The sequence below is a fragment of the Streptomyces sp. PsTaAH-124 genome, assembly GCF_000373685.1.
Taxonomy (GTDB): Bacteria; Actinomycetota; Actinomycetes; order Streptomycetales; family Streptomycetaceae; genus Streptomyces; species Streptomyces andamanensis.
Genome location: NZ_KB892157.1, coordinates 56,807 through 172,149 on the forward strand (window position 1 = coordinate 56,807; position 115,343 = coordinate 172,149).

78 protein-coding genes and 4 pseudogenes (2 of these 82 running past the window's edge) are annotated in these 115,343 nt (G+C 71.7%); 33 read left to right on the forward strand and 49 right to left on the reverse strand.

Annotation, left to right across the window (positions count from 1 at the left end; genetic code table 11):
• The 4 genes from B086_RS0100265 to B086_RS0100280 all read left to right on the forward strand — a co-directional run.
• Positions 1-435, forward strand: the 3' end of a protein-coding gene (locus B086_RS0100265) for an FAD-dependent oxidoreductase (protein ID WP_018564408.1). 1,125 nt of this gene lie to the left of the window's left edge; 435 of the gene's 1,560 nt are visible here — the last part of the coding sequence; its start codon lies off the left edge, out of view; it ends in the stop codon at positions 433-435.
• A gap of 135 nt (positions 436-570) precedes the next feature.
• Positions 571-1,470, forward strand: coding sequence for a polysaccharide deacetylase family protein (locus B086_RS0100270; protein ID WP_026251964.1), 900 nt, complete (start codon positions 571-573; stop codon positions 1,468-1,470).
• A 19-nt stretch (positions 1,471-1,489) separates the two neighbouring features.
• Complete coding sequence (locus tag B086_RS0100275; RefSeq protein WP_018564411.1) at positions 1,490-1,729, forward strand: hypothetical protein; 240 nt, start codon at positions 1,490-1,492, stop codon at positions 1,727-1,729.
• A 69-nt stretch (positions 1,730-1,798) separates the two neighbouring features.
• Complete coding sequence (locus tag B086_RS0100280; RefSeq protein ID WP_018564412.1) at positions 1,799-2,512, forward strand: aminoacyl-tRNA hydrolase; 714 nt, start codon at positions 1,799-1,801, stop codon at positions 2,510-2,512.
• Between the two features lie 90 nt (positions 2,513-2,602).
• On the opposite strand, the gene B086_RS0100285 is transcribed toward B086_RS0100280, so the two are convergent.
• A complete protein-coding gene (locus B086_RS0100285) occupies positions 2,603-4,735 on the reverse strand; it encodes an FG-GAP-like repeat-containing protein (protein ID WP_018564413.1) in 2,133 nt (710 codons plus the stop codon).
• Between the two features lie 715 nt (positions 4,736-5,450).
• Between B086_RS0100285 and B086_RS0100290 the strand changes: the two genes are divergently transcribed.
• From B086_RS0100290 to B086_RS0100300, 3 genes are all read left to right on the forward strand, one after another.
• Positions 5,451-6,908: a DUF692 domain-containing protein gene (locus B086_RS0100290; RefSeq protein WP_018564414.1), complete on the forward strand. Its 1,458-nt coding sequence runs from the start codon at positions 5,451-5,453 to the stop codon at positions 6,906-6,908.
• A gap of 43 nt (positions 6,909-6,951) precedes the next feature.
• Positions 6,952-7,740, forward strand: coding sequence for a TIGR04222 domain-containing membrane protein (locus B086_RS0100295; protein ID WP_018564415.1), 789 nt, complete (start codon positions 6,952-6,954; stop codon positions 7,738-7,740).
• 259 nt (positions 7,741-7,999) lie between these two features.
• Positions 8,000-9,691 (forward strand): alpha/beta hydrolase, encoded by a 1,692-nt coding sequence (locus B086_RS0100300; protein ID WP_018564416.1) that lies wholly within the window; start codon positions 8,000-8,002, stop codon positions 9,689-9,691.
• A gap of 10 nt (positions 9,692-9,701) precedes the next feature.
• On the opposite strand, the gene hemQ is transcribed toward B086_RS0100300, so the two are convergent.
• Complete coding sequence (gene hemQ / locus B086_RS0100305; protein WP_018564417.1) at positions 9,702-10,433, reverse strand: hydrogen peroxide-dependent heme synthase; 732 nt, start codon at positions 10,431-10,433, stop codon at positions 9,702-9,704.
• 4 nt (positions 10,434-10,437) lie between these two features.
• On the reverse strand, positions 10,438-11,892 hold the full coding sequence (gene hemG, locus B086_RS0100310) for a protoporphyrinogen oxidase (protein WP_018564418.1): 1,455 nt from the start codon (positions 11,890-11,892) through the stop codon (positions 10,438-10,440).
• Positions 11,893-12,213: 321 nt separating this feature from the next.
• Between hemG and B086_RS38790 the strand changes: the two genes are divergently transcribed.
• The 4 genes from B086_RS38790 (at position 12,214) to B086_RS0100330 (ending at position 18,103) form a co-directional block, all read left to right on the forward strand.
• Positions 12,214-13,215 (forward strand): DUF4349 domain-containing protein, encoded by a 1,002-nt coding sequence (locus tag B086_RS38790; protein WP_018564419.1) that lies wholly within the window; start codon positions 12,214-12,216, stop codon positions 13,213-13,215.
• Between the two features lie 24 nt (positions 13,216-13,239).
• Entirely contained in the window at positions 13,240-14,652 is a 1,413-nt protein-coding gene (locus tag B086_RS0100320; RefSeq protein ID WP_018564420.1) for an FAD-dependent oxidoreductase, read from the forward strand.
• 45 nt (positions 14,653-14,697) lie between these two features.
• Positions 14,698-15,516: a rhomboid family intramembrane serine protease gene (locus tag B086_RS0100325; RefSeq protein ID WP_018564421.1), complete on the forward strand. Its 819-nt coding sequence runs from the start codon at positions 14,698-14,700 to the stop codon at positions 15,514-15,516.
• Positions 15,517-15,730: 214 nt separating this feature from the next.
• On the forward strand, positions 15,731-18,103 hold the full coding sequence (locus tag B086_RS0100330; protein ID WP_018564422.1) for a glycosyl hydrolase family 18 protein: 2,373 nt from the start codon (positions 15,731-15,733) through the stop codon (positions 18,101-18,103).
• Positions 18,104-18,224: 121 nt separating this feature from the next.
• Here the strand turns inward: B086_RS0100330 and hemE are convergent, their stop codons facing one another.
• Complete coding sequence (gene hemE / locus B086_RS0100335) at positions 18,225-19,295, reverse strand: uroporphyrinogen decarboxylase (protein ID WP_018564423.1); 1,071 nt, start codon at positions 19,293-19,295, stop codon at positions 18,225-18,227.
• 125 nt (positions 19,296-19,420) lie between these two features.
• Between hemE and B086_RS0100340 the strand changes: the two genes are divergently transcribed.
• The 5 genes from B086_RS0100340 to B086_RS0100360 all read left to right on the forward strand — a co-directional run bounded on the left by B086_RS0100340 (position 19,421) and on the right by B086_RS0100360 (position 26,321).
• Complete coding sequence (locus tag B086_RS0100340; RefSeq protein ID WP_037872557.1) at positions 19,421-20,116, forward strand: DUF3000 domain-containing protein; 696 nt, start codon at positions 19,421-19,423, stop codon at positions 20,114-20,116.
• Between the two features lie 413 nt (positions 20,117-20,529).
• Positions 20,530-21,186, forward strand: coding sequence for a response regulator transcription factor (locus B086_RS0100345; protein ID WP_018564425.1), 657 nt, complete (start codon positions 20,530-20,532; stop codon positions 21,184-21,186).
• Positions 21,187-21,442: 256 nt separating this feature from the next.
• On the forward strand, positions 21,443-22,741 hold the full coding sequence (locus tag B086_RS0100350; RefSeq protein WP_026251966.1) for a ribonuclease D: 1,299 nt from the start codon (positions 21,443-21,445) through the stop codon (positions 22,739-22,741).
• A gap of 224 nt (positions 22,742-22,965) precedes the next feature.
• Positions 22,966-24,195: a thiolase family protein gene (locus B086_RS0100355; protein WP_018564427.1), complete on the forward strand. Its 1,230-nt coding sequence runs from the start codon at positions 22,966-22,968 to the stop codon at positions 24,193-24,195.
• Entirely contained in the window at positions 24,192-26,321 is a 2,130-nt protein-coding gene (locus tag B086_RS0100360) for a 3-hydroxyacyl-CoA dehydrogenase NAD-binding domain-containing protein (protein WP_018564428.1), read from the forward strand. The genes B086_RS0100355 and B086_RS0100360 overlap by 4 nt, the downstream gene beginning before the upstream one ends.
• Positions 26,322-26,482: 161 nt before the next feature.
• Here B086_RS0100360 and B086_RS0100370 read toward each other — a convergent pair whose 3' ends face one another.
• Positions 26,483-27,604 carry a hypothetical protein gene (locus tag B086_RS0100370; RefSeq protein WP_018564430.1) on the reverse strand — a complete coding sequence of 374 codons (1,122 nt, stop codon included), beginning with the start codon at positions 27,602-27,604 and terminating at the stop codon, positions 26,483-26,485.
• A 285-nt stretch (positions 27,605-27,889) separates the two neighbouring features.
• On the opposite strand from B086_RS0100370, the gene B086_RS0100375 reads away from it, so the two are divergent.
• A complete protein-coding gene (locus tag B086_RS0100375; RefSeq protein ID WP_018564431.1) occupies positions 27,890-28,285 on the forward strand; it encodes a hypothetical protein in 396 nt (131 codons plus the stop codon).
• A gap of 21 nt (positions 28,286-28,306) precedes the next feature.
• On the opposite strand, the gene B086_RS0100380 is transcribed toward B086_RS0100375, so the two are convergent.
• From B086_RS0100380 to ngcE, 9 genes are all read right to left on the reverse strand, one after another.
• Positions 28,307-29,833, reverse strand: coding sequence for an amino acid permease (locus B086_RS0100380; protein ID WP_018564432.1), 1,527 nt, complete (start codon positions 29,831-29,833; stop codon positions 28,307-28,309).
• A gap of 170 nt (positions 29,834-30,003) precedes the next feature.
• A complete protein-coding gene (gene dxs / locus B086_RS0100385) occupies positions 30,004-31,935 on the reverse strand; it encodes a 1-deoxy-D-xylulose-5-phosphate synthase (protein ID WP_018564433.1) in 1,932 nt (643 codons plus the stop codon).
• Positions 31,936-32,141: 206 nt separating this feature from the next.
• Positions 32,142-33,437: a sugar ABC transporter permease gene (locus B086_RS0100390; protein ID WP_018564434.1), complete on the reverse strand. Its 1,296-nt coding sequence runs from the start codon at positions 33,435-33,437 to the stop codon at positions 32,142-32,144.
• Positions 33,434-34,225 carry an ATP-binding cassette domain-containing protein gene (locus tag B086_RS0100395; RefSeq protein WP_037872558.1) on the reverse strand — a complete coding sequence of 264 codons (792 nt, stop codon included), beginning with the start codon at positions 34,223-34,225 and terminating at the stop codon, positions 33,434-33,436. Before B086_RS0100395 ends, B086_RS0100390 begins: the two co-directional genes overlap by 4 nt.
• Positions 34,226-34,455: 230 nt before the next feature.
• Entirely contained in the window at positions 34,456-35,562 is a 1,107-nt protein-coding gene (locus B086_RS0100400; RefSeq protein ID WP_078509729.1) for a sugar ABC transporter substrate-binding protein, read from the reverse strand.
• A 134-nt stretch (positions 35,563-35,696) separates the two neighbouring features.
• Positions 35,697-36,896: an ROK family transcriptional regulator gene (locus tag B086_RS0100405; RefSeq protein ID WP_026251969.1), complete on the reverse strand. Its 1,200-nt coding sequence runs from the start codon at positions 36,894-36,896 to the stop codon at positions 35,697-35,699.
• A 250-nt stretch (positions 36,897-37,146) separates the two neighbouring features.
• A complete protein-coding gene (locus B086_RS0100410) occupies positions 37,147-38,073 on the reverse strand; it encodes a carbohydrate ABC transporter permease (protein WP_018564438.1) in 927 nt (308 codons plus the stop codon).
• A gap of 2 nt (positions 38,074-38,075) precedes the next feature.
• Complete coding sequence (locus tag B086_RS0100415) at positions 38,076-39,002, reverse strand: carbohydrate ABC transporter permease (RefSeq protein WP_018564439.1); 927 nt, start codon at positions 39,000-39,002, stop codon at positions 38,076-38,078.
• A 91-nt stretch (positions 39,003-39,093) separates the two neighbouring features.
• Positions 39,094-40,539: an N-acetylglucosamine/diacetylchitobiose ABC transporter substrate-binding protein gene (gene ngcE / locus B086_RS0100420; protein WP_018564440.1), complete on the reverse strand. Its 1,446-nt coding sequence runs from the start codon at positions 40,537-40,539 to the stop codon at positions 39,094-39,096.
• Positions 40,540-41,003: 464 nt separating this feature from the next.
• Here ngcE and B086_RS0100425 point away from each other — a divergent pair, with 464 nt between their 5' ends.
• Positions 41,004-44,807, forward strand: a complete 3,804-nt coding sequence (locus B086_RS0100425) for a GH92 family glycosyl hydrolase (protein WP_199790703.1) — start codon at positions 41,004-41,006, stop codon at positions 44,805-44,807.
• Positions 44,808-44,890: 83 nt separating this feature from the next.
• On the opposite strand, the gene B086_RS0100430 is transcribed toward B086_RS0100425, so the two are convergent.
• Both B086_RS0100430 and acnA read right to left on the reverse strand, forming a co-directional pair.
• The gene (locus B086_RS0100430) at positions 44,891-48,175 is read right to left on the reverse strand and encodes a GH92 family glycosyl hydrolase (RefSeq protein ID WP_026251970.1); all 3,285 of its coding nucleotides are present in this window, start codon (positions 48,173-48,175) and stop codon (positions 44,891-44,893) included.
• A 386-nt stretch (positions 48,176-48,561) separates the two neighbouring features.
• Entirely contained in the window at positions 48,562-51,279 is a 2,718-nt protein-coding gene (acnA, locus tag B086_RS0100435; protein ID WP_018564443.1) for an aconitate hydratase AcnA, read from the reverse strand.
• Positions 51,280-51,729: 450 nt separating this feature from the next.
• Here acnA and B086_RS0100440 point away from each other — a divergent pair, with 450 nt between their 5' ends.
• The gene (locus B086_RS0100440) at positions 51,730-53,259 is read left to right on the forward strand and encodes a helix-turn-helix domain-containing protein (protein ID WP_018564444.1); all 1,530 of its coding nucleotides are present in this window, start codon (positions 51,730-51,732) and stop codon (positions 53,257-53,259) included.
• A gap of 409 nt (positions 53,260-53,668) precedes the next feature.
• Positions 53,669-53,800: pseudogene (locus B086_RS45225) on the forward strand (transposase); the annotation flags it as partial.
• A 256-nt stretch (positions 53,801-54,056) separates the two neighbouring features.
• Here B086_RS45225 and B086_RS38795 read toward each other — a convergent pair.
• From B086_RS38795 to B086_RS38800, 3 genes and pseudogenes are all read right to left on the reverse strand, one after another.
• A pseudogene (locus tag B086_RS38795) lies at positions 54,057-54,824 on the reverse strand (IS256 family transposase); the annotation flags it as partial.
• A 140-nt stretch (positions 54,825-54,964) separates the two neighbouring features.
• Positions 54,965-55,768 carry a hypothetical protein gene (locus B086_RS0100450; protein ID WP_018564446.1) on the reverse strand — a complete coding sequence of 268 codons (804 nt, stop codon included), beginning with the start codon at positions 55,766-55,768 and terminating at the stop codon, positions 54,965-54,967.
• Positions 55,768-62,958, reverse strand: coding sequence for a polymorphic toxin-type HINT domain-containing protein (locus B086_RS38800; RefSeq protein WP_158690338.1), 7,191 nt, complete (start codon positions 62,956-62,958; stop codon positions 55,768-55,770). Before B086_RS38800 ends, B086_RS0100450 begins: the two co-directional genes overlap by 1 nt.
• A gap of 334 nt (positions 62,959-63,292) precedes the next feature.
• Between B086_RS38800 and B086_RS45230 the strand changes: the two genes are divergently transcribed.
• Positions 63,293-69,445, forward strand: a complete 6,153-nt coding sequence (locus B086_RS45230; RefSeq protein WP_234029228.1) for a LamG-like jellyroll fold domain-containing protein — start codon at positions 63,293-63,295, stop codon at positions 69,443-69,445.
• A 189-nt stretch (positions 69,446-69,634) separates the two neighbouring features.
• Here B086_RS45230 and B086_RS0100475 read toward each other — a convergent pair whose 3' ends face one another.
• Complete coding sequence (locus B086_RS0100475) at positions 69,635-70,768, reverse strand: IS630 family transposase (protein WP_018564451.1); 1,134 nt, start codon at positions 70,766-70,768, stop codon at positions 69,635-69,637.
• A 103-nt stretch (positions 70,769-70,871) separates the two neighbouring features.
• On the opposite strand from B086_RS0100475, the pseudogene B086_RS38810 reads away from it, so the two are divergent.
• Together B086_RS38810 and B086_RS0100485 are read left to right on the forward strand one after the other, a co-directional pair.
• A pseudogene (locus tag B086_RS38810) lies at positions 70,872-71,820 on the forward strand (IS481 family transposase).
• 794 nt (positions 71,821-72,614) lie between these two features.
• Positions 72,615-72,947, forward strand: coding sequence for a glyoxalase superfamily protein (locus tag B086_RS0100485; RefSeq protein ID WP_018564453.1), 333 nt, complete (start codon positions 72,615-72,617; stop codon positions 72,945-72,947).
• 115 nt (positions 72,948-73,062) lie between these two features.
• Here B086_RS0100485 and B086_RS0100490 read toward each other — a convergent pair whose 3' ends face one another.
• Positions 73,063-73,947 (reverse strand): LysR family transcriptional regulator, encoded by an 885-nt coding sequence (locus B086_RS0100490; protein WP_018564454.1) that lies wholly within the window; start codon positions 73,945-73,947, stop codon positions 73,063-73,065.
• A gap of 125 nt (positions 73,948-74,072) precedes the next feature.
• Here B086_RS0100490 and B086_RS0100495 point away from each other — a divergent pair, with 125 nt between their 5' ends.
• A complete protein-coding gene (locus tag B086_RS0100495) occupies positions 74,073-75,329 on the forward strand; it encodes an MFS transporter (RefSeq protein WP_018564455.1) in 1,257 nt (418 codons plus the stop codon).
• A 156-nt stretch (positions 75,330-75,485) separates the two neighbouring features.
• Positions 75,486-76,013: pseudogene (locus B086_RS0100500) on the forward strand (nucleotide triphosphate diphosphatase NUDT15); the annotation flags it as partial.
• 161 nt (positions 76,014-76,174) lie between these two features.
• Here the strand turns inward: B086_RS0100500 and B086_RS0100505 are convergent.
• Positions 76,175-77,377 (reverse strand): MFS transporter, encoded by a 1,203-nt coding sequence (locus tag B086_RS0100505; protein WP_051115731.1) that lies wholly within the window; start codon positions 77,375-77,377, stop codon positions 76,175-76,177.
• Between the two features lie 103 nt (positions 77,378-77,480).
• Between B086_RS0100505 and B086_RS0100515 the strand changes: the two genes are divergently transcribed.
• Positions 77,481-78,314, forward strand: coding sequence for a helix-turn-helix transcriptional regulator (locus B086_RS0100515; RefSeq protein WP_106435995.1), 834 nt, complete (start codon positions 77,481-77,483; stop codon positions 78,312-78,314).
• Here B086_RS0100515 and B086_RS0100520 read toward each other — a convergent pair.
• The 5 genes from B086_RS0100520 to B086_RS0100540 all read right to left on the reverse strand — a co-directional run bounded on the left by B086_RS0100520 (position 78,311) and on the right by B086_RS0100540 (position 82,534).
• Positions 78,311-79,189, reverse strand: coding sequence for an ATP-grasp domain-containing protein (locus B086_RS0100520; protein ID WP_018564460.1), 879 nt, complete (start codon positions 79,187-79,189; stop codon positions 78,311-78,313). The genes B086_RS0100515 and B086_RS0100520 overlap by 4 nt on opposite strands.
• A complete protein-coding gene (locus B086_RS0100525; protein ID WP_018564461.1) occupies positions 79,186-80,163 on the reverse strand; it encodes an ATP-grasp domain-containing protein in 978 nt (325 codons plus the stop codon). The genes B086_RS0100520 and B086_RS0100525 overlap by 4 nt, the downstream gene beginning before the upstream one ends.
• Positions 80,164-80,326: 163 nt before the next feature.
• Positions 80,327-80,797: a DUF6299 family protein gene (locus tag B086_RS0100530; RefSeq protein ID WP_018564462.1), complete on the reverse strand. Its 471-nt coding sequence runs from the start codon at positions 80,795-80,797 to the stop codon at positions 80,327-80,329.
• 112 nt (positions 80,798-80,909) lie between these two features.
• On the reverse strand, positions 80,910-81,308 hold the full coding sequence (locus tag B086_RS0100535; protein ID WP_018564463.1) for a RidA family protein: 399 nt from the start codon (positions 81,306-81,308) through the stop codon (positions 80,910-80,912).
• Positions 81,305-82,534, reverse strand: coding sequence for an acyl-CoA dehydrogenase family protein (locus B086_RS0100540; protein ID WP_018564464.1), 1,230 nt, complete (start codon positions 82,532-82,534; stop codon positions 81,305-81,307). The genes B086_RS0100535 and B086_RS0100540 overlap by 4 nt, the downstream gene beginning before the upstream one ends.
• A gap of 124 nt (positions 82,535-82,658) precedes the next feature.
• Here B086_RS0100540 and B086_RS38815 point away from each other — a divergent pair, with 124 nt between their 5' ends.
• Together B086_RS38815 and B086_RS0100550 are read left to right on the forward strand one after the other, a co-directional pair.
• Complete coding sequence (locus B086_RS38815; protein ID WP_018564465.1) at positions 82,659-84,377, forward strand: AMP-binding protein; 1,719 nt, start codon at positions 82,659-82,661, stop codon at positions 84,375-84,377.
• 15 nt (positions 84,378-84,392) lie between these two features.
• The gene (locus tag B086_RS0100550; RefSeq protein WP_018564466.1) at positions 84,393-85,217 is read left to right on the forward strand and encodes a PaaX family transcriptional regulator C-terminal domain-containing protein; all 825 of its coding nucleotides are present in this window, start codon (positions 84,393-84,395) and stop codon (positions 85,215-85,217) included.
• A 12-nt stretch (positions 85,218-85,229) separates the two neighbouring features.
• On the opposite strand, the gene B086_RS0100555 is transcribed toward B086_RS0100550, so the two are convergent.
• On the reverse strand, positions 85,230-87,509 hold the full coding sequence (locus B086_RS0100555; RefSeq protein ID WP_018564467.1) for a bifunctional salicylyl-CoA 5-hydroxylase/oxidoreductase: 2,280 nt from the start codon (positions 87,507-87,509) through the stop codon (positions 85,230-85,232).
• Between the two features lie 7 nt (positions 87,510-87,516).
• Positions 87,517-88,344 carry an enoyl-CoA hydratase family protein gene (locus B086_RS0100560; protein WP_018564468.1) on the reverse strand — a complete coding sequence of 276 codons (828 nt, stop codon included), beginning with the start codon at positions 88,342-88,344 and terminating at the stop codon, positions 87,517-87,519.
• Between the two features lie 330 nt (positions 88,345-88,674).
• On the opposite strand from B086_RS0100560, the gene B086_RS0100565 reads away from it, so the two are divergent.
• A complete protein-coding gene (locus B086_RS0100565) occupies positions 88,675-89,148 on the forward strand; it encodes an ATP-binding protein (RefSeq protein ID WP_018564469.1) in 474 nt (157 codons plus the stop codon).
• A gap of 57 nt (positions 89,149-89,205) precedes the next feature.
• On the opposite strand, the gene argF is transcribed toward B086_RS0100565, so the two are convergent.
• The 9 genes from argF to helR all read right to left on the reverse strand — a co-directional run bounded on the left by argF (position 89,206) and on the right by helR (position 100,860).
• A complete protein-coding gene (gene argF / locus B086_RS0100570) occupies positions 89,206-90,219 on the reverse strand; it encodes an ornithine carbamoyltransferase (protein WP_018564470.1) in 1,014 nt (337 codons plus the stop codon).
• Positions 90,220-90,280: 61 nt separating this feature from the next.
• The gene (locus tag B086_RS0100575; protein WP_018564471.1) at positions 90,281-91,507 is read right to left on the reverse strand and encodes an arginine deiminase; all 1,227 of its coding nucleotides are present in this window, start codon (positions 91,505-91,507) and stop codon (positions 90,281-90,283) included.
• A 167-nt stretch (positions 91,508-91,674) separates the two neighbouring features.
• The gene (locus B086_RS0100580) at positions 91,675-94,251 is read right to left on the reverse strand and encodes a polynucleotide kinase-phosphatase (RefSeq protein WP_018564472.1); all 2,577 of its coding nucleotides are present in this window, start codon (positions 94,249-94,251) and stop codon (positions 91,675-91,677) included.
• Positions 94,248-95,867, reverse strand: coding sequence for a 3' terminal RNA ribose 2'-O-methyltransferase Hen1 (locus B086_RS0100585; RefSeq protein ID WP_018564473.1), 1,620 nt, complete (start codon positions 95,865-95,867; stop codon positions 94,248-94,250). The genes B086_RS0100580 and B086_RS0100585 overlap by 4 nt, the downstream gene beginning before the upstream one ends.
• A gap of 134 nt (positions 95,868-96,001) precedes the next feature.
• Positions 96,002-96,925, reverse strand: coding sequence for an LLM class F420-dependent oxidoreductase (locus B086_RS0100590; RefSeq protein ID WP_026251973.1), 924 nt, complete (start codon positions 96,923-96,925; stop codon positions 96,002-96,004).
• A gap of 109 nt (positions 96,926-97,034) precedes the next feature.
• Positions 97,035-97,508, reverse strand: coding sequence for a DUF6099 family protein (locus B086_RS0100595; protein ID WP_018564475.1), 474 nt, complete (start codon positions 97,506-97,508; stop codon positions 97,035-97,037).
• A 169-nt stretch (positions 97,509-97,677) separates the two neighbouring features.
• Positions 97,678-98,034: a nucleotide pyrophosphohydrolase gene (locus B086_RS38820; protein WP_051115736.1), complete on the reverse strand. Its 357-nt coding sequence runs from the start codon at positions 98,032-98,034 to the stop codon at positions 97,678-97,680.
• 159 nt (positions 98,035-98,193) lie between these two features.
• Complete coding sequence (locus tag B086_RS0100605; protein WP_018564477.1) at positions 98,194-98,583, reverse strand: cell division protein SepF; 390 nt, start codon at positions 98,581-98,583, stop codon at positions 98,194-98,196.
• A 48-nt stretch (positions 98,584-98,631) separates the two neighbouring features.
• The gene (helR, locus tag B086_RS0100610) at positions 98,632-100,860 is read right to left on the reverse strand and encodes an RNA polymerase recycling motor ATPase HelR (protein ID WP_018564478.1); all 2,229 of its coding nucleotides are present in this window, start codon (positions 100,858-100,860) and stop codon (positions 98,632-98,634) included.
• 267 nt (positions 100,861-101,127) lie between these two features.
• On the opposite strand from helR, the gene B086_RS38825 reads away from it, so the two are divergent.
• A complete protein-coding gene (locus B086_RS38825; RefSeq protein WP_018564479.1) occupies positions 101,128-102,525 on the forward strand; it encodes an MFS transporter in 1,398 nt (465 codons plus the stop codon).
• On the opposite strand, the gene B086_RS0100620 is transcribed toward B086_RS38825, so the two are convergent.
• Complete coding sequence (locus B086_RS0100620; protein WP_018564480.1) at positions 102,498-103,418, reverse strand: DUF3152 domain-containing protein; 921 nt, start codon at positions 103,416-103,418, stop codon at positions 102,498-102,500. The genes B086_RS38825 and B086_RS0100620 overlap by 28 nt on opposite strands.
• Positions 103,419-103,591: 173 nt before the next feature.
• On the opposite strand from B086_RS0100620, the gene B086_RS0100625 reads away from it, so the two are divergent.
• Genes B086_RS0100625 through B086_RS41780 form a run of 3 tightly spaced genes read left to right on the forward strand, consistent with a single transcriptional unit; the run spans position 103,592 to position 106,481 of the window.
• Positions 103,592-104,281, forward strand: a complete 690-nt coding sequence (locus tag B086_RS0100625; protein ID WP_018564481.1) for a response regulator transcription factor — start codon at positions 103,592-103,594, stop codon at positions 104,279-104,281.
• Entirely contained in the window at positions 104,278-105,852 is a 1,575-nt protein-coding gene (locus B086_RS0100630) for a sensor histidine kinase (protein WP_018564482.1), read from the forward strand. The genes B086_RS0100625 and B086_RS0100630 overlap by 4 nt, the downstream gene beginning before the upstream one ends.
• Positions 105,849-106,481, forward strand: a complete 633-nt coding sequence (locus B086_RS41780; protein WP_018564483.1) for a GerMN domain-containing protein — start codon at positions 105,849-105,851, stop codon at positions 106,479-106,481. Before B086_RS0100630 ends, B086_RS41780 begins: the two co-directional genes overlap by 4 nt.
• A gap of 93 nt (positions 106,482-106,574) precedes the next feature.
• Here B086_RS41780 and B086_RS0100640 read toward each other — a convergent pair whose 3' ends face one another.
• The 10 genes in view from B086_RS0100640 to B086_RS0100685 are tightly spaced (at most 49 nt apart) and all read right to left on the reverse strand, a layout consistent with a single transcriptional unit that may run on beyond the window.
• Positions 106,575-107,858 carry a lytic transglycosylase domain-containing protein gene (locus tag B086_RS0100640; RefSeq protein ID WP_018564484.1) on the reverse strand — a complete coding sequence of 428 codons (1,284 nt, stop codon included), beginning with the start codon at positions 107,856-107,858 and terminating at the stop codon, positions 106,575-106,577.
• A gap of 49 nt (positions 107,859-107,907) precedes the next feature.
• On the reverse strand, positions 107,908-108,726 hold the full coding sequence (locus tag B086_RS0100645) for a hypothetical protein (RefSeq protein WP_018564485.1): 819 nt from the start codon (positions 108,724-108,726) through the stop codon (positions 107,908-107,910).
• A gap of 49 nt (positions 108,727-108,775) precedes the next feature.
• Positions 108,776-109,321, reverse strand: coding sequence for a nuclear transport factor 2 family protein (locus tag B086_RS0100650; RefSeq protein ID WP_018564486.1), 546 nt, complete (start codon positions 109,319-109,321; stop codon positions 108,776-108,778).
• 32 nt (positions 109,322-109,353) lie between these two features.
• Positions 109,354-110,115 carry a hypothetical protein gene (locus B086_RS45235; protein WP_018564487.1) on the reverse strand — a complete coding sequence of 254 codons (762 nt, stop codon included), beginning with the start codon at positions 110,113-110,115 and terminating at the stop codon, positions 109,354-109,356.
• Positions 110,112-110,630, reverse strand: coding sequence for a hypothetical protein (locus B086_RS0100660; RefSeq protein ID WP_018564488.1), 519 nt, complete (start codon positions 110,628-110,630; stop codon positions 110,112-110,114). The genes B086_RS45235 and B086_RS0100660 overlap by 4 nt, the downstream gene beginning before the upstream one ends.
• The gene (locus B086_RS0100665) at positions 110,627-111,925 is read right to left on the reverse strand and encodes an MCE family protein (RefSeq protein WP_018564489.1); all 1,299 of its coding nucleotides are present in this window, start codon (positions 111,923-111,925) and stop codon (positions 110,627-110,629) included. The genes B086_RS0100660 and B086_RS0100665 overlap by 4 nt, the downstream gene beginning before the upstream one ends.
• The gene (locus B086_RS0100670; RefSeq protein WP_018564490.1) at positions 111,922-113,130 is read right to left on the reverse strand and encodes an MCE family protein; all 1,209 of its coding nucleotides are present in this window, start codon (positions 113,128-113,130) and stop codon (positions 111,922-111,924) included. Before B086_RS0100670 ends, B086_RS0100665 begins: the two co-directional genes overlap by 4 nt.
• Complete coding sequence (locus tag B086_RS0100675) at positions 113,127-114,161, reverse strand: MCE family protein (RefSeq protein WP_018564491.1); 1,035 nt, start codon at positions 114,159-114,161, stop codon at positions 113,127-113,129. The genes B086_RS0100670 and B086_RS0100675 overlap by 4 nt, the downstream gene beginning before the upstream one ends.
• On the reverse strand, positions 114,158-115,252 hold the full coding sequence (locus tag B086_RS0100680) for an MCE family protein (RefSeq protein ID WP_037872601.1): 1,095 nt from the start codon (positions 115,250-115,252) through the stop codon (positions 114,158-114,160). Before B086_RS0100680 ends, B086_RS0100675 begins: the two co-directional genes overlap by 4 nt.
• Positions 115,249-115,343: the 3' end of an MCE family protein gene (locus tag B086_RS0100685; RefSeq protein ID WP_018564493.1), read on the reverse strand. Its footprint extends 964 nt past the window's final position; 95 of the gene's 1,059 nt are visible here — the last part of the coding sequence; the start codon falls outside the window, past its right edge; its stop codon occupies positions 115,249-115,251. Before B086_RS0100685 ends, B086_RS0100680 begins: the two co-directional genes overlap by 4 nt.

Genomic DNA, 115,343 nt, shown 5'->3' on the forward strand with positions numbered 1-115,343 from the left:
GGACTGAGCGGCGGCATCATGGCGGGCGGACTGCTCACGGCACTGATCACCGGCCGGGACTGCCCGTGGCGCGAACTGTACGACCCGCGCAGGCTGCGGACCGCCGTCCGGGAGGCGCCCGCCCTCCTGAGGAACCAGGCCGAGGTCGCCCGGCACTTCGTCGGCGACCGGCTGCGCCCCTCCCCGCCCGTCGAGGCGATCGCACCGGGCGAGGGCGCCGTGGTCCGGTCCGGCCTCGACCACCTCGCGGTGTACCGCGACGACGAGGGAAGCACGCACACACTGTCCGCCCGCTGCACCCACCTGGGCTGCCTGGTCGCCTTCGACTCCGCCGAGCGCGCCTGGGAGTGCCCCTGCCACGGCTCGCGCTTCGACACCGAGGGCAGGGTGCTCCAGGGCCCGGCGACCGAGCCGCTGGAGCGGCGGGAGCGGTGAGCCACCGCGGCCGGAGCCGCCCCGGGCCGGGAGCCGCCCCGGCCGTGGCGGGCCGCTCGGCGGGTGACCACCGGCCGGGTGACCGCACGGCCCCGCCGCCGTTCATATGACCGGAGGGCGTCCTACTTTCGTCGGGTGATCCCACTTGTACGACGTATCGCCCGTTATGCCGCCGCCGGTGTCCTGAGCACCGCGCTCGCCTCCCTCGCCGCCTGCGGCTCCGCCCAGAGCACCCAGGCCACCCGTGCCGGGCACCCGGACTCCCCCGTCTCCCCCTCGTCCGCGGCCCCCGCGAAGCCCTCGCCCACCACGCCGTCCAAGCCGCCCCGGCTCACCCCCGGGCCCGGCGGACTGACGCCCGTGTTCACGCACGGCCCCCGGGACAAGGGCAAGACCGTCGCCTTCACCTTCGACGCCGACATGACCGCCGACGAGGGGCGGCGCGCGGCCTCCGGCGAGCACTTCGACAACCCGGAGCTGATCGCCGCGCTGCGCGCCCTCAAGGTGCCCGCCACCGTGTTCATGACCGGCAAGTGGGCGGAGACGTATCCCGACCAGGCCCGTTCCATCGGCACGGACCCCCTGTTCGAACTCGCCAACCACTCCTACAGTCACTACGCGTTCACGGGCGACTGCTACGGCCTGCCGACCGTCACCGCCGACCAGGTCCGCCCCGACGTGGAACGCGCGTACACGGCCTTCGCCAAGGCGGGCGTCCCGCACCCGATGCCCTACCTCCGCTTCCCCGGCGGCTGCTACGACTCCCAGGTGCTGCGCACGCTCGCGCCCCTCGGCGTCACCGCCGTGCAGTGGGACGTGGTGAGCGGCGACGCGTTCGCCACCGACGCGGACGCCGTGGTCCGGCAGGTGCTCGACGGGGTGAAGCCCGGCTCGGTCGTGGTCATGCACTGCACGCGCAGCGCCGCCCCCACCACCGAGCGCGTGGTCCGCGCGGTCGTACCGGAGCTGCGCAAGCAGGGCTACCGCTTCGTGAAGGTGTCCGAGATGATCGGGGCCTCGGCGGGCCGCACCTGAGGCGTCCTACGCTGGAACCATGAGCGTGGACCACGGGAACGACACCAGCGGCGCAAGCGGCGGCGGCACGGCCGGCGAGGACGGCGGCACCGGGTACTGCGTGACCGACGCGCCCCGGCCGCCCAGGGCCGACGGGCCGCCGTACGCGGAGTGCGTGCTGTGCCGGGAACCGACCGAGTACCCGGAGTCGTACAAGGGGATCACCCTCTGCCCCGTCTGCGAGTGGCAGGAGGCGCAGCGCACGGCCTGCTCGGGCTGACCCCCACCGCTGCGGCGGTCCCCTCCACCGGGTTCCCCGGGCGCCTGCCGCGGTTGGCACACTGGGGGCGTGACGTATGAGACCTCCGTTCCCGAGAGCCCGTTCCGTGCCGAGCCCAGCGCCCGGGACGAGGCGCCGCAGTTCGTGCTGCCGCTGGTCGTCCGGATCGAGCGGGCCGCTCCCCCGGCCCGTACCGACGCGCTGGAGACGGCGGCCCGCGCGGTGCTGGTGCTGCTGAGCGACGAGCGCGCCCTCGGTGACGGCGCCTGGGCCCAGGCGGTGCGGGACTGGCAGGACGCCCGGATCCGCAAGGTGGTGCGGCGGGCGCGCGGCGCGGAGTGGCGGCGGGCCGGGGCGCTGGACGGCGTCACGGTCACCGGAGCCGCCGCCGAGGTACGGGTCTTCCCGCCCGTGCCGCTGGACGGCTGGCCCAAGGACCTGGCGAAGCTCCAGGTCTCCGGCACCGACCTCGACGACCCGGAGCCGCCCGCCCGGCCCGCGCCCGGCACACCGGTCCTGTGGTTCAACCCGGGCCTGGAGATGTCCGCGGGCAAGGCGATGGCCCAGGCCGGGCACGGCGCCCAGCTCGCCTGGTGGGAGCTGGCCGACGAGCGGCGCGCGGCCTGGCGGGACGCCGGCTTCCCGCTCGCCGTGCGCACCGCCGAACCCGGCCAGTGGCGCGAACTGGTGGACAGCGGGCTGCCGTTGGTGCGGGACGCGGGCTTCACGGAGATCGCGCCCGGGTCCTGCACGGTGGTCGCCGACCATCCGGCGCTGCGGTAGGCGCGGCCGGGTCCGGACCCGGCGCGGCCCGCGGTCCGGCCGCCTCGTGCACGGAGGCGGCCGGACCGCGGGCCGGTGGGGCGTCAGGTCCTAGGAGGGGCTGTTGTAGCGCTCGATCAGGTGGGCGCGGGCGAAGGTCCAGTTGCCCTTGGCCGCCGACCAGCTGCCGGCCGGGGCGTTGAGGGTGCCGTCGGCCTTCGCGGTCCAGGTGATGGTCTTCACGCTGCCGTCGGAGTAGCCGTAGAAGGTGGCGAGGTCGTCGCGGCCGTCACCGTTGTAGTCACCGGTCACGAGCTGCATGTTCTCGCGGTAGTAGTTGCCGGCCGGGACGGTCCACAGCTCGGTGCGGTTGCCGAACACCCCGTTCGGGCCGCTGGGGGTGAACCCGATCAGCGTGTCGTGGCCGTCCGCGTAGTCGTACCAGGCGGCGACGTTGTCCCGGCCGTCGCCGTCGAAGTCGCCGGAGACGAGGGTCGCGCGGGCGAACTCCCAGCCGGTGGGCGAGTTCCAGCCGGCCACCGGCTCACCGAACCCGCCGTCGGGCCTGGCGGGGAAGGTGAAGAGCTTGACCTCGCCGGTGGCGTAGCCGTAGAGCACGGCGAGGTCGTCGCGGCCGTCGCCGTTGTAGTCACCGGTGGTGAACTTCATGTGGGTGACCTCCCAGCCGCCGCTGGCGCGGTCGAAGGAGGTGAAGGGGCCGGCGAAGCCGCCGTCGGGCCGGGCGAGGAAGGTGTGCAGCGTGTCGTGGCCGTCGGCGTAGTCGTACCAGACGGAGACGTCGTCGCGGCCGTCGCCGTTGAAGTCGCCCGCGTTCACGGTCATCCGCGAGAACGTCCAGCCGGTGGGGGCGCTCCAGGAGCGCTGCGGGCCAGAGAAGGTGCCGTCGCCCTTGCCGAGCCAGGTGATCAGGGCGACCTCGCCCGTGGAGTAGCCGTAGAAGGTGGCCACGTCCGCGATGCCGTCGCCGTTGAAGTCGCCGGTGAAGCGCTTCATGTTCGAGGCGGTGTAGTTGCCGGCCGGGGTCGACCAGGCCTCGGCCGGGGCGCCGAAGCCGCCGTCCGCCTTCGCCGGGAAGGTGTGCACCGTGTCGTGGCCGTCGGCGTAGTCGTACCAGGAGGCCAGGTCGCTGCGGCCGTCGCCGTTGTAGTCGTGGCGGACGGTCGTGCCCGCGGCCCACTGTGACTCGCCCTTGGCGTTGCGCAGGACGAGGTTGCCGCGGTCCTGGAGGACGACCGAGCCGCCGGCGGCGCTGGTTCCGGTCCGCCACAGCACGGTGGTCCCGTCGCTGTCGACCACGGCCAGGTCGCCGCCTTCGTCCAGCCGGGCGCGGGCGCCGGGGTGACCGGCCGTCTTCGTCGACCAGCGGGTCTGGCCCGAGCCGGAGACGACGACCAGGTCGCCGTCCTCCTGCATGGTCAGCCGGGCCGAGGCGGAGGTCAGGGTGTCCCCGGGCAGGAGCACGCCGCCGGCCGCGAGGACGTTGCCGCGGGCCACGTCGTCCAGCCGGGTGGAGACGGCGCCGTTGCGGGTCTCGGCCGGGTCGGCGCCGAAGCAACCGCCCTGCCAGGACTGGCTGCTGACGGCGACCAGTTCCCAGGCCCCGTTCTTCTGGCGCACCACGGGCCCGCCCGCGTCACCCGCGCAGACGGCGTCCGCCGCGGACTTGCCGTGCAGCGCGAGGGTGCCCGCGTCCACCGCGTCGACGGTGAAGGTCGCGGTGTGCAGCTTGAGCGGGGCCCACTCGTCCTTGGTCCGGCCGAATCCGGCCGCCGTCAGCTCGTCACCCGCGGCGGGCGGGGTGGTGGCGAGCGGGACGGGCGTGATGCCGGTGGCCGGCGAGGCCAGCCGTGCGAGAACCAGGTCGCGGTCGGCGCGCGGCACCAGCTCGACGACCTCGCGGACCTGACCCGCGGTGGTCGTCAGGTCGGTACGGCCGATGGTGGCCGTCGTCCTCAGCTTCGGCTTGCCCGCGGGCACCTGTGCGGCGCCGTCCTCGGCGAAGCAGTGCGCGGACGCGGCCAGCCACTGCGGGGCCACCAGCGCGGCCGAGCAGGCGCGCTGTCCGTCGCCGATGTCCAGGCGGGCGGTGAAGGCGAGCCCGTTGTCCGTGACGGCGGGGCCGGTGACGGCGTACGCCCCCGACACGGTCAAGCAGCCGGCCGCGAGGGCGGTGGCGGCCAGCAGGCCGGCCCCGCGCGCGGCGCGCGAGCGGTGGGCGGCCATCGGGCGGTACTCACTCCTGTCGAAAAGTGATCGGGATATGGAAAGTCTTCGATTCACAATCCACTCATCTCGGTCGTCCGTTTTCACGGCCAGCGTCCCCCATGCCGAACGCCGTCGGCCGAGCATATCCCTTCATGATCCCGAGAAAACGGCTCGACTTTACGTTTAATTTTCCCATGACCAGGATGGGAAGGAGCGACCCTTGCGGCACGTTCGGGAACGTTGGGCGATACGCGTCGATTATCCGGACACCCGCGTCCCGATGCTGGTCACGCGTGTGTGAAGTGTGTTGACCCTCGGCGAGGTTGTGACTATCTTGTGGCGGGACTATGACTGCACCACCGCCCGCCATCCATGCAGAAACGGTACGGCGGAATGCCCGCAATTCTGTGGCGTTCCCCATTCCAGAGCGGCCGGGCAATTCCGGAACAACGTGTTTCGCTTTCCTTTCACGGAAGGTGCGGGGGCACAGGAAATTCCTCGTGTGCGGAGCCCGTGGTCGCACCGCGGCACAATGCGGATCTCCGCTCGCCCCGCCCGGCGGCGAGGGCACCCGAACCTCAAATGTTGCTCTGAGGAAGCCTCCCGCGCGGTTCACCGCCGCCCGGCGGGGCCATACCCCTCGGGTGCGCCGCGCGCGGACGTCCGGTACGCGGGGCGAGGGGACGCGGGGACGCGGGGGCGAGGGACGAGGAACAAGGGGGACGAGGAACTCATGGAGCGACTGGGGACGGGTATCGGATGGCGCCCGGAGATCGCGGACGCCGTGGAGCGCATGCCGGGCCTCGACTGGGTCGAGGCCGTGGCCGAGAACGTGTGCCCGGACCATCTGCCCGCGTCGCTGCGGCGGCTGCGCGAGCGCGGGGTGACCGTGGTGCCGCACGGCGTCTCGCTCGGGCTCGGCGGCGGTGAACGCCCCGACGAGGGGCGGCTGAAGGCGCTCGCCGAGCGGGCCCAGGCCCTCGGCTCGCCGCTGGTGACCGAGCACATCGCCTTCGTCCGGGCGGGCGGCCCGCTGACCGCGTCGGACCGGATCGAGGCGGGCCATCTGCTGCCCGTGCCGCGCACCCGCGACGCCCTCGACGTGCTGTGCGAGAACATCCGTATCGCGCAGGACGCGCTGCCCGTGCCGCTCGCCGTGGAGAACATCGCCGCGCTGCTGGCCTGGCCCGGCGAGGAGCTGACCGAGGGGCAGTTCCTGTACGAGCTGGCGGACCGCACCGGCGTGGGGCTGCTGATCGACGTGGCCAATCTGCACACCAACCACGTCAACCAGGGCGAGGACCCGGCCGAGGCGCTGTCCGAACTGCCGCTGGAGGCGCTCGCGTACGTCCATGTGGCGGGCGGCTTCGAACGCGACGGTGTCTGGCACGACAGCCACGCCCACCCGGTCCCCCGGCCGGTGCTCGACATCCTGGCCGACCTCGCCTCGCGCGTCGCCCCGCCGGGGGTCCTGCTGGAACGCGACGAGAACTTCCCGGCACCGGAGGTCCTGAAGGGGGAACTGGACGCCATCGCGGAGGCGGTGGAACGCGGGCACACGGCGGGTGAGCGCGGGCACGCGGCGGGTACGGGACGGTCGCGCGGTACCGCCACCGCCACCCGGACTGCCACCACCGTCCGGACCGGCACCGCCACCGTCCCGGGGCCCCGCTCCGGCTGCTCCGCCCCGGACGCCGCTTCCGCTTCCGCCGCCGCTTCCGCTGCCGGTTCCGAGCCCGTCCGGCAGCGGCTGGCGCTCGCGCAGACCGCGCTGCTGTCGGCGCTGGTGGCGGGGACGCCCGCGCCGGAGGGGTTCGACCGGGCGCGGCTCAGGGTCCAGGCGCGGGCGCTCGCCTCGAAGCGGGCGGGTGTCGTGGCCAAGGTGGCACCGGAGCTTCCGGTCATCCTCGGGGACGGGTACCGGACCGCCTTCCTCGCCTACGCGCAGCGGCACCCGATGCGCGGCGGCTACCGGCTGGACGCGATGGCGTTCACGGAGTCCCTGCTGCTGGCCGGGCGGCCCGAGGACCCCGCGGCCCGCCGGAAGCTGCACCACTGGTGGCGGGAGCGCTCGGGGCCCGCGCCGAGGTCGCGCAGGCCGGCGGTCCGGGTGGCACGGGCGGCCCGCCGGATGCTGCTGCGCGGCGCCGGGAGGGCTTCACACACCGAGCACGCCTCGTCCGCGATGTGAAAAGGCGATGGATTTTCCCAGGTCACTGGCATAGAAACAGGTCATGCTCTGGGTTCTCCTTCTGCTCCCGGCCTGGGTCGTCGCCGGTGTGGCCTGTACGCGGCTGTGTCTGGCCGCCGTTCGCGCGGCGGCCGAGGAGACCCGGGACCCGGTGGTGGACCGGCACCACGATCTCACGCTGTACGAGGCCGCGTTCCTGTCCGGCGGTCCTGCCCGGGTCGCCGACGTCACGCTGGTCGCCATGGCGCGCGAGCGCAGGCTGCTGCTCGCGCACACCGGCTGGGCCACCGTCGTCGACCCGTGCGGACGGGACGAGATGGAACGGTCCGTCATAGGGGCCATCGGCCCCGAGGGGCAGTCCCGGATCGCTCCGGTACGGTCCGCCGCGGCCGCCGCCGATCCCGTGCGCGGGCTCGCCGAGCGGCTGGTGGGCGCCGGGCTCGCCGTACCGGAGGACGCGCCGGGCACGGCCGTGGCGGCCGGGACGCGCGGGGTGCGGACGGCCGCGCTCGCGGTGACCGCGCTGGGGGTGGCCGCACTGCTGCTGCCGGTCCCGACCGGGATGCCGCGCCCGCTGATCGCCCTGTGGTTCGCGCTCCCGCTGGCGCTCACCGTGGGCTGCCTCGCCATCGCCCGGTTCGAGATCCACCCGTCCGCGCGCTGGGCGTCCCCGGCGGGGCAGCATCTGCTCGGCGCCCTGGTCCGGCGCGCGCACCGCACCGGCGACGAACGCGCCTACCTGGCCTCCGTGGCCGTACGGGGCATCCGCGCGATCGGCGAACCGGAACTGCGCGCGGCCTTCGCCCACCGCGACCAGCCCTATCGGGAGTGACCGGCCGGCCCGACCAGGAGTGACCGCCCGGCCCGACCGGGAGCGACCGGCCCGGCGGGAGCGACACCTCCCGGTGTCCGCACGCGCGGGCGCGCACTCCGCGTGCTCCGCGTGCTACACGGGCCGCGCGCCGGGGCGTGCGGCACGCGGCAGGGGCGCATCGGGCGCACCCGCGGCGACACCGGCCACCGGTGCTTGCCTTCGCGCGCGAGTGGCCGAAGCATCCCTTGGTGCCGCCGTGCGCCGAAGGGATACGCCGATGAGAGCCGCCGCCGTCCACACGGTCGCCGCGTCCTTGGTCCTGACCGCCCTGGCCGCCGCCCCCTCGGGCGGCGCGCCCCGGGCGCCCGGGGACCCCGGTGTGCACGCGGTGCCCGAAGTGCCCGGCGGGGCGGCCGAGTTGCGGGGCACGGCCGTGGCCGCCGCGCGCGCCCGGGTGGCGGGCATCGGCTTCGGCGCCTGTCCGGGCGGGCGGGACATGCCCGCCGTCATGGAGTGCGGCACCGTCTCCGTGCCGCTCGACTACGCCCGCCCCGACGGCCCGCAGATCCGCCTCACCGTCAGCCGGGCGCGGGCCACCGGCCGGGACCCGGCCGCCGCCGGGCGGGTGCCGCGGCAGGGCGCCCTCGTCTTCAACCCCGGCGGGCCGGGCGGCGACGGCATGTCGTTCCCGCTGATCGGGCTGCTGCCCGAGTGGAAGCGGGTCGCGGCCGCCTACGACCTCGTCGGCTACGCCCCGCGCGGGGTGGGCCGCTCGGCTCCGCTGTCCTGCGAGGACCCGAAGAGCTTCTTCAAGGGGCCGGACCCGGCGCCGACGCACCCCTCGGCGGCGTACAAGCGCCGCCGCGTGGCCGAGGCCAGGGCCTACGCCCAGGGGTGCGCCCGGCGCACGGGCGCCGCCCTGCGCTTCTACACCTCCCTCGCCAACACCCGCGACCTGGAGGTGCTGCGGGCCGCGCTCGGCGAGGACCGGCTGACCTTCATGGGCGCCTCCTACGGCACCTATCTGGGCGCGCTGTACGCGACGCTGTTCCCGGCGCATGTGCGGCGGATGGTCCTCGACTCGGCGGTGGACCCTGACCCGTCCCGGATCTGGTACCGCGACAACCTCGACCAGTCGGCCGCGTTCGAGACCCGCTGGGCGGACTTCCGGCGCTGGGTGGCCCGGCACGACGACGTGTACGGCCTCGGCCGCAGCGCGCGGGCGGTGCGCACGGCCTACGAGCGGGCGCGCACCCGGCTGGCCGCGCGCCCGGCGGGCGGCACGGTGGGACCGGCGCAGTTGCAGGGCGCCCTGCTGAACGCGGGCTACTACGACGACTTCTGGCCGGGGGCCGCCGAGGCGCTCTCGGCCTATCTGAAGGGCGACGAGAAGCCGCTGGTCGCGCTGGCCGCGCCGTACCGGGCGGGGGCCGCCGAGGCGGAGAACAGCACCGCCGTGTACACGGCCGTGGAGTGCAACGACGCGCCCTGGCCGGGCGACTTCCGGGTCTGGGACCGGGACAACACGCGGCTCGCGCGGGTGGCGCCCTTCGAGACCTGGGGCAATGTGTGGGCGAATCTGCCGTGCGCCTACTGGCCGGTGCCCCGGCAGCGGCCGCTGGACGTGCGGACCGTGCCGGGCACGCTGCCGCCCACGCTGGTCCTGGCCGCCGAACGGGACGCGGCCACTCCGTACGCGGGCGCGCTGGAACTGCGGCGGCGGCTGGCCGGTTCCGTGCTGGTGACCGAGCGGGGCGCGGGCACGCACGGCATCGCGTACGGCCCGAACCGGTGCGTCGACGCGCGCGTGGACGCGTATCTCCTGGAAGGGCGGCTGCCGGACCGGGACGCGGAGTGCGCCGCGCGGCCCGAGCCGCTGCCGGGCCGGCCGACCTTCCAGGAGAACCGGGCGCGCGAGCTGCGGGACGCCCTGGGGCGGAAGGACGACCGGCGTCCGGCCGGGACCTGACCGGGAGCGGTCAGGCGAGCCCGGCGACCAGGTCCGCCACGTCCTTGCGGCGCCCGGTGAAGAACGGCACCTCCTCGCGCACGTGCCTGCGAGCCTCCGAGCCGCGCAGGTGGCGCATGAGGTCGACGATGCGGTGCAGTTCGTCGGCCTCGAAGGCGAGGATCCACTCGTAGTCGCCCAGGGAGAAGGACGCGACGGTGTTCGCCCGGACGTCCGGGTAGCCGCGGGCCATCTTGCCGTGGTCGGCGAGCATCCGGCGGCGGTCCTCGTCGGGCAGCAGGTACCAGTCGTAGGAGCGGACGAACGGGTAGACGCTGACGTAGTCGCGCGCCGTCTCGTCGGCGAGGAACGCCGGGATGTGCGAGCGGTTGAACTCGGCGGGCCGGTGCAGCGCCATGTTCGACCACACCGGCTCCAGCGCGCGCCCGAGCCGGGTGCGGCGGAAGCGGCTGTACGCCTCCTGGAGCAGGTCGCTGGTCTCGGCGTGCCACCAGATCAGGATGTCGGCGTCGGCGCGCATCCCGGACAGGTCGTAGGTGCCGCGGACCGTCACGTCCTTCGCGGCGAGCTGGTCGAACAGCTCCTGGACCTCGTCGGCGTAGCCGGTGCGGTCCTCGGGGAGGACGTCCTTCAGCTTGAAGACGGACCACAGGGTGTAGCGGATGACCTCGTTGAGGTCCTTGGCCAGCTTGCCCTTGTTCGGGATCCGGCCGGCGTCGGTGGTGGAGGCGTCGTCACTCATGGGGCTATTCTCCCGCTCCGCCGTGCGGACTCCGCACCGGGTGGGCGGTGAGTTCCCGCACGGCCGCGAGGCCGCCCGCGAGCCGGTCCACGGCGGCGTCCGCGCTCGCCACGCAGGCGGGGATGCCCACCCCGTCGTAGGCGGCGCCGCACACCGCGAGGCCCGGGAGCCGGGCGACGTGGTCGCGGACCCGGGCCACGCGCGCGTGGTGGCCGACCGGGTACTGGGGCAGTCCGCCGTCCCAGCGGGTGACGCGGGTGCGCAGCGGTACGGCGTCCAGGCCGGTGGCCGCGCGCAGGTCGCGGCGGGAGAGGTCCACCAGGCCGGCGTCGTCGCGGTCCAGGATCTCCGTCTCGCCGTACCGGCCGACCGAGGTGCGCAGCACCAGCACGTCCGGGTCCTCCTCGGCGATCCAGCCCCACTTGCGGGAGGCGAAGGTCGACGCCTTGATGGTGTGTCCGTCGACGGGCGGCACGAGGAAGCCGCTGCCCTCGGGCAGGGCGGCGTCGGCGCGGCGGTAGGCGAGGGTGATCAGGGCCATGGAGGCGTACTCGACGGCCCGCAGCTCGGCCGCCGCGCCCGGGGACTCGGTCTCCAGCAGGGCGGCGGCGGCGGGCGCGGGGGTGGCGACGACGACCGCGTCGGCGTGCAGGACGCGGTCCCCGGCGAGCAGCCGCCAGCCGCCCTCCGGGGTCCTGCGCAGTCCGCTCGCCGGGGTGCCGGTCAGGATCTCGCCGCCACGTGCCCGTACCGAGGCGGCGACCGCGAGCGGCAGCGTGCCGACGCCGCCCTCGATGCCCAGGAAGACCGGGCCGGTGGCCGGGGTCCGCGCCGCGCGGTCCTGGAGGGCGCGGACCGCCTCGGTCAGGGAGGTGTGGGTGCGGGCGGCCTCGAAGAGCTGGGGCACCGCCGAGCGCATCGAGATGCGGTGGGCGTCGCCCGCGTAGACGCCGCCGAGCAGCGGTTCGACCAGGCGGTCGACGACCTCGCGGCCCAGCCGCTCGGCGACGTACGCGCCGACCGCCACGTCGTCGCCGACCTCGGTGCGCGGCAGGTCGGCGTCGCGCTCGATACGGGCCAGGCCCTCGGCGGAGAGGATCCCGGCGAGGGCGGCGGCGGTGCCGGGCACGCCCATCACATGGCCCTTGGGCATCGGGCGCAGGGCGCCGCGGGTCCACAGGGAGGCGGTCGCGGTGGCGGGCGGCCGGAGCCGCTCGGCGAGGCCCACCTCGCGGGCGAGGCCCACGGCCTCGGGCCGCCGGGCCAGCATCGACTCGGCACCCAGGTCGACGCGGACGCCCGCGATCTCGCCGGGCAGCAGCTTGCCGCCGACGCGGTCGGCGGCCTCCAGCACGGTCACCCGCGCGCCGCGCTCCAGCAGCCGGTGCGCGGCGGCCAGCCCCGCGATCCCGCCTCCGACGACGACGACCTGCCGCGTGTCCGTGCCCGTTGCGCTCATGGCCTCCACTCTCTCAGACCCGCCCGGCGCGCCCGCGGGGCCCCGGTGTCCGGGACGAGTCCTGACCGTGACCGCATCGGGACCGCGTACCGGCAACGCATCGGGCGGCCGCCGAGTCGAAGGAGCGTCAGAGGTCACCACGCCCCGGGGGGTACGCGACACATGCGCGCACAGCACCGCGCTCGACGCTCCGTTCGAGCCATATCCGCTTCACCGTCCGTTTCTCCGTCTGCTTCACCGTCCGCTCCACCGGCACCGCGTCCGCCCTTGTCCCGGTCCGCGTCCCGGTCCGCTCCCAGGACGGCTGCCGCCCTGACCGGTGTGCTGCTCGCGGCGGCGCTCGCGGTCACCGGGTGCAGCGAGTCCGGCGGTTCCGACAGCTCCTCCCACAAGGCCGCCGGGAGCGCGGCCCAGCGGGGTGTCCCGGCCACCGGGAACGGCGCCGCCGGGTACGCCGACCGGACCGCCGCGCCCGGCACCGGGGCCACCGCCGCGCCGAAGGCCCCGGCCGCCCAGATCGTCCGCACGGCCTCGCTGACGGTGGAGGTGCGGGACGTGGCGAAGGCCCTCGCCACGGCGCGCGCGGCGGCCCAGGACGCCGGGGGCTATGTGGGGGACGAGAACACCGACCGGGACGCCGAGGGACACGAGCGGACCCGGGTCGTGCTGCGGGTGCCGGTGGACCGCTACGACGCGCTCCTCGCCCGCCTTGGGGGCACCGGGCGGCTCATCGAGCGGTCGGTCAAGGCCGAGGACGTCACCGGCCAGGTCGTGGACGTCGACAGCCGGATCCGGTCGCAGCGCGCCAGCGTGGCCCGGGTCCGCGCGCTCATGGACAAGGCCGGGAGCCTCGGCGACGTCGTCTCCCTGGAGAGCGAACTGAGCCGCCGCGAGGCCGATCTGGAGGCGCTGCTCGCCCAGCAGGCGTCCCTGAAGGACCGTACGAGCCTGGCCACCGTCACCCTGTCGCTGTCCTCGGCGTCCGCTCCGGCGCACGAGAGCGCGGACGACGATCCCGGGTTCCTGGACGCGCTGGCGGGCGGCTGGCACGTGTTCGTGACCGTGGTCCGCTGGCTCGCCCTCGCCCTGGGCGCGGTGCTGCCCTTCGCCGCCGCCGCGGCCCTTCTCACCGTGCTCTGGTTCCGGGTCGTACGCCCGCGCCTGCCCCGCCGTGCCCCCTCCGGAGCGCCGGTGACCGCCCCGGCGGGCCCCGGCCTGCCGGTCCACCCGGCGACCCCGGCGCCTGCCGCCGGTACGGACAACGCCGGTACGGACAACGCCGGTACGGACAACGCCGGTACGGACGGCGGCCGGGAGCGGTGAGCGCGGCCGTCGTAGCGTGTGCGCATGAGCATGAGCGACGGCACGGGCACGGACGGCGGCAGGCGGCGGGAACGGCTGGTCGTGATCGGGGGCGATGCCGCGGGGATGTCCGCGGCATCGCAGGCCCGGCGGCTGCGCGGACCGGACGAGCTGGAGATCGTGGCGTTCGAACGCGGCCACTTCAGCTCGTACTCGGCCTGCGGGATCCCCTACTGGGTGAGCGGTGACGTCGAGGAGCGGGACGAGCTGATCGCGCGCACGCCCGAGGAGCACCGCGCGCGCGGCATCGACCTGCGGATGCGCACCGAGGTCACGGAGATCGACGTGGCCGGGCGCCGGGTCCGCGCGCGGGACGCCGGGTCGGGGGCCGAGTCCTGGACGTCGTACGACAAACTCGTCGTCGCGACCGGGGCCCGGCCGGTGCGCCCGGAGCTGCCCGGCATCGACGCGCCCGGGGTGTACGGCGTGCAGACCCTGGACGACGGCGAGGAACTGCTCGGCGGTCTGGCCCGCACCCGGGGCCGCCGGGCGGTCGTGGTGGGCGCGGGCTACATCGGGGTGGAGATGGCCGAGGCGCTGATCAAGCGCGGCTACGAGGTGACGGTCGTCAACCGGGGTGCGGAGCCGATGGCGACGCTCGACCCGGACATGGGCCGCCTGGTGCGCGAGGCGATGACGGGCCTGGGCGTCACCATGGTGGGCGGCACCGAGGTGACCGGGGTGCTGACCGGGGCGGACGGGCGGGCGCGTGCGGTGGCCACCGGCGACGCCGAGTACCCGGCGGATGTGGTGGTGCTGGGCATCGGGGTGCGGCCCGAGACGTCGCTGGCGCGGGCGGCGGGGCTGCCGCTCGGCGACTACGGCGGGCTGCTCACGGACCGGGCGATGCGGGTGCGCGGGCACGAGGACATCTGGGCGGGCGGTGACTGCGTCGAGGTGCTCGACCTGGTCTCGGGACAGCAGCGGCACGTGCCGCTCGGCACCCACGCCAACAAGCAGGGCCAGGTCATCGGCACCAACGCGGGCGGCGGCTACGCCACCTTCCCGGGCGTGGTCGGGACCGCGGTGAGCAAGGTGTGCGACCTGGAGATCGCCCGGACCGGGCTGCGGGAGCGGGACGCCCGGCGCGTCGGGCTGCGCTTCGAGACGGTCACCGTCGAGTCGACCAGCCGGGCGGGCTACTACCCGGGGGCCTCCCCGATGACCGTGAAGATGCTCGCCGAGCGGCGCACGGGCCGGCTGCTGGGGGTCCAGATCGTGGGCCGGGAGGGCGCGGCCAAGCGGGTCGACGTCGCCGCCGTGGCGCTCACGGCGGGGCTGACCGTGGAGCAGATGACCGCGCTGGACCTCGGCTACGCGCCGCCGTTCTCCCCGGTGTGGGACCCGGTGCTGGTGGCGGCCCGCAAGGCGGCGGCCGCGGTCGGCCGGGCGCGCTGATCCGGCGGGCCGGTTCACCGGGCGCATCCCGGGAAGGACTTCTTCGTGGTCATCCCCGTCCATGACGTCAATCCGGTGCGGCGCACCCCCTGGGTGACGTACGCCCTGATCGTCGCGAACGTCGTCGTGTTCCTGGCCACTCCGGGTGTCACCGGCTCGGTGACCGGGGGCGGCTCGCTGGCGCAGCTGTGCCATCTGGAGGCGTTCACGCAGCACTACGCGCTGGTGCCGCGCGAGCTGATCCACGGCCGGCTGCCGTCGCTGGTGCCGACGGGCGCGACCGGGGTGGGTGTGCAGGGGCCGGGCTGTGTGCTGGGCCCGCCGACGTACCAGAAGTCGCCGGTGCTGTCGGTGCTGACCTCGATGTTCCTGCACGGGAGCTGGCTGCACCTGCTGGGGAACATGCTGTTCCTGTTCATCTTCGGCAACAACGTCGAGGACCGGATGGGCCGCGTCCGCTTCCTGCTGTTCTATGTGGTGTGCGGATACGTGGCCGGGTACGGCTTCGCCCTGCTGGACGCGGATTCCAGCCAGCCGCTGATCGGCGCCTCGGGGGCGATCGCCGGGGTCCTCGGCGCCTATCTGGTGCTCTATCCCCGGGCCCGGGTCTGGGTCCTCGTGCCGTTCCTGATCTTCCTGCCGCTGCGTCTTCCGGCCTGGATCGTGCTGGGATTCTGGTTCCTGCTCCAGGCGTTCTACTCCGCGGGCGAGGGCGTGTCCGACGCGGGCACCGTGGCGTACACCGCCCATGTGTTCGGCTTCGTCGCGGGCATGCTGCTCGCGCTGCCGCTGCGCCCCGGCACCCCGCCCCCGCCGGAGCCGCGCGGTCTGCTGTTCGGCCGCCGGGCCCGGACCGGCTGGTGAGCACCGGCCGGTGAGGGCCGCCGGGGGTACCCCTGACCCCCCGGAGTCCGGCCGGACCTGTTGACGCATTGGTCCAGACCTTCTACGTTGTGGGCGCCCCGATCGAAGGCGGGAGCGCGCCGTGTCCCGGCCCGCCGGCCTGCCTCCCCTCCCGGCACACGCACGCGCACGGTTCACCTCACCCCTGTACCACCCCACCTCAGCAGGGAGAGCCATGTTCCACAGGCGCAGACCACTTTCCGAGAGAGGACCGGACCGCGGGCGAGGACCGCTGTCCGGCATCAGGACGCCGCGCCGGCCCGGCTCAGGGGCCGGACGGCTGCGGCGGCGGATCGCCGCCCTGGGCGCGACCCTGATCCTGCCGCTGGCCGGACTCACCGCGCTCGCCGCGCCCGCCCACGCGGCTGGCACGCTCACCGCGACCTTCTCCTCCCAGGACAACGGCTCCGGCTGGCAGGGCAAGTACGTCGTCCGCAACAGCGGCTCCGCCGCCGCCAGCGGCTGGACCCTGGAGTTCGACCTCCCGGCCGGGGCGACCCTGACCAGCAACTACTACGCCGACGTCACGGTCTCCGGGCAGCATGTGACCGCGAAGAACGCCTACTACAACGGGAACGTCCCGGCCGGCGGCAGCACCGAGCCGTACAGCTACTGGTTCACCGCGACCGGCAAGGCCGCCGCGCCGACCGGCTGCACCATCAACGGCGACAAGTGCGACGGCAGCCCCGACATCCCGCCGACCGCCCCGGGCACCCCCAAGGCGACCGCGGTCACCGCGCACTCGGTGGCGCTGAGCTGGACCGCGGCCCAGCCGGGCGACCACACCGTGGCCTCCTACGACGTGCTGAGCGGCACGAACACCGTGGCCACCGTCACCGGCACCTCGGCGACCGTCACCGGGCTGACCCCGGCGACGAACTACACGTACACCGTGCGGGCCAAGGACACCCGCGGGAACATCGGACCGGCCAGCCAGCCGCTGACCGTCAAGACGGTGGACCCGTCGACCGACCCGACACCGCCGACCGCGCCGGGCAACCTGCGCTCCACCGGCAAGACCTCCTACAGCGTCGGCCTGGCCTGGGACAAGGCCACCGACAACGTGGGCGTGGCCGCCTACGACGTCTACCGCGGCAGCACGCTGGCGAAGTCGGTCGGCGCGGACACCACGACGGCCACCGTGGACGGACTCTCCCCGGCCACCGCCTACACCTTCACCGTCAAGGCCCGCGACACCGCGGACAACCCGTCGCCCGCCTCGAACGCGGTGAAGGTCACCACCGACGACGTGGCCGGGCAGGGCAAGCAGCTCAAGGTGGGCTACTTCGTCCAGTGGGGCATCTACGGCCGCCAGTACTTCGTGAAGAACCTGGACACCTCCGGCGCCGCGGCCAAGCTCGACGTCGTCAACTACGCCTTCGAGAACCTGGATTCGAAGGACCTCACCTGCAAGGCGGGCGTCACCAGGGGCACCACCGCCGACCCGGAGGACCCGGACCAGGGCACCGACGCGGGTGACGCGGACGCCGACTACGCGCGCCCGATGTCCGCCGACCAGTCGGTCGACGGCGTCGCCGACGACGGCTGGGGCAAACTGCGCGGCAACCTCAACCAGTTGAAGAAGCTCAAGGCCAAGTACCCCAAGCTGAAGATCGTCGCGTCGATCGGCGGCTGGACGTACTCGAAGTTCTTCTCCGACGCCGCCGCCACCCAGGCCAGCCGGGAGAAGTTCGTCAAGTCCTGCATCGACGTGTGGATCAAGGGCAACCTGCCCGTCTACAACGGCGCGGGCGGGCCCGGCACCGCGGCCGGCATCTTCGACGGCTTCGACATCGACTGGGAGTGGCCGGGCTCCGAGGGCCACCCGGGCAACCACTACGGCACCCAGGACAAGGACAACCTGACCGCGCTGCTCGCCGAGTTCCGCAAGCAGCTCGACGCGCTCGGCGGCGAGCACAAGCTGCTGACCGCGTTCACCCCGGCCGACCCGGCGAAGATCTCCGCCGGCTGGGACCTGAGCCGGATCTTCGACTCCCTCGACTACGCCGACGTCCAGGGCTACGACTTCCACGGCTCGGGCAGCGACAACTCCTGGGAGCCCAACCGCACCGGTGACGCGTCCAACCTGTACACGGACGCACAGGACCCCTACTCGTTCCACTTCAGCATCGAGAACGCCATCCAGGCGTACCTCGACGCCGGGGTCAACCCGCGCAAGCTGGCCGTGGGCTTCCCGTTCTACGGGCGCGGCTGGCAGGGCGTCACCGACGGCGGCGCGGCCGGTGAGTGGCAGGCCGCGAACGGCGCGGCGCCCGGCCAGTTCGACACCGAGGCCGGGGTGCGCGGCTACAACAACCTGATCGCCAGCTACCCGTCGATGACCGTCCACCACGACGAACAGTCGGTGTCGACGTTCGGCTACACCGGCGCGAACGGCCAGTGGTGGTCCTTCGACGACGCCTGGTCGATCGGGAAGAAGACGGCCTGGATCAAGTCCAAGGGGCTGCTGGGCGGCTTCGTGTGGGAGATGTCCGGTGACACCTCGAACGGTCAGCTGATGACCGCGCTCGACACCGGGCTGAAGTAGCCGAAGCAGCAGAGCGGGCCGGTCCGGGACTCCGGGCCGGCCGGTGACTCCCGGGCGGGCGGCCGGCGGACCGCCCGCCCGGGTCCGTCCGCCCGGTCCGCCCGTCCGACCGGTGGCCGCCTCAGCGGGCGGTGCGGGTGTGCACGTACTCCACGAGCCGGGTCAGCGCGTCCGGGTCGGTGGACGGCATGACCCCGTGGCCGAGGTTGAAGACATGGCCGTCCAGGCCCTGAGCCGCCGCCAGCACCTCGCGCGTCTTGTCCTCCACGGCCTCGCGGGTCGCGAACAGCACGGTCGGGTCGAGGTTGCCCTGGAGCGCCTTGCCGGGGCCGACCCGGCGGGCGGCCTCGTCCAGCGGGACCCGCCAGTCGACGCCGACGACATCCGCGCCCGCCTCGCCCATCAGGCCCAGCAGCTCGCCGGTGCCGACGCCGAAGTGGATGCGCGGGACGCCGTACCCGGCGACGGCCTCGAAGACCTTCGCGGAGGCGGGCAGCACCGAGCGGCGGTAGTCGGCGGGGGCCAGCGCCCCGGCCCAGGAGTCGAAGAGCTGCACGGCGCTCGCGCCCGCCTCGATCTGCACCTTGAGGAAGGCGGCCGTGATGGCGGCGAGCCGGTCCAGCAGATCGGCCCACAGCTCCGGGTCGCCGTACATCATCGCCTTGGCGTTCTCGTACGTGCGCGAGGGGCCGCCCTCCACGAGGTAGCTCGCGAGGGTGAACGGCGCCCCGGCGAAGCCGATCAGCGGGGTGGCGCCCAGCTCGCGGGTGAGCAGGCCGATCGCCTCGGTGACGTAGGAGACGTCCTCGGGGGTCAGGTCGCGCAGCCGGGCCAGGTCCGCGCGGGTGCGCACCGGGCGCTCGACGACCGGGCCCACGCCCGGCTTGATGTCGAGGTCGATGCCGATGGCCTTCAGCGGGACGACGATGTCGCTGAAGTAGATCGCCGCGTCCACGTCGTGCCGGCGGACCGGCTGGAGGGTGATCTCGGTGACCAGGTCGGGCCGCATGCAGGAGTCCAGCATGCCGATGCCCTCGCGCACCTTGCGGTACTCCGGCAGCGAGCGCCCGGCCTGCCGCATGAACCACACGGGCGTGTGCGGCACCGGTTCGCGCCGGCACGCCCTGAGGAAGGCGGAGTCGTAGGTGGCCGTCGGCGGCCGGTGGCTGGCAGGCGTCTCGTTGGCACTCACGCGAGCAAGTTTCGCACGGCGCCGGGGGCGCGCGGGCCGCGGTGTGCGGCCCGCGGGCGGCGCTCCTGCCTGCGGCGGGGTGTCTTGCCCTGCACAAAGGCCCGGTTCCCCTTAATCTTCCCGGCATGGCTGCGGCTCAGGGACGACTGTCGGACGGCGCTGGCGGGATGGACGACGCGAAGGGGGCGAAGAAGGAGGCGAAAGACGGCGACGGGAATGCGGGCAGGGCGGATCAGGTGCCGTTGCCGTTCAGGGCTGCCGTCGACGCGCTGAGAGCCGCGCGGCTGCGGCCGCAGGTGGAGATCGACCAGGTACCGCCGCCGCAGCGGCTGGCGCCGTACGCGTACGCGCTGGAGGCCACCGTCGTCGACGGCGAGCAGGACCTCGCCGACGGCCGGCTGGTGCTGCTGCACGACCCGGCCGGGCACGACGCGTGGCGGGGCACGTTCCGGCTGGTGACCCTGGTGCGCGCGGAGCTGGAGCCGGAGATGGCCGCGGATCCGCTGCTGCCGGAGGTGTGCTGGTCCTGGCTGACCGGGGCGCTCCAGGCGCGCGGGCTGACGTACGGGGAGCCGAGCGGTACGGTCACCCGGGCCGGTTCGCACTACTTCGGCGGACTGTCGGCGCGGCCGCCGGCCTCGCAGATCGAGATCCGGGCCTCCTGGACCCCGCGCGAGAGCCTGGGCGGGGTGCCGGACACGGGGGCGCACCTGGCCTCCTGGTGCGATCTGCTGGCCCAGGTGGCGGGTCTGCCGCCGGCCGGGCCGGGGGACGCGTCCGTGGTGACACTGCCGCAGCGGCGGGACCCGCAGTCGCGCTGAGCCACACCGGCCGACGTCTCCCCTCCCTTCGTCTCTCTTGATCTCTCTTGATCTCTCTCGTCTCTTCGAACGGCCCGGACGGCCCGGACGGAACACCGTCCGGGCCGTTCGCCGTGCCGGGCTCCGAGCGCCGTCCCCGCCGCCGTCCGGCGTCTTACCGGTCCCTTGCCGTGTCTTTGTCGATACGGCCACTTTCGGGCAGGTAGCGACCCCGAACGGCCCCGAGTGAACCGATTCGACCTTCGGATGATCGACAGTATGTCCGAATGGAACGCATTGTTACTCACCAGATCGTGATCATTCTCTAAAGGACAAGGGGTTTGATGCCGAAGACGACTGTGACCTAGCAAGCACGGTTCGTACCGGCTTCCTCCCCACAAGCCGGCCCCGTCCCCCACCCCCCAGGAGGCCTGGTGTCCGTTCTCCTCGAGCAGCCCGCAAGCCTGGTCGCCTACCGCCCGAACAAGCCGACCGCCATGGTCGTCGTGGCGGACCCGCGCGTCCGGTCCACCGTCACCCGTCATCTGTGGGCGCTCGGAGTCCGTGACGTCATCGAGGCGTCGTCCGTCGCGGAGGCCCGTCCGCGCATCGGCAACCCGCGCGACATCTGCGTCGCCGACGTGCACCTGCCCGACGGCTCCGGGCTCACCCTGCTCTCCGAGACCCGAGCCGCCGGCTGGCCCAACGGCCTGGCCCTGTCCGCCGCCGACGACATCGGCGCCGTCCGCAACGCCCTCGCGGGCGGAGTGAAGGGCTACGTCGTCACCGGCACCCGTACCAACCTCGGACTGCCCACACGGCCCGGCGCCGCCCCCATCGGCGCCGCCCGGCTGCACCGCCGCCCCCCGGGCGCCCCGAGCCACCCGGGCGGCTACCGCGAGCTGTCCGGCCGCGAGGTCGAGGTGCTGCGGCTGGTCGCCGAGGGCCAGTCGAACAAGGCGATCGGCGTCTCGATGGGCCTGTCCGCCCTCACCGTCAAGAGCCACCTGGCCCGTATCGCCCGCAAGCTCGGCACCGGCGACCGCGCCGGGATGGTCGCCGTGGCCCTGCGCACCGGCATCATCCACTGACCCCGCCCGGCGCCCGGCCGCCCACGCTCCCCCGATCGGCCGTCCGCCCGTCACTCCACCGCCCGATCCCGCGAATCCCCCGACCCCCCGCCGTCCGGTTCGACGCCCCGTCGCGTCCGGCCCCCGCGCACCGGCCTGTCCCGTGTACCGGCCGTGAACCGGACGTGTCCCCGACCTGACCGGTTCACGACCCCCGGCGCCCGCCGACGGAACGTTCCGTCGGCGGGCGCCGCCCATCCACCGATACCCTTGACAGGTGACCGACGCCCAAGAAACCGCAGCAGACAGCCCACTGCGCACCACCGGAGGCGCCCCTCCGGACGACGGCGGAACTTCTGACACCGGGACGCCGGTCCCCTTGCTCGAACCGCGCGAGGGCATTCCGCCCGTGATCGCCTCCCCCGAGGGGCTCGCCGAAGTCGTCGCCGCCTTCGCCGCCGGCTCGGGCCCCGTCGCCGTCGACGCCGAGCGCGCCTCCGGCTACCGCTACGGCCAGCGTGCCTATCTGGTCCAGCTGCGCCGCCAGGGCGCCGGGACCGCACTGATCGACCCCGTCGGCTGCCCCGACCTCTCCGCCCTCGGCAAGGCGCTGACCGGCGTCGAGTGGGTGCTGCACGCGGCGACCCAGGACCTGCCGTGCCTGCGCGAGATAGGCATGGTCCCCACCCGCCTGTTCGACACCGAACTGGCGGGCCGGCTGGCCGGATTCCCGCGCGTGGGCCTGGGCGCCATGGTCGAGAACGTCCTCGGCTTCGTCCTGGAGAAGGGCCACTCCGCCGTCGACTGGTCCACCCGTCCGCTGCCCGAGCCCTGGCTGCGCTACGCCGCCCTCGACGTGGAACTCCTCGTCGACCTGCGCGACGCGCTGGAGAAGGAGCTGGACCGCCAGGGCAAGCTGGACTGGGCGCTCCAGGAGTTCGACGCCATCGCCTCCGCGCCGCCCCCCGAGCCCCGCAAGGACCCCTGGCGGCGCACCTCCGGGATGCACAAGGTGCGGCGCAGGCGGCAGCTCGCCGTCGTACGGGAGCTGTGGGAGACCCGGGACCGGATCGCCCGGCGCCGGGACGTCTCCCCGGGCAAGGTGCTCCCGGACGCCGCCATCGTGCAGGCCGCGCTCGCCGTGCCCGTCAACGTGCACGCGCTGGCCGCGCTGAACGGCTTCGGGCACCGCACCGGGCGGCGCCAGCTGGAGCAGTGGCAGGCGGCGGTGGACCGAGCCAGGGCACTGCCCGAGGCGGCGCTGCCGCAGCAGGGCCAGCACGTGACCGGTCCCCCGCCGCCGCGGGCCTGGGCCGACAAGGACCCGGTGGCGGCGCAGCGGCTCAGCGCCGCCCGCGCCGCGGTCTCCGCGCTCGCCGAACGGCTGAACCTGCCCCAGGAGAACCTGGTCGCGCCGGACACGGTGCGCCGGCTGTGCTGGGAGCCGCCGAAGCCGGCCGACGAGACGTCCGTGGGTGCGGCCCTTGCCGGGTACGGCGCGCGGCCGTGGCAGGTGGAGCTGGCGACGCCCTCGCTGGTCGCCGCACTGGCGGGCGAGGGCGCCCAGACGCCGTAGGGGTGCGGGCCGGGCTGTGGGTGTGCTGTGGCTGCGGCTGTGGCTGCTCGCGCGGTTCCCCGCGTCCCTCGCGGGGCGCTTCGGCGTCCCGCGAGGTGTGATGTTCGCCGCTTGGGGCGGGGGGACTGGGCAGTCACATTACCCGCGAGTAGCATGAGCGCTGAGCGCGCGCTCAGCTCCGCGCGCCGCAGCAGTGCCATCCCGCACCCTGGAGGAGAGCCATCGTGCCTCGTACCGTCAGGGACGTCGTCTTCGTCGACGGCGTCCGCACCCCGTTCGGCAAGGCGGGCCCGAAGGGCATCTACCACGAGACCCGCGCCGACGACCTCGTCGTGAAGGCGATCCGGGAGCTGCTGCGCCGCAACCCCGGGCTCGACCCGAAGAAGGTCGACGAGGTCGCCGTCGCCGCGACCACGCAGATCGGCGACCAGGGCCTGACCATCGGGCGCACGGCGGGCATCCTGGCGGGTCTGCCCACCTCGGTGCCCGGCTACTCGATCGACCGCATGTGCGCGGGCGCGCTGACCGCCGTGACCACGGTGGCCGGCTCGGTCGCCTTCGGCGCGTACGACGTGGCCATCGCGGGCGGGGTCGAGCACATGGGCCGCCACCCGATGGGCGAGGGCGTCGACCCCAACCCGCGCTTCGTCAGCGAGAAGCTGGTCGACGAGTCCGCGCTGTTCATGGGCATGACCGCGGAGAACCTGCACGACCGGTACCCGGGCATCACCAAGCTGCGCGCCGACGAGTACGCGGTGCGCTCCCAGGAGAAGGCCGCCAAGGCGTACGCGAACGGGAAGATCCAGGCCGACCTGGTGCCGGTCTCGGTGCGCCGCACCAGCCCCGAGGCCGGCGAGACCGGCTGGGGTCTCGTCACCGCCGACGAGCCGATGCGTCCGGGCACCACCCTGGAGAACCTGGCCGGACTCAAGACGCCGTTCCGGGTGCACGGCCGGGTCACCGCGGGCAACGCGGCCGGTCTGAACGACGGTGCCACCGCCTCCGTGATCGCCAGCGAGGAGTTCGCCCGCGCGAACGGCCTGCCGGTCAAGATGCGCCTGGTCTCCTACGCCTTCGCGGGCGTGGAGCCCGAGGTCATGGGCTACGGCCCGATCCCGGCGACCGAGAAGGCGCTCGCCAAGGCCGGTCTGTCCATCTCCGACATCGGCCTGTTCGAGATCAACGAGGCCTTCGCCGTGCAGGTGCTGGCCTTCCTGGAGCACTACGGCATCGCGGACGACGACGCGCGCGTCAACCAGTACGGCGGCGCCATCGCCTTCGGTCACCCGCTCGCCTCCTCCGGTGTCCGGCTGATGACGCAGCTGGCCCGCCAGTTCGAGGAGCAGCCGCACGTCCGCTACGGCCTGACCACGATGTGCGTCGGCTTCGGCATGGGCGCGACGGTCATCTGGGAGAACCCGCACTTCGAGAGCGCTGCCGGAGGCGACAAGTGAGCACCACCACCGAACTCCTGAAGGGCGCGGCGGAGCTGTTCCCGGGCGAGGTCGTCACCCAGGCGCACGTACGCCACTTCGACCTGCCGCTGGGTGCGGGCCGCTTCGCGCTCATCACCCTGGACAACGGCCTGGACCACACCAAGCCGACCACCTTCGGACCGGCCTCGCTGGCGAACCTGGACGCCGCGATCGACCAGGTCGAGAAGGAGGCCGCGGACGGCGCCCTCGTCGGCGTCGGCATCACCGGCAAGCCGTTCATCTTCGCGGTCGGCGCCGACCTCAAGGGCGTCGAGCTGCTGGAGCGGCACGAGGACGCGCTGGCCATCGGCAAGGGCGGCCACGAGGTCTTCAAGCGGCTGGCGAAGCTGGCCGTGCCGACCTTCGCGTACTACAACGGCGCGGCCATGGGCGGCGGTGTCGAGGTCGGTCTGCACTGCACCTACCGCACCGTCTCCGCCGCGCTGCCGGCGTTCTCGCTGCCCGAGGTCTTCCTCGGTCTGGTGCCCGGCTGGGGCGGCTGCACCCTGCTGCCGAACCTGATCGGCGCGGACAACGCGGTCACGGTCGTCATCGAGAACAGCCTCAACCAGAACCGGCAGCTCAAGGGCAAGCAGGTCTACGAACTCGGCATCGCGGACGCGCTGTTCGAGGGCGCCGACTTCCTGGAGCAGTCGCTGATCTGGACGGCGTCCGTCCTCAAGGGCGAGATCGCCGTGGAGCGTCCGGCGGTCGACCGCGGCGAGGCGTGGGACCAGGCCGTCGCGCGCGGCCGGGCCATCGCCGACTCCAAGGTGCACGGCGCGGCCCCGGCCGCCTACCGCGCCCTGGAGATCGTCGCCGCTGCCAAGGACGGTGACCTCCAGGCCGGTTTCGACGCCGAGGACCGGGCCCTCGCGGACCTGATCATGGGCGGCGAACTGCGCGCCGGCATCTACTCGTTCAACCTGGTGCAGAAGCGCGGCAAGCGCCCCGCCGGTGCCCCGGACAAGAACCTGGCCCGGCCGGTGACCAAGGTCGGCGTGGTGGGCGCGGGCCTGATGGCCTCTCAGCTCGCCCTGCTCTTCCTGCGCCGTCTGGAGGTCCCGGTCGTCCTCACGGACATCGACCAGGACCGTATCGACAAGGGTGTGGGCTACGTCCACGCCGAGATCGACAAGCTGCTGGGCAAGGGCCGGATCAACCAGGACAAGGCCAACCGGCTCAAGGCGCTGGTGACCGGTGTCCTGGACAAGGCCGAGGGCTTCGCGGACGCCGACTTCGTCATCGAGGCGGTGTTCGAGGAGATGGGCGTCAAGCAGCAGGTGTTCGCCGAGGTCGAGGCGGTCGCCCCGGCGCACGCGATCCTCGCCACCAACACCTCGTCCCTGTCGGTGTCGGAGATGGCCTCGAAGCTGAAGAACCCGGAGCGGGTCGTCGGCTTCCACTTCTTCAACCCGGTCGCGATCCTGCCGCTGCTGGAGATCGTGCGCGGCGAGCGGACCGACGACGCCTCCCTGGCAACCGCGTTCGCGGTGGCCCGGAAGCTGAAGAAGACCGCGGTGCTGGTCAAGGACGCCCCGGCGTTCGTGGTCAACCGCATCCTGACCCGCTTCATGGGCGAGATCCAGAACGTCATCGACGAGGGCACCCCGGTGGAGGTGGCGGAGAAGGCGGTCGAGCCGCTCGGTCTGCCCATGTCCCCGCTGGTGCTGCTGGAGCTGGTCGGCCCGGCGATCGGCCTGCACGTCTCGGAGACCCTCAACCGGGCGTTCCCGGACCGCTTCACGGTCTCCCCGAACCTCAAGGCGGTCGTCGAGGCCGGCAAGCGCGGCTTCTACCTCTACGACAGCGGCAAGCCCGAGCTGGACCCCGAGGTCGCCGCGCTGCTCAGGCAGGGCGACACCGTCCTGACCGAGGAGCAGGTGCGGGCCCGGGTGCTCGACGCGGTCGCGCAGGAGATCGGGCTCATGCTGGAGGAGGGTGTCGTCGCCGAGGCGCAGGACATCGACCTGTGCCTGATCACCGGCGCGGGCTGGCCCTTCCACCTGGGCGGCATCACGCCGTACCTGGACCGCGAGGGCGTCAGCGAGCGGGTCAACGGCAAGCGGTTCCTGGCACCGGGCGTGGCGTCGGTCCCGGCGTGAGACGCGCACCACGGTGAGGAGGGCCCCCGCCGAGGCGGGGGCCCTCCGTCGTCAGGCCGCGCCGCGGAAGGCGGACTCACCCTCCGCCAGGGCGTGGTGGGGCTCCGGGGGCGTCCGCACGATGAGCCGCCCGGCCGTCGCGGCGGTGGCGTGAGGGGGCGTCAGACCCGCGTCCACGGGCCCAGCGACAGGTCCGGTGCCTCGGTCTGCCGGGCCACCCTGAGCCGGCCGTCCGGGCCGATCAGCGCGAGCACCACGCGTCCGCGCCCGTCCAACGCCAGCGCCGGGGCGCCCAGGGCGCGTTCACCGGTCGGTGACCACCGCACCCCGGCCTGCTCGTTCTCCGTGCCGCACACGGCGAACAGGACCTGCCAGTCCTGGTCGCGATGGGCCAGCACCGTGCAGTCGTAACCGGCCGGATCGGCACGCAGCGCGCCGACCGGTTCCCCGTCCGGCGCGCCGCCGAGCGGGATCGCCGACCGGCCGGGCCGGTGCGCCACCAGACCGCCCCGGTCGGGCTCGGCCCAGTAGTACGTGGCGCGCTCCGGACCGGTCGGCAGCGCCGCCACCGTGCCGGGCGCCACCCGCAGCGAGACGTTCGGCTCCCGCCGGAACGCGCCGTCGGGGCTCTCCTGCTGCCAGCGCATGACGACGCCCTCACCGACGGCGAGGAGTTCGACCCGGCCGGAGTCGTGCACGACCGCGGCCATCCCGTCCTTCACCTGGCTGCCCTTGAGGTCCTGCCAGCCCTCCCACTTGCCGCTCGCGTCCTCCCGGCGCAGCATGACGCCGCCGCCCGCGTTGCGCGCGAAGACGTGGACCCGGCCCGAGCCGCTGACCGCGCCCGCGGGCGCACCGAAGCGGGCCGCCCTCTCCCGGTCCTGGTGCGCGTTGCCGAGCGAGCGCCACTCGGTGACCGGGCGGCCGGTCTGGTACTGGATCGCGTGGACGATGTCGACGGCCGGCGGCCCGTCGGCCCGGCGCACCTCGCGCCGGCCCAGGAAGTGCACGTACGCGTCGGCTCCCTGAACGACCGTCAGGTGAGTGAGGCCGTCCACCGGGAAGAACTCCGGCGCCGACCACTGCGGTCCGCCCGGCCGCAGCTCGGTCCAGCGCAGCAGCCCGTCGCCGGTGCGTGCGTACGCCGTCAGCCTGCCGTCCTTGCCCAGTACGAGCCAGCGTCCGCCGACGGTGCGTCCCGCCGTGTGCCGTCCGGTGCTCGCGTGCTCCCCCGGCGCCTCGGCTCTGCCGCGGGCGGCGGCGCGCCCGGATCTGGTCCGCATGAGGTGACCTGGCCCCTTCCCTGACGTGACCTCGGCGCGGGCTGATCCGCCTGTCCCGAACCCGTGTTGCGGGCGGCCGAGCTGGCTCATCATAGGCGAGCGCGGGTGCGCAGCTCACGGCGGCCGGTCGCACCGGCCCGCGCACTTGGGGCCCATGCCGGCGGCCCGCAGCTCGGCGCGCCCGGACCGGCTGCCCGTGACGGCGGCGGGGCGGCCCGAGGGCGCGTCCGGGAGGTGCCGTCGTGGCAGGCTGGCCGGGTGGAGACCGAGGAAGGCGGGCGGCGTATGGCGGATGACGGGAGCGGCGGGGTGTCCCCCCTGCTGCTGGTCGTGGACGGGGCCAATGTCGTGGGGTCTGTGCCGGACGGCTGGTGGCGCGACCGGCGCGGGGCCGCCGAGCGGCTGCGGGACCGGCTGGCGGGGTACGCGGGTCCGGGGCTGCCCGGACATCCCGGGCCGCTGGAGATCGTGCTGGTGGTCGAGGGCGCCGCGCGGGGCGTGGAGTCCGTCCCCGGGGTGCGGGTGGAGGCGGCGACCGGCAGCGGCGACGACCTGGTGGTGGCGCTGGCCGAAGGGGCCGCGGGCCGCCGGGTGCTGGTGGTGACGGCGGACCGGGAGCTGCGCCGCCGGGTGGCGGAGCGGGGCGCCGAGGTCACCGGTCCGCGTACGGTACGGGGCTGAGCCGCGCCCGCGCGGGCGCGGCTACGGGGTCCCGCCGGGAGTTCCGCCGCCGGGCGGGGCGTCCGCCGCGGCGCGGGTGCGCTGGGCGAGGCGGCTGTGCGAGCGGCCGTAGAGGAAGTAGACGACGAAGCCGATCGCCATCCAGACGGCGAACCGCAGCCAGGTCTCGGCGGGCAGGTTCAGCATCAGCCACAGCGAGGCGAGGACGGAGACGACCGGCACGAAGGGCACCAGCGGGGTACGGAAGGCGCGGTGCAGGTCGGGGCGGGTCCTGCGGAGGATGATCACGCTCAGCGCGACGACGATGAAGGCGAACAGGGTGCCGATGTTCACCAGTTCGGCCAGTTCGCTCAGGCTGGTGAAGCCCGCCACGATCGCGATGATCACGCCGAGCAGGATGGTCGGCCGGTACGGGGTGCGGAAGCGCGGGTGGGTGTGCGAGAAGAACCGGGGCAGCAGACCGTCGCGGCTCATCGCGAAGAACACCCGGGCCTGCCCGAGCAGCAGGATCATGCAGACCGTGGTCAGGCCGATCGCGGCGCCGAAGCTGATCAGTCCGGCGAACCAGGGGTGCCCGGTGGACTTGAACGCGTCGGCGAGCGGCGCGTCCACGGACAGCTTGCTGTACTTCTGCATGCCGGTGACCACGATGGACACGGCCACGTACAGCGCGGTGCAGATGACCAGGGAGCCGAGGATGCCGCGCGGCACGTCGCGCTGCGGATTGCGGGTCTCCTCGGCGGCCGTGGCGACCACGTCGAAGCCGATGAAGGCGAAGAAGACCACGGAGGCGGCGGTGAAGATGCCCATCACGCCGAAGTCCGAGGGTGCCCAGCCGAACATGAGCTGGACCAGCGGGGCCTGGAGGTTGCCGCCCGCCGTGACCGGCCGGGCCTTCGGGATGAACGGGTCGTAGTTGCCGCCCTTGACGAAGAAGGCACCCGCGATGATCACCACGAGCACCACCGCCACCTTGATCGCGACGACGACCGTGGTGACCCGCGCGGAGAGCTTCATGCCGACCACGAGGATGGCCGTGAGGACCAGGACCAGGACGGCGGCGAGGATGTCGAAGCCGAAGCCGGAGGCGGCGTCCCGGCCGCCGAGGTAGGCGGGCAGGTGCCAGCCCGCGTTGTCCAGCAGCGAGTGGATGTAGCCGGACCAGCCGACGGCCACCACCGCCGTGCCGAGCGCGAGTTCCAGCACCAGGTCCCAGCCGATGATCCAGGCCGGGAACTCGCCGAGCGAGGCGTAGGAGAAGGTGTACGCCGATCCGGCGACCGGGACCGTGGAGGCGAACTCGGCGTAGCACAGCGCGGCGAGCGCGCACACCACTCCGGCCACCACGAACGACAGCGACACGGCCGGTCCCGCGGTGTTGCGGGCGGCCGTGCCGGTGAGGACGAAGATGCCGGTGCCGATGATGACGCCGACGCCGAAGACGGTCAGGTCGAGGGCGGACAGCGACTTGCGCAGCGCGTGCTCGGGTTCCTCGGTGTCCTGGATCGACTGCTCGATGTTCTTCGTCCGGAACAGCGAATCGGTCACGGGCCTACCTCCCACGCTGCTCGCCTCGACCTGGCTCGACGTGATCGAGAGGGCTGGGGACGCGCATGCCCCGGCACTGGCAGGTTCACTCAGAAGGACCGGTTCCGCCACCTGGGCGAGGGTGGCGGAACCGGTCCTTCCGGTGCGTGCGGGGCGTGGGTGGCCGCCGGTCAGTCGCGGGCGGGCTGCACCGCCTGGTCGACGTCGGCCGCCGTCCGCGCGAAGCGGCCGTCCAGCTCGGAGACCAGGCCGGTCACCTGGCGGGCGATGTCGGGCGCGGTCAGGCCGATCTCCGCCATGACCTCGGCGCGCGAGGCGTGGTCGAGGAAGCGCGGCGGGATGCCGAAGTCGCGCAGCGGTACGTCGACGCCCGCGTCGCGCAGCGCCTGGGCGATCGTGGAGCCGACACCGCCGACGCGGGAGTTGTCCTCGACGGTGACGACCACGCGGTGCCGCTCCGCCAGCGGGGCCATGGCCTCGTCGACGGGCTTGACCCAGCGCGGGTCGACGACCGTCGTGGAGATGCCCTGCTTGTCCAGCAGCGCCGCGATCTCCAGGCACATCGGGGCGAGCGCGCCGACGGAGACGAGCAGCACGTCGGGGGTGGCGGTGCCGGGCTCGCGCAGTACGTCCATGCCGCCCACCCGGCCCACGGCAGGTACGGCGGGGCCGACGGCGCCCTTGGAGAAGCGGACCACGGTGGGCGCGTCGTCGACCGCGACGGCCTCGCGCAGCTGGGCGCGGACCTGGTCGGCGTCGCGCGGGGCGGCCAGCCTCAGGCCGGGCACGACCTGGAGGATCGACATGTCCCACATGCCGTTGTGGGAGGCGCCGTCGGTGCCGGTGACCCCGGCCCGGTCCAGGACGAAGGTGACGCCGCACTTGTGCAGGGCCACGTCCATCAGCACCTGGTCGAAGGCGCGGTTGAGGAAGGTGGCGTAGACCGCGAAGACCGGGTGCACGCCCGCGTGGGCGAGGCCGGCGGCGGAGACCGCGCCGTGCTGCTCGGCGATGCCGACGTCGTAGACCCGGTCGGGGAAGGCCTTGGCGAACTTGTCCAGGCCGACCGGCTGGAGCATGGCCGCCGTGATGGCGACGATGTCCTCGCGCTCCTTGCCGAGCCTGACCATCTCCTCGCCGAAGACGGAGGTCCAGTCGGCGCCGGAGGCGGCGATCGGCAGGCCCGTGTCCGGGTGGATCTTGCCGACGGCGTGGAAGCGGTCGGCCTCGTCCTGGAGGGCGGGCTGGTAGCCGCGGCCCTTCTCGGTGAGGCAGTGCACGATGACCGGGCCGCCGAAGCGCTTGGCGCGCGTCAGCGCGGACTCCAGGGCCTCGATGTCGTGGCCGTCGATCGGGCCGACGTACTTGAGGCCGAGGTCCTCGAACATGCCCTGCGGGGTGATGAAGTCCTTCAGGCCCTTCTTGGCGCCGTGCAGCGTCTCGTACAGCGGGCGGCCGACGACCGGGGTGCGCTCCAGGACCTCGCGGGTGCGGGCGAGGAAGCGCTCGTAGCCGTCGGTGGTGCGCAGGGTGGCCAGGTGGTCGGCGAGACCGCCGATGGTGGGCGCGTAGGAGCGCTCGTTGTCGTTGACGACGATGACGAGCGGGCGGTCCTTGGCGGCGGCGATGTTGTTCAGCGCCTCCCAGGCCATGCCGCCGGTCAGGGCGCCGTCGCCGATGACGGCGGCAACCTGGCTGTCGCGCCGCAGGATCTGGTTGCCCTTGGCGATGCCGTCGGCCCAGCCGAGCACCGTGGAGGCGTGGCTGTTCTCGATGACGTCGTGCTCGGACTCGGCCTGCGCGGGGTAGCCGGACAGGCCGCCCTTCATCTTCAGCCGGGAGAAGTCCTGACGGCCGGTGAGCAGCTTGTGCACATAGGACTGGTGGCCGGTGTCCCAGAGCACCTTGTCCTTCGGCGAGTGGAAGACCCGGTGCAGGGCGATGGTCAGCTCCACCACACCGAGGTTGGGGCCGAGGTGACCGCCGGTCTTGGACACGGCGTCGACCAGGAAGGTCCGGATCTCCTCCGCCAGCTGGTCCAGCTCCTCCATGCTGAGCCGGTCCAGATCGCGCGGTCCCCTGATGCGGGTCAGCAGCGGCACCCGTGCCTCCTTGCAGTAGAGCTGATCGAGCTGTTGCCGGGCTTGTCGAGTCTAATGTTCCGCTCCGGCGCCCTGCGGCCGGGCGGTGCGTCGTAGGTCACGCGAACGGCTGTACCCCGGCCGGGGCCGTTCCATGGCTGGGTTCCCCCGACGACTGTGCCCGGCACCGCAGGGGTGCCGGGCACAGGTGTTCGAGTCGGTCGCGGTCAGGCGCGGCCGGCCGTCTTCTGGGTCTTGCGGGTGACCGAGTCGATGACGACGGTGGCCAGCAGGACCGCCGCGGTGATCATGTACTTCACCGGCTCGGCGATGGACTCCAGCTGGAGGCCGTACTGGATCGAGACGATGACGAGGACACCGAGGAGCGCGTTCCAGGTGCGCCCGCGGCCGCCGAAGAGGGACGTGCCGCCGATGACGGCCGCCGCGATGGCGTTCATCAGCAGGTCACCGGTGCCGGCGCTCTGGTTGGCCGAGGCGATCTTGGAGGCCAGGAAGAGGCCGCCGATCGCGGCGAAGCCGCCCGAGATACCGAAGACGGAGATCCGGATGGCGGTGACGTTGATGCCCGCGCGGCGGGACGCCTCGACGCTGCCGCCGAGCGCGAAGATCTTCCGGCCGAAGGCGGTGCGGCGCAGCAGGAAGTCGGTGCCGATGAGGAACACCAGGAAGATCACCGTGGCCAGCGGCAGCCCCTTGTACTGGTTGTACATGAAGGCGGCGGCGAAGGAGATCACGGCGAGCAGCACGGTGCGCAGGACGGTGTCGCTGAGCGGGCGGGAGGGGATGCCCGCGGCCTCCCGGCGGCGGTTGCCGAGGAAGGAGGTGACGAAGAACACCACGACCACGATCAGGGCCAGCCCGTAGGCGGCGGCCACGTCCGCGAAGAAGTACGTCGTCAGCTTGCCGATCAGGCCGTCGCTGTCGAGGTTGATGGTGCCCTGGGCGCCCAGGATCTTGAGCATGAAGCCGAGCCAGAACAGCAGGCCGGCCAGGGTGACGGCGAAGGCGGGGGCGCCGAGCACCGCGAAGAAGAAGCCGTGGGCCGCGCCGATGGCCGCGCCCGCGGCGACGGCGATGAGCACGGCGGCCCACTCGGGCCAGCCCTGGTTGACCGCGAGGACGGCGGCCAGGGCGCTGCCCGCGCCGCTGACGGAGCCGACCGACAGGTCGATCTCGCCGAGCAGCAGCACGAAGACGATGCCGACGGAGATCATGCCCGTGCCGACCATCGTGACGGTGATGTCGCTCAGGTTCTGCGCGGACAGGAACTGCGAGTTGAGGCTCTGGAAGACGACGCAGATGATGATCAGGCCGAGGATGACCGGGAGCGAGCCCAGTTCACCGGCCTTCATCTTGCGCTTGAACTCGCCGAAGTAGCCGGCCAGTCCCTGCTCGCGCACCAGGAGGCGCGGGTCGACGGCGGTCACCGCCGCGGCCGCGGCCTCGGTGTTCTCCACGGTCGGCCCGTCCTGCGCGGTGGCGGAGGTCTTGTCGATGCTCACTTGGATACCTCCCCGTTCGCGCGCGCCGCACGGCGGGTCACGGCGTTGTCGGTGGCGCCGGTGATGGCGGAGATGATCTCCTCCTGCGAGGTCGTCCTGACCTCGAAGACACCGTTGTTGCGGCCCAGGCGAAGGACGGCGACCTTGTCCGCCACGGCCTTCACGTCGGCCATGTTGTGGCTGATCAGGATGACGGCGTGGCCGCGCTCGCGCAGCCGCTCGACGAGGTCGAGCACCTGGGCGGTCTGCTCGACGCCGAGGGCGGCGGTGGGCTCGTCCAGGATGACCAGCTTGGGCTCGCCGAGCATGGAGCGGGCGATGGCCACGACCTGGCGCTGGCCGCCGGAGAGCGAGGCGATCGGGATGCGCACGCTCGGGATGCGGATCGACAGGGTGCGCAGCAGCTCCTGGGAGCGGCGCTCCATCTCGACCTCGTCGAGCACGCCGAACCGTTTCAGTTCGCGGCCCAGGTAGAGGTTGCCGACGACGTCGATGTTGTCGCACAGCGCGAGGTCCTGGTAGACGGTCGCGATGCCGAGGCTCTGGGCGTCGTGCGGCTTGCCGATCTGGACGGGCCTGCCGTCCCACTCGATGGCGCCCTCGTCGATCGGGTGGACGCCGGCGATCGTCTTGACCAGCGTGGACTTTCCGGCGCCGTTGTCGCCGACCAGGGCGACCACCTCACCGGCGTGGACCTCAAGCTCTACGTCGGTGAGCGCCTGAACGGCACCGAACCGCTTGGAGACCCCGCGCAACGCCAGCACGGGCGTAGCGGACACGTGAACCATCTCCTTCGCCGCCTGACCCGGCGGGAGGTTGTGCAGAAGTTTGGGGGGAGGGTGTTCCGTCCGGCGCCCCGCGCCGAGCTTGCGGGGCTGAATGGCGCGCGGGGCGCCGGCGGAGCCATGGGGCGGCCGCGGTCCGTGCGGGAGGTCGCTGGCGACTCCCGCGGCGGACCGGTGCGGGCCGCTCGACGGCGGTCCGGTGGGACCGCCGTGTGCGGTCCCGGCCGGGCCGCTTACTTGACGCCGGCCTTGTCGCAGTCGGCCTTGTACTTGCCGGTGCAGATCTGGGCGGCGGTGTAGAAGCCCTCCTTGATGACCGTCTCGTTGACGTTGTCCTTGGTCAGCGAGATGACCGGTACCAGCAGCGCCGGGATGTTCTTGGCGCTGTCGCTGTCGACCTTGGTCTTGGCGATCGAGTCCAGGCTGGTGCCCTTGGCGAGGGCGACCGCCATCTCGGCGGCGACGTTCGCCTCGGTCGGGTAGGACTTGAAGATGCTCATGTTCTGCTCGCCCGCGAGGATGCGCTGCACACCGGCGAGTTCGGCGTCCTGGCCGGTGACCGGGACGCTGATGCCCGCGGCCTTGAGGGCGGTGATGGCGCCGCCGGCCATGCCGTCGTTGGCGGAGTAGACGCCCGCGATGTCCTTGGCGCCGATCGCGGAGATCGCCGCCTCCATCTCGGAGTTGGCGTTGTCCGGCGACCACTCCTTGGTGTCGTACTCCTTGGCGATGGTCACCTTGCCGTCGAGGGCGGAGTGGGCGCCCTTCTTGAACTGGGCGGCGTTCGGGTCGGTCACCGAGCCGTTGATCATGACGATCTTGCTCGCCTTGGTGGCCTTGCTGCCCATGGCCTTCAGCAGCGCCTCGCCCTGCGCCTTGCCGACCTCTTCGTTGTCGAAGGTGGTGAAGGCGTCGATCGGGCCCTCGGCCAGGCGGTCGTAGGCGACGACCTTGATGCCCTGGTCCTTGGCCTTCTGGATGGAGTTCTTGATGGCCTTGGCGTCCACCGCGTCCACGATGAGCACGTCCACCTTGTTGGTGATCATCGTGTCGACCTGCTGGCTCTGCAGGTTGGCGTTCTGCTGGGCGTTGTTGTAGAAGACCTTGCCCTTGTTGTTCGTCAGCTCCGCGACCTTCTTCTCGATCAGGGGCTTGTCGAACTGCTCGTAACGAGCGGTCTTGTTCTCCGGCAGCAGCAGGCCGACCTTGATGTCGTCGCCCTTCTTGGCCGCGGGGGCGGACGACGAGGTGTCCTTGTCCTTGGACTCCTTGGCACTGCCACAGGCGGCGAGCGAGACGGCCATGGCACCAGCGGCAACGGCGAAGGCCGCACGACGCATACGCGTGTTCACTTCCTCAAACCTCCCTGACGAGGCCGCGTCGTTGCGGCCGAGGTGGCTGGAAGTCAACTCGGCCGCACGTGCGACGTCAAGAAGTAAATCCTTAACGAGATGGCAACGGTGCCATACGTTCTCTAAGTGAAGGCAGGGGCCGCCACGGTCAGGGTTCCGTCCAAAAGGGTCGAATCCCCCATCTCGCTGAGCGCCAGCGCGAGGGCGCCCAGCACCTCCGCACGGCCGCCGAGTGCCCCGGGGAGCACGGACAGTTGACGCGCGGCGCTGGGGATGGCGTAGCGGCCCACGGACTCCCGGATGGGGCCGAGGACCAGCTCGCCCGCCTCCGCGAGATCACCGCCGAGGACCACCCGGCTCGGGTTGAGCAGGTTGCAGAGATTGGCCACCCCGCTGCCGATGTGCCGGCCGACGTCGGCGATCACCCGGCGGCAGCCCGGGTCCCCGTCCCGGGCCAGCCGCACCACGCCCTCCATGGTCAGCTCGGTGCCGTGGCTCGGCTGGAGCAGCGGCAGCACGTAGCGGGCCGCGGTGAAGGTCTCCAGGCAGCCGCGGTTGCCGCAGCGGCAGACCGGTCCCGACTCGTCGAGCGTGATGTGCCCGATCTCGCCTGCGGTGCCGCCGGGGCCGCGGTAGATCTTGCCGTTGATCACCAGACCGGCGCCCACACCGCTGGCGATCTTGATGTACGCCAGGTCGCGCACCCCGCGCCCGCTGCCCCAGACCAGCTCGCCCAGGGCGCCGAGGTTGGCGTCGTTGTCCACGTGCACCGGGACACCGAGGCGCCCGCGCAGCTCCTCGGCGGGCTTGATGCCGCCCCAGCCCGGCAGGATCGCGGTGGAGCCCAGCGTGCCGGACTCCACGTCGATCGGTCCGGGCACGCCGAGGCCCACCCCGGCGATCTTGGCGCGGTCCACCCCGGTGGCCGTGATCAGCCGGCTGACCAGCTCCTCGGCCCGGTCGAAGCCCTCGCTGGAGGAGGCGTCCACGTCCAGTGGCTCGGACTCCTCGGCGAGCACCTGGTGGGCCAGGTTCCCGATCGCGACCCGCAAATGGGTGTGCCCGAAGTCGACCCCTATGACGATCCCGGCGTCTCCGCTCAGGGAGACGCTGCGGGCCCGGCGCCCGCCCGCTGACGTGGGGGTGACCTGGACCGTCCCCCCGTCCTTCAGCTCCCGCACGATGTTGGAGACCGTCGCCGCGGACAGACCCGTGGTCCGCGCGATCTCCGCCTGGGTGAGGGATCCGGCAAGACGCACGGCACGTACGACCCGCTCCAGGTTGGCTCGGTGCAGCGACGACTGCGACCCTGGAGTCTCCACGACGACCTCCTGAGCGCGGGGCCGCTTCGGCGAGGCCCCGTCCATGTCCAACAAGTGAACTCTAAGATGAGCCGTTCGGGTCGCCTCCCGTCAAGAGGTTGAACCGTTTCAGGGGCCACGGAGAACGACGCTGGCATGCACAGGACAGCACGTCAGGGCACCGGGAATCGGCTCGCGGACATGCACAGGACCGCCCCCGGCATATCGCCGGGGGCGGTCCTGGAGCGGCGGGGCCTCGCGGCCCCCGAAGCTATTTCAGCGCACCTGCGGTGAGCCCCTGCACCACCTGTCGCTGGAAGATGATGTACGCCGCCAGCACCGGCAGCATCGCCATCACCAGGCCCGCGAAAAGGCCCGACCAGTCGCCCTTGTAACCCTGGCTGACGGCCAGCTGGACCAGGCCCTGGGTGAGGACGCGTTTGTCCGGGTCGGTGTTCAGCACGGTCGGGAGGATGTACTGGTTCCACTGCCCCAGGAAATTGAAGATCCCGACGCTGATCAGGCCGGGCTTCGCCATCGGCAGCATGATCTGGAAGAACGTCCGGGTGTGCGAGGCGCCGTCCACGAAGGCGGCCTCGGCCACCGAACTGGGCAGCGACCGGAAGAACGCCGTCAGGAAGAACACCGTGAAGGGCAGCGAATAGGCGATATAGACCAGGATCAGCCCGTGGATGGTGTTCAGCAGCCCCATGTTGTTCACGACGTAGAACAGCGGGACCAGCGCCAGAATGACCGGGAAACTCATGCCGGCGATGAACAGGTAATAGATGAACCGGTTGCCCGGGAATTCGAAGCGGGCCAGTACGTAGGCCGCCATCGAGCCGAGCACCAGCGTGCCCACGAGCGAGCCGCCGACCACCAGGACGGTGTTCAGGAAGTAGTCGCTCATATGGGCGTCGTTCCACGCCCGGGACCAGTTGTCGAAGTGCAGCTTGTCGGGCAGCGCCCAGGGCGAGCTGAAGATGGCCCCGTCGGACTTGAAGGAGGTCATCACCGCCCACACCAGCGGCAGCACGACCATGATCGCCCAGATGATCAGGACCCCGTGCGAGAAGACGTTGAGGACCCCGCCCTCCTTCTTCTGGCGGGGCTCCTTCTTCGCGCCGGGGGTGCCGGTCTTGGTGACGGCGACGCCGGGCTCGGCCGGCACGGGGGCGGGGGTCTCGGTGGTTTCCATGCTCAGAACTCCAGCCGCTCGCGCCGGCCCAGCTTCATCACGAGGGCCGAGAAGGCCAGTGTGACGACGAGCAGGGCGACGCCGATCGTGGTGGCGTAGGCGGCCTGACCGTCACGGAACGCCTTCTGGTACACGTACAGGACCATGACGGTGGTCGAGTAGTCGGGGCCGCCGGGGCCGGTCGTCATGATCTGCACGACGGCGAAGGACTCCGCGCCGAGCGCGAGGATGCCCATGTAGACCCAGCCGGACTGCACGGTGTCCCACAGCAGCGGCAGGGTGATGCGGAAGAAGGTGGTGAAGCGGCTCGCGCCGTCCAGCAGCGCCGCCTCGTACAGGTCCGCCGGGATGGAGGCCATCGCCGCCGAGAAGAGCACCACGAAGAAGCCGGTGGTCGACCAGACGAGCACGGCCATGACGCACCACAGGGCCAGGTTCGGGTCGCCCAGCCACAGCGGCTGGAGGCTGCCGAGCCCGACCCCGCGCAGCAGGGAGTTGATCGCCCCGCTGTCCGGGTTGTACGCGAAGGCGAAGAGCAGGGCGACGATGGCGATCGACAGCACCTGCGGGAAGAAGTAGACGATCTTGTAGAAGGAGGAGCCGCGGACACCGCTGATCGCCGGTCCGCCCCTCCTGCGCCGCCCGCCGACATTGATCATGAAGGAGAAGAACAGCGCCAGCCCGATCGTCACCACCGGCAGTACCAGGGCGAACACCAGGCTGTGCTGCAACGACTTCCAGAAGATCTCGTCGTCGAACATCCGCTTGTAGTTGTCGACGCCGACCATCTTGAAGTCGGGACTCAGGCCCGTCCAGTCCGTGAACGAGTAGTAGATGGACTGGATGAACGGCCAGACGACGAAGAGCGCGTACAGCCCCAGGGGTACCACCAGGAACCCCACGATGAACCGGTACTTGCCGTGCTGCATTGCTAGCGACCCCGATCTGAAGGGCGGGCGGTGCCGCCAGGGTCCGTCCGGCGGCCTGACCGACCGCCGGACGGACCCTGATGACGAGCCCTCACTGGTGCTTGTAGTGCTTGATCGACGTGTCCTTGGCGGCCTCGTCGGCGAAGCCCTGGATCTTCTTGATGGTCTCCGCCGGGGTGGCACGGCCGGCCATCATCTCGCCGAGACCGGACACACCGATCTTCTCCTTCTGGAGCTGCACGTACCAGTCCTGCAAGCGCGGGTTCACCACATTGGTGCCCGCCTTCTCCAGCGCCGCCACACCCGACTTCAGACCGGGGGTCAGGTCGATGCCGGTGGTGCCGCCGTTGTACGCGGTCAGCGACTTCACCTTGGCGGTGAAGTTCTTGGAGGACGCCTCGCTGAGCATGATGCGCAGCTGCTCCATGCCGCCCTCGGTGTTCGCGGCCTTGGCCGGGACGATGAAGGGCTCGCCGCCGGAGGCCCAGATCGTGCCGAACGGCATCTTGTCGGAGCTGTCGAGGCCGGTGGGCGCGGAGACGGCGAGGTTGAAGTCCTTGGGGATGACGTTCGCCGACTCGTTCTCCACCCAGGAGCCGTTCGGGATGAAGAGCGCGTTGCCCTTGGCCCACGCGGTCTGCGACTGGATGTGGTCCAGACCGGGGGTGCCCTTGAGGATGAAGCCCTTCTTGTACAGCTCGTAGTACGCCTCGAAACAGGCCTTGACGGCCGGGTGCTTCCAGGCGTTCGGCTCCAGGTTGTCGATGGCGTCCAGGACGTCGCGGCCGCCGACCTTGCCGATCATCGGGTAGAGCGAGAACGGCAGGTAGTACGGGTACTTGCCCGCGTAGGTCCAGCCGGCCATGCCCTTGGCCTTGGCCTTGGTGCAGACCTTGATCATCTCGTCCCAGGTCTCCGGGTACTTCTCGTCCAGCGCGTCCAGCGCCTTCTGGGAGTACCAGACACCGTAGACGGTGTAGGCGTAGTAGAAGATCCAGACCGGCTTGCCGTCGAACTGGCCCATCTCGACGATGCCCGGACGCAGCGTGTCACGGACCTTCTTGCTCGGGTCGTCGTAGGACGGCGCGTCCAGCAGCGGGGTGAGGTCCGCGAGCTGGTTCTTGCCGACCAGCACACCCATGTCCATCTGCTCGGCGCCGGAGTTGTCGATGAGGTCCGGCGGGTTGCCCTGGTTGAACCGGGGCTGGAGCGTCGACTGGATCTTCTGGGTGGTGGTGAACTTCACCTTCGCCTTCGGGAAGTTCTTCTGGTAGATCTCGGTCGCGTCCTTGGCGTACTCCGAGCCGAAGCCGCCGTCGAAGAGGACGAATTCCATCTGCGCGGTGTCGTTGACACCGAGCGGATTCTTCGCCGTCTTCTTGCCCGCCTTGGCCTTGTCCTGGCCGTCGCCACCGCCACTGGCGCAGGCGGACAGGAAGCTCATCGCGGGCACGGACGCGAGTCCGAGGGCCGCGGACCTCTTGATGAGGGAACGGCGGCCGACGCCCCCGTGGTTCTCGGCGGAAGTGGATCCCATGCGCAAGTCCTCGCCTTCTCCAGGACTCAGGCGGTGAACCGGATCCTCCCCGGCACCGCGGTAGGCCAAGCTGGGTCATGCAAAAAGTACTTCGTTGCGTCATCCACCGGGAGCACTGGGAGAACAAGGAGGCCGACGTGTTTCGCACGTCAAACCACCTTTCCGGCTCCCCCGGCGGCCGCGGCCGAGCAGTCGAACGGCTTCGCGGACGCCGACAGGTATAGTCCACTTCAGGCGGACGGAGCAAGATCGAACGCAAGGTTCACTGTCGGTCTTTTCCGAGTTGAGACCTCACGGAAATATGAACCCCCTGTGGGGGTCCTTGACGGAAATATCCGGGACTTCACGCCCGAATGCCGCACCCAACACCCTTGACATCCCTGGTCACTTGACTCCCTACTGGTGCTTGCGCCGAATTTGACAACGTTGTCCGGCGCCAGAAGAACCAGGGAGGGTGCCCTCGTATGCAGCGCAGAATACGGCACAGATGGGGTCCGGCGGTCGTGGTCACGGCCGCCTTCGCCTTGGCCGCGGGTTCCCAGGGGGCGGCGGTGGCCCTGCCGGGCAAGGCCCCGGCGGCGGCCCGGGAGTTCACGTCCTCGTTCGAGTCCGGCGACCCGGCACCGGACTGGCTGAACACGGTCGACACCGGGCGGGACGGCGGCAAGCGCGCCTCGGGCGTGGACGGCGGCTACAGCACCGGTATCCCGGGCAATGTGGACGACCATGTCACCGGGTTGCGGGCCAGCGCCGAGAACAGCGGCTCGGGCGAGGTGAAGGAGAACCTGGTCGACGGCGAGCCGGGCACCAAATGGCTCGCGTTCGAATCCACCGGCTGGGTGGAGTTCGACCTCGACAAACCCATAAAAATCACTCGATACGCTCTCACTTCCGCCAATGACTACGGCGAGCGCGACCCGAAGGACTGGACGCTCCAGGGCTCCGCCGACGGCAAGGACTGGAAGACCGTCGACAGCCGCTCCGGGGAATCCTTCGCCCAGCGGCTCCAGACGAAGACCTACGACCTCGCCGCCCCGGCCGAGTACCAGCACTTCCGGCTCGACATCAGCAAGAACAACGGCGCCTCGGGCATACTCCAGCTCGCCGATGTGCAGTTCTCCACCGGCGACGACGGCGGGTCCACCCCGCCGGACATGCTCTCGCTGGTCGACCGCGGCCCCAGCGGCTCGCCGACCGCGAAGGCCGGCGCGGGCTACACCGGCACCCGGGCCCTGCGCTACGCCGGACGGCACACCGCCAAGGGCCGCGCCTACTCGTACAACAAGATCTTCGACGTGAACGTCAAGGTCACCCGGGACACCCAGCTGTCCTACCGCCTCTTCCCGTCGATGGCGGACGGCGACCGCGACTACGACGCCACGAACGTCTCCGTCGACCTCGCCTTCACCGACGGCACCTATCTGAGCGGTCTCGGCGCCACCGACCAGCACGGCTTCGCCCTGAGCCCGCAGGCGCAGGGCGCCGCCAAGACGCTCTACGTCAACCAGTGGAACAACGTCTCCTCGCGGATCGGGTCGGTCGCGGCCGGCAAGACCGTCGACCGCGTCCTGCTCGCCTACGACTCCCCCAGCGGCCCGGCGAAGTTCCGCGGCTGGCTGGACGACGTGTCGATCAAGCAGGCCGCGCCCGAGCGCCCCAAGGCGCACCTGGCCGACTACGCGCTGACCACCCGCGGCACCAACTCCAGCGGCAGCTTCTCGCGCGGCAACAACTTCCCCGCGACCGCCGTGCCGCACGGCTTCAACTTCTGGACCCCGGTCACCAACGCGGGTTCGCAGAGCTGGCTGTACGAATACGCACGTGCGAACAACAGCGACAACCTGCCCACCATCCAGGCGTTCGCCGCCAGCCACGAGCCCAGCCCGTGGATGGGCGACCGGCAGACCTTCCAGGTGATGCCGTCGGCCGCGTCCGGCACCCCGGACACCGGCCGGACCGCCCGCGCGCTGCCCTTCCGACACGAGAAGGAGACCGCGCACCCCTACTACTACGGCGTCACCTTCGAGAACGGCGTCAAGGCCGAGATGTCCCCGACCGACCACGCGGCGGCGCTGCGCTTCACCTACCCCGGTGACGACGCCAGCGTCCTGTTCGACAACGTCACCGACCAGGCCGGTCTGACCCTGGACAAGGAGCACGGCGTCGTCACCGGCTTCTCGGACGTGAAGTCCGGGCTGTCCACCGGCGCCACCCGGCTCTTCGTCTACGGCGTCTTCGACAAGCCCGTCAAGGACGGCTCGTCCTCCGGCGTCAAGGGCTACCTCCGCTTCGACGCGGGCAAGAGCCGCAGCGTCACGCTGCGCCTGGCCACCTCGCTGATCAGCGTCGACCAGGCCAAGGACAACCTGCGCCAGGAGATCCCGGCGGGCACCTCCTTCGGCACGGTCGAGCAGCGCGCCCAGCGCACCTGGGACAAGCTGCTCGGCAAGGTCGAGGTCCAGGGCGCCACCCCGGACCAGCTGACCACGCTGTACTCCAGCATGTACCGGCTGTACCTGTACCCGAACTCGGGCTTCGAGAAGGTCGGCGGCAAGGACCGCTACGCCTCCCCGTTCTCGGCGATGACCGGCGAGGACACACCGACGCAGACCGGCGCCAAGATCGTCGACGGCAAGGTGTACGTCAACAACGGCTTCTGGGACACCTACCGCACCACCTGGCCCGCGTACTCGCTGCTGACGCCCTCCAAGGCCGGTGAGATGGTCGACGGGTTCGTGCAGGGCTACAAGGACGGCGGCTGGACCTCCCGCTGGTCCTCCCCCGGCTACGCCGACCTGATGACGGGCACCTCCTCGGACGTGGCGTTCGCCGACGCGTACGTCAAGGGCGTCCCCATGGACGCGAAGGCGGCGTACGACGCGGCTGTCAAGAACGCCACCGTGGTGCCCCCGTCCTCCGGGGTGGGCCGCAAGGGCATGAGCACCTCGCCCTTCCTCGGCTACACCAGCACCGCCACCGGTGAGGGCCTGTCCTGGGCCATGGAGGGCTACGTCAACGACTACGGCATCGCCGAGATGGGCGAGGCCCTCTACAAGAAGACCGGGCAGCAGCACTACAAGGACGAGGCGCAGTACTTCCTCAACCGCGCCCAGGACTACGTGAAGATGTTCGACCCGAAGGCCGGCTTCTTCCAGGGCAAGGACGCCAAGGGCAACTGGCGCGTCGACTCCGCGAAGTACGACCCGCGCGTGTGGGGCTACGACTACACGGAGACGAACGGCTGGGGCTACGCCTTCACCGCCCCGCAGGACAGCCGGGGCCTGGCCAACCTGTACGGCGGCCAGAAGGGCCTGGCGGACAAGCTCGACACGTACTTCGCCACCCCGGAGACGGCCACCTCCGAGTTCGCCGGCTCCTACGGCGGGATCATCCACGAGATGACCGAGGCGCGGGACGTGCGGATGGGCCAGTACGGCCACTCCAACCAGGTCGCCCACCACGTCACGTACATGTACGACGCGGCCGGGCAGCCCTGGAAGGCGCAGGAGAAGATCCGCGAGGTCCTCTCCCGGCTGTACGTGGGCAGTGAGATCGGCCAGGGCTACCACGGCGACGAGGACAACGGCGAGCAGTCGGCCTGGTACCTCTTCTCCTCGCTCGGCTTCTACCCGCTGGTCATGGGCAGCGGCGAGTACGCGATAGGCAGCCCGCTGTTCACGAAGGCGACCGTGCACCTGGAGAACGGCCACGACCTGGTCGTCAAGGCGCCGCGCAACAGCGCCCGGAACATCTATGTGCAGGGCGTCCGGTTCAACGGCAAGAGGTGGGACTCGACGAACCTGCCGCACTCGCTGCTGTCCAAGGGCGGGGTCCTGGAGTTCGACATGGGCCCGCGGCCCTCGAAGTGGGGCACCGGCAAGAACGCGGCGCCGGTGTCGATCACGACCGGTGACAAGGCGCCCGCCCCGCGCGCGGACGTGCTCAAGGGCGAGGGCGCGCTGTTCGACGACACCTCGGCCACGGACGCCACGGTGACCACGGTGGACCTGCCGGTGACCGGCGCCGCCAAGGCCGTCCAGTACACGCTGACCTCGTCGGGCGACCGCACGAAGGCACCGAGGGGCTGGACGCTCCAGGCGTCCTCGGACGGCACGCACTGGCGGACGCTGGACCGGCGCTCGGGCGAGTCCTTCGCCTGGGACAAGCAGACCCGGCCGTTCACCATAGCCTCGCCGGGCACGTACCAGAAGTACCGGCTGGTGCTCGACGGTTCCGCGACGCTGGCGGAGGTGGAGCTGCTGGCCTGACGCGCACCCGGTGCGCGGCACAGCACAAGGGGCGGGTCCCGGCGGGCCCGCCCCTTCGTGCTGCCGCCGTGCGGCTCAGCCGGTCACTTCACCGCGAGGGCGAAGACATGCAGGTCGGTGTCGGACGGCAGTTTCACCGAGCGGATCTCCTTGCCCGCCGGGGCCGTGAAGGGCCGGGTGGCGAACACATAGGTGGCCACCGGGTCCTTGTCGGCGCCCGCGACATTGCGGTACGCGGTCCTGGCCACCACCGTGTTGCCGTACTGGACGGTGCCGCCGCCCCCGCCGACGGTCCAGTCGGTGAAGGCGAGGTCGGTCTCGGCCGTGGTGCCGTCGGTGTAGGTGACGGTGGCCTTGGCCTGCTGGTCGCCGTTGACCGCGCTGCCCACGAAGGACAGGGCGGAGGCGGGCGCGTCCAGGGTGATGCTCTGGCCGGCCGCGGAGACGTTGTCGGGGCGGCCGTCGGGCGAGCCGGGCCAGGTGAAGGCGAGGCCGTCCGCGGTGCCCCGGCCGCCGGCGGTGAGACCGGCCGCGGCGAGCGCCTGGCGGGAGTAGCTCCAGCCGCCGCCGTCGTAGTCGGCCTCGTCGTGGTCGCCGGTGTCGTCGGAGATGCCGGTGTTGTCGCGGGCGGCGAGCAGGGTGCCGGGGGCCGCGACGGTGAGGGCCACGGGCTGCTCGTAGGACTGCTCGCCGGAGGTCACCGTGACGCGCGCGTCGTAGTAGCCCTGCGCGGTGTCCTTCCCGGCGGTGAGGGTGATCTTCTGCGCGCCGCCGGTGACGGTGCCCTCGGCGGGGCTCGCCGTGACACCGGCCGGGGTGCTGACGCGGAAGTGCGCCTCGGGTCCCTGGCCGCCGTTCAGCGCCAGCGCGCGGACGGTGACCTCGGCGCTCTCACCGGGGGCGAGCGTCGCCGTGGTCGGGCCCACGCCGATCTGGTACGGCTGCTCGCCCTGCCGGAAGGACGGCGGCGCGGCGGACGGGGCGCTGCCCCAGGCGCGGTTCGGGGTCGAGGAGAGGGTGTAGTCCAGGCGTCCGCCGTCGCGGACGAAGGAGGCGGGCAGCCACGGCCGGTCGCTGGTGCGGCCGTCGACCTTCAGGGACTGCACGTAGGGCGATCCGGCCGCCGCTCCCCGGGCGCGCACGGAGATGTCGTTGCCCTGCGGGCGGTGGATCTCGGCGCGCTCGAACAGCGGGGAGGCGAGGACCAGTTCGGAGCGGGAGGGCACCTGCGGGTACATGCCGAGCGCGGAGAAGACGTACCAGGCGGACATGGCGCCCAGGTCGTCGTTGCCGGGGATGCCGCCGGGCTCGGTGGTCCACAGCTGCCGCATGGCGGCGCGGACGGTCTCCTGCGCCTTGTAGGGGGCGCCCGCGTAGTCGTAGAGGTAGGGGACGTTGATGGACGGCTCGTTGTCCATGGCGGCCTTGTCGCCGCCCTGGCCGGTGAAGGCCCAGCCGCCGCCCTCCGTGTGGAAGAAGGCGTCGAGGCGGTCGAGGGCCGCGCCCCGGCCGCCCATGGCCGCGAACAGCCCGGCCGGATCGTGCTGGACCATCCAGGTGTACTGGGCGGCGGTGCCCTCGACGAAGCCGTTGCCGGTGTCCGGGGTGAAGCCGGTCACCCAGCTGCCGTCCGCCTTGCGGTTGGCGATGTAGCCGCCGGAGGGGGTGGCCGCGACGTTGAAGTTGTTCTGCCACCACTGGGCGCGGCCGGCGAAGGCGTCCGCGGTCCTCTTCTGCCCGGCCGCGGCGGCGAGCTGGGAGAGGGAGAAGTCCGCCGTGGACATCTCCAGGGTCTCGGCGGCGCCGCCCCAGGCGTTGGAGACGGACGGCATGTAGTGCAGCTTGAGGTACTTGTCCAGGGAGGGCCGCTGACCGGCGGAGAGCACCGGCTTGCCGGCCGGGGAGAGGTCCTGCTCCGTCGGTACGGTGGCCGCCTTCACCAGGGAGGCCAGCGCGCCCCTGAGGTCGAAGTCGGTGCCGCCGAAGGCGCGGATGCCGGCCAGTGCGGTGGGCGAGGGGTCGCCGTTCATGACGTGGGTGCCGCTCGCGCCGTGCAGCCAGCGGTCCCACACGCCGCCGTTCTGCCGGGACAGCTCGTACAGCGACTGGGCGATGTCGGAGCCGGTGCGCGGGCTGAGCAGGGTGAGCAGCTGCACCTGGTCGCGGTAGACGTCCCAGCCGGAGAAGGTGCCGTACTGCGCCTGGTGGCCGCGGGCGACGGTGTGCACCTTGCCGTCCGGGCCCCGGTAGCGGCGGTCGGTGTCGCTGATGACGTTGGGGTGCAGCAGGGCGTGGTAGAGCGCGGTGTAGAAGGTGGTGCGCTCGTCGGTGGTGCCGCCGCCGACCTGGATCGCGCCCAGCCGTTCGCGCCAGGCGCGGCGGGCCGCGTCGCGGACGGCGTCGAAGGAGCGGCGGGGCGGGTTCTCGGCGGCGAGGTTGGCCGCCGCGCCCGCCTGGCTGACGTAGGAGATGCCGACCTTGACGCCGACCGGGCCGGTGCCGGGCGCGAACTCGACGTAGCCGCCGGCGCCCTTGCCCGCCACCGGCCGTCCGCCGTGCGAGAAGCCGCCGGTGCCGCCGGTGGCCTGCGTGGCGCCGGGGGTCAGCTTGTCGTCCTGCCAGGTGCCGGTCGCGGTGAAGGGCCGGTCGAAGCGGGCGGTGAAGTAGAGCGTGTAGTAGGCGCGCTGGCCCTCCGGGTCGAGGTAGCCGCAGAAGTTGCCGGAGGTGACCGAGCCGGACACGGTGCGGGTGGCCGGGTCGATGGTGACCGAGGAGTCGGTGGAGCCCAGCTCGGAGTTGGCGGTGCGGATCAGCAGCGAGGCGGGCTTGTCCGCGGGGTAGGTGAAGCGCGCCGAGCCGGTGCGGGCGGTCGCGGCGAGGTCGGCGGTGACCCCGGAGGCGAGGCCGACCTTGTAATGGCCCGGTTCGGCCTGCTCGTCGCGGTGCTGGAAGTCGGCGGCGTAGACGGCGTCCTTGGTGTCGCTCGCCGGTGAGGTGGTGACCTTCCCGGCGTACGGGAAGAACGGGATGTCGCCGCTGCCGCCCGCGCAGCCGGTGCCGGACATATGGGTGAGGCTGAAGCCGCGGATGCGGGTGGCGTCGTAGTGGTAGCCGCCGGGGGCGGTGGTGCGGGTGGCGTCGCCGCGGGTGTTCTCCGGGCTGAAGGAGAACATGCCGAAGGGCGTGACGGCGCCCGGGAAGGTGTCGCCGCCGTTCTTGGTGCCGATCAGCGGATCGACGTACGGCGTCGGGTCCTTCACCAGGGCGGGCCCGGATCCGCCGGGCGCGGTGGTCGCCGCGAGGGCGGGCGTGGCGCCGCCGGCCGCGAGTACCGCGGCCAGCAGCAGGGACATGGGACGGAAACGCATGACGCGGCCCCTCCTCCTTCAGGACGGGTCGCGCACCACGGAGCACACAAGCCGCAGGGACAGTAGCGCGCGCCGGTGGTACAGCGGAAGACCGCGCGCTCCACCGGCGTGTGCCGGGCCCTTCCGGTGGACGGCGGTCGGCCAAGGTGCTTGACATCGTTGTCCGTTACGGCGGTACAGTCATGTACAGACCAGTCAGACAACGTTGTCGCACCACGGCACCACCACAAGCCAGCACTGCCCCGGTCCGGCGTCCTCCCCCGGCGCCCGGCCGGCCGCTCGCGGACCCGGCGGCCACGCTTCCCCCCGCCGCCGCGCCCCGCACACGCGAGGGCCGCACCCCCTTCGCCGGGGGTGCGGCCCGAGTGCGCCCGTGCGCCTGCCGGTTACTTGCGGATCAGGCTGCGCAGCACGTACTGCATGATGCCGCCGTTGCGGTAGTAGTCCGCCTCGCCGGGGGTGTCGATGCGGACGACCGCGTCGAACTCGACGCCGGTGTCGGTGGTGACCTTCACCGTGCGCGGGGTGGTGCCGTTGTTCAGCTCCTCGACGCCGGTGAAGGAGAAGGTCTCCTCGCCGGTCAGGCCGAGGGACTCGGCGGTGCGGCCCTCGGGGAACTGGAGCGGCAGGACGCCCATGCCGATGAGGTTGGAGCGGTGGATGCGCTCGTAGGACTCGGCGATGACGGCCTTGACGCCGAGCAGCGCGGTGCCCTTGGCCGCCCAGTCGCGGGACGAGCCGGAGCCGTACTCCTTGCCCGCGAGGACGACCAGCGGGATGCCCTGGTCGATGTAGTTGCGGGAGGCGTCGTAGATGAAGGAGACCGGCGCGCCCTCCTGGGTGAAGTCGCGGGTGTAGCCGCCCTCGGTGCCCGGCGCGATCTGGTTGCGCAGGCGGATGTTGGCGAACGTGCCGCGGATCATGACCTCGTGGTTGCCCCGGCGCGAGCCGTAGGAGTTGAAGTCACGACGCTCCACACCGTGCTCGGTGAGGTACTTGCCGGCCGGGGTGTCGGCCTTGATGGCGCCGGCCGGGGAGATGTGGTCGGTGGTGACCGAGTCGCCCAGCTTGGCCAGCACCCGGGCGCCGGAGATGTCGGAGACCGGGGTGGTCTCCATCGTCATGCCCTCGAAGTACGGGGGCTTGCGGACGTAGGTCGACTCGGCGTCCCACTCGAAGGTGTTGCCGGTCGGGATCGGCAGCGCCTGCCACTGCGCGTCACCGGCGAAGACGTCCTGGTAGGACTTGTTGAACATGTCCTCGCCGATGGCGTTGGCCACGACGTCGTTGACCTCGGCCTCGGAGGGCCAGACGTCCTTCAGGTAGACCGGGTTGCCGTCCTGGTCGGTGCCGAGGGCGTCCTTGGTGATGTCCACCTTCATGGAGCCCGCCAGGGCGTACGCGACGACCAGCGGCGGGGAGGCCAGGTAGTTCATCTTGACGTCGGGGTTGATCCGGCCCTCGAAGTTGCGGTTGCCGGACAGCACCGAGGTGACGGCCAGGTCGTGCTCGTTGACCGCCCTGGAGACCTCCTCCGGCAGCGGGCCGGAGTTGCCGATGCAGGTGGTGCAGCCGTAGCCGACCAGGTTGAAGCCGACCTTGTCGAGGTACGGGGTCAGGCCCGCCTTGTCGAAGTAGTCGGTGACGACCTTGGACCCGGGGGCGAGGGTGGTCTTGACCCACGGCTTGCGGGTCAGGCCCTTCTCGACCGCCTTCTTGGCCACCAGGGCGGCGGCGACCATGACGTACGGGTTGGAGGTGTTGGTGCAGGAGGTGATGGCCGCGACGGTCACCGCACCGTGGTCCAGCGTGTAGGTCGTGCCGTCGGGGGCGGTGACCTGGACCGGGTTGGACGGCGCGCCGTTCGGGGTGACGGCCGGGGAGTCGGAGGCCGGGAAGGACTCCTTGCCCGCCTCGTCCACGACGTCCACGTAGTTGAGGACGTCCGACTTGAACTGCTGGGCGGCGTTCGCCAGGACGATGCGGTCCTGCGGGCGCTTGGGACCGGCGATGGACGGAACCACCGTGGAGAGGTCCAGCTCCAGCTTCTCGGAGAAGTCCGGCTCGGCCTTCGGGTCCAGCCAGAGGCCCTGCTCCTTGGCGTACGCCTCGACCAGCGCGACCTGCTGGTCGCTGCGGCCGGTCAGCCGCAGGTACTTCAGGGTCTCGTCGTCGATCGGGAAGATCGCGGCGGTGGAGCCGAACTCCGGCGACATGTTGCCGATGGTGGCGCGGTTGGCCAGGGAGGTGGCGGCCACGCCCTCGCCGTAGAACTCGACGAACTTGCCGACCACGCCGTGCTTGCGCAGCATCTCGGTGATGGTCAGCACCAGGTCGGTGGCGGTGGTGCCGGCCGGGAGCTCGCCGGTCAGCTTGAAGCCGACGACGCGCGGGATCAGCATGGAGACCGGCTGGCCGAGCATGGCGGCCTCGGCCTCGATGCCGCCGACGCCCCAGCCGAGGACGCCGAGGCCGTTGACCATGGTGGTGTGCGAGTCGGTGCCGACCAGGGTGTCGGGGTAGGCCCTGCCGTCGCGGACCATGACGACGCGGGCCAGCTTCTCGATGTTGACCTGGTGGACGATGCCGGTGCCCGGCGGGACGACCTTGAACTCGTCGAAGGCGGTCTGGCCCCAGCGCAGGAACTGGTAGCGCTCGCGGTTGCGGCCGTACTCCAGCTCGACGTTCTGCTGGAAGGCGTCGTTGGTGCCGAACTTGTCGGCGATGACGGAGTGGTCGATGACCAGCTCGGCCGGGGCCAGCGGGTTGATCTTGGCCGGGTCGCCGCCCAGCTCCTTCACGGCCTCGCGCATGGTCGCGAGGTCCACGACGCACGGGACACCGGTGAAGTCCTGCATGATCACACGGGCCGGCGTGAACTGGATCTCCTGCGACGGCTGGGCCTGGGAGTCCCAGGTGCCGAGGGCGCGGATGTGGTCGGCGGTGATGTTCGCGCCGTCCTCGGTGCGGAGCAGGTTCTCCAGCAGGACCTTCAGGCTGTAAGGCAGTCGGGCCGAGCCCTCGACCTTGTCAAGCCGGAAGATCTCGTACGACTCGTCGCCCACGTGCAGCGTGCTGCGGGCGTCGAAGCTGTTCGCCGACACGACAGTCTCCTTCATTGATGTGCGCGTACCACCACGATCCTGCCGCCACGCCAACTCGGCCAGTCCGCTAAGGTAGACCTAAGTTAGGTAGCCCTTACCCAGGTGACGGCGGTGGTGCTCCCCGGCAGATATCTCGATGTCGAGATAACTCTAGTACATGAGACCCGGAAGGTCATGCGCGCCCCGCACCCTCGGCCCGTTCCGGAGCCCAGGCGCGCCCCAGCACGCCCCGGCGCCACCCACCCCGGCACCACCCGGCCCGCCCGCCGCGCGGCCGCGCCGGAATTCCGCGACACACCCACCACAACAGCGGATGTCGTACGACATCGGGCGATTTGCCAGGTCCGTTCGGGTGACGCGGAACCCTTGCGAGCAGGGCGGACTGACGGCACATCACCCGAACGGACCCCCCGAGAGGTGCCATCTCATATCTGAGATAACCTCAACCCCATGGCAGACGACTACCTCGTACGCATCGGCAAGCTCATCCGCGACGCCCGGCAGCACCGCGGCTGGACGCAGGCGCAGCTCGCCGAGGCACTCGGCACCAGCCAGAGCGCCGTCAATCGCATCGAGCGCGGCAACCAGAACATCAGCCTTGAGATGATCGCCCGGATCGGCGAAGCGCTCGACAGTGAGATCGTCTCGCTCGGCTACGCGGGCCCGATGCATCTGCGGGTGGTCGGCGGCCGCCGGCTGTCCGGCGCCATCGACGTGAAGACCAGCAAGAACGCCTGTGTCGCGCTGCTGTGCGCCTCGCTGCTCAACAAGGGGCGCACGGTGCTGCGCCGGGTGGCCCGGATCGAGGAGGTCTACCGCCTCCTGGAGGTGCTGGGCTCCATCGGTGTGCGCACCCGCTGGATCAACGACGGCACCGATCTGGAGATCGTGCCGCCGGCCGACCTCGACCTGGGCACCATCGACGCCGAGGCCGCCGTCCGCACCCGCTCCATCATCATGTTCCTCGGTCCGCTGCTGCACCGCCTGGACCGCTTCAAGCTGCCCTACGCGGGCGGCTGCGACCTCGGTACGCGCACCATCGAGCCGCACATGATCGCGCTGCGCCGGTTCGGGCTGGACGTGGCCGCGACGGAGGGTCAGTACCACGCCGTGGTCGACCGCTCCGTCCGCCCGGACCGCCCGATCGTGCTGACCGAGCGCGGGGACACGGTGACCGAGAACGCGCTGCTGGCCGCCGCCCGGCACGACGGCGTGACCGTCATCCGCAACGCCTCCTCCAACTACATGGTCCAGGACCTGTGCTTCTTCCTGGAGGCGCTGGGCGTCCGGGTGGAGGGCATCGGCACCACCACGCTCACCGTGCACGGCGTGCCCGTCATCGACGTCGACGTCGACTACTCGCCCTCCGAGGACCCGGTGGAGGCGATGAGCCTGGTGGCCGCCGCCGTCGTCACGGAGTCCGAACTGACGGTCCGCCGCGTCCCGATCGAGTTCCTGGAGATCGAGCTGGCGGTCCTGGAGGAGATGGGCCTGGACCACGACCGCACGCCCGAGTACGTCGCGGACAACGGCCGCACCCGCCTGGTGGACCTCACCGTCCGGCCCTCCAAGCTGGAGGCGCCGATCGACAAGATCCACCCCATGCCGTTCCCCGGCCTGAACATCGACAACGTGCCCTTCTTCGCCGCCATCGCGGCCACCGCCCAGGGCAAGACCCTCATCCACGACTGGGTCTACGACAACCGCGCCATCTACCTGACGGACCTCAACCGACTCGGCGGCCGCCTCCAGCTCCTCGACCCGCACCGCGTCCTGGTCGAGGGCCCCACCCGCTGGCGCGCCGCCGAGATGATGTGCCCGCCGGCCCTGCGCCCCGCCGTCGTCGTCCTCCTCGCCATGATGGCCGCCGAGGGCACGTCCGTGCTGCGCAACGTGTACGTCATCAACCGCGGTTACGAGGACCTCGCGGAGCGGCTGAACTCGATCGGGGCGCAGATCGAGATCTTCCGGGACATCTGAAAGTCTTACGAAAAACTGCCGCCACACCCCTTCTGACCTGCACAAATGCAGCGTGAGAGGGGAGGCGGTGGAGCCTCTGGGACTTCTCAGGGACTTTGAGAAGCCGTGTCTCAACCGATCATGGAACGTGTGGTTCGAACGGGCTTCCCGCCTGGGTGATCTCCCCGTTGTCCGCGCATGAAGACAGGGCCTCTCGGTAGCTCGGGGATGCGAATCTGACCGAGCAGTGCCGGGAGGCCCTGGTGTCCTTGTTGTACGTGTCCGAGCCCGTCCAGTTCAACTCGGCTGCCCCATCGTGTGATTGCCTCGCGCACGTGTACGGCAACGCGGCCGACCGTCCCGACCGGGAACGCCGGTATCCGTCGGACATGACGGACGCGGAGTGGGCGGCCATCCGCCGTTGCTGCCGGTGCCGGCCTGGCTCCAGGGCCGGGGCGGGCGGCCCGAGGGCTACTGCCACCACCAGTTGCTGGACGCGATCCGTTACCTGGTCGCGGGCGGGATCTCCTGGCGGGCGATGCCTGCGGACTTTCCCGACTGGGGCCGGGTCTACGCCTTCTTCCGCCGCTGGCGCGAGCGCGGGCTGATCACCGAGTTCCACGACCGGCTGCGGGGGAAGGTCCGTGAACGCGAGGGCCGCGAGGCCGAGCCCACTGCGGGGATCATCGACGCGCAGTCGGTGCGGGCCGCCGCGACGGTGCCGGCCGCCTCACGCGGCTATGACGGCGGGAAGAAGGTGCCCGGAAGAGGTTCCTCGCGATGGGGGTGCCCCCGTGCCCGTTCAGGGCATGGGGGAGGGTGCGGCAGCGCTGCCAGGACGCGCCGGGCAGCGTGGCGCCGATCGCGTCGACGAGGCCGGCGTGGGCGTCGGAGACGACGAGCTGGACGCCGGACAGGCCCCGGGCGACGAGTGAGCGCAGGAAGGCGAGCCAGCCCGCGCCGTCCTCGGCGGTCGCGACGTCCAGCCCCAGGATCTCCCGGTGCCCGTCGGCGTTGACGCCCACCGCGACCAGGGCGTGGACGTTGATGATCCGGCCGCCTTCTCGGACCTTCTGAGTCAGGGCGTCGACCCAGACGAAGGTGTAGGGGCCGGCGTCGAGCGGCCGGTTGCGGAAGGCGGTGACCTGCTCGTCGAGATGCTTGGCCATCGCGCTGACCTGGGACTTCGAGAGCTGGGTGACGCCGAGGGACTCGGCGAGTTTCTCGACGCGGCGGGTTGAGACACCGAGGAGGTAGGCGGTGGCGACCACCGAGATCAGGGCCTGCTCCGCCCGCCGACGGCGTTCGAGGAGCCAGTGCGGGAAGTAGCTCCCGCTGCGGAGTTTGGGGACGGCGAGTTCGACGGTGCCGGCGCGGGTGTCCCACTCGCGCGGACGGTATCCGTTGCGGTGGTTGACGCGTTCGTCGCTGACCTGCCCGTATTCGGCATTGCAGAGGGCATCCGCCTCCGCGGACATGAGCGCGTCGGCGAACGTCTTGATCATCGCGCGCAGCAGATCGGGACTCGCCGCGGCGAGGTTGTTCTCGGCGAGGGCGTGCAGGGGCAGACGGTCGGGTGCGGTCATCGTGCTGTTCTCCTTCGAGGCTTCGACACTTCGAAGATCAGCCGGTGGCCGTTCGTCTATGCGGGACTCATTCCGACATGGAGCAAACCCCCGGATCAGGTCGAACCCGTACACCACTTCCCTGGACACAACCCAGATCGCTACTCCTCTGGACCAACGATTCTTACCGAATCCGGAAGTTCACTAAGCAAGTCTGAATCACCTGCCACGACCCTGGTGCCTCTGAGTCGAAGGTCGCGCAGGGAAGTCATGCTGAGAAGCGGAGCCACCGATCGCGCCTCCCCCCCGTACGTAACCCTGAACTCCTCCAGATCATTCAGAGCTGACACAGCGTTGAAGTCCAGGGGCTCAGACTGAATTGACTCCCCTCCGCCAATCAGCCAGCACCGGCGTAGATATTGGAGGTATCGAAGGGGGGCAAGGCTCTCAACTCGCGCCTCAAGGATCTCCAAGTCGTCGAGCTTTGCACAGTTCTCCAACCCTCGAAGATCCACCATCTGCCCCAAGCCTTCCAGCTTAAATGAGGAGATCCAGGGCGCATTCCTCAGGAATCCCAAATCGCTCCTACCGGACGACCAAAGCGTCAATCTCGCCAGGGCGGGAAAACCCGCGAGGTCAATTGCGCCCGCCCGATCGTCTACCGCCAACGCCGTCAGGGATGCGTTGTGGGCTGCAGGGATCGCCACTTGCCCCCTCGTGAGGAGCACCAGTTCGCGAAGTCCAGCGATTCCAAAAGCCTGCGAGTCGTCTGCAACGCGGCCTTCAATCTCCAGATACTTGAGCCCCGGCAAGGTGGACAAGAAATCAAGGCTGCCCAGCCGCGCACTTCCGCCCACACGGAGAAACAATCCGTTGAATTCACCGGACTCGTACTGCCGTCCAAGCTCGCGCTCATCGATCGACTCGTCAGCTCGCCAGTTCAGGACCCTATAGTCCGCCCGCATTAAGGAACCTCATTTCGGCGATTCAAAAGCGTACCGCCACCCACGCCGCCATATTGATCGATCACCGACTGCTCTTGCTCCCTGATTGCTTTCCAGGAATGTCCAGTCATGTCGTTCACCGATATGTTGGAGATGTCACTCGTCGCGTAACCGGCTGACTTCACTGCCGCCTTGTCCGAATTGAAAGCAGCATGCAGACGACTGTGAATGTTGGTCGAGCTAGACCCAACATACACTTTGCCGTCCTTCATCGTGATGGTGTAGACCCCGGGCACAGTCGGAGCATCCTTGAATCCGAACGTGCTACACGAAGAGTTATGCACCAGCACCGGCGTATTACCGGCAAGCACATAGTACGTGTGGAGTTGTTGAACCGTGAGGTTGTAGCGGTTGGCGGTGCCCGGCGTGCTCAGGACACGGATGACCGTGGGGTGGTGATGCGAGGTGCTGGACAGTTGGTCGCCGGGCTTGAGGTGACCGGCGGGTGTCCATGTATGCGTGGTTGCATCATGGAAGGGGTGGTTGGACGTGGTGTGGATGACCTCGGTGTGGCCATGGCCAGCACTGACGATGACGTCAAGGAGGTCGTGATCATGGTTGATCCAAAGGTGTTGTACAGCGCGGCCACCTTGCTCCATACCCGTGTCTGGGTCCGCTGCTTCGACCTTGTCGCCAACTTTGATCTTGCCGATGGGTTTGGTTTTGCCCTCGGTCAGGAGGACTCGCGTATCGGGTGAGAAGCTGCACCCTGCGGCACTCTCACCCCCCAGGCTCCCCGGACGCTCCCCGTCTCCGCCCCCAACCGCCAGCCCCCCGGGACGTTCCCCGCTTCCTCCGGTGAGCACAGCCAGGTTGGCGACAGCCGCACCGAAAGACATGTGGATCTTGCCAGCACAGCCGGAGCTGTGGCCGAGGACCATGCAGGTGAGGACTTTCAGGTGGGTTATTGCCTGCTGATCGAACTCGGCTTCTGATTCGTCCTCTGCCTCGAGCAAACAGTTGGATCCGTAGCCCGTGCACCAGGTGTTCACGTACTGGTTGAAGACGTGGGCGAACTGGTTGGCGTATTTCCAGTTGCGGGGCATGAAGACCTGCGGGTAGATCTCCATGTACTTCTTGTGGAATGCCGCTATGGCAGCTCGGTGGTTTCTTGCGTTCACCTCTCCCTGGTTATTTGGATCGCTGTTGGAGCTGTTGACGACGTTGCAGCCGTTGCATCCCCAGGAAATGTCGTTGAGTGCCTTGCCGCCGCTGTTCAAAGTAGGGGTGTTGTTGCCGTACTGTGCGCCGCCGCCGCATTCGTCGGGAGTCTCGCAAGCCATCAGCCCGGAGGGGTCACTGCCGGCGATGGGGTTGTCGGCGGCGTAGGTGTAGCCGCCGAGTTCCTGGGGGCTGGCTGCCTCGAAGATGGGGTCGAGGCTGATGAATCGGCCGAGGGTGGGATCGTACTTGCGGGCGCCGACGTCGGTGTAGCCGGTGTTCGCGTCTTGCGGTTTACCGAGGTAGGAGTGCGTGGGGTCTGGCCAGTTGGTGGTGTTGGAGCTGGGCCGGGCTTGGCCGTAGGGGGTGTACTGCTGCCGGGCGACCTGCTGGGTGGTGGTGTCCATCGACAGGGTCGCGGTGCCGTGGGGGTCGCCAAAGAGGTATTTCCTGCCACCCCCGGTGAGGCTGGACCAGATCGCCACTGGTGTGCCGGAACCGCCGTGCGTGTAGGTCCGCACGGCTCCGAGGAGCACATTGGGGGTGACGCTGGTATTGACGACGATCTCGGTGTCGCCGGCGAAGAGGGTGGTCTTGCCAGGGTCGCGGCGGATGAGTTGGTTGCCGTCGGCGTCGTACAGGTACTTGGTGGTCGTGGGGCTGGGCCCGGTGCTGTCTACCTCGGTCAGGTGGCCTTCGTCGTCCCAGGTCAGGACCTGACCCGCGCCGGTGGCGGGGGTGCGGGTGTGGAGGTTGCCGTCGTCGTCGTAGCCGAAGCTGGTCGGGTTGGTGCCGCCCGTGGTCGCGGTCAGGGTGTGAGGCTGCGCAGTGGAGTTACAGCTGGTAGTGCAGCCGTCGTTGTAGGTCGTGGTGACGGTGGTACCGGCGCTGCCGATGCCGTGGTCGATGCTCTGGCGGCGGTTGCCGATGGCGTCGTAGGTGAAGGACTGCCAGTACGACCCGGGCGTGGTGGTGAGGGTACTGGTTGTGGGCGGGTTGACGTTGCAGTTGTTCGCCGTCCAGGCGTCGGTCAAGCGGTCCAGGGGATCGTAGGCGTAGCACTGCTGGTCGGTGACGGCGTTGCCCGTCTCTGACTGCTGGTCGATGGCGGAGATGGGGTTGCCGGCGGCGTCGTAGAGGTAGCTGGTGTCATCGACCGTGGGTCCGGGAGCCTGAGTGCGGGTGATCACTCGCTCTTTGGGTCGCCGTGTCTGGTCGTCGTAGCTGTAGGTGGCCCAGGCCGGGTTGGTGGAGGCGCCGAAGGTGAGCTGGGAAGGTTCTGCGTAGTTGGTGTATGTGGTGCCGCTGACGTAGGTGAAGCCGCTGCTGCCGCTGGTGGTGGGGTTGCCCAGGGCGTCGTGGCCGTAGGTGATGGTTTCGCTGGTCAGGCCCTGGGTGCGGGGGTCGGATTGGGTCTGCAGGAGTTGATCGTTGATCGAGTAGGTGTAGGTCGTGGTGTATGTCGAAGGCAGTGGGACCTCGGATGCCGGCAGGGTGATCTTGGTGCCGGTTGGTTTGCCGAGGGTGGTGTAGCCGGTTGCGGCGATCGTGTATCCGCCGGTGGTTCCCTGGACGTAGCGGGTGGATGAGGTCGGCAGGCCGATGCGCAGGGTGTCGTAGGTCCAGGAGGCGAACTGGAAGTCGGATTTGGCCTTGTCGCTGGCGGTGAGCTTGCGGCCCAGGAGGTCGTAGGTGTAGTCGAGTTCGACGTGTTTTGCGTCGGTGGTGGAGGTGAGGTTGCCTGCGTCGTCGTAGCCGTAGTGACTTTCGCCTGCGTCCGGGTCGTTCTGGCTCTTCTTTCGGCCCAGCAGGTCGTAGGTGAACGTCCACTGGCTCTTGTCGGGGCCGGTGACCTGCGTCTGCTGTCCCGCTGCGTCGTAGCCGTAGGTAGTGGGCGAGGTGGCGCCGCCGGTCGCCGTGTACCCGGTGGCCGCGGTACCGGTGAGGGTGGGGGCGGCGGTGTACTGGTCGAGTTCGGTGGTCTGGCCGCGTGCGTTGACCACCGTGGTGGTGACGACTCCGCCCTTCGGTGGCACGACGGTGGTCTTGTCCCCGGTGTAGGCGGTGGTCGTGGTCCAGGTCTTGCTGCCGTTGTGCTCCTCGGTCACCAGGCCGGCGCGGCCCATACCGTCGTAGTCGGTGACTGTGGTGTTGGGGATGGAGACCTGGGAGACGGAGTCCAGGCTGGTGCCGGGGCTGCCTGACACGTTGTAGGCGTTGTTGGTGACGACCGTCCAGCCGTGCGAGTCGTACTCGGTGTCGCTGACCGTGGTGCTCGAGTTCTCTGCGGTTGCCTGTGTCTGCAGGGGGCGCAGCATGGCGTCGTAGAGCACTTCGCTGGTCTGGTAGCTGCCGTTGTCGAGCAGGGTGTGGGTGGCAACGACCGGGGGTTGCTGGTTCAGGTTGTAGGTGTAAGTCGTGTTGGCCGGGGCGCTGGCGGCTTTGCTTTCGTTGGGCAGCCAGATCGCGGTGCTGCGACCGAGTGCGTCGTAGGTGAGCGAGGTCAGCAGTCCGGCCGGGTCGGTTTTGGCGGTGGGCAGTGCTCGGGCCGGGTCTATCGAGGTGCTGGCTACCTGGCAGTCTTTGGAGCTGGTTGTGCTTGTGGTGCACGTGGTTCCGGGTGTGACCTGGGTGGCTGTCGCGATAGTGGTGGGCAGCGCTCCGGTGGGAGGGGTGTAGGCGGTGACGACGGTTTGCGAGAGGCTCGTTCCGTTCGGGGCTGCCGCGTGGGGGGTGCGTGTGGTCTGTGTGACGCGTCCGTAGCCGTCGTAGTCGGTTGCCGCTTCGTCGATGAATGTGCTCGCGCTGGCGCCGTTGGCTGCGGATGCCTTCTGTATGAGGGTGACATCCCCGGTCTTGGGGAGCGCCGGGTTCTGCTGGCCGTCGCCGTCGTAGGCGAAGGCGTTGTGGTCATAGGACGTGCGGACGTCACCGAGCAGAGTGCCGCCGGGAGCGGTACCGGCCGTGTTGCAGTCCTGGTCGGTTTCTATGGTCTCCGCCGGCAGCACCAGGGTGTCCACGCTGCCGGTGAGGTAGCGGGTATAGGTGCAGTGGGCGGCGTTGGTGGAGTCTGCTGTCTCGCCCCGGTCGTCGACCTGGATGGGCATGCCCGTCGTGGATGTGCCCAGGGTGGTGTTGTAGAACGTGTCGGTCTCGGTCTTGCGCCAGCCGTAGGAGACGGCTTGCCGAGTGAGGCTCTTGGCGGTGCGGACCATTTCTGCGGTGAGGTCAGGCAAGCCGGTGCGGGAGCGGGAGGCTGTGGGACCGAGGATGGTGGGCACGGTAACGGCTGCCTTGTTCAGGCTTCCGGTGGCGCTGGTGTACGTGTCGGTCTCGAAGACCTGTCCTGCCAGCGCGTTGTCGTCTGCGACCGAGGTGGCGCCGTCCTGGCTGGTGAGCTTGGGCACCGAGCGGGTCTTGCCGCCGGGCAGGGTGTCGCCGTCCATGCCCAGGAAGTAGTACGCCTTGCTCAGTGTCTTCTGGTCGTAGACCTTCGTGCCGTTGGTGTAGTGGAAGACGCTCGGGTCACCGGTGGTGATGTCTACTTCCGGGTAGCCGCGGAACTGTCCCCAGGTCCGGTTCTTGGCCTTGACGACTTCGTTGTCGTCGTAGTGCCAGCCAGGATTTCCCTTGTAGGCGTAGTCCGTCTCCAGTTTGGGTTCGGTGCCGTCCTGGTAGGAGTTGTGCGTGTCCTCCGTGAGGACGGAGGAGACCTTGTACTTGTAGAACCAGTCCATCCAGGGTGATTGCTGGCCATCGGGCATCCAGTACACCGGGAAACAGGACAGCGTGTTGGTCGAAGCGAACGTCTGGGCGGCTGCGTCTGTCGGGTCGTTGGGATCGCTGGCGGGGGCTTTGGAGCAGTCGGGCCGGTCGTAGGTGACGGTGGTCTCGGCGCCGGTCTCGCTGGTGACCGTTTGGATGCGGTCGTGGTACATGAGCGGCATTTGCGGGATGGTGCCCACCCGGTTGGGCAGCTGCAGCGGCGGGTCGAAGCTCACCGCCGGCGTGGAGGTGCTGCCCGAGGCGCCGCCGAGGGTGTCGAGGCCGGTCCGTTTGATGGAGTCCAGCCACAGGGTGGGGGCGTGGTCGCCGCCGTCGGGGAAGGACTGGGTGAAGGTGTACTTGTCGACCTGTTTCGTTGCGCCGCCGGCCTGGATCTGGGTGGTGATCGACGTGAGGCGTTTGCGTGACCAGAAACTTGGGCTGTGAGTGGTGCAGCTTGAGCCCGAGGTGCAGTTCAGGTCGACCGGTACGTCCGGCCAGTAGGCCGCGTTCGCTGCGGTGAACTGGCTGTCCGAGCATGTGTTTCCGGCAGGGGTGCCTGCGGTACAGCGTTCGGCGGAGGTGTCGAAGAGGATCTGCTCCGGCGCGGTCCCCGAGTAGACGGTCGCGGAGGTCATGCCGTAGTCGATGCGTGAGAGGGTGCCGCCGCGGGTGTAGGACACGGCGGTGTTCTTCATGTCCGCGCCGTAGTAGCCGGTCTCCGGGGTGTAGTACCAGGCGGTCGCGTTACTGTGGGTGTCCACGGCGTAGTCCAGGTTGAACCTGTATCCCAGTGTGCAGGATGTCGCGGCGAAGTCCGTGCTGTCCGGGCATGCCGATACGCCGCTGTGGGCATGGTAGACCGGCTCTGACCAAGCTGAGTTGGTCTCCTCCTTGCCGCTGGACCAGCCCGGCAGGTGGTTGCGGCCGAAGAAGTACTGCACGCCGCCTTCGGTGACCTTGAAGTACTCCCCATTGGCCGTGCCGTTCGTGGCACCGGTGAGGTCTTCGATCTTGGTGGTGGAATTGTCGACGGCCGGGCGGAAGGTCTTCGAGGCGTCGTCGTAGACGATGTCCGTGGACGTGCCGTTCAGTGACAGGGTCAGGATCTGCCCTGCCCAGCACTCGTCGCCGTCGTTCTTGGGCGCGCCGGATGATGAAACGTCGCCGCACGATTTGTAGGTGCGTTCGACGTAGTTGTCGGCGGAGGACCAGCCGTCGCCCAGCCAGGAGGACTGGTTGTTCGTGCCCTCGGTGCGTGCGTCCTGACTGGCGGAGCTGTACGACAGGTCCACGTTCGGCGTCGCTCCGCCGACCGCCGGAGGCACGCTGATCGGGTACGAGTAGGTGAACGCTCCGGTATTCCCCGAGGTCGACCAGGAACCGCCCGGTGACAGGCTGGTCGCCGAGTAGTCGCCCGAGGAACCTGAAGTGCCGGACGTCGCTGCCATGACGACCGCCGCGCTGGATTCGGGCGCTGACTTACGCGGAGACACCGTGGTGCTCAACTTGGTGGCGGTTGTTCCTCGCAGGGACACCTCGGCGGACAGTGGCGTGCCCGGTGCCGTGCGCACAGCGCTCTGGACCTGGCAACGTGCCAGCTGGGGGGTGGTCAGCGCGCAGGCGGGCAGCTGGACGAGGTGCAGGCGCGAGGCGAAGTCACCACCGAAGGCGTAGCGGAACGGCGAGTCGTCCACGCGTAGGGCGATTTTGCCACTGCCGGTGTTGGTGCGCTGCAGGGTGAACAGTATGCCGTGGACACCAGCGGCGCGCGCGGCCTGCTGATCCAGCATCCGCACGCGCACCTGCTGCGACGGGGCGGCGGCTCCTGTCTGGTTTTGTGTGCCCGCTCCCGAACTGAGCAGGACAGGCATACTCCCTGCTCGTACTTGCGGTGTTTTGGTGTGACTTCTGGGTGAAGCCAGACTGGGCAGGGTCACCACGGCGCTGCCTGCCGCGGGAAGCTTCGTACGCCCGGTGGGGTCGAAGCGCTTGAACGGCTTGGAAGGTGAGTGGCCTCTAGGGGTGGCATGCGTAAAGGGAATCGGCTTGTCGTGCGGAACGGCCGGTGCCGACACATGCCGCTTCGCCGGAGTGGCTGCGGTGGCTACGCCGGCCGGCAGCAGGCCCGCGATCAGGACGGTGACCGTCACCATTGCTGAGCGACGCACCCGGTGAGCTGTCCAGGCCGTCCGATCGGGCCGCCGGGCCGATATCCACACCATGCTGTGCGTTCCCTCCCAGATCCAAGTCGCTCAAGCCGCTCCATGCAGCGGGCGACTTGAGCGGGCATCAGAACGGAGGCACAGTCGATCACCTACCGCGGAGGATCACGCTAGGTGGTGAAACCGACACAACATGCAAAGTATCTCCACAGGAAAAGCAAAAGAATCGCCTACGTCGGCACACAAGACGGCCCGCATACGTCAAAACTGGGCGCCACTGCGGTAGTTGACGCTTGATCTTTGATGGACCTTGCACACATCAGGCCCGCAGAATGCACAGCGGCGCGGGGCCCGCGGGGGGACCGCCTGAGACCTGCGAAGGATCCCAACCTCCATGTCAGCCTTTCGCACATCCATGCGTGCGTCCAGACGCCCTGCCGCGAGGCCGACCGCCGTCGCTGTTGTCACCGCACTGGCCGCCGGAGCACTGACCGTCACCGTGCCAGCCCATGCGGGCTCCGGCGATCCAGCACAGCCAACCGACACCGGCTCGCAAAACACCCAGACTCAGAAGACGGACAGGCTCCTCAATCCCACCGAGTCGGCCTCTGCAAGAGCGCAGGCGACCGGCAAGCCCGTGACCATCGACCAGCTCACCGACACCGGCACACTGGTCGTGGCCAACCCAGACGGCACCTTCACACGCAGCGACTCTTCGATGCCGCAGCGCGTACAGCAGCAGGGCAAATGGGTACCCATCGACACCACGCTCATTCGGCAGACGGACGGCTCCTGGGCGCCGAAGGCCGTCGTCACGCCCGTATCCTTCACCGGCGGCGGCACCAACTCCATGGTTACGATGCGCAGCGGGCCGGACAGATTGAGTTTCTCCTGGCCAGACGCACTACCCCAACCGGTGATTTCAGGCGACACCGCCACCTACCCTGAAGTACTCTCCGGAGTTGACCTGCAACTGACCGCGGACGCCTCCGGGTACTCCTCGATCCTGGTGGTCAAGACACCGAAGGCAGCTGCCAACCCGCGGCTTCGGCAACTCGCGCTCAACACCACCTCCAGCAACCTCACGTTGACCAGCACTCCGAACGGCGGTGCGCAGGCCGCCGACAAGCACACCGGCAAGACGGTGTTCCACAGCGACACCGCGCTCATGTGGGACAGTGCCAGAAGTAAGGACACGGGTCCTGCACTGACCCACACGGCCACGGTCTCAGCAGCCCGTGCCGAGCACAAGGCATCTGCCAACGTCGGCAAGCACCGTGCCCAGGTGCACGTCAGCCTCCACCACGGAAGGCAAGTGCTCGGCCTGGACCGAAAACTGCTGACCGCCAAGACCACCACGTTCCCCGTCTACGTCGACCCGGAGTGGAGTGGCAGGCCCTCCCAGATGGACTGGGCCCGCATCTCCGACAACGGATGGAACGTCTACAACTCGACGTCCACCACGGGGTCAACCAATGCCCGCGAAGGGTGGGACAACTCCTACCCCGGCAATGGGGAACGGGCACGCACCTACTATCAGATGAACACGAGCGGCATCAAAGGCGCTGTCGTCAACCATGCCTCGCTCTATGTGAAGCAGCTCTCCGCCGCCTCTTGCTCCGACACCCCGGCCGCCGTCTACGGCACCGACTACCCCGGCGGATGGAACTCGTCCAAGCTCTCTTGGGGCCACGAGCCCACGGTGCGCACCGGTGCGCTAGGCACCAACCCAGTCAGCCATGAAGCCGGTACCTGTCCGGTCACCAATGGCGCCAACTCCTGGGTCAGCCCGCCCTCCCTCGAGTTCAACGTGACCTCCCGCGCGCAGAGCGCGGCGGCCGGCGGCTGGAGCAGCATGACCCTGATGGTCCAGTCCCCCAACATGAACGACGCCACCCAGTGGAAGCAACTCGCCTACGGGGGCGGCGCCACCCTGTCGGTCACCTACACCTACCGGCCCAAGCTCACCGGCACTCCCGTCATCAAGCCGTCCCTCGTGAGCATGGGCAGCACGATGACCACGACCCATACCCCCACCCTGTCTGCACGCGCGGTCGATCCCGACCTCGCCGGCGGCAGCGAGCTGGTGCGCATCGACTACAACGTCTTCGATTCCTCGGGGAGCCTGGTCGGCCAGGGCTTCGGCCCCAACCTCGATTCCAAGAAGCGGGCCCGGTACAACACCAACGGCAGCGACTGGACGACACCGAGATTGGCAGACGGTAAGTACACGTGGAAAGCCACCGCCCAAAATGCGGCCGGCTACTGGGTCGGCTCCGGCTCCGGCATCTGGACCAAAACCCAGTCCTTCACCGTGGACACCACCGCGCCACCGGCCCCCACAGTCACCTCCAGTCAATTCCCGGCCAAACAGATCGGCGCAGCCTTCGGCGACAAGGGCACCTTCGTCCTGAGCAACAACCACACCAACAACATCACCGGCTACCTCTTCTCCCTGGACGCCACCCTGGGCAACACGGTCTACAGCAGCAGCGTCACCCACTGGGCGGCAGGCACGAAGATCACACCGGGCAAGGTCTACTACGTCACCTCCGACAACGGGCCAGGCACCGGCACCTCCGTGATCAACGGCAGCGCTTCCCCTGCCTTCGCGCCCGGCGCAGCAGGACCGCACACGCTGTACGCGAAGGCTGTGGATCAGGCCGGTTCGACGTCCCTCTCCCAGACGTCCTACGCCTTCTACGCCGGCACCAGCACCCCGGCCTACGCCTACGGCGACAAAATGATCAGCGGGTGGACTGCCACCAACGCCGACGGCACGACCACCGTCGTGCCCAAGGCGACCACCACCAGCACCGGCGGCCAGCTGATCAGCCAAGCCGCTGGCAGCGGGTACGAGTTCGCCGATGGCTACCAGGCCATGCTCAACAACAAGAGCAGCACCTCAAAGGTTGTCAGCGGTGACACCGTCACCCTGAGCTTCGACGTCCCCAAAGACGGTCCCTGGAGCTTCGGAGTCAACCTGACCAAGGCCAAGGACTACGGCATCTACCGCCTGAGTCTCGATGCGGGTCAGAGCACACAGTCCACCTTGATCAGCGGCTTCGACGCTTACAGCCCCTACGTCACAACCCAGTTCGTCAACCTCGGGATTCCGAAGGATTCCGGCGGTCACTTGCTCACCCTCAAACAGGGCGTACATACCCTGACTCTGGCCCTGACCGGCAAGAACACTCGCTCCACCGGCTACCAAGCCGGGGTCGACGTACTACGGCTCGCCCCTGCGCTCGCCTGCGCGATCAACGCCCTCAGCGGCTGCCTGAACAACACCGCCACCAGTACCTTCGTCACGGCGACCAGCCCGGCCGATGCTGACGGTTCAGGCAACAGCATCAACTCCGCCGACTTGACGAGCACCGCGGGCTGGCAGAGCAGCAAAACGGTGACGGTGGACGGCGCGACGATCACTTTGCCGAAGTTCGGCAGCGGCACCTACGACAACATGCTGGCCTCTGGGCAGACCGTCACCCTGCCGAACAGCGGAGTGGCCAACGCCGGTGACGCCGCGGTCTTCCTCGCCTTCGCCACCGGCGGTGCAGCCAAAAGTGCCACCGGCACCATCACCTACGCCAAGAACAACTGCTTGGATCCCAACGGCGATCCCGCCGAGCAGCCCTACAAGCTGGACACGGTGCCTGACTGGACCAGCAGCTCCACTTCTGCGGCATCCCTCACCCTGGTCCATGAAAACCACAGCAACAACACCCAGACCAGTCCAAGCTCCGGCCTCAAGATCTACGCCATCAGCGTCCCGTTGCAATGTCCGGGCTCAGTCATCAGCAGCATCTCGCTGCCGCTGTTCACCAACGGCGTCCAGGCCGGCCAGCCCACCCTGCACATCCTCGGGCTCGGCGTGCGGCCGACAACCATCAGCGGCAGCGGCTCAAGCACTCAGCACTGGGTCGGCAGCTGGTCCTCCGTGCAGGACACCGCGAAGGTCCAGCTGTCCAACGGCAGCACCGCCACCGTCAACGGGCAGACCCTGCGCATCCCGGTCCACGCAAGCATCGGCACCGATGACAGCAACGGAATACGCGTCCGCCTCTCCAACGCCATGGGCACCACACCGGTGACCTTCGACGCGGCTTCCGCCGCACTGCAGGACACCACCGCAGGTGGAGCCGCCACGGCCGCAATACCCACAGCGGTGACCTTCGGCGGATCCGCCTCCGTCACCATCCCTGCAGGCGCCGACGTCACCAGCGATCCCGTCACCCTCACTGTCGCCCAACAGGCAACCGTCCTGGTGAGCCTCCAAGTGCACGGCGCACTATCCGCCATGCCGGGCCATGCCGCGGCTGGAACCCCCATATGGGTCAGCAGCGCCGGAAGCCATACCGGTGACACCACCGCTGCCAACTACGCCCAGACCACCTACACCGGCCTTCCCTACCTCGCCGGCATCGACGTCACCACCCCCGCTTCCTCCCCCACCGGCTCACTGGTCCTCTACGGCGACCAGAGCATCAACGCGGACACCGCCACCGGCGACGGCCAGCACCACCTCAGCGACGCCATCACCGACGCCCTGGTCACCGATCCCGTCGGGGACAACAGCGTGGACTACGGCGTACTCAACGCCGGCACCAACAGCAGCAGCCTGGCTAACAACCTGCTGCCGCAGATCACCAACAGCACTACCCCGACCAACGCCCTCAACCCTCTGGACCGCAACGTACTGAGCCAGGGCAACGTCCGCACCGTCCTCGTCTCCACCGGCGCCACCGACCTGCTCAACTGCACCAGCGACGCCAATACCTGCGCCACCAACGTCGAGAACGGACTGGCATCACTCAACAGCCAACTCAGCTCCTACTACACCGACGACGGCCAGTCCTACGACATCTACGGCCGTCCAATCACCCAGAACTCCACCCTCACCGTCTACCTCGCCACCGTCCCGCCGTTCACCGCGGCCCACCCAGGCACGGCGGCCCAGGAGTCAGCGCGTGAGCTGGTCAACAACTACCTGCTCGGCAACTACCGGGACCAGGTGATCGACTTCGCCGCGGCCGTCTCCACGGACGGCACGGCTGCATCCTCGACCGTGAAGGCAGCCGACCTGTCGGGTGGCAATCCGTCCAATGCCTACTACGCTGACCTCGCCGCCCGATATGTCAGCGACACCGACAACGGCGTAGTCAGCATCGCACCCAATCTGGTCGTCCCGCTCGCCACAGGCAGCGACACCCCCCAGGACGACTGGCAGCTGGACGCCGACGGAAACGACGGCAACGGGGACAACCCGTTCACTGCGCTCGGCAACGTCACCTTCGGCCCCAATGGGCCTGACGCGATCAACGCCAGCGCGGGCGCGGTGTCCTTCGACGGCAGCAGCGGCTTCCTGGAAAGCGACCACACCGCCGTCAACACCCTGGGGGACTACACCATCTCCGCCTGGGTGAAAATCAACTCCTCGGTCGATGCCACCGCCATCTGTCAAGGCACCAGCCAGCACCAGGCGTTCTACCTCGGCTACGACAGCGGCAACAAGGGCTGGATGTTCCAGACCACAACCACGAACGACGCCAGCGCCGACTTCCCCACCGCCGAAGGCGACGCCGGTACCGGAAGCGTGGGCACCTGGACGCACCTGCTGGTCACCTACACGGCTCCGGTCGACGGTGACTCCAGCACCGGCGGAATGTCCATCTACCAGAACGGCACCCTGATGGGGACCGCCACCAACCTCACCCCTCAGTACGACTCCTCCATGCCCCTGACCATCGGCGGCTGCATCAACAGCTCAGACGACACCAGCCCGTACGCAGCCTTCCCCGGCTCCGTATCGGACGTCCACGTCTACCCGTACGCGATGCAGGCCGACCAGGCCAGCGCCACCAGCGTGATCACGCCCTCCGGCTGGGACAACGGCATGCCCGAGGACGAGTGGAAGCTCACCGCCGACGGCACCGACACCGCAACCCTCAACCCGCTCACCGCTACCGGCAGCGCCACCTTCAACGCCGACGCACCGAGCGGAATGGCCGGCAGCATCGCCTTCGACGGCAGCACCGGCTTCCTCAAGAGCAAGCAGAGCGCGGTCAACACACTCGGCGACTACACCGTCTCCGCCTGGGTGAAGATCAACTCAGCGCTCGGCACTACAGCCCTCTGCCAGGGCACCACACAACACCAAGCCTTCTACCTCTCCTACGACAAGCCCAGCCAAGCCTGGATGTTCCAGACCACCACCACCAACGACGAGAACTCCGACTTCCCCACCGCCGAAGGCGACACCAACACCGCACCGATCGGCACCTGGACCCACCTCGTCGCCACCTACCGGGCCCCCGTCGCAGGAAACTCCAACACCGGCACCATGGCCCTCTACCAAAACGGCACCCTGATGGGAACCGCCACCAACCTCAGCCCCCAATACGACTCCTCCCTCCCCCTGACCATCGGCGGCTGCGCCAACAGCGCATCGGCCCCCACCCCATACCTGGCCTTCCCCGGCTCCGTGGCCGACGTCCACGTCTACCCGCGAACCCTGACGGCCACCGAGGTCGGCGCACTGCACTGACTCCACCATCCACTGGGCCCCGCCGCTCCTGATGGGAGTGGCGGGGCCCGCCCACGTCTGCCGACCGGAGGCCCTGGGCGCACCACGACCGCTCCTGGACCTAGGTGTATTGACCACGAGCGTTGTTGACACTGGCGAGTCTTGCACATGGCGAAGACCTCCGATGTGGTGGAGCTGTCTAGTGCCGCATCAAGCAACGTTCGCCCTGTTCACGACCCTGCGCAGGTGTTCGTCGGCGGCGTGCTTGTTCCGCCAGATGATGTAGCGGCGGATCATGCTGCCCTGCTCCTTGTGGCTGGTGTGGTCGGTGCCGTCGAGAGCGAAGTAGCGCAGGGCGGTGAACTGGGCCTCGATCCGGTTGAGCCAAGAGCTGTTGGTCGGCGTGTAGGCGATCTCCACGTTGTTCGCCACTGCCCACGTCCCGACCCGCTGACACCGCTTCGTCGTCAGGTGAGGTGAGTAGTTGTCGCAGACGATCGCGATGCGCACGTGGGCTGGGTGAAGTGAGCGCAAGTAGCGGCAGAACTCCAGGAACTTCGACCTGTTCTTGGTCTTCTTGACGTGCCCGTAGAGCTGGTCCTTGGCGAGGTCGTAGGCGGCGAACAGGTGCCGAACCCCGTGCGGGCGTGTGTAGGTCGCCCGGCGTCGAGCCCGGGGACCGCGGTCGGGGTTCTTGTGTCTGCCGCCGCGTTCGGCCCATTGTCGGCCGGGGTGAGGCTGGAGGTTGAGCGGCTCGAACTCGTCCATGCAGAAGATGACTTCGGGCTCACCTTCCTCGGCTATGACCTCGCCGTCAGCGATCGCATAGAGGTGCTCGACGCGGGCCTTCTTCGCCGCGTAGTCCGGGTCACGGGAGGTCTTCCAGGTCTTCACGCGTTGAAACGAGACGCCCTCCTCACGGAGCAGGACCCGAAGGCCCTCATGGCTGATGTCGTCGACCACCCCCTCAGCGACCAGGAAGTCCGCCAGCTCGGCCAGACTCCAGGTCGAGAACGGCAGGCCGTGCTCGGCCGGCTTCGACTTGGCCATCTTCTTGATCTCCCGGCGTTCCGGGAGGGTGAAGGTCTTCGGCCGGCCACCCTTGTACTTGGGATACAGCGAGTCGAAGCCGTCCGCGTTGAAGTTGTGGATCACATCCCGGACCCGGTCCGCACTGGTGAGGGTCACCTCGGCGATCTTTGCCACGGGCATGGCCTGCGCGGATAACAGCACCATCTGAGCCCGCCGCCAGGTCACCACCGAACCAGTGCCTCTGCGGATGATCCGCAGCAACCGCCTGCCCTCGTCACCATCAATCTCCCGGACCCGCACGCGCTCAGCCACGTGATCATTGTGGCTGTCTGGGGCCCGCCGGCGCAGCAACTGGGCGACACATCACGACAGGGCGAACGTTGCTTGATGCGGCACTAGGAACACGGAGGTCTTCGTGTCCCACCGTAATGCCCGGCTGACCGTTCACGGCAGGCGGCTGCTCGTCGAGCGTGTCCGTTCGGGTCGTCCTGTCGCCCATGTCGCTGCTGAGCTGGGCATCTCGCGGGTCACCGCTCATAAATGGGTGCGACGGTGGCGGGCCGAGGGCGAGGCGGGCCTGGCCGACCGCTCCAGCAAGCCATTGACGACACCGCACCGCACTCCGGCCGTGATCGAGGCCCGCGTCTGCGACCTGCGCCGGGCCCGCAAGCTGGGACCTGCACGGATCGGCCCGGTCCTTGGTCTGCCCGCCTCGACCGTCCACCGGATCCTGACCCGGCATGGGCTGAACCGTCTCGCCTGGATGGACCGGCCCACCGGCTCGGTGATCCGCCGCTACGAACGCGAGCGTCCCGGCGAGCTCGTCCACGTCGACGTCAAGAAACTGGGCCGGATACCCGACGGTGGCGGCCACAAGGTGCACGGCCGCGAAGCCGGCCGGCCGATCCGCGGCATAGGCTTCGACTACCTCCACTCCGCAGTCGACGATCACTCCCGACTCGCCTACACGGAAATCCATGGCGACGAGAAGGTCGCGACCTGCGCGGGCTTCCTGACCTGGGCCGCCGCGTTCTTCGCCGACCTGGGCATCACGCGGATCAAGCGCGTCCTGACCGACAACGCGTAGGCCTACCGCAAGGGCCTGGAAACGGGCCCTGACCGACATCGGCGCGACCGGCAAACTCACCCGCCCTTACCGGCCTCAGACCAACGGCAAAGTCGAACGCTTCAACCGCACCCTCGCCGACGAAGGGGCCTACCTGCGGCCCTACTCTTCCAACGACGAACGAACCGCAGCCCTGGCAGACTTCCTCCACACCTACAACCACCACCGCTGCCACACCGCACTCGGTGGCCACCCACCAATCAGCCGTGTCAACAACACTGCGGGTCAATACACCTAGGCGCCGCGACCTGACAGATCGTCGGCACGAGCGTCAATCGGGCGACAGCCCGTCTCCCACCACCTGGCCGTACAGAGCAGACACCCGACCGCTCCACGCGCACACCGAACACGGGGCAGCGTCAGACGGCTCATCCGCAGGGTCCGGAACAATCCACGTGATGTTCATCCGGAAGGTGGTTGAAGAGCCCCGTCGAGAGCATAAACCGCAGGTCAGCACCCCTTCTCGACCGGCTGCAAAATAGCCACGCACTCCGCATGATGCACTCACGGAAACATGTCGCGTGGCCGTCGATACGCCACCTCCAGCGGACGTGACCCATTCCGGAACCTGGCCGCCTCAGCCGACGAAGACTGTGCGGAAGGCGGACGTGGAATTGTGAAGGTGAACCGGAACGCCCAGGCAGGCCAGCAGACGTGCTCTCCGCGCGAGCGGAGGCGAGCCGCCCAATTGCCGCGGAGGAACAAGGTCGACCTCCAAGCGCACAGCCCGGGCCCGCCGCGCTGCCCTACGTCGAGTAAAGCCGAAAGAGCATCCGTCAGCCGTGGGAGCGCTCTGGGACTTTTCTGGGACTTTCGGCTGCATCAACCGGCACGAGCGTGAAACAGCTGAAAGGCCGTTTCCCCAGGTCATCGACCGGATCCCTCTCATCGCCGCAGGTCACAACGCTGCCTGGTCTCTTCCGGGACATCTGAGCGGCGGATGCCGCCGGGATTCTGGGTGCGGGGGGTCTGGGGGCGCGCCTGAGGTGACGGTCCTCGGCCCCGAGGGGCGCGCTCTGCGACGATGGCCCCATGGACGAGGAAGTCACTCCCATTCTCCGCGTCGAGGACGCCGCGGCGGCGGTCGCCTGGTACGAGCGGCTGGGCTTCGCCCAACAGTCCGAACATCGCTTCGAGCCGGGATTGCCCGCGTTCGTCGAGGTCGCCCGGGGCCGCATGCGGCTGTTCCTGTCCGAGCACGAGGGCGATGCCCGGCCCGACACGCTGGTCTACCTCCGTGTCCGTGATGTCGAGGCCATCGCCGCCGAGTTCGGCGTGCGGGTGGACGATGCCCCGTGGGCGCGTGAGATCGAGCTGCGCGACCCCGACGGCAACCGGCTGCGGATCGGCACGCCGAGGGAATGACCGCAGCCGTCGGCGCGCGGCGCGGAAGCCGTGCCGGTGGCCGGGCGTGTACGTGTCCGCGGGCTCCATGACGACGGGGGGCGGCGCCTGCCGCGGGTCGCCCGCCGACGAGGCGTCAGTTCAGGAACTCGTGGGCCATCTCGATCATCGCGCGGGCCGCGGTGCCGGGGCGGTGGGTGCTCGGGACGGCCAGGGAGAGGGGCCAGTCGAGGTCGGCGTCGCGGACGGTGAGGACGGCGACGCCCTCGGCGGCGCCCAGGGAGAAGCGGGGCAGGAGGGCCACGCCCAAGCCGTGCCGTACATAGTCGGCGCCGGTGGCGATGTCGGTGTTCTCGACGGTGACGCGGCGGGGCACGGAGGCGGCGGCGAAGGCGCGGTCGGCCACGGTGCGGTTGCCGTAGCCCAACGGGGAGTCCACGAAGTCGAGTCCGGTCAGTTCGGCGATGGAGACACTGCCCCGCCCGGCCAGCGGATGCCCGGCCGGGACCACGAGGTCGAGCACCGAACTGGTGAGGTGCGTCAGCGAGATGCCGTCCGGGCAGGGGTCCGGCAGGGAGACGAAGGCCAGGTCGAGACGGCGGTCGAGCAGGGCCTCGACCAGGCCCTGGGAGCCGGTGGGCACGGCGCTGGTCCGGAGCAGCACGCCGGGGTGGCGGCGGTGGAACTCGCCGAGCAGCGCGGGGAGGTCGAGCAGCCGGACCGAGGTCAGGGTGCCCAGGCGCAGGGTGCCGCGCAGCCCGCCGCTGACCTCGGCGACCGCGTCGGCGGCCTCCTGGGCGGCGTGCAGCGCGGCGCGTGCGCGCGGAAGCAGCGCGGCACCGGCGTCGGTGAGCAGCACCCGCTTGGAGTTGCGGTCCAGCAGGGGTGCGCCCAGCTCGCGTTCGAGGCTCTTGATCGTGCTGGAGACCGCGGACTGGACGATGTGCAGCCGGGCGGCGGCACGGGTGAAGTTCGCCTCGTCGGCCACGGCGACGAAGCAGGCGAGCTGGCGCAGTTCCATGGCTCGATCATCTCATTTGGAGATAGTCGTGGTCTCCAGCTTTCGTTGGACGAGATGATTGCCGCGGACCGATGCTGTGGGGTGTCCGACCGTCCCCGCTCGCCCCAGGTCTGGAGCACTCCCCCATGGCGCAGTCGATCTCCGCGGCCCCCGCACACCGGGCCGGGTCCGTGTCCGGCGGCACGAAGGGCGGCTCCCGGCGCCACGGTGTCGGGTTCTCGCTCATCGCGTTCGTGTTCCTGACGGCGATGGCCTTCTCCACCGTCCCCACCCCGCTGTACCCGCTGTACATGGCGAAGGACGGCTTCTCCACGTTCATGGTCACCGTCGTCTTCGCCGCCTACGCGGTGGGCGTCGTGATCAGCCTGGTCCTGGCGGGGCACATATCCGACTGGGTCGGCCGCAAGAAGGTGCTCGGGTCCGCGATCGGCCTGGAGCTGATCGCCGCCGTGCTCTTCATGACGAGCACCTCGCTGCCGGTCCTGCTGACCGCCCGGGTCGTCACCGGTCTCGGCGTCGGCATGGTCACCGCCACGGCGACGGCCCATCTGCACGACCTGCACGCCGCGCACCGGCCCGGGGCCTCCAGCCAGCGTTTCGAGCTGGTGTCGACCGCGGCCAACATCGGCGGCCTGGGCGTCGGTCCGCTCGTCTCGGGCCTCCTGGCCCAGTGGGCCGGCGGTCCGCTGCGCACCCCGTACCTGGTGTTCGCCGCCCTGCTGCTGGTGAGCCTCGCCGCCGTCGCGCTGGCGCCCGAGACGGTCGAGGAGCAGCTCGTCAGGCCCGCCTACCGACCCCAGCGGATCTCGGTCGACGGCGACCGCGCCCGGTACGCCGCGGCCGCGGCCGCCGGGTTCGCGTCCTTCGCCGTCCTCGGGCTGTTCACCTCCGTGGCCCCGGGCTTCGTCGCCGGTTCCCTGCACCATCCCTCGCGGGCGCTGGCCGGGCTGATCGTGTTCGCCGTCTACGGCGCGTCGGCCACCGCGCAGAGCCTCACCGCCAAGCTGAGCACCGCCGCCCGGCGCGGACTCGGGCTGCTCGCCCAGGCGGTCGGCGCGGTCACGCTCGTCGTCGGTACCCACACCGCCGACCTGACCACCTTCCTCGTGGGCGGCGTCGTCGCCGGGATCGGCGCGGGCGTGCTGTTCAAGGCGTCCCTCGGCACGGTCGCCGCGCTGGCCACGCCCGCCAAGCGCAGCGAGGCCCTCGCCGGGCTGTTCCTGATCTCCTACGTCGGTCTGGCCGTGCCGGTCGTCGCCGTCGGCGTGGCCTCGCGCTCCCTGGCCATGCCGGACGTGCTGACCTGGTTCACCGCCGTGCTGCTGGTCCTCCTCGGCGCGGTCGCCGTCCTGTCCCGGCGCCGCCCGGCCGCCACCTGCTGAGGCGGTACGGGCCGCTTGAGTACGGGCCGCTTGAGTACGGGCCGCTTCTGTACGGTGGCCCCGACGCTCTCCGACCACCCGCCGAGTCCCGCAGGAGTTCCCGTGTCCGTCGATGACCGCGAGGACGGCGTGCCCGCCGTGCAGGATCGGGGCGGCAGGCCCGTACGGCTCTCCAGCCGCCCGCGTACGGACCGGCCGCCCGTGCCGCACGCGGCCGTCGGGGTGGGGGCCGTCGTCCTCGGCGAGCGGGGCCTGCTGCTGGGGCGCCATCGCCACGGCACGTACGAACTGCCGGGCGGCACCGTGGAGCCCGGGGAGTCCCTGGAACAGACCGTGGTGCGGGAACTCGCCGAGGAGACCGGGCTGCGCGCCCGGACCGAGGACGTCTCGCTGCTCGGCACGCTCGTCGACCACGTCGAGGACGTGGTGCGGATCACCGTGGGCGCCGTGGTGCACGCCTGGACGGGCACGCCGTCGACCCAGCCGGACGAGCGGGTGGGCGACTGGGACTGGTACCCGCTGGACGGGCTGCCCGACGGCCTGTTCGTGTGCAGCGCGCAGATCCTCACCGCCTGGCGCCCCGGACTGCCCGTCGACCACACCGCGGCGCACTTCACCCCGTACGCCTCCCGCGCGCCGCACTCGCCGGACGCCTCGCGCGTGCCCGGCGCCCGGACCCGGTAGCCGCCGGGCGCGGGGCCGCGTTCGGCTCCGGACACGGCGGCGCCGCCGCACCCTGCCCGCTCCCGCCGGGGCGGGTGGGGAGGAGTGCGGCGGCGTGTGCCAGGGGTCCGGGTCCGGTGGCGCGGGGCCCGGGGGTTCGCGTCCCGGGCCCGGTGCCCGGGTCAGGACTCGGTGGCCGGTCGCGGGACCAGCAGGTGGACGACACCGGCGACCGCGGCGATGGCGACGCCGGTCAGGCACAGCGCGCGGGCGGTGACGTCCTGGTCGACGAGGATGCCGCCGAGGGCGGCGCCGAGCGCCTGACCGAGGTAGATGCCGGAGGAGTTGAAGGAGATGACGACGCTGGGCAGCGTCGGCACCAGCTCCGTCAGCCGGTGGTTGTTCGGCGTGGCCAGGGCCCAGCCGGCGGCGCCGTTGAGCGCCATCACGATGATCACCGGCACGATCGAGGTGCAGACCGTCAGCAGGGCGAGGGTCACGACCAGCAGGACGACGGCGTAGGTGAGGGTGCGGGTCGCGCCCAGGCGGTCGGTGAGGAAGCCGCTGCCGAAGGAGCCGAAGATGCCGCCGAAGCCCCAGGCGAGCAGTGCGGTGGCGAGGGCGGTGCCGTGGATGTGGGCGATGTCCCCGAGCACGGTCGAGGTGTACGTGTAGACCATGATGCTGGCGCCGCTGGCCAGCAGCATGAACAGGACCATGACGACGACCCGGCGGTTGGCCAGCACCGCGAACCGCTGCGCGAGCGGGATGGCCGGCGGGATCGGCAGGGCGGGCAGCACGGCCAGGACACCGAGCAGCGCCAGCGCGCCGACGGCCGCGACGAAGACGAGGCTGGCCTCCCAGGACACGTGCTGTCCGATGGCCGTGCCGACGGGGACACCTAAGACGGTGCCCACCGTCAGGCCGCCGAGGATCACCGACAGGGCGCGGCCGCGGGCGGCCGGTCCGGCGAGCGCGGCCGCGGCGGCGGAGGCGTTGGGCGTGTACAGGGCCGCGCCCAGACCCGCGACGACCCGCGCCACCAGCAGCAGCGTCAGGTTCGGTGCGACGGCGGAGGCGAGGTTGGCGAGGACGAACAGGGCGAGCGCGACCGCCAGCAGGGGCTTGCGGGGCAGCCGGCTGGTGAGCACGGCCAGGAAGGGCGCCGCCAGGCCGTAGGTCAGGGCGAAGGCGGTGATGGTCTGGCCGGCGGCGCCGGTGGAGACATGCAGACCGTCGGCGATCTGCGGCAGGATGCCGGCCAGGACGAAGGAGTCCGTGCCCATGGCGAAGGAGCCGAGGGCGAGTACGGCGACGGGCCTTCCCCAGGACGGCGCTGCCGTGGTGGGGCTCTTCGTGCCCGTGGTGGTCGATTCGGTAGTCACACAAGAAGCGTGGCGCTTGTCGTGATGGGGGTACAGAGGGCCAATCATGCTGGTGTAATGACCACCAGGACACGCCCGGAAGGCGGATGCTTGGATGGCCGGCATGCAGCGAGAACTTCTGGCGGCGTTCCTCAGGTCCCGACGCGAAGCACTCTCCCCCGAACAGCTCGGGCTGAACCCAGGACCGCGCCGCCGCACCCCGGGACTGCGCCGCGAGGAGGTCGCCCAGCTCTCCGGTGTCAGCCTGACCTGGTACACCTGGCTGGAGCAGGGCCGGGACATCCGGGTGAGCCGCCAGGTCCTGGAAGCGCTCGCCCAGACGCTCCAGCTCACCCCGGACGAGCGGCGGCACCTGTTCACCCTGGCGGAGACGGCGCTGCCGGTCGAGCCGCCGCGGCCCGCGACGGTCCACCCGACCCTGCGCAAGCTGGTGCAGACCCTCGACCCCAACCCGGCGCACGTCATCAACGACCGCTGGGACGTGCTGGCCGCCAACCGCGGCTACGCCTCCCTGGTGGGCGGTCTGGAACAGCTGCCGCAGGAGGAACGCAACAGCATCTGGCTGCTGTTCACCCGCCCGCAGATGCAGTCGCTCCTGGTCGACTGGCAGAACGAGGTGCGTGACATCCTCGGCCAGTTCCGCATCGCCGTCGGGCAGCACCCCGACGATCCGCGCACCGCCGCGCTGATCGACACGCTGACCCGCTCCAGCAGCCAGTTCCGCGCCCTGTGGTCCGAGCATCCCGTACGGGCGTTCCGGCCGACCATGAAGCGCTTCAGCCATCCGACGGCCGGGCGGCTGGATCTCAACTACACCAAACTGGATGTGGCGGAGGCGCCCGGCCAGCACCTGGTGGTCTTCATGCCCGCGTCCGAGACGGACGAGCGGTCGCTGGCCCGGCTGGTCGCCGATTCCCCGCAGGAGGCGCTGCTCTAGGGCCTGTCCCCGGGGCGTGCCGGGCTCGCGGGCCGTGCCGGGAGCGAGGTGCTTCCCGGGGCGGTGCCGGTGACCGGCCGCCGCCGTGCCGTGGCGGCCACCGACAGGGCCAGGGCCGCCAGTGCCTCGGGGGCGCCCGCCTGGCCGCGGGCTCCGGGGAAGGCGTTGATGTCGACGATCAGGGCGGTGCCGTCGCCCCGGTCGATGATGTCGACGCCGTAGACCTCCAGGGCGAAGACCTCGCCGACCCGGTGGGCGAGGGCGGCCCAGCCGGGCGGCAGGGCGTCCGCGGCGAGCGGCACGGTGGGTCCCCGTCCCTCGGGGGAGAGTTCGGAGCGGCGCAGGGCGGCGAAGAGGCGGTCGCCCACCACCCAGAGTTTGTGGTCCCAGCCGCTGTTGGGCGCGAAGTCCTGGACGACGACCGGTTCTCGCGGGTGCGCGGCGGCGAGCCGGGCCAGCGGTGCGGCGCCGTCGACGCGGGCCACCAGGTCGTGCCGCCTGCTGTGCCGGCTCTTGATCACCACGGGTGCGGACAGCGGTGGTCCGGCGGCCAGTTCGGCGAGCGTGGCGAGGGTGCGGGTGGCCGCGAAGGGCAGTCCGGCGCGCCGGGCGTGCTCGGCCATGGCCGAGCGGTCCTGGCACAGCGCCGTCGCCGCGGCCGAGTTGACCACGGGTGCGCCGCGCCGCTCCAGTGCGCGGGCGAGGCCGAGGGCGCGGGGTGTGCGCGCCTTGAGGAGGTAGACGTCGGCGAGCGGGCCGGCGGCGTCGGCCGTCTCCGGGTGCAGGACGTCCACCTGGTGTGCGGGGGTGAGCAGCGCGGTCGCGTCGGCCAGCAGGGGGTGGCCGGGGTCCGCGGTGACCAGGGCGATCCTCATGCGGTCTCGCCCACCGTGACGGGGACCTGTCCGGGCAGGTGGGGCAGTGCCACCGGCAGCGCGGGCGCGGCGGGCGCCCCGGTCCGCTGCACCGCGGGACCGGTGTCGGGGCCGGGGACGGGGACGGCGTCGAGTCCGGGCGCGGGCGCGGCGGTCGGGGCGTCCGTGCGGGCGGCCAGTTCGAGTACGGCGCGGGCGACGCGGGACACCGCGTCGGGGACCTGGCGGAAGCTCGGGAAGTCGTTCACGTCGACGACCACGGGACCGTCCGGGCCGAGCACCACGTCCACGCCGTACAGGTCGAGGCCGTAGACGGCGCCGACCCGGGCGGCCAGCGCGGCGACCTCCGCCGACAGCGGTACGCGGCGTTCGCGCAGGGCGTGTTCGGGGTGGAGCGGGGAGCGGCGCTCGGTCGCGTACAGCTCACCGGCGACGCTGTACACCTTGACGTCGGTGCCCGGGTTGGGCACGTACGGCTGGGCGATGAGCAGGCCCTCACCGGCCAGTTCGGGCAGGAGCGCGGCGAGCCGGTCCGGCGAGGGGACCAGGTGCACCGCCCGGCCCGAGCTGCCGTCGGCGGGCTTGACGACGAGCGGGTACTCGGACGGCGCTATCTCGGCGAGCAGTTCGGGGCGGGCCGCCGCGTACGTCCGGGGCAGCGGGAGTCCGCGGCTGCGGCCGATGGCGGCGGCGAGGGCCTTGTCGCGTACGCCGCGTATGGAGCGGGCGTCGTTGACGGTGGTCGTCCCGGCGGCGGCCGCGGCTTCGAGCAGGGTGAGCCCCGGGCCGCCGGAGACCGTCTTGAGCACCCAGGCGTCGTGGGCGCCGGTGCGCAGTTCCTCCGTCATGTCCAGCAGGGAGCCGCCCGGCCGCACCACGTCCACCTGGTGTCCCCAGGAGGTCAGCCGGCGGATCACCTCGACCGGCATGCCGTCGCGGCGGTACTGCTCCTCCACCAGAAAGCAGAGCTTCATCGATCTTCCCCGTAACCGCCGGGCGCCGGCCCTTGTCGCCGGTGCCCTGTGACGTCCTGTGGCGACACAGGATGTCATGGACCGTCAGGCGGGCGGGTGGCGGCTTCCCCGCCCGGGTGCGCGGGGAGGCGGGGAGGCCGCCGTGCCGTGGTGCGGCCGGGGCTCAGACGCGGGTCAGGGTGACGTCCCGCTGTCCGACCGCGTGGAAGCGGGGCATCAGCGGCAGTCCGCCCCGGGTGGTGAGTTCCATGACGGTGGCCTCGACGCGGGCGGCGCCCGGGTCCAGGGCGTTGGCAGGGGTGCCCGTGTTGGACCAGGTGTGCCGGGCGCCGTCGCAGACCGCGCGGGTGCCGCCGATGCCGTAGCGGGTGGGTGAGTCGTTTCTGCTGAGGGCGGAGCTGACGAAGACCGGGCCGTCGGCGCCGGTGCAGCGGTAGGTGCCGGAGAGCGTGACGGTGCCGTCGGCGGCCAGGCGGGCGGTCGGGTCGACGGTGACGGTGTCAGTGCCGGTGCCGGTGCCGGTTTCGGTGCCGGTGCCGTCCGCGGCCGTCGCCGCGTGCGGTGCGCTCAGGAGCAGCGCGGCGGCGGCCAGTCCGAGGGCGCCGAGCAGAGGTCGTACCGGGGTGAGGGACATCGGGTGCCTCCCGGGGCGGGTGAGCGGAACGGGGGCCTCCACTGGTACCCGGCGGCCCGGCGTTCCGCCGTGATCCTCACCCCTTCGGTGGCGAGTCCGCGCCCCTGTGGCGTCAGGCGAGGACCGCGAGGCCGTCGATCTCCACCATCGCCTCCTCGTCCCACAGGCGGACGACCTGCACGACCGCCATCGCCGGGTAGTCGCGGCCCGCCAGTTCGCGCCAGAGGCGGCCGAGGGCGGACGCGTGGGCGCGGTAGGCGGCGACGTCGGTGGCGTAGACGGTGACGCGGGCGAGGTCGGCGGGGGTGCCGCCGGCGGCGCGCAGGGCGGTGAGGAGGTTGGTCAGGGCCGTCGCGAACTGCTCGGGCAGGGTGGTGCCGGTCACCTTGCCGTCCGCGTCCAGCGCGGTCTGCCCGGCCAGGAACACCACGCGGGAGCCGGTGGCGACGACGGCGTGCGAGAAGCCGGTGGGCGGGGACAGCTCGGGCGGGTTGACGCGCCGGACGGTCACAGGGCCTCCTCGCTCGTGAGCCGGGCGTAGGTCTCCTTGGCGATGATCGAGCGCTGGACCTCGCTGGCGCCCTCGTAGATCCGGGGCGCGCGCACCTCGCGGTAGAGGTGTTCGAGGAGGTGGCCGCGGCACAGGGCGCGGGCGCCGTGCAGCTGGACGGCCGCGTCGACGACGTACTGCGCGGTCTCGGTGGCGAGGAGTTTGGCCATGGCCGAGCGCCGGGGCACGTCCGGGTCCCCGGCGTCGTACGCGGTGGCCGCCGCGTACACCATCAGGCGGGCCGCCTCCGTGCGCAGGGACATCTCGGCCACCCGGTGGGCGACGGCCTGGAGGTCGCTCAGCCTGCCGCCGAAGGCGTCGCGCCGCGCGGTGTGCGCCACGGTCGCCTCCAGCGCCGCCTGTGCCATCCCGACGGCGAACGCGCCGACGCTCGGGCGGAACAGGTTGAGGGTGCCCATCGCGACCCGGAACCCCCGGTCCGGCTCGCCGAGCAGGTCGTCGCCGGTGACGGGGACGCCGTCGAAGTCGAGTGTGCCGACGGGGTGCGGGGAGAGCATCTCCAGGGCGCTGCCGGTGAGGCCGGGGCGGTCGGCCGGGACCAGGAACGCGGTCACGCCCCGGGCACCGGCGCCGGGCGTGGTGCGGGCGAAGACGGTGTAGAGATCGGCCTCGGGGGCGTTGGAGATCCAGCACTTGGTCCCGGTGAGCCGCCAGCGGCGGGGGCCGTCGGGGCGGGCGGCGAGGGACCCGCCGGTGCCGTCCGGGGCGGTGGTCCCGCGCTGCTCCCCCCGGCCGTCCGCCTCCGGTGCGGTGCCCGCCTCCGGCTCCGCGCGCAGGGCCAGGGCCGCCGCGTCCGAGCCCGCTCCCGGCTCGCTCAGCGCGAACGCCGCCACCGCCTCGCCCGCCGCCACCGCGGGCAGCCAGCGGGCGCGCTGGGCCGGGGTGCCATGGGCGTGGACCGGATGGGCGCCCAGGCCCTGGAGGGCGAGGGCGGTCTCGGCCTCGGTGCAGCTCCGGGCGAGGGACTCGCGCATCAGACAGAGGTCCAGCGCGCCGGAAGTGAACAGGTGTTCGAGCAAGCCGAGGCGGCCCAGCTCGGCGAGGAGCGGGCGGTTGACGCGGCCCGGCGCGCCCTTCTCCGCGAGGGGCCGCAGCCGTCCGGCGGCCAGTGCGCGCAGTTCGGCACACCAGGCGATCCGGTCCGGTTCGAGCGAGAATGCGGGCATTCGCCGGTCCTCCCTCCCCCGGGGCGACCGGGGTCCACGGCCACCGTATCGCGCCCCGTTGACTGTCGTCATCAACACGATACGCTCCCTGTGCGAGCCCACCACGACAAGGGGGCGAACCGCCATGAACCCGACAGATCCCAGCTGGGACGAGGCCAGGGCGGACATCGGGGAGACCGAGTCCGCCAGTGCCGGGGGCGGCCTGCGGCCGCCGGTTCCCTCGGCCCACGCCGACACCTTCGCGCGCGACCATCTGCCGCCACCGGACCAGTGGCCGCGGCTGCGCTTCGAACTGCCGGAGCTGCGCTACCCGGACCGGCTGAACTGCGCCGCCGAACTCCTCGACCCGGCCGGCGCCCCCGGCACGCGCCCGGTGTTCCGCACGCCCGCGGGAGCGGTCTGGACGTACGCCGACCTGCGCGCCCACGTCGACCGCATCGCGCGGGTCCTCACCACCGACCTCGGTGTGGTGCCCGGCAACCGGGTGCTGCTGCGCGGGCCGACCACGCCCTGGCTGGCCGCCTGCTGGCTCGCCGTCCTCAAGGCGGGCGCCGTCGCCGTCACCGTGCTGGCCCAGCAGCGGGCCCACGAACTGCGCACGATCTGCGAGATCGCCCGGGTCCGGCACGCGCTGTGCGACGTACGGGCCGTCGACGACCTGGTCAAGGCGGAGGTCCCCGGGCTCTCCATCACCGCGTACGGCGGCGACGCGCCCGACGACCTGCTGCGCCGCGCCGTGTCCGAGGTGCCCTTCCGGGCGGTGGACACCGCCGCCGACGACGTGGCGCTCATCGCGTTCACCTCCGGCACGACCGGGCGGCCCAAGGGCTGTGTGCACTTCCACCGGGACGTCCTGGCCATCGCGGACACCTTCTCCCGCCATGTGCTCAGGCCGCGCGCGGACGACCTGTTCGCGGGCAGTCCCCCGCTCGGGTTCACCTTCGGACTCGGCGGTCTGGTGGTCTTCCCGCTGCGGGCGGGCGCCAGCGCCCTGCTGCTCGAACAGGCCCGGCCCGAGCAGTTGCTCGCGGCCGTCGCCGAGCACCGGGTGTCCGTGCTGTTCACCGCCCCCACCGCCTACCGCACGATGCTCGACCGGCTCGGCAGCCAGGACCTCTCCTCGCTGCGCCGCTGCGTCTCGGCGGGCGAGAACCTGCCCGCGGCCACCTGGCACGCCTGGCACGAGCGCACCGGCCTGCGCATCATCAACGGAATCGGCGCCACCGAGCTGCTGCACATCTTCGTCTCGGCCGCCGACGACGACATCAGACCCGGCGCGACCGGACGGCCCGTACCGGGGTGGCACGCGCGCGTGCAGGACGAGTACGGCCGGCCGGTGCCCGACGGGGAGCCGGGACTGCTCGCCGTCCAGGGGCCCGTCGGCTGCCGCTATCTGGCGGACCCGCGGCAGCACGCGTACGTGCGCGACGGCTGGAACCTCACCGGGGACACCTATGTCCGCGACTCCGACGGGTACTTCCGCTACGTCGCCCGCGCCGACGACATGATCATCTCGGCCGGGTACAACATCGCCGGGCCGGAGGTCGAGGACGCCCTGCTGCGCCACCCGGACGTGGTCGAGGCGGCGGTGGTGGGACGGCCCGACGACGCGCGTGGCGAGGTGGTGGTGGCCTACGCCGTGCTGCGGCGGGGCGCGGACCGGGACGCGGAGGCGCTGCGCGCCTTCGTCAAGTCCGAGCTGGCGCCGTACAAGTGCCCGCGCGAGATCGTGTTCCTGGACGCCCTGCCGCGCACGGCCACCGGCAAGCTCCAGCGCTTCCGGCTGCGCACGGCCGGCGGCGGGGCCGCGGACGCCGACCCGGACGCCGATGACCAGCGGTGACCACGACGACCTAAAATGATCAACGTGTCCGAGCAGCCCGTACCGCATGCCCCGAGGTCCCTCATCGTCACGCTCTACGGGGCGTACGGCCGCTTCGCGCCCGGCCCGGTGCCGGTCGCCGAACTGATCCGGCTGCTGGCCGCTGTCGGGGTGGACGCGCCGTCCGTGCGCTCCTCGGTGTCCCGGCTCAAGCGCCGCGGGCTGCTGCTCCCCGCGCGCACCGCGCAGGGCGCGGCGGGCTACGAACTCTCGGCGGAGGCACGGCAGTTGCTGGAGGACGGCGACCGCCGTGTGTACGCCGGGGCGCCGCCGGACGACGCGGGCTGGGTGCTGGCGGTGTTCTCCGTACCGGAGTCGGAGCGGCAGAAGCGCCATGTGCTGCGCTCCCGGCTGGCCGGGCTCGGCTTCGGCACGGCGGCGCCGGGCGTGTGGATCGCCCCGGCCCGGCTGCACGAGGAGACCCGGCACACGCTGCGGCGGCTGCGGCTGGACGCGTACGTGGACTTCTTCCGCGGCGAGCACCTGGGGTTCGCGCCGACCGCCGAGGCGGTGGGCCGCTGGTGGGACCTGGCGGCGATCGCCGCGGAGCACGAGGCGTTCCTGGACCGGCACGCGGGCGTGCTGCGGGCGTGGGAGCGGCGGGTGGACACCCCGCCCGAGGAGGCGTACCGCGACTACCTCCTCGCCCTGGACTCCTGGCGCCATCTGCCCTACACCGACCCGGGTCTGCCGGCCCGGCTGCTCCCGGCCGGCTGGCCCGGCGCCCGCTCGGCCGCCGTCTTCCGGGGGCTGCACGAGCGACTGCGGGACGCGGGCGCCGAGTTCGCCGATCTGGCCTGAGGGCGGGCCCCGTCAACCGCCCGGCGTGACGCGGGGCGCGGGGTCGTCCGCGCGGCCGGTGCGCGGGGGTCTGCTGCCCGCGCGGTAGGGGGCGGGCCAGACGGCGCCGGGGCCCTGGTAGCCCTGTTCGGCTGCGGCGTGCAGGGTCCAGTGCGGGTCGTACAGATGCGGGCGGGCCAGCGCGCACAGGTCCGTGCGCCCGGCCAGGATCAGGGAGTTGACGTCGTCCCAGGAGGAGATCGCGCCGACCGCGATCACCGGGACCCCGGCCTCGTTGCGGATGCGGTCGGCGAAGGGCGTCTGGTACGAGCGCCCGAACTCGGGCCGCTCGTCGGCGACCACCTGTCCGGTGGAGACGTCGACGGCGTCGGCGCCGTGCGCGGCGAAGGCGCGGGCGATGGCCACGGCGTCCTCGGCTCCGGTGCCGCCCTCGGCCCAGTCGGTGGCGGAGACGCGTACGGTCATGGGCCGTTCCTCGGGCCACACCGCGCGCACCGCGTCGAAGACCTCCAGCGGGAAGCGCAGCCGCTTGTCCAAGGAGCCGCCGTAGGCGTCGGTGCGGTGGTTGGTCAGCGGTGAGAGGAAGCCGGAGAGCAGATAGCCGTGGGCGCAGTGCAGTTCGAGCAGGTCGAAACCGGCCCGCGCGGCGCGCCAGGCGGCGGAGGTGAACTGCTCGCGGACATCGGTGAGCTGGGCCCGGGTGAGCTCGCGCGGGACCTGGCTGCGGGGCGTGTACGGCAGCGGGGAGGCGGCCACCAGCGGCCAGTTGCCCTCGGGCAGCGGCTCGTCCATGCCCTCCCACATCAGCCGGGTCGAGCCCTTGCGTCCGCTGTGGCCGAGCTGGACGCCGATCGCGGTGCCGGGTGCCTGCCGGTGCACGAAGTCGGTGATCCGCCGCCAGGACTCGGTCTGCCGTCCGGTCCACAGACCGGCGCAGCCGGGGGTGATCCGCCCCTCGGGGCTCACGCACACCATCTCGGTCATCACCAGGCCCGCGCCGCCCAGGGCACGGGCACCCAGGTGCACCAGGTGGAAGTCGCCGGGCACGCCGTCGACCGCGGAGTACATGTCCATCGGCGAGACGACGACCCGGTTGCGCAGGGTCAGTCCGCGCAGCCGGAACGGGGTGAACATCGGGGGGGTGCCGGGCGGGCAGCCGAACTCGCGCTCCACGGACTCGGTGAAGGCGGCGTCGCGCAGCCGCAGATTGCCGTGGGTGACGCGGCGGCTGCGGGTGAGCAGGTTGAAGGCGAACTGGCGGGGCGGCCGGTCGAGGTACAGGGCGAGGTTCTCGAACCACTCCAGGCTGGCCCGCGCGGCGCGCTGGGTGGAGGCGACGACCGGGGCCCGCTCCTGCTCGTAGGCCGTCAACGCCTGTTCCGGCGTGGGCTGTTCGGAGAGGTGGGCGGTGAGCGCGAGGGCGTCCTCGACGGCGAGTTTGGTGCCGGAGCCGATGGAGAAGTGTGCGGTGTGCGCGGCGTCGCCGAGCAGCACCAGATTCCCGTGCGACCAGCGCTCGTTGACCACCGTGCGGAAGGTGGTCCAGGCCGAGTCGCGCGAGCGCAGCGGGCGTCCGCCGAGCGCTTCGGCGAAGATCTTGGCGCAGCGCTCGACGGAGCCCTGTTCGTCCAGGGCGTCGAACCCGGCGGCCCGCCACACCTCTTCGCGCATCTCGACGATCACGGTGGACGCGTCCGCCGCGTAGGGGTAGCCGTGCAGCTGCATCACGCCGTGCTCGGTCTCGGCGATCTCGAAGCGGAAGGCGTCGAAGGCGAAGTCGGCGGCGAGCCAGATGTAGCGGCAGCGGTGGCCGGTGATCCGGGGCCGGAACACATCGGCGTGGGCGGTGCGGACGGCGCTGTGCACCCCGTCGGCGGCGACGACGAGGTCGTACTCGCGGATCAGCCGGTCCGTCTCGGGAGCCGGGGTGCGAAAGCGCAGGTCGACGCCGAGTTCGCGGCAGCGGTCGTGCAGGATCCGCAGCAGGCGATGGCGGCCGAGGGCGGCGAAGCCGTGGCCGCCGGAGGTGTGCCGGGTGCCCCGGTGGACGACGTCGATGGCGTCCCAGCGGACGAACTCCCGCTGGAGCGAGCGGTGGACGGCCGGGTCGGCGTGCTCGATGCCGCCGAGGGTCTCGTCGGAGAGCACGACGCCGAACCCGAAGGTGTCATCGGGGGCGTTGCGCTCCCAGAGGGTGATCTCGCGGGCCGGATCGAGCCGTTTCAGCAGGGCCGCCGTGTAGAGCCCGCCGGGTCCGCCGCCGATGACGGCGACCCGCCTCGCGGCGGTCATCGCCCGCTCACCTCCCCTGCCACTTCGGCGGGCGCTTCTCGGTGAAGGCGGCGTGGAACTCGGCGTAGTCCGCGCCGTTCATCAGCAGGGCCTGGGTGGCGGCGTCCAGCTCCACGGCGGCCGACAGCGGCATGTCCAGCTCGGCGGTGAGCAGGGCCTTGGTCTGGGCGTGGGCGAGGGCGGGGCCGTCGGCCAGCCGGCGGGCCAGGGCCCCGGCCGCCTCGTCGGCGTGCCCCTCCTCGGTCAACTCGCTGATCAGGCCGATGCGTTCGGCCTCGGGGGCGCGGACCGGCTCGCCGAGCATCAGCAGCCGGGTGGCGTGGCCGAGGCCGACCACGCGGGGCAGCAGATAGGCGGCGCCCATGTCGCCGCCGGACAGGCCGACACGGGTGAACAGGAAGGCGAAGCGGGCGCTGGGGTCGGCGACGCGGAAGTCGGCGGCCAGCGCCAGCACGGCCCCGGCGCCCGCCGCGACGCCGTGCACGGCCGCGACCACCGGGAACGGGCACTCGCGCACGGCGCGGACCACCTGGCCGGTCATCCGGTTGAAGTCGAGCAGTTCGGCGGTGTCCATGGCCAGAGTGGCGCCGATGATCTCGTCGACATCGCCGCCCGAGCAGAAGCCGCGCCCCTCCCCGGCCAGCACCAGGGCGCGCACGGCCCGCTCCCGGGACAGCTCGGCGAGCAGGTCGCGCAGGTCGGCGTAGGCGCCGAAGGTGAGGGCGTTGAGCTTGTCGGGGCGGGCCAGGGTGACCGTGGCGACGCCGTCGTCCTCCGCCACGCGCAGATGGCGCCACGCGGAGGTGCGGGCGGCGGAACCGGTGAAGGGACTCATGACGTACGGCCTCCTCGGCGGCTGTCCGTTTCGTCCAGGGCTTCCGGGTCGTCCGGCGCCGGTGGTGCCGCGCCCGGCGCTCCCCCGAAGCTATCACTCATCCGTGACCGTCGTCACGAGGGCGCGATAGAGCCTGTGACAATGTGGCCGCCGCCCGGGGCTTCGTCACAGCTCCTCGATGGGGCGGTAACGGCGGGAGGGCGCCGGGCGGGAGAGGCGTTCCCAGGGGTAGTGCGTCCGTGCCGGGGCCCGGGTCCCGGCACGGAGGGCACCGAGAGCCGCCGCCGACGGCCCCCGTACCATTCCCCTCGTCGAGAGCAGGACAGCCTGATGGTGACCACCGGTGCGGCCTGCGTCATGAACGGACACACGTTGCACGAGCCCCCCGCCTCCGCCTGGCGCATCGCGCTGCCGCACTCGGCCGCCGCCGTCCCGGTGGCCCGCGCCCTGGTCCGTACGGCGCTGGCCGAACGGGAGCACACGGCCGACAGCGACACCGCGGAGCTGCTCACGGCCGAACTGGTCGCCAACGCCGTGGAGCACACCGGGGGCGGCGGCCCGATAGAGCTGCTGCTGGAGCTGGAGCCGGGCGGCTGCCGGGTCGAGGTGCGCGATCCGGACCCGGCGCCGCCCGCCGCGCTGACCCGGCCCGGTCTCGCCCCGCCCGATCCGTGGCGGGAGGACGGGCGCGGTCTGCTGCTGATCCGGGCGCTCAGCTCGTCCTGCGGGCACCGGCCGACCGCGTCGGGCAAGGCGGTGTGGTTCCGGCTGGCCGCGCCGCCCCGGGAGCCGCGCCCCGCGTGAGCGGCGCCGGGGAGACCGGGGAGATCGGGGAGACCGGGGAGACCGGCCGGGCGGGGGTCAGCCGCGCGCCAGGGTGGCGACCAGGACCGCCTTGATGGTGTGCAGGCGGTTCTCGGCCTCGTCGAAGACGACCGAGTGCGCCGACTCGAAGACCTCGTCGGTGACCTCCAGCGAGCGCAGCCCGTAGCGCTCGTGGATCTCCCGGCCGACCGCGGTGCCGAGGTCGTGGAAGGCGGGCAGGCAGTGCAGGAACTTCACGTCCGGCTCGCCGGTGGCGCGCAGCACGTCCATGGTCACCGCGTACGGGCCCAGCGCCTCGATGCGCTCGGCCCAGACGTCCTTGGGCTCGCCCATGGAGACCCAGACGTCGGTGGCGACGAAGCCGGCGCCGCGCACACCCTCCTCCACGGACTCGGTGAGGGTGATCCGGGCCCCGCTGGCGGCGGCCAGCTCGCGCGCCCGGTCGACGACGTCCTGGGCGGGCCAGTACGCCTTCGGGGCGACGAGCCGGACGTCCATGCCGAGCAGGGCGCCGGTGACCAGATAGGAGTTGCCCATGTTGAAGCGGGCGTCGCCGAGGTAGGCGAAGGCGGTCTCGGTGAGCGGCCGCGCGCTGTGCTCGGTCATGGTGAGCACGTCGGCGAGCATCTGGGTGGGGTGCCAGTCGTCGGTGAGCCCGTTGTAGACGGGCACACCGGCGTGCGCGGCCAGCTCCTCGACGGCCGCCTGGCTGTCCCCGCGGAACTCGATCGCGTCGAACATCCGGCCGAGCACCCGGGCGGTGTCCTTCAGGGACTCCTTGTGCCCGATCTGCGACCCGGACGAGTCGAGATACGTGGTCGAGGCGCCCTGGTCGGCGGCGGCGACCTCGAACGCGCAGCGGGTGCGGGTCGAGGTCTTCTCGAAGATCAGCGCGATGTTCCGCCCGGTGAGGTGGCGCGTCTCCGTCCCGGCCTTCTTGGCCGCCTTCAGCTCGGCGGCCAGCTCGATCAGACCGCGGAACTCCTCCCCGGTGAGGTCCAGCTCCTTGAGGAAGTGGCGGCCGGCGAGGGCGGTCGGGACTGTCGCCATGGGGGCGCTCCAACAGATGAGGGACAGGGACTGTTGGAATTCTATACGAGGCTCAGAATTTCTATGCGATGGGCTCCCGCTCCACGGGACAGCTCATGCAGCGCGGCCCGCCCCGGCCCCGGCCCAGCTCGCTGCCGGGGATCTCGATCACCTCGATGCCCTGTTTGCGCAGATGGGTGTTGGTGGTGGCGTTGCGCTCGTAGGCGACGACCACGCCCGGCTCCACCGCGAGCACGTTGCAGCCGTCGTCCCACTGCTCGCGCTCGGCCGCGTGCACGTCCTGGGTCGCGGTCAGCACCCGGATCTCGTCCAGGCCGAGCGCGGCGGCGATCGCCCGGTGCATGTGCTCGGGCGGATGGTCGGTGACCTTCAGCTCCTTGTCGCCCACGCCCGGCTCGATGGTGTACGAGCGGAGCATGCCGAGCCCGGCGTACTGGGTGAAGGTGTCCGCGCCGATCATGGTCATCACCGTGTCCAGGTGCATGAACGCGCGCCGCTTGGGCATGTCGAGGGCCACGATGGTGCGCGCCGAACCGGCGGCGAACAGCTTGTGCGCCAGCATCTCCACGGCCTGCGGGGTGGTGCGCTCGCTCATCCCGATGAGCACCGCTCCGTTGCCGATGACCAGCACGTCCCCGCCCTCGATGGTGGACGGGTAGTCGGCCTGCCCCTGCGACCACAGGTGGAACGCCTCGTCGGCGAAGAGCGGGTGGTGGCGGTAGATCGCCTCGAAGTGCACGGTCTCGCGCTGCCGGGCGGGCAGCCGCATGGCGTTGATGGAGACGCCGTCGTAGATCCAGGCGGAGGTGTCGCGGGTGAAGAGGTGGTTGGGCAGCGGGTCCAGCAGGAAGTCGTCCAGGTCCATGACGTGGAACCGCACGGAGGCGGGCTCGGCGTGCCCGGCCAGGAACTCCCGCTTGGTCATGCCGCCGACCAGCGCCTCGGCCAGTTCCCGCGCGTCCAGCGTCTCGAACGCGGCCCGCAGGTGGTCGGTGGCGAGCGGGCCGTACTCCTTCTCGTCGAAGACGCGGTCCAGGACCAGCGACCGGGCCGGGGCGATCCCCATCGTCTCGGTCAGCAGCTCGCCGAAGAGGTGCACGGCGACCCCGCGGTCGCGCAGCACGTCGGCGAACCCGTCGTGCTCGGCGCGCGCCCGGCGCACCCACAGCACGTCGTCGAAGAGAAGGGCGTCCTTGTTGCTGGGGGTGAGCCTCTTGAGCTCCAGGTCCGGGCGGTGCAGGATGACGCGGCGCAGCCGCCCGGCCTCGGAGTCGACATGGAATCCCATGCCTCCATCCTGACCACTGCCGGGCGGCTTCACCCCCCGCTCCCCCGATTCCGCGGCGCGTACGCCGGCCGGGGGCGCGGCCGGAACCGGCCCCGGCCGCCCGGGACCAGGCCGGGACACGGCCGGTTCCGGACAGGACCGCGCCGGTCCGCGCCGGTCCGGGCCGGTCAGAGCCGGGGGTCCACCGGCTCCGACTCCAGGGCCAGCACCGCGAACACCGCCTCGTGCACCCGCCACAGCGGCTCACCGTCCGCCAGTCGGTCCAGCGCCTCCAGACCGAGGGCGTACTCGCGGACCGCCAGCGAGCGCTTGTGGTGGAGGAAGCGCTGCCGCAGCCTGGCGAGGTTGTCCGGGCGGGTGTACTCGGGACCGTAGATGATCCGCAGGTACTCCCGGCCGCGGCACTTGACGCCCGGCTGGACCAGCCGGCCCTCGGGCGTGCGCACCAGCGCGCCGAGCGGCTTGACGACCATGCCCTCGCCGCCGCGCCCGGTCATCTCCAGCCACCAGTCGACCCCGGCGCGCACCGACTCGGGGTCGGCGGTGTCGACGTAGAGGCGGCGGGTGACCTGGAGCAGTCCGCTGGTGTCGTGCTCCACGAGCCGGTCCACCAGCGCGAGCTGTTCGTCGTGCGGCAGCGCGGCCAGGCTGCGGCCCCGCACGGCCAGGAGCTGGAACGGCGCCAGACGGACGCCCTCCAGGCCCTCGGTGGGCCAGCAGTAGCGGCGGTAGGCGGCGGTGAACGCGGCGGCGTCCTCGGCCCGCCCGCGCTGACGCTCCAGCAGCCCGGCGACGTCGACGCCCCGGGCGGCGGCGCCCTCCAGCGCGGCCAGCGCCCCGGGGAAGGCGGCACCGGCGGCCGCGCCGACCGCCGCGTACTGCGAGCGCAGCAGACCGGACGCCTTCAGCGACCACGGCATCAGCTCGGCGTCCAGGAGCAGCCAGTCGGTGTCCAGCTCGCTCCACAGCCCGGCGTCGCCCGCCGCCGTGCGCAGCCGGCCGAGGATCTCCTCGGTGACCGCCGGGTCGTCGAAGAAGGGGCGGCCGGTACGGGTGTAGAGGGCGCCCGTGGGACCGTCCACGCCGAAGCGCTCGCGTGCCGCTCCGGCGTCCCGGCACACCAGGGCCACCGCCCGCGAGCCCATGTGCTTCTCCTCGCACACCACCCGCGCCACGCCGTCCTCCCGGTACTGGGCGAACGCCTCGGCCGGGTGCTCCAGGTAGCCGTCCTCGCGCGAGGTGGCGGTCGGCGCCATGGTGGGCGGCAGGTAGGGCAGCAGCCGCGGGTCGACGGCGAACCGGCTCATCACCTCCAGGGCCGCCGCCGCGTTCTCCTCGCGGACGGCCACCCGGCCGGTGTGCCGGGTCTCCACGCCGCGGCGGCCCTGCACGTCGCCGAGGTCCAGCGGACGCCCGTCGTGCCCGCCGGGCGCCTCGGAGCGCAGCGGTCTGACCGGCTCGTACCAGACCTGTTCGGCCGGTACGTCGACCAGCTCGCGCTCCGGCCAGCGCAGCGCGGTCAGCTTGCCGCCGAACACGGCGCCGGTGTCCAGGCACAGGGTGTTGTTGAGCCAGGTGGCCTCCGGGACGGGGGTGTGGCCGTAGACGACGGCCGCCGAGCCCCGGTAGTCCTCCGCCCACGGGTAGCGCACCGGCAGGCCGAACTCGTCGGTCTCGCCGGTGGTCTCGCCGTACAGGGCGTGCGAGCGGACCCGGCCGGAGGTGCGGCCGTGGTACTTCTCGGGCAGCCCCGCGTGGCAGACCACCAGCCGGCCGCCGTCGAGCACGTAGTGGCTGACCAGGCCGTCGATGAACTCCCGTACCTCCGCGCGGAACTCCTCGCTCTCCCGCTCCATCTGCGCGACCGTCTCGGCCAGTCCGTGGGTGTGCTGGACGGTGCGGCCCTTGAGGTGGCGGCCGAACTTGTTCTCGTGGTTGCCCGGCACGCACAGCGCGGTACCGGACTTCACCATGCCCATCACCCGGCGCAGCACGGCGGGCGAGTCGGGGCCGCGGTCGACGAGGTCGCCGACGAAGACCGCGGTACGGCCCTCGGGGTGGACGCCGTCGGTGTAGCCCAGCTTGCCGAGCAGGGCCTCCAGTTCGGCGGCGCAGCCGTGCACGTCGCCGATGATGTCGAAGGGGCCGGTGAGGTGGGTGAGGTCGTTGAAGCGCTTCTCGGTGACGACGGTGGCGTGCTCGGCCTCCTCCTCGCCGCGCAGTACGTGCACCTTGCGGAAGCCCTCGCGCTCCAGGTGGCGCAGCGAGCGGCGCAGTTCGCGGATGTGCCGCTGGACGACCCGGCGGGGCAGCCCGGCCCGGTCGCCGCGGGCGGCGTTGCGCGCGGTGCAGACCTCCTCGGGCAGGTCCAGGACGATGGCGATCGGCAGCACGTCGTGCCGCTTGGCCAGGTCGATCAGCTGGCGCCGGGCGTCCTGCTGCACGCTGGTGGCGTCGACGACGGTCCGGCGGCCCGCGGCGAGCCGCTTGCCCGCGATGTAGTGCAGGACGTCGAAGGCGTCGCGGCTGGCGCTCTGGTCGTTCTCGTCGTCGCTGACCAGGCCCCGGCAGAAGTCCGAGGAGAGGACCTCGGTGGGCTTGAAGTGGCGGCGCGCGAAGGTGGACTTGCCCGAGCCGGTGGCGCCGACGAGGACGACGAGGGAGAGGTCGGTGACGGGCAGCACGCGTCCCCGCGTGGTGCCGCCGGTCCCGTTCTGGTGCTCGTTCTCCGGTGTGCCGGTCATGCCGCCTTCGCCTCCTTCTCGTCGGTCTTCGCGTCGGTCTGCTTGTCGGTCTTCGCGTCGGTCTTCGCGTACGGCTCGTGCTGCTCGCGGGTCCTGCGGGGCTCGCGGGGCTGCTCGCCGGACGCGAGGGTGAACACGGCCATCTGGGTGGGCGGGCCCACCTCGGGGTCGTCGGGGCCGACGGGCCGGAACCCGACGGTGTAGCCGTGCCGGGCGGCGACCTCCCCGGCCCAGGTGCGGAACTGCTCCCGGGTCCACTCGAAGCGGTGGTCGCCGTGCCGGACGTGCCCGGCGGGCAGCGTCTCCCAGCGGACGTTGTACTCGACGTTCGGCGTGGTGACCAGGACCGTACGGGGCCGGGCGGCGCCGAACACCGCGTACTCCAGGGCGGGCAGCCGGGGCGGGTCGAGGTGTTCGACCACCTCGCTGAGCACGGCCGCGTCGTAGCCCTTGAGCTGCTTGTCGGTGTAGACGAGCGAGCCCTGCCGGAGCGTGACGCGCGCGGCCTGCCGCTCCCCCATCCGGTCCAGCCGGAGGCGCCGGGCGGCGATGGTGAGCGCCCGCACCGAGACGTCGACGCCGACGATCTCGGTGTGGCGGACGTCCTTGAGCAGCGCCTGCACCAACTGGCCCTGGCCGCAGCCGAGGTCGAGCACCCGGGCGGCGCCCACCGCGGCCAGTTCGGCGAGGATCGCCTCGCGGCGCCGGACGGCGAGCGGGACGGACCGCTCCCCGGTGCCGTCGCCCGGGTCGGTGCCGGTACCGGTGTCGGTGTCGGCGTCGGCGTCGGTGTCGGCCGCCACCGCGTTGTCGATCTCCTCGACGGCGCTGTCGTCCGACTCGGCCAGCCGCGCCAGTTCCAGCCGCTCCCTGGCCTGCCGGGTCAGCGACCAGCGGCGGCTCAGATAGCGGCTGGTGATGAGGTGCTGCTCCGGGTGCGCGGGCAGCCAGCCCTCGCCCGCCCGCAGCAGCTTGTCGACCTCGTCGGGGGCGACCCAGTAGTGCTTGGCGTCGTCCAGGACGGGCAGCAGCACATAGAGGTGGCGCAGGGCCTCGGCGAGGGTGAGGGTCTCCGACTCCAGGACCAGGCGCACATAGCGGGAGTCGCCCCACTGCGGGAACTCGGTGTCCAGCGGTACGGCGTCGGCCGTGACCGTCCAGCCGAGCGGGGCGAACAGTCGCTGCACCAGGGCCGCTCCGCCGCGGGCGGGCAGGGCCGGTATCTCGATGCGCAACGGGCGTGACTGTCCCGGCATTTCGGGCCGGGCGCGGCACACACCGCGCAGCGCGCTGGAGAACACCGCGCTCAGCGCCACGGCGAGCAGCGAGGAGGCGGCGTAGGGGCGGTCGTTGACGTACTGCGCGAGCGCGGCGTCGGGTGCGCCGCCGCGGCCGCCCTTGCCCTTGCCCTTGCTCCGCCGCACCAGCGCCACCGCGTCGACCTCCAGCAGCAGCGCCGCCGTGCAGCGTTCGTCGTCCGCCTCGGGGTAGAGGACGTGCGCCGTGCCGAAGGAGGTGGAGAACGCCTGCGCCTTGCCGGGATGCTTGTGCAGCAGATGACCCAGGTCGGTGGCGGGGCGTTCGGGTGTGCCGGTGGTGCTGACGGTCAGGAACATGGCGGTGGCCTCTCCGGCCGGTCGGGTGGATGGGTGCCGGGCGTGCGCGGGCCCCCGGGACGCAGATCCCGGGGGCCCGGCAGGACGACGCCTCCACCTTGGCACAGGGCGGCGGACCCGCGCCCGCCTTTAAATCATGCCAACTGCGCCTGGACCTGGGAGGAGATCAGCTCCAGGTGGTCCAGGTCGGAGAGGTCGAGAAGCTGGAGGTAGAGGCGGCTCGCGCCGATCTCGGCGTAGCGGCCGATCTTGTCGACCACCTCGGCCGGGGAGCCGGCCAGGCCGTTGGCCTTCAGCTCGTCCACCTCGCGGCCGATCGCGGCGGCGCGGCGGGCGACCTCCTGGTCGTCGCGGCCGACGCAGACGACCAGGGCGCTGGAGTACGTGAGGGAGTCGGCGTCGCGGCCGGCCGCCAGGGCGGCGGTGCGCACCCGGCCGAACTGCCGCTCGCTGTCCTCGACGGAGGCGAAGGGGATGTTGAACTCGTCGGCGTACCGGGCGGCCAGCCGCGGGGTGCGGACCGCGCCGTGCCCGCCGATGAGGACGGGGATCTTCTCCTGCGCGGGCTTGGGCAGCGCGGGCGACCCGGTCAGCTGGTAGTGCTCGCCCCGGAAGTCGAAGGTCTTGCCGGTCTCGGTGGCCCACAGGCCGGTGACGACGGCGAGCTGCTCCTCCAGGCGGGCGAACTTGTCCTTCGGGAAGGGGATGCCGTACGCCTTGTGCTCCTCCTCGAACCAGCCCGCGCCCAGGCCCAGCTCGACCCGGCCGCCGGACATCTGGTCGACCTGGGCGACCTGGATGGCGAGGACGCCGGGGAGGCGGAAGGTCGCGGCGGTCATCAGCGTGCCCAGGCGGATGCGGCTGGTCTCGCGGGCGATCCCGGCGAGGGTGATCCAGGCGTCGGTGGGTCCGGGCAGGCCGTCGCCGTCGCCCATGCGGAGATAGTGGTCGGAGCGGAAGAAGGCGTCGAACCCGAGGTCCTCGGTGGCCTTGGCGACGGTGAGCAGGGTGTCGTAGGAAGCCCCCTGCTGGGGCTCGGTGAAGATGCGCAGATCCATGGTCCCATCCTGCACGTCCGGCACCACGGCGGGCCCGCCGACCCCGCCGCCCGCCCCGGACACGCCGTCCGTCCGGCGCCGGACGGGTGAAGGACCGGCGCTCGGGGGCTCAGCCCGCCTCGCGCTCCGGCAGGACCGCCTCCTCGCGGGCGGCCAGCTTGCGCAGCATCTCGCGGACCCGGTCGCGGGACTCGTCGGCCGCGTCGATGGCCTCCATGCACTGCCAGTACGTCCGCTCGTCGGCAGCCGAGCTGGCTATGCCGACCAGGGCTATCCCGACCTCGCCGAGCAGTCCGCCCAGGCACAGCAGCACCCGGCGCTCGTCCGCCAGTTCGGTGAGCTGGGCGGCGCGCGAGGCGCCGGGGTCCAGGTCCGGGGCGTCCAGGACCCCGCAGCCCCGGCCCGCCAGCTCGGTCAGGCCCAGGGCCTCGCCCCGCAGCTCGGGCGGACCGGTGACCGCGATGCGGCTGCCGACCGCCTGGGCCAGGGCTTGCGCCTGCCACACCTCCGCCAGGATGGCGGGGGCCTCGCCGCTGCCCGCCAGCGCACGCCTGCTCGCCAGGATGAGCCGCATCGCGTCCATGCGCTGCCCCCGCTTCCTCCGACGTACTCGCCGCACGTCTGCCCGAACTCCCTTGTTCACTACCCAGAGTGAAGGCGCCTGGCACAAAAAGCCAGAGGAAGACGGAAATCTCTGGACAACAAATCGATTTCGACCGAGTGAACGACTCCGGAGAGTAATAGCGGAACGCTCAACTCCGGCCGTTTTCCTCCGTGGTGCCCGTGGTCCCCGGGTCCGTCCGCCGCGCCGGGAACCGCTGCTCGTTGCGGTCGATCTTCGCGGCGAGCGCCGTCAGCGGATCGACGCCGAGCACCTCGCAGAACTGGAGCAGATAGGCGAGGACGTCCGCGACCTCGTCCCGCACGCGGTGCGCGGTCCCCGGGTCGTCCATGACGCGCGCCGACTCCTCCGGAGTCAGCCACTGGAAGATCTCGACCAGTTCGGACGCCTCGACGCTGAGGGCGGCGGCCAGGTTCTTCGGGGTGTGGTACGGCTGCCAGTCCCGCGCGGCGGCGAACTCGGCGAGCCGCCGCTGGAGTCCGGCCACCTCGGGGCCGGACCCGGTGGACGGGGTGGCACCGGAGGGGACGGGGGCGGGGCCCGGCTGCGCGGAGGGATCGGGGTGCTCGGTCACGTCATCAGGTCTATCACCCGTGCTCACCAGGTCTGTCACCCGTGCCGTCCCGGCAGCCCCGGCCGCCCCGGTTCACATGCAGGGGACGGCCGCCCCCTGCATGAGTCCGCTCACCTCGGTGCCCGGCGGGGTGAGGAGGAACACATTGCGGTCGACCCGGTGCATCCCGCTGCCCAGGCCGAAGACGACACCGGTGCTGAAGTCCAGGACCCGCTTGGCCACGTCGCCCTCGGCGCCGGTGAGGTCCAGCAGGACCGGCACCCCGGCCATCAGCGTCTCCGCCACGTCCCGGGCGTCCGCGAACACATTGACTCTGAGGACGACGAACCGGCGGCGCATCTCGGTGTCCGCCTCCGGGAGGGAGCGGTGGTCCACCGCGGACGGCCAGGAGTCCCGTCCGCGCAACGGAACGACCTGGGCGAGCCCCTCCCACTGTTCATCGGTGACGTCGTGGCTGTTCACCGGCTCCCCCCGACCTGACTCGTACTCATCGCCTGCACTGGCCAATTCTTACGCCATGTCACCTGTTCGGCCCAACTGCGACACGGCCGGTGCCGGATCCGGCGCGCCGTGGCAGGGGTTCCGGGGGCCCCGGTCGCCGGTGAGGACGACGAGCTGCCGGGTCGCCCGGGTCATGGCGACATAGCGGTCGACGGCGCCCTCGACGCCGGTGCCGAAGCCCTCCGGGTCGACGAGCACGACCAGGTCGAACTCCAGTCCCTTGGCCAGCCGCGGGGACAGCGACCGCACCCGGGGGCGCGGCCGGAAGGACGGGTCGCCGATGACGCACGCGGTCCCCTCGGCGTGCCCGGCGAGCCAGGCGTCGAGGATCCGGCCGAGGTCCGCGCGGGAGCCGTGGCCGACCGGGACGCCGGCGTCGCGCACGGAGACCGGCACTCCGGCGTCCGGCAGGACGGCCCGGATGACCGGCTCGGCCTCCTCCATGATCTCCCGCGGGGTGCGGTAGTTGACGGTCAGGGAGGCCAGGGCGATCCGGTCGAACCCGACCCGCCGGAGCCGTTCGCGCCAGGACTCCGGGAAGCCCTGCCGGGCCTGGGCGCGGTCCCCGACGACGGTGAAGCTCCGCGACGGGCACCGCACCAGCAGCATCTGCCACTCGGCGTCGGTCAGTTCCTGGGCCTCGTCCACGACGATGTGCGCGAACGGCCCGGCGAGCCGGTCGGGTTCGGCGGCGGACAGCGCGCCCTCGTCGACGAGCGCGTCCCGCAGGTCCTGGCCGCGCAGCATCGCCACCGCACCCTCACCGTCGTCGTCGGCCGCCAGGACGTGTTCGATGACACCGGCCATCCGCTCGCGCTCGGCCGCGGCGGCGGCCCGCTGCCGCCGCCTGCGCCGGGACGCCTCCGGGTCGCCGAGCCGCTGCCGGGCCGCGTCGAGCAGCGGCAGGTCGGACACGGTCCACGCCCGCGGGTCGGCGCGCTGCAACCGCCGTACGTCCTGCGGCGCGAGCCAGGGCGCGCACAGCCGCAGATAGGCGGGCACCGTCCACAGGTCCCCCACCAGGTCGGCCGCCTCGATCAGCGGCCAGGCGCGGTCGAAGGCCGTGCGCAGCTCCCGGTCGCGCCCCAGGGCGGCGCGCAGCGTCTCGGGGGCGGTGTCGCCGTCGTGCTTGTCGGCCAGGACGGTGAGCAGTTCCTCCCAGACCTGGTCGCGGGCCTCGTTGTGCGGGGCGCCGGGTCCGGCCGACCCGAAGGCGACGGCCCAGTCGGCCGGGCCGAGCGGGATGTCGGACCAGGGGGTGGAGACCGTCATCGCCTCGGTGGGCGGCTCCTCGTAGAACCGTACGGCCGTCTCGATCGCGCGCACCAGGCCGGCCGAGGACTTCAGCCGGGCCGCCTCCGGGTCGGTCTCGGTGCCCGCACCGGCGCCCTCGGGGACGAGGTCGCGCAGGGTGCAGGTCCGCACGCCCTCCTCGCCGAGGCTGGGCAGGACGTCGGCGACGTAGCCCAGGTAGGGCTGGTGCGGTCCGACGAACAGCACGCCGCCCCTGCGGTGCCCGAGGCGCGGGTCGGAGTACAGGAGGTAGGCGGAGCGGTGCAGCGCGACGACGGTCTTGCCGGTCCCGGGGCCGCCGTCGACGACGAGGGCGCCGCGGGAGCCCGCGCGGATGACGGCGTCCTGGTCGGCCTGGATGGTGGCGAGCACGTCCCGCATGCGCGGGGAGCGGGTGGCGCCGAGAGCGGCGATGAACGCGGACCGGTCGTCGAGCGCGGCGTGCCCGGCGAGGGCGTCCTCGGTGAACACCTCGTCCCAGTAGTCGCTGATCCGGCCGCCGCTCCAGCGGTACCTGCGGCGGCCGGCCAGCCCCATCGGGTCGGCGTGGGTGGCGCCGAAGAACGGCTCGGCGGCCGGTGAGCGCCAGTCGACCAGCAGCCGGGCGCCCGAGCCGTCGGTGAGGCCGAGCCGTCCGACGTACACCGGCTCGGTGCCGTCGGCGCCGACCATGCGGCCCAGGCACAGGTCGAGTCCGAAGCGGCGCAGGGTGCGCAGCCGGGCGGTCAGCCGGTGGACCTCGGCGTCCCGGTCCATCGCCTGCCGGCCGAGGCCGCCGGGGGCCCGGCGTTCGGCGTCGAGCCGCTCGGTGAGTTCGGCGACGGACTGCTCCAGGCACCGGGCGACGGCAGCGAAGTGCCGCTCGTCGGCGGCGATCAGCGCGGGGTCGGCCTTGGCGGCCAGCCGCTCTGGGAGGTCGAAGGCGGGCGTGGTGAGAGGGGTCACGGCCTGGGGGCTCCCGTTCCTGGGGTGTGTGGCGGGGTGCGGTGCCCTGCGTCCCGCGGGCGGTCGGTGCGCCGGGACAGTCCGGCGTCTTCGCAGGTCATGGGCTTCGGCCGGACATTCTGCGGGGCGAGGGGGGCCTTGCCGCAAGCCCCCCGGTGCGCTATACGTTGAGAGTGGCGGGGAGTGGGTCGCTCCTCCCGCCGCTTCCCCCGGGCCGTGGATTCCCCGGACGCACCGGTGATACGACGCACCAGGGATACTCCGTGGGTGATTCCCCGTCGAAACCCTGTCCGTCGCCCCTCCTGGGCCGGGCGCAACTACACGCTGCTCACCGCCGCCGCCGTCGTCTCGGGTCTCGGCAGTTCCGGGGCGCTGGTCGCGGGGGCCTTCGCGGTGCTGGCGGCCGGCGGCTCGGCGACCGACGTGGGGCTGGTCGCGGCGGCGCGGACCGTGCCGCTGGTGCTGTTCGTGCTGATCGGCGGGGCGCTGGCGGACCGGGTCCCCCGGCACCGTGTGATGGTCGCGGCGAACGCGCTCAACTGCGCCTCGCAGGGCCTGTTCGCCGTCCTGGTGCTGACCGGCACCGCGCAGGTGTGGCAGATGGCGCTGCTGGCCGCGCTGGGCGGCACCGGCCAGGCGTTCTTCTCCCCGGCCGCCGAGGGGATGGTGCTGGCCACCGTCTCCGGCAGCGAGTCCGGGCGTGCCTTCGCCGCCTTCCGGATGGGGGTGAACGGCGCGGGCATCCTCGGCACCGCGCTGGGCGGCGCGCTGGCCGCCGCCACCGGGCCGGGCTGGGTGCTGGCGGCCGACGCGGGGGCCTTCGCCGTCGCGGCGGCGCTGCGGGCCTTCCTGGACGTACGGGACGTGCCGGGGCGGCGGGGCGGCGCCGGGCTCCTGGCGGATCTGCGCGAGGGGTGGCGCGAGGTGGCCGGGCGGCCCTGGCTCTGGTCGATCGTGACGCAGTTCGCCGTGGTGAACGCGGTGGTCGCGGCGGCCGAGTCGGTGTACGGGCCGCTGGTCGCGCGGGAGCGGCTGGGCGGCGCGGGCCCGTGGGGTCTCGCGCTGGCCGCCTTCGGGGCGGGCACGCTGCTGGGCGGGCTGCTGATGACGCGCTGGGCGCCGCGCAGGCTGCTGCTGGTGGGGGTGCTGGGCGTGCTGCCGCTGGCGCTGCCGTCCGCCGCGCTGGCCGTGCCGGTGGCGACGCCCGTACTGGTCGCGGTGCTGTTCGTGACGGGGGTGAGCGTCGAGGTGTTCGCGGTGGCGTGGATGTCCGCGCTGCACCAGGAGATACCGGAGGAGAAGTTCTCGCGGGTGTCGTCCTACGACTGGCTCGGGTCGCTGGCGCTGGTGCCGGTGGCGACGGCAGCGGCCGGTCCGGTGCAGGACGCGGTGGGCCGGCCGGCCGCGCTGTGGGGGTGCTCGGCACTGGTGCTGGTGCTGACCCTGGCCGTGCTGTGCGTGCCGGACGTACGGCGGCTGACCCGCCGTACCGGTGGCGGGGACGGCGACGGCCGTGGCGACGGCGCTGGCGACGGCATCGCGGCGCTCGGTCCTGCTGCTCCTGGGCAGGTCGCGCTGGGTACGGCCGTCCTCGGTCCGGTCGTGTCCGGTCCGCTGCCGGGGCCGGAGAGCGGCACTCAGGGCACGGCCGGTCCGCCGAGGTAGCGGCCCTTGGCGTCGTAGGGCCAGGCGTTGGCGACGCAGCCGTGCAGCCCGTCGATCTGCTGCATCATGGCGGGCGCGGGCCGTCCGGCTCCGGGGCACGCCTCGTGGCCGTGGCCGATGCGGTGGCCGACCTCGTGGTTGACGATCAGGGCGCGGTACTCGTGGAGGGGGCCCGGGAACTCGGGCGAGCCCTGGTTCCAGCGCTTGAGGTTGACGATCACCTGGCTGCCCACGTCGCAGTTGACCTCCCCGCGGGTGTGCAGTCCGGCCGCGCCGCAGATGCGGTCCACGGTGTCGGGCGTGGCGATCCGCACCACGAAGTCGAGGGGGCCCTGGGAGACGAGCTGGAAGGCGTCGTGCCCGTCGGCGGTCCAGCCCCGCCGGTCGGCGAGGATGCCCTCGATCTCGCGGGCCGCCTCGTCGGGCGCGATGCCCGTGCCCTCCTCGACCTGGACCTCGTAGCGCCGGAGCGTACCCGTACCGGCCTGCTTGCCGGTGGCGTGCGCGGTGTGGAAGACGCCGTTCCCGCTCTGGTGCGGGTCGGAGCCCTTGCCGCGCGCACCCGGTGTCGCGCCCGCGCCGCCGGTCGCCTTCCCGGACGGCGCGGCCCGGCCGTCCGCGTGCCGCCCGGCGTCCGCCGCCTGCGTACGCCCCTTCCCGGCGGACGCGGACGAGGTCGCGCCGCCTCCGGCCGCCGACGCGCGGTCGGCGCCGTCCGGGCCGCCCGCGAGCAGGGCCGCGGCGCCGAGCGCACCGGCCGCGGCCAGCGCGCACAGCAGGTACACGCGGCGACGGTGGCGGGCGCGGCGGCGGGAGGCGCGGCGGACGGTGCGACGGCTGCGGATGCCGTCCGCGCCGGGGCCGGTGTCCGGGCTGGGCGTGGTTCTGGGCATGGCGCACAGGCTGATGACCTCATGTGATGCCCTCTGGACCGAAAGGTCACGGAAACGTAACGGCAGCTTTCCGCAGTGCCTCCGGGACCTTCATATGATCCTTCGGTAACAGTTCCCGGCCGCGGACGGCCCCGGCGGCCGTCGCCGCCCGCGGCCCGCACATACTGGGCGCCATGCCCCGGATCCTGCTCATCGAAGACGACGCCGCCGTGCGCCAGGGCGTCCGGCTCGCCCTGCGCCACCAGGGGCACGACGTCTGCGCCGCCGCCACCGGCGAAGAGGGCCTGGAGCAGCTCGGCGCCTTCCGCCCGGACGTGGTCGTCCTCGACCTCATGCTGCCCGGACTGCCCGGCCTCGACGTGTGCCGCCGGATCAGGGACCGCGAGCAGGTCGGGATCATCATGATGACCGCCAAGGGCGACAGCGTCGACATGATCGTCGGCCTGGAGGCGGGCGCCGACGACTACGTGGTCAAGCCCGTGCAGGCGCGCGTCCTGGACGCCCGCATCCGCGCCCTGCTGCGCCGCCTGGACGCCCCGCACACCGGCGCCGCCCGGCCCCGCGCCGAGACCCACGGCGAGCTGGGCATCGACCGGACCGGGCTGCGCGTCACCCACCGGGGCCACCCGGTCGACCTCGCCCCGTCCGAACTGCGGCTGCTGCTCGCCCTGTCCGCCTCCCCCGGCCAGGTCCTCAGCCGCCAGCAACTGCTGGAGGCGGTCTGGGAGCACAGCTACCACGGGGACATACGCCTGGTGGACGCCTGTGTGAAGCGCCTGCGCGGCAAACTCGGCGAGCCCGGCGGCACCTCGCGCTACGTCCACACCGTGCGCGGCTTCGGCTACTGCTTCCGGTCGCCGTGAGACTCCGCCGCCCCTCCCTGCGCGGCGGCCTGCGGCTCCGGCTCGTCGCGGGCTTCACCGTCGTCGCCGTCGTCAGCTGCCTGAGCACCGGTGTGCTGACCTTCCGCGAGGCCCGCACCGGAGTGCTCCAGCAGAGCCAGGACGCGGTGGTCCGGCAGTTCCGCGACAGCGTCGACGCGCGGGCGCCCGGCTTCCCCGACACCCCCGGCAAGGCCGACCTGAACAGCATGGTCGCCGACCTCGCCTACACGCACCGCTCGCAGCAGTGGCGCTTCCTGGCCACCTACGGCGGCCTGCGCGCCGTCTACGGGCCGCAGGACAGCTTCGACGTCCTCACCCCCGAACTGCGGCGCTCCGTGAGCACCCGGGCCGCCGCCGTCTTCCAGCGGGTGCGCCACGACGGCCGGGCCTACCTCGTCGTGGGCCTGCCCGTCACCTACGCCTCCTCGGGCGGCGTCTCCGCCACCCCGACCGGCCTCGTGCTCTACCTGGTCGTCCCGCAGGAGACCGAACAGCTCTACGTGCAGGCCCTGATCACCGCCATCGAACGGGCCACCCTGCCCGCGCTGGGCCTCGCCGTGCTGATCGCGCTGCTGGTCGCGCGCGGGGTGCTGCGCCCCGTCCGGGCCCTGGGCCGGGCCACCCGGCGGATGGCCGCCGGGCACCTGGACACCCGGCTGGCCGTGAGCGGTTCCGACGAACTGGCCGAGCTGTCACGGACGTTCAACGACACCGCCGCCGCGCTGGAGCAGTCCGTGGCCGAGCTGCGCCGCATGGAGGAGCGGGCCCGCCGCTTCGCCGCCGACGTCTCGCACGAACTGCGCACCCCGCTCGCCGCGATGACGGCGGTCACCGACGTGCTCGACGAGGAGTCGTCCCGGCTGGACCGGGTCACCGGCGAGGCGGTGCGCCTGGTCAGCGAGGAGACCGCGCGGCTGGCCCGGCTGGTCGACGACCTGATGGAGATCTCCCGCTTCGACGCGGGCGCCGCCGAACTCGGCGCCGACGACATCGACCTGGCCGAGTCGGTGCGGCACACGCTCGCCGCCCGCGGCTGGCTGGACCGGGTCGCGGCGGACCTGCCGGAGCCGGGCGGCCTGCGGGCCCGGGTCGACCCGCGCCGGGTGGACGTGGTGGTCGCCAATCTGGTCGGCAACGCGCTGCGGCACGGGGCACCGCCGGTGGCCCTGCGGCTGACCGCCGAGGGCGGCTGGGCCGTGCTCACCGTGGCCGACCGGGGACCCGGCATCCCCGAGGCGGACCTGCCGCACATCTTCGAGCGCTTCTACAAGGCGAGCCGGGCCCGTACCCGCAGCGAGAGCAGCGGACTCGGCCTCGCCATCACCGCCGAGAACGTACGTCTGCACGGCGGACGCGTCCGGGCGGCCAACGGCCCCGGCGGCGGCGCGGTGTTCACGGTCGAGCTGCCGCTGCGGCCGGGGCCGCCGACCGGAGCGGCGGAGGCCGGGGCGGGGCACGACCCCATGGCCGCCACCGAAGGGACCGAAAGGTCCGAAAGGGCTGAAAAGGCCGAATGGGCTGAATGGGCCGAGAGGAAGGACGGCGCATGAGACGCGCCCCGCGCACGGCCGCCGCCGCGGCCCTCACCGGCGCCCTGCTGGCCCTCGCGGGCTGCGGGGTGCCCACCTCGGGAGTGATCGACGCCGGGGCACCGGCGGTCGGCGTCCCCGCCCGGATCACGCTCTACTTCGTCGCCGACGGGACCCTGCGGCCCGTGCCCCGGCGGCTCCCCGAGGACATCGGCGACCCGGTGGAGGGCGCCGTACGGCTGCTGCTGGCCGGGCCCGTCGGCGACGAGGCCCGGAAGCTGACCACCGCCCTGCCCACCGTGCCGGGGCGGCCCGCCGTCACCGTGGCCGAGGGCGCCGTCACCGTCCGCTTCCCCGCCGGGGTGGAACGGCTGGACACGACGGCGATGGAACAGCTGACCTGCACCGCCGTGCACGCCCTGCACTGGAGCGGGGCGGACGCGAGCCCCTCGCCGACCGGCGCCGGGACCGCCTCGCCGGGCTCCGGCGAACCGAGCCCCGGGCTGCCGCACTCCGTGCCGCCGGGCGCCGTCGGCGGGATGTCGACGGCGCCGCCGTGGCAGCCGGGGCCGCAGCCGCACGTCAGTGTGCGCGCGGTGGGCGAGGGCTGGGCCACGGCCCGGCCGGACACCGTCTGCCCGCCCGGATGACCCACGGGCCGGGGCCCTGCCCGCCCCGGCGCCCGCGCGCCCGCCCCTCCCGCGGGCACCTCCCCCTGCCGCCCCCCCTTCCCCTGCCGCTCCCTACTGCTGTGCGGCCTCCGGAGGGGCCGCCGGGCAGGAGGGGCCGGTGGTGGGGTCGGACGTGGGATCGCCCGTGGGCGGCTGTCCGGTGCCGTCCTGGGACGGACTCCCCGAGGGCGACGGGCAGTCCGTGGGGGACGCCGAGCCGCTGGGCTCCGGTGTCGAGGACGGGTCACCGGTGCCCGAGGGGTCCGGCGACGGAGACCCCGGGTGCGACGGGGACGGACCGCCGGTGGGGGTGGGCGCCGGGGAGGACGGGCCGGACGACGGGGCAGGGTGCGAGGGGCGGGGCCTGCCGGGGCCGGAGGGCCCGGGGTCGGGGCCGATGATGATTCCGCCGCCGTCCTTGCCGCCCCCGCCGTGCCCCGTGTCCCCTCCGCCGCCGTCCACGGGCTTGGTCGCCGGGGTGTCGCCGCCCGCGCCCGGGGACTTCGGGATGACACCCTTGCCGTCCGGCACGCTGTGCACGCCATGGCGGTAGAAGTCCAGCCAGTAGCGGACCAGGTCCAGGTACTCCCGGGAGTTGTTGTAGCTGAGCACCGCCCGGTCCAGGTCGGCGGCCCGGCCCAGGTCCCGGCCGCCCGCGCACAGGTAGTGCCCGGCGGCCAGGGCCGCGTCGAAGACGTTGTTCGGGTCGGCGCGGCCGTCGCCGTTGCCGTCGGCGCCCCAGCCGTTCCAGGTGGAGGGCAGGAACTGCATCGGGCCCACCGCGCGGTCGTACACCGGGTCGCCGTCGAGGACCCCGCCGTCGGTGTCCCTCACCAGCGCGAACCCCCGGCCGTCGAGCGCCGGGCCGGTGATCCGCCCCAGGGTCGTGCCCTGCCGGTCCACCGCGCCGCCACTCGCCTGCCCGGACTCCACCTTGCCGATCGCGGCGAGCAGTTGCCAGGGCAGCCGGCAGCCCGGGTCGGTGCGGGCGACGGACCGCTCGGCGGCGCGGTAGGCGGCCAGCACGGTACCGGGGATGCCCGACTCGGCGCGTATGTCCGCTGTCTGACGTGCCGTCAGCGGCTTGCCGCCGGACTGCGTGACCAGGGGCGGGAGTTCGGTGTGGTACGAGCCGTCACCGGGCGCCGCGGCGGGAGCGGGGACGGCGGGCGCCGGGGCGCCCGGCGCCGCCTGCTCGTCGTCGGCCGCCGGACGGCCGGCTCCCCGGCCGTCCGACCCCAGCGCGCCGGGGGCCTGCGAGGCGGTGAGCGCCGCGACCGCGGCCACGGCGACGGCGGTGGTGCGCAGGCCGTGCCGGGTGCGGGCGCTCAGACGTCGTACGCGGCGTACGGGCATGGCTCTCACTCCGTGTCGATGAGGTGGGCGGGGCGGACGAGGTGTGTTCTCAGCGGCCGAAGGTGTCGATGCCGGAGACGAGCCAGCGGCCGCCGCTCAGGACGACGTCCACGGCGAACATGGCACCGGCGTAGGTCCCCTGGTCCTGTGCCTGCTGCCCACCCTTCGCTCCCTTGCTGTTCTTGCTGTTCTTGGTGTCCTTGCTGTCCTTGGTCCCGGCGGTGCTGACGCTGCTCTGGTCGGCGTAGACGAGGACCCGCGCCCGGTCGCCGTCGATGCGCTCGACCGCGCTGTCGGTCACGGTGGTGGTGATGACCGCCTTCTGCTGGTCGGCGCGGGTCCGCACGGCGTCCAGCAGGGCCCGGTGCTGGGCCACCGCCTTCCCCGTGAGCAGCGTCCTGACGGCCTTGTCGTACGCGGCGGGCGCCGCGTGGTCGTAGGAGAAGAGCGCGGTGACCGCCTTCTCCGTCTGGGTCTTGATCTCGCTGGTGCGGGCGGGGTCGGTCAGGGCGGTGTTGCGTACCGCGGGGTCGTCCCGCAGGCTCTGGGCGCGCCCGTGCGCCCAGCCGGCGAAGCCGCCGAGGACGAGCGTCAGCAGACACAGCACGGCCAGGACCAGGTTGCGGGACGGACGGCGCTTCCCGGTGCGGCGGCTCGGCGCGGCCGTGTCCGCGGCGGCCCGGGGGGTGTTCCCGGTGGCCGCGCCGGGCGCGGTGTCCGGGCCGGGCGAGGCGGTGCGCGCGGGCAGGACGGCCACGGCGGCGGGAGACCGGGCGGGCTCCTGCCCGGCCGCGGCTGCGGTCTCCGGCGGGAGGCCGCGGGCCTGGCGGCGGCGCTGGCGGTTGATGTGGTGACGGGTCGTCGACATCGGTGTCGTCCTCTCGTGCGGCGGCCGGCTGCTGCGGGGCGGGCAGGGGTCAGCCGGCCGAGGTGCCGCCCACGGGTGCCTGGCCCAGGGCGCTCAGCTTCCAGCCGCCGCCGGTGCGGGTGAGTTCACCGAGCATGCGGCTGTCCTTGTCGGTGCTCTGGCCGCCGGGCGCCTTCACCGTCACCCGCAGGGCCACGAGCACCCGGGCGCGTCCGGCCCGGTCGTCGAGTTCGGTGACGGCCCCCGACAGCACCCGGGCGGTGGTGACCGTCTTCGCCGACTTCACCTGTGTGGTGAACTCCTTGCGTCCGGAGACGAGTTGGTCGTGGAGTTCGCCGGTCGTCGAGGACTCCCACAGATCGAGTCCCCGGTCGACGCTGCTGTGGTCCAGGGTGTTCAGGTTCTGCACGGCCTGCTCACCGGCGGACAGCGCCTTGTCGCGCTGGACCGCGTACGCCGCCGCGTCGTCGTGCGCCGCGCCGTACCAGTCCCAGCCCGCCCACGCCGCGAAGCCGCCCGCGAGGAGCGTGAGGGCGAGGGCCGCGGCCGGCAGGGCGCGGGGCCCGGCCGCCCAGGTGCGGACCGTGCGTTTCATGGGGTGCTCCCGTCTGCCGTTCCCGCCCGCCGTCAGCGGGTCTGCATGTCGACGATCCGCCACTGGTCCCCCTCCTTCTGGGCGGTCACCACGAGTTGGGCCGCGGCGGCGGTCGCCTTGCCCTTGTCCCGGCGGGACACCTGGTCGAGGAAGACCAGCAACGTGGCGCTGCCGCCGTGGAGTTCGACCACGGCGACGCGTACGGCCTGGGTGCTCAGGGTCACCCGCTGCTTGGCGACGTCCGCGCGGATCCGGCCGACCAGTTCGGTGTACTGGCGTGCCGCCTTCCCGGTCAGGACGGACCTGGCCGAGCGCTCGGTGGCGTCGAGGCCGTCCGGTGAGTACGAGAAGACGCGGGCGAGGTCGTTGCCGATGTCACCGGCGACCCGGGTGGTGGCCTCGTTGTCGGTCAGCGCGGTGTTCCGGGCGGAGGGTGCCGAGCGCAGGTGGTGGGCGCCGTAGAAGAAGGCACCGCCGGCCAGGACGAGCACGAGCGCGAGCGCGGCGAGCGCGGAGCGGCGCAGCAGTGCGCGGCGCGAGCGGCGGGCGGGTGCGGCAGGCGCCTCGGCCGTGTCGTCGGTGTCGGCCGGGTCGTCTGTGTCGGCCGCGTTCTCGGCGTCCTCCGCCTCGTCGGCCGTCTCCGGTGCGTCGGGCGCCCCGCTCTCGTCCCGTGGCTCGGGTGCCGCCGCTTCGTCCGCCGGGTCCGCCGGGTTCGCTGTGTCCGCCGTGTCTTCCGTGATTGCCGTGTCCGCTCCGGCGGAATGCCCGCGCCTCGTGCGCAGCAGCCTGCTCATCGGCCGTCACCGTCCTCCGCCGTCCGGGCGAGCGGTACCGCGTCCAGTGCCTTGACCTTCCACTCGTCCTCGCCCGTGCGGGCCAGCACCGCTTCCAGCCGTTTGCGGTCCGTGGTCGGGGTCTTCGACCCGGCGGGGGTGACGTCCACGCGGACGGTCGCGATGAGCTTCGCGGTACCGGCCCGGGTGTCGAGCGCGGTGACGGCGGCCTCGGTGACCGTGCCGCGCGCCGAGGCACCCGTCTTCGCCTCGGTGCGGCCCAGTTCCTCCTGGAGCGGCCCGGTCGAGGCGGCCCGCCAGGCACTGACGCCCGCCTGCGCCGTCTGCCGCGTGGACGCGTCGAAGGTGGTGAGGACGGCGATGTTCCGGCGTCCGTCGGCGAGCACCGCGTCACGGGCCCGGCCGTAGGCGAGCGAGTCGTCGCCGCGGGCCTGGGCGTACGTCCACGCGCCCGCGCCGCAGAACGCCACCGCCAGGGCGAGAGCGGCGCCCGCCAGGACGCGCGCCCGCCTCACCGGTCCCCCTCGCCGGCCGGGGCGAGCAGGTCCGCGAGGCCGGCCGGGGCGCCGCCGCCGACGCCCGGCAGGGCGAGCGCGCCCGGCAGCGGTGCGGCGGATCCCGGGCCCGCCGTGCCGGTGCCCGTGGCGGCCGTGCCGCTGCCCGAGGGCAGGGAGGCGGGCTTGGCCGGGTCGGGCACCGCGCCGCTCCCGGGGGCGTGGGCCGAGCCGCGTACGCCGATGCCGCTGGAGGCGGGCGCGGTGCAGGAGGCGCCGGTGTTGAGCGGGGGCGCGGTGCCGAGGTCGAGGCCGTTGCGGTAGCGGGTGGCGCCGTAACCGGCGGTGCAGGGCAGGGGTTTGAAGAAGGTGACGGCCATGCCGAGGTTGACCTTTCCGCCGTCGACCGCGGTGGCGCCCGCGGCGACGGCCGCCGGGTACTTCACGAGCAGCTCCTCGATGCCGTGCTGCCGGGTGACGGCGACCTCGGAGGTGGTGAGCAGGTTGGCGAGGACCACACCCAGGCTGGGGTCGAGGTCGCGCAGGACGCCGCTGATCTGGGTGGCGGCGTCGGGCGCGACGGTCAGCAGCCGGCGCAGGTCGGCGTCGGATCCCTTGAGGGTGGCCGCCAGTCGGGTGGCGCCGGTGGCGAAGTCGCGTACGGCGCGGCCCTCTTCGGCCTGGGTGCGCAGCACGGTCTCGCCGTCGTCGATCAGCCGGGTGGTGGAGGGCAGCGCCCGGTCGGCCGCCCGGACGAACTCGCTGCCGTTGTCCAGGAGCACCTGGAGGTCGTCGCCGTGGCCCTCGAAGGCCTTGCCGAACTCGTCGACGACGGTGCGCAGATCGTCCAGCGGCACCGACTTGGTGAGGTCGTCGACGCTGCTCAGGACGTCGGTGACGGGTGCGGGCACCTCGGTGTCCGACTGCTCGATCCGGGCTCCGTCGCTGAGGTAGGGGCCGTCGTCGCTGCGCGGGCGCAGGTCGATGTACTGCTCGCCGACGGCGGAGAGCCCGGCGACGACGGCCCGGGTGTCGGCGGGGATGTGCGGCGCCGACTTCTTCAGGCGCAGTTCCGCCGTGACACCGTCCGCGGTGAGGTCGATGGGCCCGACCCGGCCGACGGACACGCCGCGGTAGGTGACGTCGGAGTGGGTGAAGAGTCCGCCGGTGCGCGGGAGTTGCACATCGACGGTGTAGTAGTCGGCGACGCCGACATAGCGGCCGAGGTCGGCGTAGCGGATACCGACGAAGCCGAGGACGAGGACGGCGATGACCAGGAAGGCGAGGTTCTTCAGCCGTACGGCGAGGGTGATCACCGGTGGGTGCCTCCGTCCTTCGCGGGGGTGGGGACGGAGGGCAGGGGCAGCGGCACGGACGGGACGGACTTCGGCGCCGGGTCGCGGCCGAGGCCGCGGCGGGCCGTCCCGGGCGCGGAGGCCGTGCCGGTGGGTGCGGGCGAGGCGGTGGATCCCGGTACCAGCGGCGGGATGATCTGGGTGCCCGGTACGGCGGCCATGTTCAGGTACACGTTGAGGTAGTCGCCCTTGATGCCGGTCATCACCTCGTCGGTGAACGGGTAGGTGAGCAGCACCTGGAGCGAGTCGGGCAGGTCGGCGCCCGCGTCGGCGAGGGCCTTCAGGGTGGGCGCGAGGGCCTTCAGGTCGGCGACCATGTCGTCCTTGCTGGCGTTGACGGTGGAGACGGCGACGCCGGACAGCGTGTCGAGGGAGCGGAGCATGGTCAGCAGGGCGCCGCGCTGCTCGTCCAGGGTCTTCAGGCCGGGTGAGAGGCCGGTGAGGACGGTCTGTACGTCGGTCTTGCGGTGGGCGAGGGTGGCGGCGAGCCGGTTGACGCTGTCGAGGGCGTCGGTGATGTCGTCGCGGTGCTGGTCGAGGTCGGTGACGAGGGTGTTGACGCGCTGGAGCATGGAGCGGACCTGGGGTTCGCGGCCGCCCAGGGCGGTGTTCAGTTCCTGGGTGATGGTCTTGAGCTGGTTGACGCCGCCGCCGTTGAGCAGCAGGGACAGCGCGCCGAAGACCTCTTCGACCTCGGTGTTGCGGCCGGTGCGGGAGACGGGGATGACGCTGCCGTCGGTGAGGTGCGTGGTGCTGGTGTCCTTGGCGGGGGCGACGAGCTGGACGTACTTCTCGCCGAGCAGGCTGGACTGCTCCAGGCGGGCACCGGCGTCGGAGGGCAGCCGCACATCGCCGTTGATCTTCATGGTGACGCGGGCCTTCCAGCCGTCGAGGCTGATGGCGGTGACCCGGCCGACGGCGACGTCGTCCACCTTGACCGCGGCCTGCGGGACGAGGCTGAGGACGTCGTCGAGTTCGGCGGTGACGGTGTAGGGGTGGGAGCCGAGGTCGGCGCCGCCGGGCAGCGGCAGGTCCTCGATGCCGTCGAAGCGGGGCGCGTCGACGGAGAACGCGCCGAAGGCCAGGGTGAAGCCGAGGGCCAGGGCGACGAGTCCGCCCGCCGTGACGCCCAGGGCCGCGCCGCCGGTGCGGATGGAGCGCTTCATCGGTCCCCCTTCCCCGTGGCGCCGTCCGTGGCCGCGGCGCCGCCGGTGGCGGGCAGCGGCAGCAGCGGGCCGCCCATGCTGATCTCGTTGAGGTTGGCCCGGCCGTCGAGGCTGCGGTGGTCGGGGTCGTAGGCGCCCACGACGTTGCTCGCGGCCAGCGGCGCGACGTCCAGGGCCTCGGCGAGCGAGGCCCGCTGTCGTACCAGGGTCTGGGTGAGGGGCACCAGCTTGTCGACGTTCTTCTTCAGTTCGCCCCGGTTGTCCTGGATGAACTGCTTGACCTGTCCGAGGCCCTTGCCGAGTTCGGCGAGCGCCCCGGCGAGGTCGTTCTTGTTGTCGGCGAAGAAGCTGACGACGGTGTCCAGGCGCTCCTGGGCGGTGCGGACGTCGGCATCCTTGTCCTTGAGCATGGTGGTGAAGGTCTGGAGCCTGCCGAGGCTGGCGAACAGGTCGTCGCTGGAGCCGTTGAGCGTCTTGGCGGCCTTGCCGAACTGCTCGATGCTGTCGCCGATGGCCTTGCCGTTGCCGTTCAGGTTGGCCGCGCCGGTCTTCAGCAGGTCGGACAGGGCGCCGGTGGAGTTGGCGCCGTCGGGGCCGAGTGCCTTGCTGAGGTCGGTGAGGGAGGCGTAGAGCTGGTCGATCTCGACGGGGGTGCGGTTGCCGGAGGCGGGCAGCACGGCGCCGTCGGCGAGGGCGGGCCCGGACCGGTAGGCGGGGGTGAGCTGCACGAACCGGTCGGCGACGACGCTGGGCGCCACGATCACGGCGTGCGCGCCGCGGGGGACCTGGATGCCGTCGTCGAGTTCGAGTTCGACCCGCACCTGGGTGCCCTGCGGCCGCACGGACTTCACCGCGCCGGCCCGCACCCCGAGGATGCGCAGGTCGGAGCCGGCGTAGATGCCGACCGCGCGGTCGAAGTAGGCGGTGACGCGGGTGCCGCCGGAGTCCAGGACGCGGGCGACGGCGAGGCCGGCCGCGACGACCACCAGGGCGACGGCCGCGGCGAGGAGTCTGCTGCGCTTGCTGTTCACTGACCGCTCCCCCGGTTCTGCGCGGACTGCTCGGGCGGCATGCATCCGGTGGCGGGCTGGGACCCGGCGGGCAGGTAGTCGCGCGGGACGACTCCGCACAGATAGCTGTCGAACCAGCGTCCGTTGCCGAGGGTGTTGCCGACGAGCCGGTAGTACGGGCCGACCAGGGCGAGGGTCTTGTCGAGCTGGGTGTTGTTCGCGGCCAGTACGTCGGTGACGCGGCCGAGTGCCTTGAGGGTGGGCCCGAGCTGCTTGTCGTTGTCCTGGACGAGGCCGCTGAGCTGGGTGGCGAGCGCCCTGCTGCCGGTGAGCAGGGCGCGGATGGCGTCGCGGCGGTCCTGGAGCTCGCCGAGCAGGGAGCCGCCGTCCTCGATGAGCGTCTCGAAGCTGGACTTCTTGTTCTTCAGGGTCTGGGTGAAGCGGGCGCTGCCCTTGAGGAGCTGGGAGAGTTCGGCGTCGCGCTTGGAGACCGACTTGGACAGGGCGGACAGGCCGGTGGCGGCGTTGCGCACGGCGGGCGGCGAGTCCTTGAAGGTCTGCGAGATGGTCTCGAAGCTCTTGGCGAGCTGCTGGGTGTCGATCTCGTCGACGGTGGAGCTGAGGTCCTGGAACGCCTGGGTGACGTCGTAGGGCGAGGTGGTGCGGGAGAGCGGGATGCGGTCGCCGGGGTCCTGGCGGCCGGCGCCCAGCGGGTCGAGCGCCAGGTACTTGTCGCCGAGCAGGGTCTTGATGGCGATGGCGGCGGTGGTGCGGTCGCCGATCCAGGCGTTCTTGGTCTCGAAGGTGACCTTCACCCTGCCGCGGTCCAGGGCGACCCCGGTGACCTTGCCGACCTTGACACCGGCGATGCGCACCTCGTCGCCCTTGTCGAGTCCGGCGGCCTCGCTGAAGTCGGCGCTGTAGGTGGTGCCGCCGCCGATCAGGGGCAGCCGGTCGGCGTTGTAGGCGAAGACGGTGAGCAGGGCCAGCAGGAGCAGTCCGACCAGGGCGACGGCGATCGGGTTGCGCTCCTTGACCGGCTTGAACAGGGGCCGGCGGGCGCGGCGCGGTGCGGCGTCCCGCTCGACGGGGGGACGGTGCAGGAGGGTCATGCGCCGCACCTCGGTTCCGTGACGGCGATGCCGGTGGGCGGCTTCGAGCCGTCGGAGGTGCTGACTCCGCTCACGCGCGCCTCGCAGAGGT

What these genes read in the sequence shown, in the direction of transcription:
- B086_RS0100275 (WP_018564411.1), top strand. Translation starts at nt 1,490, where the DNA reads ATGAGCGTGGACCACGGGAACGACACCAGCGGCGCAAGCGGCGGCGGC.
- B086_RS0100285 (WP_018564413.1), bottom strand. Translation starts at nt 4,735, where the DNA reads ATGGCCGCCCACCGCTCGCGCGCCGCGCGCGGGGCCGGCCTGCTGGCC.
- B086_RS0100290 (WP_018564414.1), top strand. Translation starts at nt 5,451, where the DNA reads ATGGAGCGACTGGGGACGGGTATCGGATGGCGCCCGGAGATCGCGGAC.
- B086_RS0100295 (WP_018564415.1), top strand. Translation starts at nt 6,952, where the DNA reads ATGCTCTGGGTTCTCCTTCTGCTCCCGGCCTGGGTCGTCGCCGGTGTG.
- B086_RS0100300 (WP_018564416.1), top strand. Translation starts at nt 8,000, where the DNA reads ATGAGAGCCGCCGCCGTCCACACGGTCGCCGCGTCCTTGGTCCTGACC.
- hemQ (WP_018564417.1), bottom strand. Translation starts at nt 10,433, where the DNA reads ATGAGTGACGACGCCTCCACCACCGACGCCGGCCGGATCCCGAACAAG.
- hemG (WP_018564418.1), bottom strand. Translation starts at nt 11,892, where the DNA reads ATGAGCGCAACGGGCACGGACACGCGGCAGGTCGTCGTCGTCGGAGGC.
- B086_RS0100320 (WP_018564420.1), top strand. Translation starts at nt 13,240, where the DNA reads ATGAGCATGAGCGACGGCACGGGCACGGACGGCGGCAGGCGGCGGGAA.
- B086_RS0100330 (WP_018564422.1), top strand. Translation starts at nt 15,731, where the DNA reads ATGTTCCACAGGCGCAGACCACTTTCCGAGAGAGGACCGGACCGCGGG.
- B086_RS0100340 (WP_037872557.1), top strand. Translation starts at nt 19,421, where the DNA reads ATGGCTGCGGCTCAGGGACGACTGTCGGACGGCGCTGGCGGGATGGAC.
- B086_RS0100370 (WP_018564430.1), bottom strand. Translation starts at nt 27,604, where the DNA reads ATGCGGACCAGATCCGGGCGCGCCGCCGCCCGCGGCAGAGCCGAGGCG.
- B086_RS0100375 (WP_018564431.1), top strand. Translation starts at nt 27,890, where the DNA reads ATGGCGGATGACGGGAGCGGCGGGGTGTCCCCCCTGCTGCTGGTCGTG.
- B086_RS0100395 (WP_037872558.1), bottom strand. Translation starts at nt 34,225, where the DNA reads ATGGTTCACGTGTCCGCTACGCCCGTGCTGGCGTTGCGCGGGGTCTCC.
- B086_RS0100400 (WP_078509729.1), bottom strand. Translation starts at nt 35,562, where the DNA reads ATGCGTCGTGCGGCCTTCGCCGTTGCCGCTGGTGCCATGGCCGTCTCG.
- B086_RS0100410 (WP_018564438.1), bottom strand. Translation starts at nt 38,073, where the DNA reads ATGGAAACCACCGAGACCCCCGCCCCCGTGCCGGCCGAGCCCGGCGTC.
- B086_RS0100415 (WP_018564439.1), bottom strand. Translation starts at nt 39,002, where the DNA reads ATGCAGCACGGCAAGTACCGGTTCATCGTGGGGTTCCTGGTGGTACCC.
- ngcE (WP_018564440.1), bottom strand. Translation starts at nt 40,539, where the DNA reads ATGGGATCCACTTCCGCCGAGAACCACGGGGGCGTCGGCCGCCGTTCC.
- B086_RS0100425 (WP_199790703.1), top strand. Translation starts at nt 41,004, where the DNA reads ATGCAGCGCAGAATACGGCACAGATGGGGTCCGGCGGTCGTGGTCACG.
- B086_RS0100430 (WP_026251970.1), bottom strand. Translation starts at nt 48,175, where the DNA reads ATGCGTTTCCGTCCCATGTCCCTGCTGCTGGCCGCGGTACTCGCGGCC.
- B086_RS0100440 (WP_018564444.1), top strand. Translation starts at nt 51,730, where the DNA reads ATGGCAGACGACTACCTCGTACGCATCGGCAAGCTCATCCGCGACGCC.
- B086_RS0100450 (WP_018564446.1), bottom strand. Translation starts at nt 55,768, where the DNA reads ATGCGGGCGGACTATAGGGTCCTGAACTGGCGAGCTGACGAGTCGATC.
- B086_RS38800 (WP_158690338.1), bottom strand. Translation starts at nt 62,958, where the DNA reads ATGGTGTGGATATCGGCCCGGCGGCCCGATCGGACGGCCTGGACAGCT.
- B086_RS45230 (WP_234029228.1), top strand. Translation starts at nt 63,293, where the DNA reads ATGTCAGCCTTTCGCACATCCATGCGTGCGTCCAGACGCCCTGCCGCG.
- B086_RS0100485 (WP_018564453.1), top strand. Translation starts at nt 72,615, where the DNA reads ATGGACGAGGAAGTCACTCCCATTCTCCGCGTCGAGGACGCCGCGGCG.
- B086_RS0100490 (WP_018564454.1), bottom strand. Translation starts at nt 73,947, where the DNA reads ATGGAACTGCGCCAGCTCGCCTGCTTCGTCGCCGTGGCCGACGAGGCG.
- B086_RS0100495 (WP_018564455.1), top strand. Translation starts at nt 74,073, where the DNA reads ATGGCGCAGTCGATCTCCGCGGCCCCCGCACACCGGGCCGGGTCCGTG.
- B086_RS0100515 (WP_106435995.1), top strand. Translation starts at nt 77,481, where the DNA reads ATGCAGCGAGAACTTCTGGCGGCGTTCCTCAGGTCCCGACGCGAAGCA.
- B086_RS0100520 (WP_018564460.1), bottom strand. Translation starts at nt 79,189, where the DNA reads ATGAGGATCGCCCTGGTCACCGCGGACCCCGGCCACCCCCTGCTGGCC.
- B086_RS0100525 (WP_018564461.1), bottom strand. Translation starts at nt 80,163, where the DNA reads ATGAAGCTCTGCTTTCTGGTGGAGGAGCAGTACCGCCGCGACGGCATG.
- B086_RS0100530 (WP_018564462.1), bottom strand. Translation starts at nt 80,797, where the DNA reads ATGTCCCTCACCCCGGTACGACCTCTGCTCGGCGCCCTCGGACTGGCC.
- B086_RS0100540 (WP_018564464.1), bottom strand. Translation starts at nt 82,534, where the DNA reads ATGCCCGCATTCTCGCTCGAACCGGACCGGATCGCCTGGTGTGCCGAA.
- B086_RS38815 (WP_018564465.1), top strand. Translation starts at nt 82,659, where the DNA reads ATGAACCCGACAGATCCCAGCTGGGACGAGGCCAGGGCGGACATCGGG.
- B086_RS0100550 (WP_018564466.1), top strand. Translation starts at nt 84,393, where the DNA reads ATGATCAACGTGTCCGAGCAGCCCGTACCGCATGCCCCGAGGTCCCTC.
- B086_RS0100555 (WP_018564467.1), bottom strand. Translation starts at nt 87,509, where the DNA reads ATGACCGCCGCGAGGCGGGTCGCCGTCATCGGCGGCGGACCCGGCGGG.
- B086_RS0100560 (WP_018564468.1), bottom strand. Translation starts at nt 88,344, where the DNA reads ATGAGTCCCTTCACCGGTTCCGCCGCCCGCACCTCCGCGTGGCGCCAT.
- B086_RS0100565 (WP_018564469.1), top strand. Translation starts at nt 88,675, where the DNA reads ATGGTGACCACCGGTGCGGCCTGCGTCATGAACGGACACACGTTGCAC.
- argF (WP_018564470.1), bottom strand. Translation starts at nt 90,219, where the DNA reads ATGGCGACAGTCCCGACCGCCCTCGCCGGCCGCCACTTCCTCAAGGAG.
- B086_RS0100575 (WP_018564471.1), bottom strand. Translation starts at nt 91,507, where the DNA reads ATGGGATTCCATGTCGACTCCGAGGCCGGGCGGCTGCGCCGCGTCATC.
- B086_RS0100580 (WP_018564472.1), bottom strand. Translation starts at nt 94,251, where the DNA reads ATGACCGGCACACCGGAGAACGAGCACCAGAACGGGACCGGCGGCACC.
- B086_RS0100585 (WP_018564473.1), bottom strand. Translation starts at nt 95,867, where the DNA reads ATGTTCCTGACCGTCAGCACCACCGGCACACCCGAACGCCCCGCCACC.
- B086_RS0100590 (WP_026251973.1), bottom strand. Translation starts at nt 96,925, where the DNA reads ATGGATCTGCGCATCTTCACCGAGCCCCAGCAGGGGGCTTCCTACGAC.
- B086_RS0100595 (WP_018564475.1), bottom strand. Translation starts at nt 97,508, where the DNA reads ATGGACGCGATGCGGCTCATCCTGGCGAGCAGGCGTGCGCTGGCGGGC.
- B086_RS0100620 (WP_018564480.1), bottom strand. Translation starts at nt 103,418, where the DNA reads ATGCCCAGAACCACGCCCAGCCCGGACACCGGCCCCGGCGCGGACGGC.
- B086_RS0100625 (WP_018564481.1), top strand. Translation starts at nt 103,592, where the DNA reads ATGCCCCGGATCCTGCTCATCGAAGACGACGCCGCCGTGCGCCAGGGC.
- B086_RS41780 (WP_018564483.1), top strand. Translation starts at nt 105,849, where the DNA reads ATGAGACGCGCCCCGCGCACGGCCGCCGCCGCGGCCCTCACCGGCGCC.
- B086_RS0100640 (WP_018564484.1), bottom strand. Translation starts at nt 107,858, where the DNA reads ATGCCCGTACGCCGCGTACGACGTCTGAGCGCCCGCACCCGGCACGGC.
- B086_RS0100645 (WP_018564485.1), bottom strand. Translation starts at nt 108,726, where the DNA reads ATGTCGACGACCCGTCACCACATCAACCGCCAGCGCCGCCGCCAGGCC.
- B086_RS0100650 (WP_018564486.1), bottom strand. Translation starts at nt 109,321, where the DNA reads ATGAAACGCACGGTCCGCACCTGGGCGGCCGGGCCCCGCGCCCTGCCG.
- B086_RS45235 (WP_018564487.1), bottom strand. Translation starts at nt 110,115, where the DNA reads ATGAGCAGGCTGCTGCGCACGAGGCGCGGGCATTCCGCCGGAGCGGAC.
- B086_RS0100670 (WP_018564490.1), bottom strand. Translation starts at nt 113,130, where the DNA reads ATGAAGCGCTCCATCCGCACCGGCGGCGCGGCCCTGGGCGTCACGGCG.
- B086_RS0100680 (WP_037872601.1), bottom strand. Translation starts at nt 115,252, where the DNA reads ATGACCCTCCTGCACCGTCCCCCCGTCGAGCGGGACGCCGCACCGCGC.